This window comes from Winogradskyella sp. SYSU M77433, from assembly GCF_029911945.1.
GTDB lineage: Bacteria > Bacteroidota > Bacteroidia > Flavobacteriales > Flavobacteriaceae > Winogradskyella.
Map to the genome: position 1 here is coordinate 576,717 of NZ_JARYTG010000001.1, position 115,343 is coordinate 692,059.

Here is a 115,343-nt window from a genome sequence, read left to right on the forward strand (position 1 = left end):
TGTCTCTAAACTTAACTATTTGCCAAATCTCTTCATTAGGAGAAATTTCGCCAGAAACTTCATCACTAAGAGAATTATAGACCAAGGCTCCATATTCATCTTTCTCCCAATAACCAAATTCCTCGTAAGATCCTGTGTAGACAATATCACCTACTGTTAACACTGACCTAACCACTGTTTTGTTTGGTAATTGATAAAACTGCCAAATAAGGCCATCATATTCCAACAACCCACTATTGTTAGCGACATAGACCTTCCCGTTGTCTGCTCTAGCAATATCCCAGTTCTGATTTCCTGCTTTATATTCCGCAATACTATAGTTATGTATACTAGGAGAAAATTGACCAAAAACTAATTGCAGGTTGAAAAGTATTAGGAAGAAAATTAGAATTAAATGTCTCATATATTAACAATACGAATTTTAGCTTAAAAGTAACAATTTAACTCTACTCACAGTTCAAGTCTTAAATATTATAAAAACAATACTGTACCAATCTCATAAAAAAGACAACATAGGAAAATTATCTAGAATCTGAACATCATATAAAATAAAATTCAAAATATTGATATTCAGCATTTTAAATAAAACAAAACAGTATTGGGTTTAGATTAAAAGAATCATATCCTTAAAAAAGGCTTAGCTAATAACTAATTTAGAACTTCTAAAAGAATGTCTATAATCATAATGAGTCAATTAAATAAATATAGTAAAACAGTAACACAAGATCCAACGCAACCAGCAGCACAAGCAATGTTGCACGCTATAGGATTAACCAAAGAAGATTTTTATAAACCCATTATAGGTATTGCAAGTACAGGTTACGAAGGTAATCCATGTAACATGCATTTAAATGACTTAGCAAAACTCGCTAAGCAAGGCACAAAAAATCAAGATGTTGTAGGCTTAATTTTTAATACCATTGGTGTAAGTGACGGAATTTCTATGGGTACACCAGGTATGCGGTATTCCTTACCATCACGAGATATTATTGCCGACTCTATGGAAACCGTTGTGCAAGCTATGAGCTACGACGGACTAATAACCGTTGTTGGTTGTGACAAAAATATGCCAGGCGCATTAATGGCAATGATACGTTTAGATAGACCAAGTATTTTGGTCTATGGCGGAACTATTGATTCTGGTTGCCATAACGGAAAAAAACTAGATGTCGTTTCTGCTTTCGAAGCTTGGGGAAGCAAAGTCGCTGGTACTATGAATGAAAGCGAATATCAAAATATAGTTGAAAAAGCTTGTCCTGGCGCTGGTGCTTGTGGCGGAATGTACACAGCAAATACTATGGCGTCAGCAATTGAAGCTTTAGGAATGACCTTGCCCTTTAACTCATCAAATCCAGCAACTGGCGAAGAGAAAAAACAAGAAGCCATAAAAGCTGGCGAAGCGATGAGATTGTTAATCGAAAAAGATATTAAACCAAGTGATATCATTACTCGCAAATCTTTAGAAAACGCTATTCGTTTGGTGACTATTTTAGGAGGATCGACCAATGCAGTGCTTCATTTTTTAGCAATTGCTCGTGCGGCGAATATAGATTTCACTTTAAAAGATTTTCAAAATATCAGTGATAACACACCATTTTTAGCCGATTTAAAACCTAGCGGAAAATACTTAATGGAAGACGTACACGCAGTTGGTGGTATTCCAGCAGTTTTAAAATATCTATTGAAAAAAGGCTTAATCCATGGTGATTGTTTAACCGTTACCGGAAAAACACTAGCTGAAAATTTATTAGATGTTAATGATTTAACCGAAGGTCAAGATGTGATAAAACCAATCGAAGAGCCTATAAAAATCTCAGGTCACTTGCGCATGCTTTATGGTAATTTAGCTGAAGATGGAAGTGTTGCAAAAATCACAGGAAAAGAAGGATTACGCTTTCGCGGAAAAGCAAAAGTATTTGAAGGTGAATACGCAGCAAACGATGGTATCAGAGATGGTAAAGTAGAAAAAGGTGATGTAGTTGTCATTAGATACGAAGGACCAAAAGGTGGACCAGGAATGCCAGAAATGCTTAAACCAACTGCTGCCATTATGGGTGCAGGTTTAGGTAAAGACGTAGCATTAATTACAGACGGACGTTTCTCTGGTGGAACACACGGTTTTGTGGTTGGTCACATCACACCAGAAGCTCAAGATGGTGGTACAATCGCATTAGTCAAAGATGGCGATTTTATCACAATAGATGCTGAAACCAATACTATTCAACTTGAAGTTTCAGAAGAAGAATTATCACAAAGAAAACAATCATGGAAAGCACCAGAATTAAAATTTAATCGTGGTGTCCTTTACAAATATGCTAAAACGGTGTCGTCTGCATCCAAAGGTTGTGTTACCGACGAGTTTTAGAATAGAAACTAATTAATGCCATACTAATTTATGGAAACAAAAACGATAAAAAACAACGAGCAATCTACTTCAAAAACTATTCGTATTTCGGGTAGCGAAGCGGTTGTTCGAAGCTTAATAGCAGAAGGCGTAGATGTGCTTTACGGTTATCCTGGTGGCGCAATTATGCCAGTTTATGACGAGTTGTATAAATTTCAAAATGAAATTCATCACGTCTTAACACGTCATGAGCAAGGTGCAACTCATGCCGCGCAAGGTTACGCGCGTATTTCTGGTAAAGTTGGTGTTGCTATGGCAACTTCTGGTCCTGGCGCAACTAACCTAATCACGGGTATTGCCGATGCGCAAATAGATAGTACGCCAATGGTATGTATTACGGGTCAAGTTGGCTCGCATTTATTAGGTAGTGATGCCTTTCAAGAAACCGATATTGTTGGTATTTCTACACCTGTTACTAAATGGAATCATCAAGTCACAAAAGCTTCAGAAATTCCTAAAGTCATTGCAAAAGCATTTTACATCGCAAAAAGTGGTCGTCCTGGTCCAGTTTTAATAGACATTACTAAGGATGCACAATTTGAAGAATTCGATTTTAAATATGAAAAATGTACAGGAATTAGAAGTTATAAGCCAATTCCTGAAACTAATCCAGCCGATTTACAAGCTGCTGCAGACTTAATTAATAATGCAAAAAAACCTTTAGTCGTTTGGGGACAAGGTGTGATTTTAGGTGAAGCTGAAGCTGAATTTAAAGCTGTTATCGAAAAAGCTGACTTACCATCGGCTTGGACCATTTTAGGTGCTTCGGCAATTCCTTCAACACATTCATTAAATGTCGGCATGGTTGGTATGCACGGTAATTATGCACCAAATGTGTTAACAAACGAATGTGATGTTTTAATCGCAATCGGAATGCGTTTTGATGATCGCGTCACAGGAAATTTAGCAACTTACGCTAAACAAGCTAAAGTGATTCATTTTGAAATTGATCCAGCAGAAGTTAATAAAAATGTAAAAACAGATGTTGCTGTTTTAGGGAATTCAAAAGAGACTTTGGCAGCAATTCTTCCGCTTTTAAAAGAAAATTCACATAAAGAATGGCATCAAAAATTTAAAGATTTATACCAAGTTGAATATGATAAAGTCATAAAAAACGATTTACATCCAACCAAAGAAGGTTTAACCATGGGCGAAGTGCTTAAAGAGATTAATGCACAGACCAAAGGTGTAGCAGCAATTGTTAGCGATGTTGGTCAGCACCAAATGATCGCCTGTCGTTATGTCGATTTTAATGTGTCTAAAAGTAACATTACTTCTGGCGGATTAGGCACTATGGGATTTGCCTTACCAGCTGCAATTGGTGCAAAAATGGGCGCACCAGAACGTGATGTGGTGATGATTGCAGGTGATGGTGGTTATCAAATGACCATCCAAGAACTTGGAACCATTTTTCAAACCAAAGTACCAGTAAAAATTGTCGTGCTTAACAACAATTTTTTAGGTATGGTAAGACAGTGGCAACAGCTGTTTTTTGATAAGCGTTATGCGTCTACAGAAATGGAAAATCCAGATTTTGTAGCAATTGCAAAAGGCTATCATATTAATGCTAAAAGCGTGTCTAAAAGAGAAGATTTAGCTAATGCAGTAAAAGAAATGATGGAAACTGAAGGTGCATATTTCTTAGAAGTTATGGTTGAAAAAGAGGATAATGTATTCCCGATGATACCAACAGGCGCAAGTGTTTCAGACGTAAGATTAGAGTAATTATGAGTGAAAATAAATTATATACCGTTTCTATTTATACCGAAAATAATATAGGATTATTAAACCGTATTTCGGCAATATTTCAACGTAGACACATCAATATTGAAAGTATAAATTCTTCAGTTTCAGAAATTGAAAATGTGTCTAAATGGACCATTGTGGTGAAGTTAACCGAAGACCAAATGAAAAAAATCATTGGTCAAATTGAAAAACAAGTTGAGGTGATTAAAGCCTATTATCACACTGAAGAAGAAACCATTTATCAAGAGTCTTGTCTATTCAAAATCAAATCAGATTTACTGTTTGAAGAGCGACAAATTCAAAATATTATTAAAGAAAGTAACGCAAGAATCGTCACTGTAAATAAAGAGTTTTTTGTGCTTGAAAAATCAGGAAGACGTAGCGAAATAGAATTATTACACAGAGAATTAAGTGCTTTTGGAATTTTACAATTTACCCGTTCTGGGCGAATTGCAGTTACCAAAACACCAATGGAAATAACTAAAATGCTAGAGGCATTTAATTACTAAAAAACAAATAAATTAAAATAGGAACTAAATGATTTAAGAAGAATTTTTAGGCTTTATTTAGTCAATTCTCTTTCGTCTATGTTCTATTTTCTAAATCAAAAAAAATGGCAAATTATTTTAACACATTACCATTAAGAAAACAATTAGAACAATTAGGGAAATGCAGATTTATGGAAGCTTCAGAATTTGAAGATGGTGTAGCTGCATTAAAAGATAAAAAAATAGTCATCGTAGGTTGTGGCGCACAAGGATTAAACCAAGGATTAAACATGAGAGATTCTGGTTTAGATATTTCTTATGCTCTACGTCAGCAAGCAATTGATGAAAAACGTGCGTCATACAAAAATGCAACCGATAACGGTTTTAATGTTGGGACTTACGAAGACTTAATCCCAACAGCAGATTTGGTGTTAAACTTAACACCAGACAAGCAACATACAGATGTTGTTAACCAAGTGATGCCTTTAATGAAAAAAGGGGCAACGTTAAGCTACTCACATGGCTTTAATATTGTTGAAGAAGGTACGCAAATCCGTAAAGATATTACGGTAATTATGGTCGCACCAAAATGTCCAGGAACCGAAGTGCGTGAAGAATACAAACGCGGTTTTGGTGTCCCAACATTAATTGCTGTGCATCCAGAAAACGATTCAGAAAATAAAGGTTGGGCTCAAGCAAAAGCTTACGCAGTTGCAACCGGTGGTGATAGAGCAGGCGTTTTAGAATCGTCTTTTGTGGCTGAGGTAAAATCTGATTTAATGGGAGAACAAACCATTTTATGTGGCTTGTTGCAAACTGGTGCAATCTTGTCTTTTGACAAAATGGTTGCCGAAGGAATTGATGCTGGTTATGCTGCAAAATTAATTCAGTTTGGCTGGGAAACTATTACTGAAGCTTTAAAACATGGCGGAATTACAAATATGATGGATAGATTGTCTAATCCTTCAAAAATTAAAGCATTTGAATTGTCTGAAGAATTAAAAACCATCATGCGTCCGTTATTCGAAAAACATATGGACGATATCATTTCTGGTCATTTCTCAAAAACTATGATGGAAGATTGGGCAAATGATGATGTAAATCTATTAAAATGGCGAGCAGCAACTGGCGAAACTGCTTTTGAAAAAACCGAATTAACTTCAGATCACATCACAGAACAAGAGTATTTTGATCATGGTGTGTTGTTAGTCGCGTTTGTAAAATCTGGTGTAGAACTTGCTTTTGAAACTATGGTAAGCGCAGGAATAATCGAAGATTCTGCTTACTATGAATCGTTACACGAGCTGCCATTAATAGCAAATACCATTGCGCGTAAAAAGTTATTTGAAATGAATCGCGTCATTTCTGATACTGCAGAATATGGTTGCTATTTATTTGATCACGCATGCAAACCGTTATTAGCAGATTTTATGAAAACGGTAGATACTTCAGTAATAGGAAAGTCATTTTCAACAAAAACAGGTGTCGATAATATCGAATTAATAAAAGTGAATGACGCTATTAGAAATCATCCAATTGAAACCGTAGGTAAACGTCTTCGTGCTGCAATGACCGCAATGAAAGTGATAAAAACCGAAGAAGCTAAAACCCAAGATTCTGTCCTAGCCTAATGGAAACACACACCACATACAAACCATCTTTAAAATCTGTAGAACAAGCAGCAAAACGACTTGAAGGTATTGCTTCTGTAACACCGCTCATTAATAACATGCAACATTCAAAGCAATTTGATTGTAACATCATGTTTAAAAGAGAGGATTTACAGCAAGTAAGATCATACAAAATCAGAGGAGCCTATAATAAAATAGCTTCTTTGACAGATACAGAAATTGAAAATGGCATTGTATGTGCCAGTGCTGGTAACCATGCTCAAGGTGTCGCCTTATCATGTAAACTTTTGAAAATTAAAGGCACTATATTTATGCCCTCACCAACACCTAACCAAAAAATAGAACAGGTAAAAATGTTTGGTGAGGACTATATAGATGTCATTTTAGTTGGCGATAGTTTTGACGATGCTTACCATGCCGCCATGAAGCAATGTGAGGAATTGAGCAAAACATTTATTCATCCATTTAATGACGAAAAAGTTATAGAAGGGCAAGCTACTGTTGGGTTAGAAATTATTGACCAAGCAAAAGAACACCCTATTCATTATGTATTTGTCCCAATTGGTGGTGGTGGACTTTCCGCTGGATTATCTTCAGTTTTCAAAGAACTTTCTCCTCAAACTAAAATTATTGGTGTAGAACCAAAAGGAGCACCTTCAATGTCTACTTCAATAAAAAACAACAGAAATACAGAACTTAATCACATAGAAAATTTTGTTGATGGTGCTGCCGTAAAACGTGTTGGCGATTTAACTTTTGAAATCTGTAAAGAAACGCTTCATGATGTTATTACTGTTGATGAAGGTAAAATTTGCCAAACTATATTAGAATTATATAACAAAGAAGCCATTGTTGTAGAACCTGCTGGAGCGTTGAGTATCGCTGCTTTGGATATTTATGCGAATGAAATCAAAGATAAAAATGTAGTTTGCGTAATTAGTGGAAGCAATAATGATATCACGCGTACCGCAGAAATAAAAGAACGTGCACTACTCTACTCTAACCTAAAACATTATTTTATTGTAAAGTTTCCACAGCGTGCTGGAGCTTTAAAAGAATTTGTAGTTGAAATTTTAGGCCCTAACGATGATATCGCTCATTTTGAATACACTAAAAAATCTAACAGAGATACAGGTTCGGCAGTTGTCGGCATCGAGTTGAAATCACCTGATGATTTAGAGCCCTTGATCACAAAAATGAAGCTTCATAATTTTTATGGTGATTATCTGAATAACAAACCAGACTTGTTTCAGTTTTTAGTATAATTTTTGAATTTTAAATAGTTAGAATAAAATATTTTGAATAATTCATAAATTTTAGCCAAAAACAAAACTTTTTAAACCTTCATATTTATTTAATTTATAGTTTAGCACTATGAAAACTTTTAAAAATAAAAATAGGGAATTCACACCCACACGCTCAATACTTCGTGAGCGACGTTGCTAATACTTTTTTAATCAAGTTAATAAGCAACATTATTTTTATTTTTTATAAATTGAAGAACCCTTTACACATATTATTTTTTAAACATTCAGTTATTAGTTTTAATAACCTTGTTTTTGTACGCCGACGCTTTAACCGTCGCCCGTAAGGGTATGTTCTTTTATTTCAGGAATTAGGTGCGTCCATTTCCACTTTCAACCATATTATTTTCAATTAAAAATTTAAAAACACAACAATGAATATTGTTATTGCTAATAAATCGCATAGTGTTTATGCAGAAACTATTTGTGAAACTATTGCCGAAGCTGCAAAAGTTAGAGGTACAGGTATTGCAAAACGAAAGCCAGAATATATCATTACCAAAATGGAAAATGGTAATGCTGTCATTGCTTTAGATGGTGATAAATTTGCGGGTTTTTGTTATATCGAAAAATGGAGTCATGGAAAATTTGTAGCCAATTCTGGATTAATCGTACATCCTGACTACAGAAATATAGGATTAGCTAAACAAATTAAGCTTAAGATTTTTGAACATTCTCGCACTAAGTTCCCAGATGCAAAAGTATTTAGTATTACCACAGGTTTAGCGGTAATGAAAATGAATAGCGAACTAGGCTACAAACCCGTAACATTTTCTGAGTTAACAGACGATCAAACCTTTTGGGATGGCTGTCAAACCTGTAAAAACTATGATGTTTTACAACGCACTGAACAAAAAATGTGTCTTTGTACAGGTATGCTGTACGACCCTTCAAAGGAAGAGAAAAAAGGTCACGAGCATAAATTTGACAAAAAAGTGTGGACACGACTAAAAAACATCAAACAAACTAGATTTCTAAAAAAAGAGAAAAATGAAAAATAAAGGCAAATTAGTTATTGCTTATAGTGGCGGACTAGATACTTCATATTGCGCTGTAAGTCTTTCAAAAGCTGGACATGATGTACATGCCGTTAGTGTGAATACTGGTGGATTTACAAAAGAGGAAATCAGTAAAATAGAATCTAACGCCTATAAAATGGGTGTTTCAACTTATAAAAATATAGATGCTGTTGCTTCGTATTATAGTAAAGTGATTAAGTATTTAATTTTTGGTAATGTCCTAAAAAACAACACTTATCCTTTATCTGTAAGTGCAGAGCGTATTATTCAAGCAATCGAAATTATTGAATACGCCAAAAGTATAGATGCTAAATACATCGCTCACGGTAGTACTGGCGCAGGTAATGACCAAGTGCGTTTTGATATGATTTTTCAAACTTTAGCACCAGAAATCGAAATTATCACACCAATTAGAGATCAAAAATTAACCAGACAGGAAGAAATCGATTATCTCAAAGAAAATGATATTGATATGTCTTGGGAAAAAGCAAAATACTCAGTTAACAAAGGACTTTGGGGAACAAGCGTTGGCGGATCAGAAACCTTAACTTCCGACAAACCTTTACCAAGCGAAGCCTATCCTTCACAATTAAAACATTCAGACCCAGAAAAAGTCTCGTTAACCTTTTTAAAAGGTGAATTGATTGCTGTAAACGGAATCGAAAACAGTCCAGAAGTCAATATTGAAGTCTTAAACACTTTAGCATCAGCCTATGCTATTGGACGCGATATTCATGTTGGCGATACTATTGTTGGGATAAAAGGTCGTGTTGGTTTTGAAGCTGCTGCTGCCTTAATCATCATAAAAGCACACCATTTATTAGAAAAACATGTGTTAACCAAATGGCAATTACAGCATAAAGATTATTTGTCGAATTTCTATGGAATGCATTTGCACGAAGGACAATATTTAGATCCTGTAATGCGAAACATGGAAGCCTTCTTAGAAAGTAGTCAAGATAAAGTTTCTGGTGATGTTGTAGTCACTTTAAAACCATACCATTTCACATTAGACGGCATTTCTTCAAAACATGATTTAATGAGTGCGAAGTTTGGAAGTTACGGTGAAGAAAACAAAGGTTGGACTGCTGAAGAGGCTAAAGGGTTTATCAAAATCTTTGGTAATCAAAATAAAATCTATCAACAAGTAAATCAAGATTCATGATTAAAGCAGGAATAATTGGTGGTGCAGGATACACGGCTGGCGAATTGATTAGAATTTTTATCAATCATCCTGAAGTGAATATAGATTTTGTATACAGCACATCCAATACAGGTAACACTATTGGTAAAGTACATCAAGATTTAATTGGTGAAGATTTAGAATTTTCTAATAAAATCAACCCTGAAGTTGATGTGCTATTTTTGTGTTTAGGTCACGGAAATTCAAAAGCAATCTTAAGTGAAAACGATTTTTCAACCAAAACCAAAATAATCGATCTAAGCAACGATTTTAGACTTGAAAACGATAAAATTTTCAATGGAAAAACATTCGTTTACGGTTTACCTGAATTAAATAAATCAGACATAAAACAAGCGGATTATATTGCTAATCCTGGTTGTTTTGCAACAGCTATTCAATTGGCATTATTGCCACTAGCAAACGCAAAATTATTGCTTGAAGATGTGCATGTTAATGCAGTTACAGGTGCTACTGGCGCAGGTACATCGCTTTCTGCAACAACACACTTTACATGGCGTGATAACAATTTTTCATATTACAAACCTTTCACACATCAGCATTTGGGTGAAATCAATCAGTCGGTAAAACTGTTACAAGATAATTTCAATTCGCAAATTAATTTTATGCCAAATCGTGGTGATTTTTCTCGTGGAATTTTCGCAACGCTTTACACCAAATTTGATGGTAGTTTAGAAAATGCCAAACAATTGTTTAGTGACTATTATAAAGACGCAAAATTCACATTGATTTCAGATGAAAACATTCATTTAAAACAAGTAGTTAATACCAATAATTGCATACTTCATTTACATAAACACGAAGATAAATTATTGGTGACGAGCATTATTGATAATTTACTAAAAGGCGCATCAGGACAAGCCGTACAAAACATGAATTTAATGTTTGGGTTTGAAGAAACTGCAAGTTTAAAATTAAAAGCGAGTTATTTTTAAAAAGTATGAGTGAGTACTATACACCACCAACTAAACACTAATTACTAAACAAATGAAAATAGCAATCATAGGAACAGGGAACTTAGGAAAGTCCATCGCAAAAGGTTTAATCACCAACAATGCGATTACCACCTTGTATTTAACGAAACGAAATGTGGATAGTGTATCTGAATTTGATGGTTATAAAAATGTGACCATTACAGATGATAACGTTTTGGCTGTACAACAATCAGATATTCTAATTTTTGCAGTGCAACCATCACACTTCGAAGCAATTTTAAGCGATGTAAAAACATATTTAACGGAAAAGCATGTCATCATTTCAACTATAACAGGCTTTACGATTCCAAAGATTGAAGCTCAAGTTGGCACAGACCAATTCATTATTCGTGCTATGCCAAATACTGCGATTGCTGTTGGTAAATCTATGACCTGTTTGTGTAGCAATTCACACGGCGAAAAACGTATTAAAATTGCACAAGCTATTTTTAATCGTTTAGGACATTCGTTAGTGATTCCAGAAACACAAATGCAAGCCGCAACAGTAGTTTGCGCTAGCGGAATTGCCTTTTGGATGCGTTTGATTAGAGCAACAACACAAGCGGCAATTCAATTGGGATTTGACTCAAAAGAAGCCCAAGAATTAGCAATGTACACTTGTGAAGGAGCAGCTAATTTGCTTATCACAAATGGTGATCATCCAGAAGAAGAAATTGATCGTGTTACTACACCAAAAGGGTGCACCATTGAAGGCTTAAATGAGATGGAACACAAAGGGTTGAGCTCATCTTTAATTCAAGGTATGGTCGCATCGTTCAATAAAATTAACAATATTAAAAAAGAACAAATATGAGTCTTTTCAACGTTTATCCACTTTTTGATATTACACCTATAAAGGCAAAAGACGTCTATGTTTACGACGAAAATAATGTGGAATATCTAGACTTATATGGCGGACATGCTGTGATTTCTATTGGGCATTCGCATCCAAAATATGTGTCAGCAATTTCTAATCAAGTTTCAAAATTAGGCTTCTATAGTAATGCCATTCAAAACCCTTTGCAAGTCGCTTTAGCAGATAAATTAGAAAACCTTTCAGGCTGCAAAGATTATCAATTGTTTTTGTGTAATTCTGGTGCAGAGGCGAATGAAAATGCCTTAAAATTGGCGTCATTTCACAACGGAAAAAGTAAAGTTTTAGCTTTTAAAAATTCATTTCATGGTCGTACATCTGCAGCAGTTGCAGCAACTGATAATCCTAAAATTGTGGCGCCAATAAATGCACAACAAGAGGTTGATTTTGTAGAGTTAGGCGATTTAATTTCAGTTGAAAACATTCTAAAGTCAAATCAAACTTGCGCAGCAATTATCGAGTGTATTCAAGGTGTTGGCGGATTGGACGAAAGTACTACCGAATTTTATCAAGGTTTAGAAAGATTATGCAAACAATACAACACAATTTTAATAGCGGACGAAGTACAATCTGGTTTTGGTAGAACTGGCGATTTTTTTGCTTTTCAAAAACACAATATTACGCCAGATATTATTTCTATCGCAAAAGGTATGGGTAACGGTTTTCCTATTGGTGGTATTTTAATTCATCCAAACATCAAACCTAGCTTTGGTTTGTTAGGTACAACCTTTGGAGGTAATCATTTGGCTTGTGCAGCTTCATTATCAGTTTTAGAAGTTTTAGAGGAAGAAAAACTACTTGAAAATGCTAAACAAGTTTCAGAATATTTTATTCAGAAAACTAAAGAATTACCAAGTTTGAAAAGTATTAAAGGTCGTGGATTAATGTTAGGATTAGAATTTGATTTTCCTGTTTCAGAATTAAGAAAACAACTCATACATAAACATCATATGTTTACAGGAAGTGCTAACAATCCTAATTTAATCAGAATTTTACCGCCTTTAACCATTCAGAAAAAACATATTGATGTTTTTTTTGAGGCATTGAAAAATGAATTAAAATAATGAATAAATACACCGAAATAAAAGACATTTCTAACCTAAACGAAACTATAAAGGAAGCTATTTTATTAAAAATGAATCCTTTTGAATTTCAAGATTTAGGAAGACATAAAACCTTGGTGATGTTGTTTTTCAATGCCAGTTTACGTACTAGATTAAGTACCGAAAAAGCAGCAAAGAATTTAGGAATGGATGTGATGGTTTTAAACGTTAATGACGCTTGGCAGTTAGAGTTTGAAGACGGAACCGTTATGAATACCAATACATCAGAACACGTTAAAGAAGCAGCTCAAGTCATTTCGCAGTACGCAGACATTATTGCGGTTAGAGCCTTTCCAACCTTAACGGATAAAGCCAAAGACCAAAGCGAATATATTTTAAAAAGCTTTGAAAAATATGCTACAGTACCAATCGTTAATATGGAAAGTGCGACAGCGCATCCATTGCAGGCGTTGGCAGATGCGATTACCATTGCCGAATTGGTAGAAAAACCAAAGCCAAAAGTCGTGTTGTCTTGGGCGCCACATCCTAGAGCATTACCGCAAGCAGTGGCAAATTCGTTTGTAGAAATGATGCAAAATTTAGAGGTTGATTTTACAATAACTCATCCTGAAGGTTACGAGTTAGATAAAAATATCACTAAAGAAACACCAATAAATTACAACCAAAAAGAGGCTTTAAAAGATGCTGATTTTGTGTATGTGAAAAACTGGAGCAATTTTAATGACTACGGAAAAGTCTTAAATCAAGATGAAAATTGGATGATGACAAAAGACAAGTTAGGCAACGCCAAATTTATGCATTGCTTACCAGTAAGACGAAATGTTGTTGTAGAAGAAGCTGTTTTGGATGGTGAAAATTCAGCTGTGATAAAACAGGCTAACAATAGAACTTATGCAGCTCAAATTGTGTTGAAGCAGATTTTAGAAGGATTAAAATGAAAGCACTAAAAATCATAAAAATAGGCGGAAATATTATTGATGATGAAGTTGCTCTACAATCGTTTTTAAAAGATTTTTCTACGATTGAAGAACCTAAACTATTGGTGCACGGTGGAGGAAAATTGGCAACAAAACTTGCGAATCAAATGCAAGTTAAGGTTAAAATGATTGATGGTAGACGCATCACAGATGCTGAAACTTTAGACATTATAACTATGGTTTATGCTGGTAAAATTAATAAGCATATTGTGGCAAACCTTCAAGCTAATAACTGTGATGCTATTGGGTTTTCTGGTGCAGATGGCAATACAATTGTATCAGACAAAAGACCTGTAAAAAATATTGATTACGGTTTTGTTGGTGATGTAAAACAAGTAAATATAAAAAGTTTAGAATTACTCTTAAATAATAGTATCACGCCTGTATTTTGTGCTATTACACATGATAAAAACGGACAATTGTTAAACACCAACGCAGATACAATTGCTTCGGAATTGGCTATAGCATTATCTCAAATTTTCAAAACAGAATTGTATTACTGCTTTGAAAAAAACGGTGTTTTAAAAGATGTTAATGATGATCATTCAGTGATTGAATCAATAACTTCAGAAAACGTTCAGCAATTGATAGATAATCAAATTATATCAGAAGGTATGCTACCTAAAATTAATAATTGCATGCGTGCGGTCAATAGTAATGTCCAAAAAGTATGTATAGGTAAACCAGAAATGCTTTTCGATAAAAAATCAATCTACACAACCATTTCAAAATGATATCAACGTTAACAGAACAAGCCATTTCGTTGTTAAAACAACTGATAGAAACATCATCGTTTTCATCCGAAGAAGACCAAACCGCACAACATATTGAGCAATGGTTTCAGCTTCAAAATATACCATATAAACGCACAATGAATAACGTTTGGGCTATCAATAAACATTTTGATGAGACCAAACCAACGTTGCTTTTAAATTCGCATCACGATACGGTAAAACCAAATAATGGTTACACTAAAGATCCGTTTAAAGCGATTGTTGAAGATGGAAAATTGTATGGTTTGGGAAGTAACGATGCTGGTGGTTGTCTAGTGAGTTTACTATCAACTTTCGCCTATTTTTATGATAAAGACAACCTAAATTATAATCTGGTTATGGTTGCTTCTGCTGAAGAAGAAAGCAGTGGTGACAATGGTTTGAATAGCATGCTTAATATAATTCCAAAAATTGATGTGGCTATTGTTGGCGAACCAACCTTGATGCATTTGGCAGTAGCCGAAAAAGGTTTGGTAGTGTTTGATGCTGTAGTAAAAGGCACACCAAGTCATGCAGCACATCCTAATGACAACAATGCAATTTACAATACGATTTCAGTATTGGAATGGTTCAAAAATTATGAGTTTACAAAAACATCCAAAACTTTAGGTGAGGTGAAAATGACAGTAACGCAAATCAATGCAGGTAAACAGCACAATGCTGTTCCTGCAAATGTTGATTTGGTAGTAGATGTTCGTGTGAACGATAAATATTCCAATCAAGATATTGTAGATATTTTACAAAAAGAAGCGCCTTGCGATAGTATCATTCCGCGAAGCACAAAACTGAATTCGTCGTCCATTCCAATCGATCATCCTTTGGTAAAAGCTGGTATTGAAATAGGAAGAAACACTTACGGTTCTCCAACCTTATCAGACCAAGCAGTGTTAAGTTGTCCGTCGTTAAAATTAGGACCTGGAGATAGTACACGATCACACAGTGCAGACGAGTTTATTTACATCAATGAGATTGAAGAAGGCATAAAGATTTATATTGAATTGTTAGAGAAAGTATTATAATGTCTGGTCGAGCGCAGTCGAGACCTAATCAACCTCTCGACTACGCTCGAGGAGACAAAAGTTTAATTAAAAAGAAAGCAGAGATTCCTGCTTTCGCAGGAATAAATTATGAAACTCTGGGATAAAGGCATAAGCATAGACAAAAAAATAGAACAATTTACGGTTGGAAATGATCGTGAAATTGATTTGCATATCGCAAAGTACGATGTTCAAGCCTCATTAGCACATGCTAAAATGTTGCAAACGATAGGCATTTTAACGACTGAAGAATTACAACAATTAGAAAAAGGACTTCAAGATTTAGCATCACAAATTGAAAACGGAACATTTACCATAGACAATCAATTTGAAGATGTACATTCAAAAATTGAATTTGAACTCACTAAAACCTATGGTGATGTTGGGAAAAAAATCCATACAGCGCGATCAAGAAATGATCAGGTTTTGGTGGCCTTACAACTATTTTACAAAGCCGAGTTAATCAACATAAAATCTAAAACAAGAGTTTTTTTTGAAACGCTTTTAGAGTTAGCTGAAATACATAAAAAAGTATTAATTCCAGGTTACACACATTTACAAGTCGCCATGCCATCATCTTTTGGGTTGTGGTTTTCAGCCTATGCAGAAGTCTTAATTGACGATGTGTATTTGTTAGATGCAGCGTTAAAAACCGTTGATCAAAATCCGCTTGGTTCTGCAGCTGGCTATGGAAGTTCATTCGCAATTGACAGACAATTAACTACAGAACTTTTAGAGTTTTCAACTTTGAAATACAACGTCGTTGCTGCACAAATGAGTAGAGGAAAAAGTGAACGTACTATTGCATTAGCATTAGGTAGTTTAGCTAATACATTGGCGCGATTTGCTATGGATATTTGCCTGTATATGAGTCAGAATTTTGGCTTTATAAGTTTTCCGGATGAGTTAACTACAGGAAGTAGCATTATGCCTCACAAAAAAAATCCTGATGTTTTCGAGTTGATTAGAGGAAAGAGCAATAAAATTCAAGCCTTGCAGCACGAAATGGTATTGATTACCAATAACCTACCTAGTGGTTATCACAGAGATTATCAATTATTAAAAGAAAATATGATTTCAGCCATTATGGATATGCAGGATATTCTCGAAATTTTCAACTATTCTATTAAACAAGTAGAGGTAAAATCTATCGACTTAAATGATGAGAAATATCAATATTTATTTACCGTAGATAACATTAACAGATTGGTTGAAAGTGGCATGAGTTTTAGAGAAGCTTATCAAAAAATTGGTAGTGATGTACAAAATGGAACCTATAAACCAGACACCTCAAAACAGCATACGCATATTGGGAGTATTGGTAATTTGTGTCTGAACAAGATAAAAGAGAAGTTTCCGAAATAGAATGTAACAATTTTATATTTCATTTGACTTATATTTTAAGACATTACCATAAAATTTGACCACTAAACTTCATAGCAAATTCTCTATTAGACATGTTATTATTGAACCAACAATAATTATTCTACTTGTATGCTTTTTATCTACAGTCATCACCTTTGCTTCTATAAATATGGTAGATGAAAAAACATCTATATTGATGACACCAATATGGACGATAGTTATTTTTCTATTACTTTTATTTTGGTCATTTAGATATTATTTAAAGACATTTAAACAATATATATTCTTTGACAAAGGACTAGAAGTAAAAAATATTTTTGGAAAAAAATTTTATTCTTGGCAATCTGTTCAAGAAATTTCTATAATTGAAACTGAGTTTGAAAAAATCTTGTGGCAATATTTACAAGAAGATGCTTTGTGTATTAGGTTAAAAAATGGAACGACCTTAACACTTTATTCAAAGTATTATTCAAACATGCCTAAAATCAGACAGTTACTCAATTCTAAAAATCAATTAAACATCATTAACTCATATAATGAACTAAGGGCCAGAACTAATAAAATTCACTTTAATAAAAAGACATTTAAAGGCATTTTTATTTTATCATTTGATGGCATATTTGCTTTATTTATAATTTCTATATTCGGAATTGCTTTATTAATAAAATGGGAGTCTATAACAACTATAGGTTTTTTATTTTTTTGGGGTTTCCCTGTATTTATACTATTTATCCTTGGATTAAAATCTTATTATTTCCAACTAAACCAAAACTACCTAATTGTTAAAAACAATATTTTTCTTAACCTTAAAAAAAGAATTAATCTTGAAAAAGTGAAGGTGATATACTTTGAGCAAAAGCTCAAAAAAGAACCTTCAATTAGAATTATAGATGAAAACTATAACATTAAATCATTTCAAGGCGCTTCATTAAAAAATAAACACTGGAAATCATTAATCCTAAATCTCAAAAACAAAGGAATTGTAATCGTTGATTATATGTTTTATGAATATAATGAATAGCCAATCCTATTTCAACATAATGCTTTGTATCGTTACACTCTAGGCAAATCTAATCCATCTTTTAAAGGCAAATTAGATTCTCCCATTAAATAAGTATCAACATGATGTGCCGCTTGGCGTCCTTCAGAAATTGCCCAAACAATCAAGGATTGCCCTCTACGCATATCACCAGCAGCAAAAATTCCTGAAACATTTGTCGCGTAATCTTTAGTCGAAGCTTCAATATTTGTTCTAAAGTCCATTTTTAACCCAAATTGTTCAGCTAATGTCTTCTCAGAACCTGTAAAACCAAGTGCCAATAAAGCTAATTCACAATCCCAAGTTTTTTCAGTACCTGGTATTTCTTTTAATTGCGGTCGCTCACCTTCTTTAAACAGCCACTCCACCTCAACAGTTTTTAAGCCTTTCAGATTGCCTTTTTTATCACCGATAAATTCTTTGGTTGAAATACTAAAAAACCGTTCTACACCTTCTTGATGCGAAGAAGTCGTCTTTAACTTCATTGGCCAATATGGCCATGGTTGATGCGCTGGACGACCTTCTGGTGGTTTACTCAAAATTTCGAAATTGGTAACTGATTTTGCTCCATGACGATTAGATGTACCTATACAATCGCTTCCTGTATCACCACCTCCAATAACAATAACATTTTTACCTTCAGCTGAAATAATATTTTCAAAATCCACGACTCCGTCAACATATTCATTGTTGAGTTTTAGAAATTCCATCGCCTGATGCACACCTTTTAAATCTGCACCTGGAATCGGGATATGGCGTCTCACAGTCGCTCCTCCACAGAGTAAGATAGCGTCGAATTCTTCTTTCAATTTTGAAGCGTCGATATCTATGCCTACATGTGCATTAGTTTTAAAAATGATACCTTCCTCTTCTAAAACTTTGACGCGTCTGTCTATTATATGTTTTTCCATTTTAAAATCTGGAATTCCATAACGTAACAAGCCACCGACTTTATTATCGCGCTCATAAACCACAACATAATGTCCCGCTCTATTCAATTGTTGTGCAGCAGCCAAACCAGCAGGTCCAGAACCTATAACAGCAACCGTTTTCTTGGTTCTTACTTTAGGAGGTTGTGCCGTAATCCACCCTTCTTTGAAAGCCGTTTCAACAATATTTTTTTCAATATTTTCTATAGTTACTGGGTCTTCATTAATACCCAAAACACACGCTTCTTCGCATGGAGCTGGACACAACCTTCCAGTAAATTCCGGAAAATTGTTTGTTTTGTGTAATATCTTCGCTGCTTCTTTCCAATTGCCTTTGTAAACATTATCATTAAAATCGGGAATTAAATTACCCAACGGACAACCACTGTGACAAAAAGGAATACCACAATCCATGCATCGTGCACCTTGGTGTTTAAGCTCTGATTCCTCTAATGGAATGGTGAACTCTTTATAGTTTTTTATACGCTTTTTTGGCGCTTCGTAAGTTTCATTCTGACGCTCGTATTCTAAAAATCCTGTAATCTTTCCCATGTCTTACGCTATTTGTAATTTTTCGTTTTCTAATCGTATTAAAGCCTGTCTGTATTCCTCCGGAAGTACTTTTTTGAATTTTGGCAGATAGGTTTCCCAATTTTCAAGAATTCGTTTTGCCAAAGGACTGTTTGTAGCTTCAAAATGATTTTGAATTAAGCCTTGTAATTGTTCACTATCATCACCTTTTAAAATGATGTAATCTATATTTAAATCTTCACCATTACAGTTTTGTTTGAAGGTGTTATTTTCATCTAAAACATAAGCAATTCCACCACTCATACCTGCTCCGAAATTCCGTCCTACTTCACCTAGAATGACTGCAACTCCACCTGTCATATACTCGCAACCATGGTCTCCAATACCTTCAACCACAGCTTTGGCTCCTGAATTTCTCACACAGAAACGCTCACCTGCTTTTCCGTTGATGTAAACTTCACCTGAAGTAGCACCATAAAGCGTTACGTTTCCTGTGATGATATTATCTTCTGGAACAATTGTACTTTGCTCTGGAACTCTAATAATCAGCTTTCCACCCGAAAGTCCTTTACCCAAATAATCATTGGTATTTCCATGAACCGTAAATCGTAAACCTTTAGTAGCGAATGCGCCAAAACTCTGACCTGCCGAACCATAGAAGTCAATATTTATCGTATCATTTGGAAGGCCATCTGCACCATAAATTTTTGAAATTTCATTACTAACAATAGCACCTACAGCCCTATCAATATTAGTGATAGGCATTTCTAAAGCTGTTTTTTGTTTTCTGAACAAAGCTTGATGGGCTTGTTTTATAATCTGAAAATCTAGATGGCTTTCTAAATGATGATCCTGCGTCGTTGTATTATAGAGTTTTGTTCCTTCAGGCACATCGATTTTATGTAAAATCGGAGTTAAGTCAACCCCAGAAGCCTTGTAATGTTCAATCGCTTTATTTCTATTAAGCTTATGAACCTGACCTACCATTTCATTAACCGTTTTAAATCCTAAAGAGGCCATGATTTCTCGTAATTCTTGTGCCACGAAATACATATAATTCACCACATGCTCTGGCTTACCTTTGAATTTTTTGCGCAGTTCAGGATTTTGAGTCGCAATACCAACAGGACAAGTATTTAAATGGCAAACTCGCATCATAATACATCCTGAAGCCACCAATGGTGCTGTTGCAAAACCAAATTCTTCAGCTCCAAGCAAACATGCAATAGCGACATCTCTACCCGTTTTTAATTGCCCATCGCATTCCAAAACAATACGGTTTCTTAAGTCATTCATCACCAAAGTTTGTTGCGCTTCAGCAATACCTAATTCCCAAGGTAGACCTGCGTGTTTCAACGATGTTAGAGGCGAGGCACCTGTACCACCATCAAAACCTGAAATTAAAACAACATCAGCTTTTGCCTTAGCAACACCTGCAGCAACGGTCCCAACACCAACTTCCGAAACTAATTTCACATTAATCCTTGCATCTCTGTTTGCTGATTTTGCATCGTAAATTAATTGTGATAAATCTTCAATGGAATAAATATCGTGATGTGGAGGTGGAGAAATAAGTCCAACATAAGGTGTAGAATTTCTTGTTTTAGCAATTTCGCGATTTACTTTAGGACCTGGTAACTGACCTCCTTCACCAGGCTTCGCACCTTGAGCTATTTTAATTTGAATCTCGCTCGCATTAGTCAAATAATTTGAAGTCACACCAAAACGACCTGACGCGATTTGCTTGATCGCTGAATTTTTCCAATCACCTTGTGAACTTTTATAAAAACGCTCTTGATCTTCGCCTCCTTCTCCAGAATTACTCTTCCCAGCAATTCTATTCATGGCAACGGCTAAGTTTTCATGCGCTTCTTTACTAATTGAACCATATGACATCGCTCCTGTTTTGAAACGCTTCACGATTTCTGTCCAAGGCTCTACTTCATCTAGAGGAATCGGGTCATATTGATCAAATTCAAAAAGGCCTCTAATAGTCATCAAACTTTTAGATTGGTTATTCACCAACTCAGAATATTCTTTATAAGTTGTAGCCTTATTTGTTCTTACAGCTTCCTGAAGTTTAGCAACGGTTAAAGGATTAAACATGTGCTTTTCTTGTCCTCTTCTCCATCTGTAATCTCCACCAATTTCAATGTCAGCTTGGTCATCATTAGGCTGAAAAGCTTTTCTGTGACGTTTTACAATTTCCTGTTCTATCTCTCTTAATCCAATACCTTGAATTCGGGTTGGAGTATTTGGAAAATATTTGTCCACAGTCTGTGTATTGATACCAATACATTCAAACAATTGCGACCCACGATATGAGTTTAAGGTAGAAATTCCAATCTTATTCATCACCTTAAGAATACCCTTACCTATAGCTTTGTTATAATTTTTAATAGCTTCTAAATATTCCAACTCAGAAATTTCACCTGCATCAACTTGCTCTTGAACAATTTCGTTAACGATATAAGGATTTACAGCACTTGCTCCAAAACCAAATAATAGTGCAAAATGATGCACTTCACGTGGTTCGGCAGATTCAATAATTAAACTGATTTTCGAGCGTTTTTTTAGTTTGTGTAACGCATGATTCACATAAGAACAAGCTAAAAGTGCTGGAATTGGAGCATGGTTTTCATCAACATAGCGGTCTGAAAGAATAATAATATTTGCACCATTATCAATAGCTTTTGATGCTTTAGACATAAGATTTTCTAGAGCTACTTCAAGTTCATTTAATCCTCTATTAACTTCGTATAGTATTGAAATCGATTCAACTTTAAAGTTAGGATTTGTATCATAATTTCTGATTTTATCTAAATCGTGTTTAGAAATTACAGGATTTTGAATCTTAAGTTTTCTACAATGCTCAGGACTAATATCAAAAAGGTTAACATCACTACCTAACGTTAAGCTGATATCAGTAATCAACTCCTCACGAATACCATCTAAAGGTGGATTGGTAACTTGAGCAAATATTTGCTTGAAATAGTTATATACCAACTGCGGACGCTCTGACAATACAGCTATTGGAGTATCACTTCCCATAGAACCAATCGGCTCCTTACCATTTTGAGCCATTGGTTTTATAATGGTATTTAAATCTTCTCTTGTATAACCAAAAACTATTTTTCGTTTTTTTAGCTCAATTTCATCGTACTTAATTGGACCACGTTTAGCAGAAATACTTTTTAGATGTACTAAATTATCGTTTAGCCATTTTCTGTAAGGATGTTTTGCTGCAATTTCTTCTTTAATCTCTTCATCATTAACGATTCGTCCTTCATTCATATTAACCAAAAACATTTTACCTGGCTCTAAACGCCCATGAAAGCTTACATTTTCAGGCTTGATATCTACAACACCTGTTTCTGAAGACATCACCACATTTCCGTTTTTGGTAACCGTATATCTCGAAGGTCGTAAACCATTTCTGTCTAGCACTGCTCCAATGTAATTTCCATCTGTAAAAGGAATTGAAGCTGGCCCATCCCACGGTTCCATCAGACAAGAATTATATTCGTAAAATGCTTTTTTTGCATCAGACATATCAGGGTTTTTCTCCCATGCTTCTGGCACTAACATCATCATAACTTCTGGTAATGAGCGACCTGTCATAAGCAACAACTCTACTACCATATCTAAGGTTGCCGAATCCGATTTTCCTTTTAAAATTGTCGGAATAATCTTTTTAATATCATCCCCAAAAAGTGGACTCTCCATTATCTCTTCACGAGAAAACATACGCGACACATTTCCTCTCAAGGTATTTATTTCACCATTATGACAGATGTATCTAAAAGGTTGCGCCAAATCCCAAGTTGGGAATGTATTAGTAGAAAAACGCTGATGCACGAGCGCTAGTCTGGTATCTAAATCCGTATCAAATAAATCTAAATAATATTCATTAATGTGTTCTGGCTTTAGTAAACCTTTGAAGATGATAATTTTAGTAGATAGACTCGGTACATAAAAAAATTGTGATTCAGATAATTTAGAATCATATATAGTATGCTCAGCTATTTTTCTAGCAGCATATAGTTTTAGCTTGAAATCAAAATCAGTTTGATTATCATCAGATTTTCCAATAAAAATTTGCTTGACAAATGGCTCTGTAGTTTTTGCAATCCTACCTAACACCTCACTATTTACAGGAACATCTCTCCAACCTAAAAGTTTTAAACCTTGCTTTTCAATTTCAGATTCAAAAACATTGATACAAAACTCCCTTTGATTACTCTTCCTTGGCAGAAAGACATTACTAACGGCATAATCACCTGGCTCTGGCAATTTAAAATCACAAGACTTTTCAAAAAACTTATGAGGAATATCAATTAAAATTCCCGCTCCATCTCCCGTTACACCATCTGCGCTTACCGCACCACGATGTTCCAACTTTTCAAGAATTTCTAATGCTTTATGTATAATATCATTAGAACGTTTTCCCGTTAAACTACATATAAATCCTGCGCCACAATTATCGTGCTCAAATTCTGGCAGATAAAGTCCTTGTTTCTTTAGCATCATCATCTATTTTTTGCTCTAAATTAAACCTGAGTGATTAACTAAGATAGGTGCTAATTTTTGATTTTGAAAAAAGTCAATTCACTTTTCATAAAATATCTAATAAGATGCCTTAGCAATAAAAAATTGCTAATAATTACAGGAAATAATGCAGAAATCACAACGACAAGACACACAAAGCTTAACTCAAAAATCTATTAATTTTAAAATAAATACACTTAAATGATATAAATAATGTATTTTTTGTGTTAAAAAAATATAACAAACACAAAACCGTGTTGATTATTCAAAAAAAACAACTTAAAAACAAATCACCCTAGAATTTTACAGGGTTTAAATTCAAAATTTAATAAAAATACACATATTAACCCCATTTTTTTTAGGGCTAAAAATAAAATATATAAATTTGAACTTTAATTATAATACAAACTCTATTTTATCAACCTAGCCAGACAAAAAAAATTACAATCATCACCAAAATCATGAAAAAAATTGAAGCTATTATTAGAAAATCTAAATTCTCCGCTGTGAAGGACGCTCTTCACGACGTTGGTGTGAATTTTTTCTCTTATTGGGACGTAACAGGCCTTGGAAATGAAAAAGAAGGCCATGTATATCGAGGTGTTTCATACAGCACTAGCGATATCCAGAGACGTTACTTATCTATTGTAGTTAACGACGACTTCGAAGAGGTTACAATAAATGCTATTTTAAAATCCGGTGCCACTGGGCAAGTTGGAGACGGAAAAATCTTTGTTTCCACTATCGAAGAAGTTTACAGAATAAGAACTGGCGAAAAAGGCGGTAATACTTTAAAATAACCACAATGGAATCACTTACAATCAACAACGTATGGATGATGATCTGTACTGCACTGGTTTTCTTTATGCACTTAGGCTTTGCTTTTTTAGAGATCGGTCTTACACGTCAAAAAAACACGTTAAACATACTTTTTAAAAATATTTTCATCATTACAATAGGTTTACTTCTCTATTGCTTAGTAGGCTTTAATTTAATGTATCCTGGAGAATTCAATGGTTATTTAGGCTTTGCTGGTTTTGGCTTAGATGCTCCACTCACAACATCAGAAACATTAGACTTAGCTTACAACGGAGGCTATACTTATTGGACTGATTTTTTATTCCAAGGAATGTTTGCAGCTACCGCAGCCACTATAGTTTCTGGCGCTGTAGCAGAGCGTATTAAAATTGGACCATTTATGATATTCACCCTTTTTTACGTAGGATTAGTTTATCCTATAGCAGGTTCATGGAAATGGGGAGGTGGCTTTTTAGATCAATTAGGCTTCTATGATTTTGCGGGCTCAACATTAGTTCATTCCGTAGGTGGTTGGGCTGCATTAGTTGCAGTTTGCTTATTAGGGCCAAGAATTGGTAAATTTAAAAACGGTAAGTCACAAGCTATTCCTGGACACAATATACCTATTGCTACTGCTGGTGTATTGATTTTATGGCTTGGATGGTTTGGTTTTAATGGAGGCTCTGTTTTATCAGCTGATCCAGAACTAACCTCTTTAACATTAGTAACAACATGTTTAGCCGCTGCAGCTGGTGGTGTATCATCCGCTATCATATCAACCATAGCTTATAAAAATCTAGATCTTACTATGTTCTTGAATGGTATACTAGGTGGTTTAGTAGGTATTACTGCGGGAGCTGACGTTATGAGCCCAACAGACTCAATAATCATCGGAATAGTATCTGGAGCTTTAATTGTGTTTGCCGTAAGTTTTATTGATAAGTTAAAATTAGACGATCCTGTTGGTGCAATAGCCGTTCATTTAATATGTGGTATTTGGGGTACTTTAGCCGTAGGCCTACTTGGATTTAAAGCCGCAACCAATGACGGTGGTGAATTCATTAATAGTAACGGTGATGTTGTTGCCACTATTTCTGAAGCCGCTAACCAATTAGCATTTTTACCACAATTATATGGTGTACTAGCTTACGCCTTAATATGCCTCTTATCTTCCTTCATCATAATATTCATTTTAAAGAAAACAGTTGGTATCAGAGTTTCTGAACTAGAAGAACTAGAAGGGCTTGATGCCCACGAACACGGTATGGATGCCTATCCTGATTTCAGATTAAATGATCACTAAATGAGAATGTTTTGTATTGTTTCATAAATTTAATTACCAAAAAAACCTCTGAAAATATTCAGAGGTTTTTTTATTATATCAAAATTCGATTTAGTTTTTTTTATGCTGAATTACGACTAGCATTAATATTTCCAAACAATGATCTAGTTACCATTTTTTCAAAAATCTTTAATCGTTCTTCATCCTTAACCTCAGCTTTTTCTAACTCCTGAATTTTTTTCAATGCATATTGTTGAATTGTCAACAAAGGCAACACAATGGATTCTCTTACCGCTATCGAAGCTTTACCCGATGGCTCTTCCTGCATTAATTCTTTGTAACCAGTAAGTTTAAGTATTAGTCGTTTTGTAGTTTCGTATTCGTTGTAAATGATATTCCAAAACTCACCATACTGAGGATCTTCAGACATATATCTTGTTAAATCAAAGAACGATTTTGACAAGGACATCATACTGTTTTCAATAAGAGTTTTAAAGAAATCAGAAGTCTTATACAGGGTTTTAACCTTATCAAACTCACCAGAATCTTCATAATGCTTTAATGCTGTTCCTACACCAAAGAAACCTGGCACATTTTGTTTTAACTGACTCCAAGATCCCACAAAAGGTATAGCTCTCAAATCTTCGAACACTAAACCTTCAGATTTCCCTCTTTTTGAAGGACGACTTCCAATGTTAGTTTTAGCATAATATTTTAGCGTACTCATAAATTCCAAATAAGGAATAAACTTAGGATGCGCTTTAAAATCTGAATACACCTTATAACTTCTTTCTGCCAGATCTGTCATTACATCTCTGTTTTCTTGAGTCATACTCAAATCTTTATCACTGATACTATTATAAATACCAGAACTTATAAGCTGTTCAAGATTGTATTGAGACGACTCTAATGTTCCAAAATTAGAACTAATTGTCTGACCTTGTATAGTTAACTGCACCTCTTCATCTTCTATCGTTGGCCCTAAAGACGCATAGAAGTTGTGTGTTTTTCCACCTCCTCTTGCTGGCGGACCACCTCTACCATCAAAGAAAATTACCTTAATATCGTATTTTCTAGAAACAGCAGTTAAAGCCTCCTTGGCTTTATAGATAGCCCAATTAGCCATTAAATAACCACCATCTTTGGTTCCATCACTAAAACCAAGCATAATAGTCTGCTTATTTCCTCTAGATTTTAAATGCTTTGCATATTCTGGATTTGTATACAACTCCTCCATCACTTTAGGAGCATTTTCCAAATCGGTTATTGTTTCAAACAAAGGTCCTATATCTACCGTAAGCTCATCTTGAAAGGCAACCAACTTCAACATTGCAAACAACTGCATAACATTTAGCGTTGTTTGGTTGTTACTAATAATATAGCGATTAGCCGCTTTTTCACCATTCTCGTCTTGAATGGTTTTGATAACCTTCATGGTTTCCAAAGCTTTTAGGGTTTCTTCATCATTAATTAACGACAAATCCACCTCACCTTGTACTTTTGATAAAATAGCGACTTGTTCTTTTTCAGATAAGTCATGATAATTTTTTGGAAAAATATTACTTCCACTATCAATTAAGGCATCTACCATATCTGTAAAAAACTGGTGATGCTTACGACTATCTTGACGGATATCTAAATTGGCAAAATGAAATCCAAAAAGATGAATCTTATTCAACAAACTATTCACCTCTGCTAAGTAAAGCGACTGGTGCTTTTCTTTAACCGTATCTCGTACTCCCTCCATTATTTCCCTAAACTCATTTAGCGTTAAGCTAGATTCATTTCTGGTAAATAATTTATAGAGCTCATTTTCTAAATATCCAATCTTATCTTCGACACCAGAAAATGTAAGTTTACGTTTCAGACGACGTACATCACGGTAATAATTTTTGATTACCGTTTCTCGAAGTCTCATTGCTACATTCAAAGTAATCTCAGGAGTTACAAAAGGATTTCCATCTCTGTCACCACCTGGCCAAAAGCCAATATTTATAATATCATTATCAATCTGTTTTCCATCGAAAATATTCTGCTGAATGTAATCGTAAATCGTTCCAAAGGACTTATAGAACACATTTTCTAAATACCAAATTAAACTTACAGCCTCATCATAAGGTGTTGGTTTTTTATGTTTAAAAAATGGTGTTTTACCCAACTGAGCCAACAAATCATTAATTCTTAACAAATCATTTTCTCGGATAGCTTCAGTTAAATCGGTAATAATACCCAAAACAGCACCTGGATAAAATTGAGTTGGATGTGCAGTAAGCACAATTCTAACTTTAAATTCTTCCAGATATTTTTGAAGCGTTCCTAATTTATCATTCGCTATAACAGATTCTTTCAAACTCCTAAGCGTACCAATACCATCCATATTGTTCACTACCGGAAATGCAGCATCTTCAATAGCATCGAAAAGCACTACTTGTCTTTCAATGTATTGAATAAAACGAAATAATAAATTGATTTGACTTTCCTCTGACCTCCTTGCCTGATATTTTTTGAAGAATGTATTGACTATCGTAGTTGGATCTTCCTGATTGGCAAATCCCTTATGACAAGTTTCATGAAACAAAGGCAATAAAGCCCCTGTTTTAGTTACACTATCAAAGGGCAACGTCATAAAGATACTGTTATATATCTGATATTTGGCTAATACATTTTGATTAAATCGAGTAAGTTTTGGTTGTGTGGGCATCTAATTTATATGATTGTAGATTGTCCTAAATGGATATTTGTAAAATTTAAATTCGTGTCATTAGGATTATGAATAAAATCCTGTATGAAATCACCAACTTTATTTGTGGTGATATTGTCGTGCTTTTCGTTGACATCAGGAGTACTGATATGTAATTTCAGCGATTTTTCTACTGCTAAGTTCACCAATTCTGCTTCATTATGCAAATTAAAATGCTCTAAAAGCATTGCAGCCGATAAAATTGACGCTATAGGATTTGCTATTCCTCTACCTTTTGCCTGAGGAAAAGAACCATGAATTGGCTCGAACATTGCATACTTTTCTCCAACAGAAGCTGATGCCAATAACCCAATAGATCCACCAATAACACTAGCTTCATCACTAATAATATCTCCAAACATATTTTCCGTTAAAACAACATCAAACTGTTTTGGGTTTAGGATCATTTGCATCGCAGCATTATCTACAAATAAAAAATCTAAAGTCACGTCTTTATACTGTTCAGCTACTTCGCCCACAACTTTTCGCCACAGCCTTGAACTTTCTAAAACATTAGCTTTATCTACTAAGGTGACTTTATAATTTCTAGATTGAGCTGCTTTAAATGCTAAATGTGCTATACGCTCTATTTCTTCTCGTGAATATTCACATAAATCTGAAGCTACATTACCGTCTTCACTCAAATGTTTTTCACCAAAATAAATACCTCCTGTAAGTTCTCTATAAATGCTAATATCGGTTCCTTCAATGATATTTCTTTTTAGAGGAGATTTTTCCAGTAAGGTTTCATATGCTTTTACAGGTCTAATATTTGCGAACAAGCCCAATTCTTTTCTCAATTTCAACAAGCCTTGTTCTGGACGTACTTTTGCAGTTGGATCATTATCGTATTTAGGATCACCAATAGCACCGAACAAAATAGCATCAGTAGACATACAAACATCTAGCGTTTCCTCTGGAAGAGGATCATTATACTTATCAATGGCAATAGCACCAACATCTGCATTAGTAAACTTAAAATTATGATCGAACTCTGTCGCAATTGCTTTTAAAACTTTAATTGCCTGACTTGTAACCTCTGGACCAATTCCGTCACCTGGTAAAACTGCTATATTTAAATTCATTAGTGTAATTAGTATGTTTTTTGTGCTTCAAAAGCTTCTATTAATTCTTTACTATTAACAAGGTAATCGATATCGTCGTACCCGTTTATTAAACATGTTTTCTTGTAAGCATCAATCTCAAATGTTTCTGACAAATCAGAACCTAACACAGAAATGGTTTGATCTTCTAGATTAACTTCTATAGTTGTTGTTGGTTCTTTTTCAATCTGACTGAATAATTGATTTAAAAATTCTTCAGAAACCTGAACTGGCAACAAGCCATTATTAAGAGCATTTCCTTTGAATATATCAGCAAAAAAACTTGAAACCACGACTTTAAATCCATAGTTTGTTATTGCCCAAGCTGCGTGCTCTCTACTAGAACCACAACCAAAATTATCTCCAGCTACCAGAATACTTCCTGAGTATTTTGAATCATTTAAAACGAAGTCTTCATTTAAAGAACCATCTTTGTTATATCTCCAATCCCTAAATACATTATCACCAAAACCTTCTCTGTCCGTGGCTTTTAAAAAACGCGCAGGTATGATTTGATCTGTATCTACATTCTCAATATTTAGAGGAATGGCAGATGATTTTAATGTTGTAAACTTTTCCATATTTATTTCCTAAGATTAGGACTATTTTAAATTTTATAATGTGTAATGAAAAGGGTCTTAAACTTAAAAGCCGTAAGTTAAATACCTACAGCTTCCATTTCCTCTATTTCTTGTGTGACATCCACTATTTTTCCAGCAACAGCAGTTGCCGCAGCAACCAATGGACTAGCTAGAATAGTTCTAGAACCCTGTCCTTGTCGTCCTTCAAAATTTCTATTGGATGTTGACACACAATATTCTCCTTGTGGAATTTTATCTTCATTCATCGCTAAACAAGCTGAACAACCTGGCTGACGAAGTTCAAAACCTGCATCTTCAAAAATAGTTTTTAATCCTTCTTCAATAATTTGAGCTTCTACTTGTTTACTTCCTGGCACTAACCAAGCCGTAACATTATCCGCTTTTTGTTTTCCTTTAATGAAAGAAGCAGCCACTCTAAAATCCTCAATTCTTGAATTGGTACAACTACCTATAAACACGTAGTTAATTGGTTTATTGATTAGACTTTCACCAGCTTCAAAATCCATATATGCCAAAGATTTTTTAAACGAGGCATTTTCTTCTTTAGGAATATTAGAAGTAATCTTTATACCCATGCCTGGATTAGTTCCATAAGTAATCATTGGCTCTATGTCCTCAGCATCAAAAGAATATTCTTTATCGAACGTCGCTCCTTCATCGGTTGGTAAAGATTTCCAATACGCTACTTGCTTTTCAAAATCTTCACCCTTAGGAGCAAATTCTCGTCCTTTTATATATTCAAAAGTTGTTTCGTCAGGAGCAATCATTCCACCACGCGCACCCATTTCTATACTCATGTTACAAACGGTCATTCGACCTTCCATACTCATTTCTTCAAAGACATTTCCCGCGTATTCACAGAAATATCCTGTACCAGAATTTGTACCTAATTTTGAAATGATATACAGGATAACATCTTTAGGTAAAACGCCTTTTTTTAGTTTTCCATTTACACTAACCCTAAGACTTTTTGGCTTAGTCAATAACAAACATTGACTTGCAAAAACTTGGGCTACCTGACTTGTACCAATTCCAAAAGCAATGGCTCCGAATGCACCATGTGTTGATGTATGGCTATCGCCACAGACCATAGTCATACCTGGTTGTGTGATTCCTAACTCTGGAGCCATTACATGAACAATGCCATTATACTTGTGTCCTAACTCGTATAAGGTAATATCGTTTTTCTTACAATTCTCTGAAAGTTGCTCTAACTGTTGTCTAGATAACGCATCTTTTACTGGTTTATCTTGATTTAAGGTAGGCGTGTTATGATCTGCCGTAGCTACAATTTGATCTGGTCTAAAAATAGGAATTCCGCGATCTTCCAGTTCTTTGAAAGCTTGCGGACTTGTAACTTCGTGAATTAAGTGTTTGTCTATATACAATATTTGTGGACCGTTTTCTACACTACTGACCACATGCGCATCCCAGACTTTATCGAATAATGTTTTTTTTGACATTTAAGCTGAAATTATTTGTTTATAGACTGAACTCGTTTCAATAATTTGATGGATATCATTATCATCAATCTCTTTCTTTTTATCTGCAAAATCCAAGAAATTAGCATACACTTCATCTAACTGAAGCTTGGTTAATTCATAACCTACATTCTTAGCTCTGTAAGCTAATGCTGCTCTACCGCTTCTTGCTGTTAACACAATTGCAGATTCGGTAACACCAACATCTTTTGGATCTATAATTTCGTAAGTTTCTCTGTTTTTTATAACACCATCTTGGTGGATTCCTGAACTATGAGCAAACGCATTAGCACCAACAATAGCCTTGTTTGGCTGTGTATAAATACCCATACTATCACTCACTAATTGACTCATACCATACAGCATTGATGTGTTGATATTAGTATCTAAATTTAAGTATGGATGTTGCTTCAGTACCATCACCACTTCTTCTAAAGCAGTATTTCCTGCACGCTCACCAATACCATTAATAGTACATTCTATTTGTCTAGCACCATTAATTACACCTTCTATAGAATTTGCTGTAGCCAACCCTAAATCATTATGACAATGACAAGACAGTATAGCATTTTCTATTCCTTTTACGTTTTCTTTTAAGTATTTGATTTTCGCTCCGTACTCGCTTGGCAAACAATATCCTGTTGTATCAGGAATATTCAAGACTGTAGCACCAGCCTTTATAGCTGCTTCGCACACTCTAGCTAAGTATTCGTTATCTGTTCTACCAGCATCTTCAGCATAAAACTCTACATCTTCAACAAAAGACTTTGCATACTTTACAGCTTTGTAAGCTCTCTCAATTATATCTTCTTTATTAGATTTAAATTTGTGAATGATATGAGAATCTGAAGTTCCAATTCCTGTATGTATCCTAGGTTTCACAGCATATTTCAACGCTTCTGCCGCTACTTTTATATCATTTTCTACAGACCTAGTTAATCCGCATACTGTTGCATTTTTTACAATTTGCGAAATTGCTTCCACAGATTTAAAGTCGCCTGGACTAGACACTGGGAAACCTGCTTCAATAACATCTACTCCAAGAAGGTCTAGTTGTTCTGCAATAACAACTTTCTGTTCTGTGTTTAATTTACAGCCAGGAACCTGCTCACCATCCCTCAAAGTTGTATCAAATATTTGAATATGGTTATTTGACATTTATTAAAATATATTTTAGTATTGTCTTACGAATTTATACTTTGAAAATAGTTTGGCTCTAAGTCTTCGCTCTAGTTTACGATGCCCAAAGTCCAAAACGAATATTAATTAACTGATTTACAATTTAATAACTCGATTTTTAATTGATAACTAAAGACCAAAAAGACAATTTATTCGCTCTTGTGAAGTCACTCACCAAATCAGAAAAACGTCAGTTTAAGCTATACGTTGGTAGACTTGACGTAAACTCGGATTCTAAATTTTTAAATCTTTTTAATTTTTTGGATAAAGCTTCTAGTTATAATGAAGCTGCAATAGTAAAAAGCGGCATTGTAAAAAAGCAGCAACTTGCCAATGTAAAGGCGCATTTATACAAACAGATTTTAATCAGCTTAAAATTGAGCCCATCGCATCAAAACATACGTTCGCAAATTAGAGAACAGCTAGATTTTGCATCAATTTTATACCACAAAGGCTTATACAAACAAAGTTTAAAAATTTTAGATAAAGCTAAAGAGCTTGCTATTACTAATGAAGAAAAGAATCTTGCTTTTGAAATTGTTGAGCTCGAAAAAATAATTGAGTCACAATACATCACACGCAGCATTAGTAACAGAGCAGATGAACTTGCATTGCAAGCCAAAAGCCTAAGTGCCCAGAATGTTATTGCCAGCAAACTATCTAATTTATCACTTCAACTTTACAGTACTATACTAAAAACTGGTTACGTTAAGAATGAAGAAGAAAGCCAAAAAGTAACTAAATATTTTAATGACAGGCTTCCTAAATTTAATTTCAATAAAGTAGGCTTTAGAGAAAAATTGTGGTATTACAAAGCGCAATTATGGTATAGTTTTTTAATGCAAGACTTTTTGAGTTGTTACAAATATGCTTCGAAATGGGTGGACTTATTTTATCAAAATACAGGCATGATTCACCTGAATCCAGTTTTCTTTTTAAAGGGTAATAATTATCTTTTAGAAGCTATATTCTACATTAGAAATAAGCCTAAATTCCTTCAGAAGTTAGAAGAATTTAAAACCACAGTAAATCACCCTAAATTTCCTAAGGATGAAAATGTAGCATCACTAGTTTTTCTTTACACCAACTTTCATAACATAAATGCTCATTTTATTGATGGTAGTTTTGAAGAAGGTTTAGAGCTAATTCCTAAGATAGAAAAAGAACTAGAAACCTTTAAAGATAAAATAGATGCACATCATAAAATGATTTTCTACTACAAGTTTGCTAGTTTACATTTTGGAGCAGGAAACAACAAAGAATGTATTAGATATTTAGATAAAATCATTTCGAATAAATCACTTTCTATGAGAGAGGATTTACTTTGTTTCTCAAGAGTTTTAAACTTGGTGGCACATTATGAGGCTGGACTTGATTATCACTTAGAAACTCTATTAAGAAGCACCTATAAATTCTTAATAAAAATGAATGATTTGCACGAGGTACAAAAGGAAATGATAAAGTTCATCAAGAATTTACAACACATTTATCCTCATGATTTAAAGGATGCTTTCAAAGAATTATTAATCACTCTAAAAACTTACGAAGATCATCCTTACGAGAGACGAGCATTTCTGTATTTAGACATTATTTCTTGGCTTGAAAGTAAAATTGAAAACAAACCTGTTAGCGACATTATAAACCAAAAATACTTGACTAGATACGCGCCTTGAGCTTAAAATTCTCATAAAAAATATATAAAATCACTAAAATATTTGGATTTTAATTTTTTGTATTGCAATATTTGTACTCACAAAGTTCAAAACTTACTGAAATGTTATCAAGAAAGGTGGAGGGAATAGACCCGTTGAAACCTTAGCAACCCTTAGACTTACTGAGAAGGTGCTAAATTCTACTTTATTTTCGATTCATTTATCGAACAATTTAGATAGATAACTCAAGACTAATCACTCATCTGTAATTAGCATTTTCTTTTTAACATTTTTCTATTAAGTACGCTTCAATCGAAGCTTATTTGGCTTTTGGTTTAATTTATTTATTAACTCAAAAACTTAGAAAAATGAGTACACAAAAATTCGCAACAAAAGCGTTGCACACAGGACACGATGTTAGTAAAAATGGCGGAACCAGAGCAGTTCCTATTTACCAAACCACATCATACGTATTTAATGATGCCGATGATGCTGCAGGGCGTTTCAACCTTTCTGTCCCAGGATTTATCTACACAAGATTAAACAACCCTACAAACGACATCTTAGAGCAACGTCTAGCAGACCTTGAAGGTGGTATTGGCGCTGTAGCAACAGCATCTGGTACAGCTGCAATTTCAACAACGTTACTAACCTTATTAAGAGCAGGAGACCATATTGTTGCATCGAGTAGTTTATATGGTGGCACTTATAATTTATTGAGTGTAACCCTTCCAAGACATGGAATTACAACAACTTTTGTAGATCCTTCTGACCCTGAAAACTTTCAAAAAGCAGCGCAAGAAAATACAAGAGCATTCTTTATTGAGTCTTTAGGAAACCCTAAGCTCGATGTTTTAGATCTTGAAGCGATTTCTAAAGAAGCTAAAGCTCATAAGGTTCCTTTGATTGTTGACAATACAGTGGCCACTCCTTATTTACTGAACCCTATTGAATATGGTGCCAATATTGTTATTCACTCTCTAACAAAGTACATCAATGGTAATGGTACATCTCTTGGTGGAATTATTATTGATGCTGGTACTTTTGATTGGACAAACGGTAAATTTCCTGAATTTACAGAACCGTCACCAGGATATCATGGTTTGGTATATAGCGAAGCTCTAGGAGCTGCTGCATTTATTGCCAAAATTAGAGTAGAAGGCCTAAGAGATTATGGTGGAACATTAAGCCCTTTTAATGCTTTTCAAATTATTCAAGGACTAGAAACCTTAGAATTGCGTATAAAAAAGCACAGTCAAAATGCTTTGGAATTAGCGAAATGGCTACAAGAACAACCTGAAGTAAATTGGGTGAATTATCCTGGATTAGCAACAAGCAAATACAAAAAACTTGCTGATAAATATCTACCAAAAGGACAAAGCGGTATTGTAACCTTTGGTGTAGATGGAGGCTACGAATCTGCAAAAACTATTGCAGACACCACAAAACTATTCTCCTTACTTGCCAACATTGGTGATACAAAATCTTTAATTATACACCCTGCAAGTACAACTCATCAACAACTGAGTGACAAAGCTCAAGAAGCTACAGGAGTTACTAAAGACTTAATACGACTATCTGTTGGTTTAGAAAACATTGATGATTTAAAAGCCGATTTAAAAGAAGCTTTTTCTGTTGTTATTAAGAAAAAGTCGCTTCAAAATTAGTCTTTAATTAGTGTTGTTTATTAGAAAACAGATGTCTTGTCTTAGCAAGACATCTGTTTAACCTATTAAAAATAGAAATGGAAAATTTACATTACATAAACATTCCTAAATACACCACATCTACAGGTAAAACCACGAGTATTAATTTGTCTTACCAAACCTTTGGAAAAAACTTAAATGAAGCACCAATCATAATGATTAACCATGCACTTACTGGAAATTCAAATGTTATTGGAGAGAAAGGTTGGTGGAATGATTTAATTGGAAAAAACAAGTGTATAGACACAGACACCTATTGCATATTAGCCTTTAATATTCCAGGTAATGGGTTTGAGAACATAGGAGAACATCTTTTAGATAACTACAAAGACTTTACAGCTAGAGATATTGCTCAGTTATTTGCAATTGGATTACAAAAATTAGGTATCGACAAGCTTTTTGCTATCATTGGAGGCTCCGTAGGAGGTGGCATTGCTTGGGAGTTAGCTGCGTTAAAACCAAATTTAGCAGAAAACATTATTCCTATTGCTACAGATTGGAAATCTACAGATTGGCTTATTGCTAATTGCCATATTCAAGATGCTATTCTCAATCATTCTAGTCAACCGCTATCAGATGCTAGGATGCATGCTATGACACTGTATCGTACACCTGATTCCTTGAAGGATAAATTCAACAGAACAAAAACTGAATCTGGTTTATACAATATAGAATCTTGGCTCAACTACCATGGTGATAATTTAAATAATCGCTTTCACCTTTCTGCTTACAAGATGATGAACCAAATATTGAAAACTATTGATATTACAGAAGGAAGAGATAACTTTTTAGATGTTGCTTCAAAAATTTCGTCCAACATACATATTGTTACCATAAATTCTGATTTATTTTTTAAACCTGAGGAAAATTGGAATTCCTACGTGGAATTAAAAAGCATTAAGGATAATGTTTATATCAGTGAAATTAAATCTATTCATGGGCATGATGCTTTTTTAATTGAATTTGACCAACTTTCGCGTTTTTTAAAACCAATTTTCAAACCTAAAGTAAACACCATCAGCAATACATTAAGACAATTTGTGGCTTAAGCACATTTCACCTAACTAATGTTTTACTTATTGTAGCGATTTCTAACTGCTTATTATACTTTTGTCTTAAATAAATAAGTATATGGATAAGAAAGCATATTTTATGCAAGAAGCAGTTAACACTGCTTTAAAAGGTATGAATAATAATGAAGGCGGCCCTTTTGGTTGCGTTATTGTTAAAGACGGGAAAATTGTAGGTCGCGGCAACAACAAAGTTACCTCAACTAATGACCCAACTGCTCATGCTGAAGTTACCGCAATAAGAGATGCTTGTAAAAATCTTGATTCTTTTCAGCTTGAAGGTTGCGAAATTTATACATCGTGTGAACCTTGCCCAATGTGTTTAGGCGCTATTTATTGGGCCAGACCAGACAAGGTTTATTACGGAAGTAATCAGGTAGATGCTGCCAATATTGGTTTTGATGACGCGTTTATTTACAAAGAAATTCCTCTTCCTTACGAAAAAAGAAGTATTCCATTTATTCAACTAGCAAGAGATATAGCTATCCAACCATTTAAAGAATGGGCAAAAAAAGAAGACAAAACAGAATATTGATGGATTTATCTTAAAAGTAGAAACCAAAACTACCGGTAACACCAAATCTTCTGGCGTCGGGATTATCAAGATAATTTCCTCTAAAATTAAAATCTATTCGAAGGATTTTAAAAATGTTTGCCACACCAAAACTGTACTCATAATAAATATCCTTATCTGGTGCCATTAAAGGAATTTCAACTGGATTTCCTGTAGTGTTCAAAGCTATATTTTCATCTGATAATTCACCCCAAACACCGCGCAAGCTCATAATAGCTCTCAAGTTGTATTTCTTCAAAAAAGGTATTCTTGAAAAAATACGTCCGTTGAAATTATGTTCTATATGCATTGAGGTATAAGTATCTGTTACAAACTCGTAAAAATCTAACTGAGAAAACGTATTATATATAGAAAAATAGGTTTGGTTACCAGGTACCACATTTAGTAACGATAAAGGCACTTCACCAAAAGTTTTTCCTGCTTCAATAGATGTTGTTAATCTACCAAAGCCACCTACTTGCCATGGTTGTATATAAGAAAACTGAAGCTTTGTATAGTCAAAATCACTACTTAACCAATCTCTATCACCTCGACTGATCTGAGCAAACAGTCTAGCGTAATCATCGTTTCGCTCTTTACGCTCCACTCCATAACCTGTCATTTGTCGCTTAGGGAAATAGGCTAAAGAAAAACGTGTTTCAAACTGCTCAACTTCTGAAGAAACTCCTGTTGGTGACTCAGGATCGTTATAATCTAAACTAAAAGTTGGAGATGCCGAACTCAAAGTTCTAAAACTACCATCGAGTCGCATTTCAAAATTTCTGAGTGGCTCAATAGACAGCCCTAAATTGACTAGATTAATGTTGGTAAGCTTATCATTGGTTCCCGTTGTTATAACCGATGAGGATGCCAAACTTCTACCTAAAACATCTGTAGAGCTGGTAAGACTTGCCCCTATTTGTTCAATATCTCTACGATTACCACCAAAAATGGTTAAACGACTCTTTTTATCTAACAACCACTTTCCTGAAATACCGTATTTAAATTTATCATCTCTAAAGCCATAAGCCAAAAAGCCTTCTAATCTCCATAAATCATTTGGTCCAAAATAAGTTCTTCCTCCTGTTCTAAGTCGTAAACCTTCAACTTCATTATAACCAAAAGTTGAAAAGATTGGCCCATAATCGAAATTTATACTCGGAAATTCTATGTAGCCAGAAGCTAAAATGCTTCCTAAATTATAGAGACGCTTAAATTTTTTAACTGTTTTAAGTGTGTCCAACATTTTATACACACCTTTTTCATCTTTATTTAAAGCCTCTAACCTATTCTCTTCCCAAAAATCATCTTCTCTGTTATAAACGTCTTCATCATAATTATAAACCTCTTTGTCATAAAAGTCTCTATCCTTTGACTCATTGAATTTATAATTATCGTACAACGTAGTTCGCTTTCCGTAAACACCTCTTGATTTTTCCTTTTTATTCAGAGCAAAATCAGACAAGAAGTAATCGCGTTTTATCAGAAATAAAGAATCATTGAGCACTTCAAATTCTTGCTCTATATAAATTTCTTTAACCCAGTTTATATTGGCACTTTTTGAAGCTTGTAGGTTAATTTCTTTTATGGCATAAGTAGAATCATTAACCCAAAAATCACCTTTAAAAGTGAGTTCATTTTTTCGTCTTGGATAATAGATAATATTGTAGCACCATTTGTTATCAATATAAGCGCTATCGGATAGCACATAATTGTAGGTTTGAATTCCTGTACGGCTCAAAGGACTTACAAAACTCTTATCGAAAAACTTTAAGTAGTTATCGTAAACATTAAAATCTGAATATAAATCTTCAATAAAATCAATAATGATTTGATTATTACTAAATCCTGAATTTTTATTACCTACAAGATCTTCACGCTTTTTGTTGATAATATTGTCTCCATAAACTTTCTTTACAGATTCATTTAAGAAAATAGGCAAGTAGGTTTTTCCTGTAACGTTTGAAGTATCTACCTCCTCAAAAACAAACTCCATGCCTTTAAAAAGTTTACTTTTAATTAAAGCACTGTCAATGGTATTGAGATCAAATTCTACTTTTTCGTACTGGTCGTATTGGTATTGCTTAAATTGGCTAAGACCATTTTGTCGCTTACGTTCCCAAATTTTTTTGAGAATTCTAATCGCTGGGTTTTCTGAAGCCTTTTTTGACTGCTTTCCTGTAACAATTACAACTTCATTTAAAGAAGAGGCTTCTTCTTTTAGCGTAAACTTAAGATCGTAATTAACGCGTTTAGTTAAAGGATATTCTTGCATTTCGAAACCTAGAAAAGATACAATAAGTGTTTCCCAATTTTCATCAGATTCTAGATAAAACCTACCTTCTTCATTTGTGATTGTACCTGTTGTAGAACCTTTGAAAAGTACATTTGCAAAAGCAATAGGCTGATTGCTTTCATCAAAAACATAACCGCTGACTTTAGTCTGTGCTATAACAGAAAAAAAACTGAGGCCTAAAAGAGTGATAAGTAGTTTTATCTTCATATTAAAATAAAAAACTTCATCAACAACCGTGCAAACTTTAGCATGAGGGTCACTAATGAAGTTTATTAAACGCAGAAAACCGCGATTTATTTATTTGTACATTACTTTTTTAACTGCTTTTACCACATCATTGCTATTAGGCAACCACTCTTCAAGAAGAACTGGTGAATATGGCGCAGGCGTATCTGCTGTATTTATTTTTACTACAGGAGCATCCAAGTAATCAAAAGCTTCAGATTGTACCAAATATGTAATCTCAGTAGCAACGTTTCCAAAAGGCCAAGCTTCTTCTAAAACTACCAATCTATTTGTTTTCTTTACAGATTCTAAGATAGCTTTTCTATCCATTGGTCGTACAGTACGTAAATCTATAATTTCAATTGAAATACCTTCTTTCTCTAATTCTTCTGCAGCTTTGTATGCTTCCTTAATGATTTTACCAAAAGAAACTACAGTAACATCTGTACCTTCTCTTTTAATGTCAGCGACACCTAATGGAATAGTATATTCTCCTTCTGGCACCTCACCTTTATCACCATACATTTGCTCAGACTCCATAAAAATTACTGGATCGTCATCACGGATTGCAGATTTTAAAAGCCCTTTAGCATCATAAGGATTAGATGGCACAACAACTTTTAATCCTGGAGTATTTGCAAACCAGCTTTCAAAAGCTTGAGAGTGCGTTGCAGCTAGCTGACCAGCCGAAGCTGTTGGTCCTCTAAATACGATTGGACACTTGAACTGCCCACCAGACATTTGTCTAATCTTAGCCGCATTATTTATAATCTGATCAATTCCAACCAAAGAAAAGTTAAATGTCATATATTCTACAATCGGACGGTTTCCTGTCATTGTAGAACCTATAGCAACACCAGCAAAACCTAACTCTGCAATTGGTGTGTCTATTACACGTTTTGGCCCAAACTCATCTAACATACCTTTTGAAGCTTTGTAAGCTCCATTATATTCAGCTACTTCTTCGCCCATAAGATAGATACTTTCGTCTCTTCTCATTTCTTCGCTCATGGCTTCAGCTATAGCTTCTCTAAATTGAATTGTCTTCATTATTATAATTTTATTCGAATAGCAAAAATAGGAATAATTCAGTTTAATTTTATAATAATAAAGCGGATAAAATTACCTAGACACAATAAAACTTTTAGCACTTCCACCCAATCAAAATCAATCAATCAAATTCTCAATTATTGCTTTTAAAACTGAAAATTTAACATTCAAATGTTAAGTTTTGTGAAAAAACCATAAATTTACTATGCATGCATAGTAAAAATTCAAATTATATATTTATCTTCGTGACCATATAAATAAAGACCTTTAAATAAATAATTTTTTATGAAGATATTAGTATGTATTAGTCATGTTCCTGATACAACCTCAAAAATCAACTTTACGGAAGGTGACACTAAGTTTGACACTAACGGTGTTCAATTTGTAATTAATCCTAATGATGAGTTCGGTCTAACGCGTGCCATGTGGTTTAAAGAAAAACAAGGTGCTAGCGTAGATGTTGTAAACGTCGGTGGACCAGAAACAGAACCTACCTTAAGAAAAGCCTTAGCCATTGGTGCAGACACTGCCATTAGAGTTAACACTCCTGCTACAGATGGTTTTTCTGTCGCTAAACAACTTGCTAAGGTTGTAAAAGATGGTGGTTACGATTTAGTTATTGCTGGTAGAGAATCTATTGATTATAACGGAGGAATGGTGCCAGGTATGATCGCAGCTATGGTAGGTGCTAACTTTGTAAACAACTGTATTAGCTTAGAAGTCGATGGTACTTCTGCAAAAGCTGTAAGAGAAATTGATGGAGGAAAAGAAACTGTAAGTACATCTCTTCCGTTAGTGGTTGGAGGACAAAAAGGTATTGTTGAAGAAAGTGATCTTAGAATTCCTAACATGCGTGGCATTATGATGGCGCGTAAAAAACCTTTAACTGTTGCTGAACCTGTTGATGCGAATGCTGAAACAAATGCAGTAAGTTTTGAAAAACCAGCGCCAAAAGGAGCTGTGAAATTAGTTGATGCTGACAATTTAGATGAGTTAGTAAACTTACTTCATAACGAAGCTAAAGTTATTTAGTACTTAACAGTTGTTACAATTTAGTTTCATTTAAAAAAATCATTAATGACATCCTGAACGCTTAACTTCGGGATAAGAAAAATAAAAAACATATGTCCGTTTTAGTATATACAGAATCCGAAAAAGGAAAATTTAAAAAAGTAGCATTCGAGGTTGTCTCTTATGCCAAAGCTATTGCTGATAAAATGGGTAGTACCGTTACCGCTGTAGCTGTTAATGCAGATCAACCTGATACTTTAGGTAAGTATGGTGCTTCAAAAGTACTTTCAGTAAAAGCTGATAGTTTAGATAGATTTAATGCAAAAACTTACGCTTCAGTTATTGAGCAAGCTGCTAAACAAGAAGGCTCTAAAGTTGTTGTAGTAAGCTCTAGTGCTAATAGTAAATATTTAGCACCTCTTTTAGCCGTAAACCTAGATGCAGGTTATGTATCTAATGTTGTTGAAGCGCCTTCAAACGTTTCACCTTTTACAGTAAAGAGTTCTGTTTTCACTAATAAAGCGTTTGCTAATACCGAAATAAACACTGATGTAAAAGTTGTTGGTTTATCCAATAATTCATTTGGTGTAGTTGAAAATGATACTAGTGCTTCCACAGAAGAGTTTTCACCTTCATTACCAGAATCTGGTGTAAATGTAGAATCAGTTGACAAAGCTACTGACAAAGTAAGTATTGCAGATGCTGAAATTGTTGTTTCTGGTGGTAGAGGTCTAAAAGGCCCTGAAAATTGGGGAATGGTAGAAGAATTAGCCGAAACACTTGGTGCTGCTACAGCTTGTTCTAAGCCTGTTTCAGATTTAGGCTGGAGACCACATAGCGAGCACGTTGGACAAACAGGTAAGCCTGTAGCTTCAAACTTATATATTGCTATTGGTATTTCTGGTGCAATTCAGCACTTAGCAGGTATCAACGCTTCTAAGGTAAAAGTAGTTATCAATACAGATCCTGAGGCTCCTTTCTTCAAGGCAGCAGACTATGGAGTTGTGGGTGATGCTTTTGAAGTTGTACCTAAATTAACAGAAAAATTGAAAGCTTTTAAGGCTCAAAACGCATAATTTTATTACCTTGTAGTAAGATAAGGACTGTTTAAATTTAGAAATTCTCATATCCGTTACGTTTCATCGAAACTATGAGAAAATTAACCAAATCTGTAAATTGCAGTTGGTAAAGTCCAAATTTAAACAGTTCTTTGTGTTTTATAATTATGAGCTTAGTTCGTTTAAATATAAAGGGGATTTCTTACAGCCAAACTCAAAATGGCGCATATGCTTTAATCCTCAATGAATATGAAGGAGATCGAAAACTACCAATCGTTATAGGTGCCTTTGAAGCACAATCTATAGCTATTGCTTTAGAAAAGGAAATTCGACCTCCAAGGCCACTTACACACGATTTATTCAAAAATTTTGCAGATAGATTCGATATTGTTGTCAAGCAAGTTATCATTCATAAACTTGTAGATGGAGTATTTTACTCTAGCTTGATTTGTGAGCGCGACAAAATTGAAGAAATTATCGATGCCAGAACAAGCGATGCCATTGCTTTAGCACTTCGTTTTCAAGCACCGATTTTTACCTATAAAAACATTTTGGATAAGGCAGGCATCTATCTTAAAGTGAATCCAAAAAAAGAGGATGAAGAACAAGATAGCATCTTAGTAGACGACGTAATTGCAGAAGAAATAGAATCTGCAACTTTTGAAAAGGAAGGCTACAAAGACAAATCTTTAGAAGAACTAAATGCCTTACTCGATGAAGCAGTAAATAACGAAGACTACGAAAAAGCTGCTAAAATTAGAGACGAAATATCTAAACGCTAACTAACACTTACATTTTCATGAAATACTTTTTCAAGGCCCTTCTTGCTATTTTTATTGGACTTTCATCAATCACAGCACAAGAACTTGAAAAAAAATGGGTTTCAAAATCATCAGACAGTGAGTTTCATACGCTGAATTTTCAGGATGGTGAATTTGAATTCTCTTCAAATTCTTCAGAAAACCTTAATGGTGACTATATGTACCAAAACAAATTATTGGTACTTTATCATAACGACTCTATTCAATCTATTGAGCGCTATAAAATCACCGAACTAACAGATTCTACGCTTGTTTTCTCTGGAGAAAGCATGAATTTTGATCTAATCTCACACAAAGAAGATGTTTCAACTATAACAAATAAACCTGACACCAATACTATTATTCCCAGTCAAGGTGTTTCCTTAGATAGCATTTGGCGAGGTGTTTTAGGAATGGTTGTACTGATAATCATTGCTTTTTTATTTAGTAGTAACAGAAAAGCCATCAATTGGAAAACTGTCGGTATCGGTCTAGCTTTCCAGATTCTTATAGCTATTGGTGTTCTTAAAGTAGGCTTTGTAAAAATAGCTTTTGAATGGGTTGGAAGTTTATTTGTAAGCGTTCTAGATTTCACAAGAGCAGGAAGTAAATTTCTCTTTGAAGGATTAGTTGTTGATATGGATACTTTCGGGTTTATCTTTGCATTCCAAGTGCTACCAACCATTTTATTCTTTTCTGCACTAACCTCTGTATTATTTTACTTAGGCATTATCCAAAAAGTGGTTAAAGCTTTTGGTTGGCTGCTAACAAAACTCCTTAAAATATCTGGTGCAGAAAGTTTGAGTGTTGCAGGTAATATTTTCTTAGGACAAACAGAAGCTCCACTTCTCATCAAGGCGTATTTGGAAAAAATGAACAAATCTGAAATCCTGCTAGTAATGATTGGTGGCATGGCAACTGTTGCTGGTGCTGTACTTGCAGCTTATATAGGATTTCTAGGTGGTGATGACCCAGCATTAAGATTAATGTATGCAAAACATTTACTAGCAGCTTCTGTTATGGCTGCCCCTGGTGCTATTGTGATATCAAAAATATTATTCCCTCAAACCGAAAATATTTATACCGATGTTAGAGTCTCTCAAGAAAAAATTGGAGCTAATATATTAGATGCCATTGCCAACGGTACTACCGAAGGGTTAAGACTTGCTGTAAATGTTGGAGCTATGCTTTTAGTTTTTGTAGCTTTCATTGCTATGATAAACGGCATTTTGGGTTGGGTAGGTGACGTAACAACCTTAAATAGTTGGATGGCGGCCAACACACCTTACCCTGAATTTTCTCTTGAAGCTATTTTAGGAACCGTTTTCGCCCCTTTAATGTGGCTTATTGGTGTTGCTAAAGAAGACATGATGATGATGGGGCAGTTATTAGGTATAAAACTTGCTGCAAGTGAATTTGTAGGCTACATACAATTAGCGGATTTAAAAAATGTATCTAATGCAACACATCTCACTTATGAGAAATCTATAATTATGGCAACATATATGCTATGTGGATTTGCAAATTTTGCTTCAATTGGTATTCAAATAGGTGGAATTGGATCTTTGGCACCAGGCCAGCGCAAACAACTATCAAAATTTGGTATGAAAGCACTAATAGGCGGAACCATTGCTTCTTTAATCTCTGCTACTATTGCAGGAATGATAATTGGTTAAGAACCTTTTAATTCACCAAAAGGAATCGTCTTATTCTAGAAACTCGTTAATAACTTTTAATATTATAATAAAGCTTTAAGTCTATGATTTTGAAGCTTTTTTTTATTTTCGTTTCTCATATAGAGAGGTCACACTGAGCGCAGTCGAAGTGTATCTATAAAAATCTATGACTTTAAACCAAAAGTTTAATTAAATTAGATTCCCACTTTCGTGGGAAATATTATGAAACAATACCACGACTTAGTAAAACACGTTTTAGAGAACGGAAACGAAAAAGGAGATAGAACTGGCACTGGCACTAAAAGTGTTTTTGGTTACCAAATGCGATTTGATTTGAGTGAAGGTTTCCCAATGGTAACTACAAAAAAATTACACCTAAAATCTATTATTTATGAACTTTTGTGGTTTCTAAAAGGGGATACCAATATTAACTATTTAACTGAAAACGGTGTTCGTATTTGGAATGAATGGGCTGATGAAAATGGCGATTTAGGACCTGTTTATGGCCATCAGTGGCGCAATTGGAATAGTGAAGATATAGATCAGATTAAGGAAGTTATTGATACTTTAAAGAATAATCCTAATAGTAGACGAATGTTGGTTTCTGCATGGAACCCTTCGGTTTTACCAGATACTTCAGTTTCTTTTTCTGAAAATGTAGCCAATGGTAAAGCAGCTTTACCACCATGCCATGCCTTTTTTCAGTTTTATGTAGCTAACGGAAAATTGTCTTGTCAATTATATCAACGTAGTGCTGATATATTTTTGGGAGTACCTTTTAATATTGCGTCTTATGCACTATTCACTATGATGATGGCTCAAGTTTGTGGCTATCAACCAGGTGATTTTATTCACACTTTTGGAGATGCACATATTTACAATAACCATCTAGAACAATTAGAATTACAACTTTCTCGTGATCCGAGACCTTTACCTAAAATGATTCTGAATCCTGAAGTGAAAGATATTTTCGATTTTAAATTTGAAGATTTTACTTTAGAAAACTATAATCCACATCCACACATTAAAGGAGTTGTTGCTGTATAATAAAAAAGGCGTTTTCAGAAGAAAGCGCCTTTTCAATTTTATAAAATAAATATTTCTACAGATTCAATACTCCATTTTCAGCTGATGCATAATCGTTCCATGCATAAGCATCTGCTTGCTCATCATTGATGTAAGATCCATCAACAATATATCTAAACTCATAAGAGCTATCGCTTTCTAAGTCTACAGTACCTTTAAAAGTACCGTTCTTTAATTTCTTTAGTTCATTAGCTTCAGTATTCCACTCGTTAAAGCTTCCAACAACTGCTACACTTTTTGCCTCCTCTGCAGGCACAGAAAACGTTACCTTACAAACTGGCTTACTTTTTAGATACTGCTTTTTAATCGCCATAATAATAGATTTAATTAACGTAACAAATGTATAAAAGAAAACACCTAAGCAAATCGATTAAAAGCTTAAAAATTAAAGAATTATCAATTTCTTAAATTTAAAGTATCATTTTATTTAAGTACATAAAAAACATTCTTATATTTTATTGTTTCAATAACCAACATATTTATTGTTAACACTTGATTTTCAATGATATCGTTTTCGTAATACAAACTCAAAAGACTTCGTTATCTACCACTAAAATTTCATTAAAATTTGGGTATCTTTACTTTATAAATAACAACATATGTTCGGAAAGAAAAAACAGACCTCAACTATAGATAAAGACCAATTAGAGCTTATAGAAAATGCGCAAAAACGTATCAAACAAAAAAAGCGTTTATACATTCATTTTGTAGTCTTTTTAATTGGTTCGGTATTTATCATTTTAGCAAACATAGCTTTAGGCATTGGCAAGAACTTTACTATTGCTGGTGTTGATTGGTTTGTATTTGCCATTTTAGCTTGGCTATTTCTATTTGTGTACCACTTTGTTTCGGTTTTTATTACTCACAAATTCATGGGTAAGGATTGGGAAAAACAACAGCTGGACAAACTGGTAAATCAACAACAAGAACGTATTGAAAAACTGAAAAAGAATTTCTTAAAAGAAGAAAATAAAATTGCTCAAACCCAAGCTTATAATGAAGCTAAAAATGAGCAAGGCAATGACGAAAAAAAAAACTCCCGTGAATTAACGATTATCGTTGCTGCTGGCGAAGATAATGCCATTGGTAAGGACAATGATTTAATTTGGCATTTGAGTGATGATCTTAAACGTTTTAAAGCCCTAACCAACGGTCACCACATTATAATGGGTCGCAAAACATTTGAAAGCTTCCCTAAACCTTTACCAAATAGAACTCATATTGTTATCACAAGACAAGCCGACTATGAAGTGCCTGATGGCGTTATTGTAGTACATAATATGGAAGATGCTCTCGATGCTTCAAGAAATGATAAACAACCATTTATTATTGGTGGTGGCGAAATATACAAACAAGCACTAATGCTAGCTGATAAGCTAGAAATTACGCGTGTACATTCCACTTTCCCTGAAGCGGATACTTTCTTTCCTGAGATTGATGAATCTAAGTGGAAAGAAATCAATAATACCACACATCAAGCAGATGATAAACATAAGTATGCCTTTTCGTTTATCACTTATGTAAAAGAATAAATATTCCTATTTTTGCAGCACTAAATACTAAAACAAATGAACGCATATATATTTCCAGGTCAAGGAGCACAATTTACAGGAATGGGTTTAGACCTATACGAAAACTCACCTTTAGCTCAAGAATTGTTTGAAAAAGCTAATGATATTCTTGGCTTCTCTATTACAGATATTATGTTTGAAGGTTCTGCTGAAGACCTAAAGCAAACTAAAGTAACACAGCCAGCTATATTTTTACACTCTGTTATTTTAGCAAAAACCTTGGGTGAAGATTTTAAACCAGATATGGTAGCAGGCCATTCACTTGGAGAGTTTTCTGCATTAGTTGCCGCTGGCGCTTTAACTTTTGAAGATGGACTTAAATTGGTTTCTCAACGTGCGCAAGCAATGCAAAAAGCTTGTGAGTTACAACCAAGTACTATGGCCGCTGTTTTAGGATTAGATGACGATGTTGTAGAAAAAATATGCGCCACAACTGAAGGTGTTGTTGTTGCCGCAAATTATAATTGCCCAGGGCAATTGGTAATCTCTGGTGAAGTTGAAGCCGTAAATAAAGCATGTGAAGCTTTAAAAGAAGAAGGAGCCAGACGTGCATTGGTGTTACCTGTTGGTGGTGCTTTTCACTCGCCAATGATGGAACCTGCTCGTGAAGAATTAGCTGCTGCAATTGAAAATACAACTTTTAGCAAACCTAACTGTCCTATTTATCAGAATGTAACAGCTTCTGCTATTACAGATGAAAATGAAATAAAAGCAAATCTAATTTCACAATTAACTGCACCTGTAAGATGGACACAGTCTGTACAACAGATGATTGCTGATGGAGCTAACCATTTTACTGAAGTTGGTCCTGGTAAGGTTTTACAAGGGTTAGTAAAGAAGATCAACAGAGAAGCTGAAACTACATCAGCTACTTTTGAAACTAATGCATAACTTTTAACCTACTATTTTGAAAAGAAATATCTTCATTGCATTACTTATTGCATTCAATATTGCGATAGATCAAATATCGAAAATAATAGTTCGTGCAAATTTTGATTATAGAGAGATAAAACCCATTATTGGTGATAAGTTTATACTACAATATGTAGAAAATAAAGGAGCTTTTCTAGGAATGGGAAGTGACATGAACGAAAGCTTAAAAATGATTTTTTTACTCGTTTTACCAGCCTTGGTCTTAGGTTATGTAATTTACTATATTATAAAAAACAAAAATTTAGACCGCTTAAGTCTTATTGCTTTTTGCTGTATTATTGGAGGAGGTATAGCCAATGTTTTTGATAGAATTGTACGTGGCGAAGTCACCGATTTCTTCTTTATAAACCTTGGCGGTGTATTTAAAACAGGAATTTTTAACGTTGCAGACCTTTCCGTTACTACTGGAATGATTATGTTGCTATTCAGTGGTGTTTTCAGTAAAAAGAAAAAGAAAGAATTAGCAGAATAAGTTTATCTCGCTAATTGACAATCTTCACAGTCTTTTACTTCTCCGTAATAGGTTTCGCGGTATTTATGAAGTGTTTTGTAAGGTATACTTAAAAATTGCTTTTTGATATAAGTAACTTTTGTTTGTAAAACACCCATTTTTTTGGTGAATCGACCTTCTACTTTAGTCTCTCTTTTAATGCTTATCAATTTCATGGTATTCAATTATCATTAACTACAAAAAAACAAAGAGTTATGACCAATCCCAAGAAATAAATGTTAAACCCTAGTTAAGTCTTACTGAGATTATCATATTGAAAATCAGACACAAATTTCATTGAGAAATACACAAAGAAAAGATTCAATGATTAAAAATAGCTTATTTGCATAAAAAGAAAAAAACAGGTTTTTCTATTGAAAACACCTGTTTTTTTTCTTTATAAAAGGTTTAAAATGTAATTATACAATTATTTACTTCTAATCTTTTTTTCCCATTTCCATGCTGAAGCCATCGCGTCGTCTAGGGTCAATTCAGTTTTCCAACCTAAAACGTCATTAGCTTTAGAAGTTTCTGCATAAGCTGCAACAACATCACCTTCCCTCCTATCTACAATTTGGTATTTTAATTTTTCACCAGAAACCTTATCAAAAGACTGAATAGCTTCTAGTACAGAACTTCCCTTTCCTGTACCTAAATTAAATACTTCATAGTTTGAAAGATTTTTTTCTTCTAACAAACGCTGTAAAGCAACGACATGAGCTTTTGCTAAATCTACTACATGGATATAATCTCTAATACAAGTTCCGTCTGGTGTTGGATAATCACCACCAAAAACTGATAATTGCTCTCGCATACCTATAGCCGTTTGCGTAATAAATGGTACTAAATTTTGAGGTACACCTATTGGCAACTCACCTATTTCTGCAGAAGGGTGTGCTCCAATAGGATTAAAATACCTTAAGGCTATACTCTTTAAATTAGAATTCACCTTACAAGTATCTCTAATAATTTCTTCGCCTATTTGCTTTGTGTTACCGTAAGGAGATTCTGCTGGTTTTACCGGAGCATTTTCTGTGATTGGTAATTCATCTGCCTGACCGTAAACTGTACAAGATGAACTAAAAATAAAATTTTGTTTATCAAGTTTAGAAAGCTCTTGTAGTATGTAAACTAGTGTTCCTATATTATTCTCGTAATACATCAAAGGCTCCTTAACACTCTCACCAACTGCTTTGTTGGCTGCAAAATGAATAACACCAGCTATATCATTATGAGTTTCAAAAAATCGAGTAACATCAGGCTTAACTCTAAGGTCTAATTTTTCAAAAAGAGGTTTTACGCCTGTAATAGCCGTAATACCATCTAATACTTCAATTGAAGAATTACTTAGGTTATCAATAATAATAACTTCAAAACCTTCATTTTGCAGTTCCACAACTGTATGAGATCCAATAAAACCTAAGCCTCCTGTTACAAGTATTTTCATGATTTAGTTTTCGTTTATAAAGTTTAAAACTGTTGTTGTTATGAATTCTATCTGTTCATCATCTAATTCGGTATGCATTGGCAATGAAATTACAGACTTCACCAAAGCATTCGTTACTTTAAAATCTTCTTCATTATAACGCTCATCTTCATATGCTTTTTGCTTATGTAATGGTATTGGATAATATACTCCACAAGGAATATTATTTTCTTGTAAATGCTTTACTAGAGCATCTCTATCAACACCTTCTAAGTTTAAGGTGTATTGATGGAATACATGACAGTCACAAGTATCACAAATACCATTGCAGCATGTTCTTCCTGATGGTGTTGTGATTTTTGGATGATTTTTAAACGCTTCCGTATACTTTCTTGCTGAATTTCTCCTTGCTTCGTTATAACTATCTAAATGCGGTAGTTTAGCATCTAAAACGGCTGCTTGTATAGAATCTAGTCTAGAGTTGACACCAACCACATCATGGTGATATCTTTCGTACATACCATGATTTACAATACCTCTAATAGTATGTGCTAAATCATCATCATTTGTAAAAATAGCTCCACCATCTCCATAGCAACCTAAATTCTTTGATGGAAAAAATGATGTTGATGCTACGTGACCAATAGCTCCTGTTTTTGTTTTGGTGCCATCTTTATGCAAATAATTTGCACCTATTCCTTGTGCATTATCTTCAATGACATATAAATTATGCTCATTTGCAATCTCCATAATGGCATCCATTTCAGCAGCCAAACCAAATAAATGTACTGGTACAATAGCTTTTGTTTTTGGAGTAATCGCTTTTTTGATAGCTTCAACATCTATGTTAAATGATACTGGATCAACATCAACCAATACTGGAGTTAATTGCAATAAAGCAATAACCTCTACAGTCGCTGCAAAAGTAAAATCTGCAGTAATAACCTCATCGCCTGGCTTTAAACCCAAACCCATCATAGCTATTTGTAGAGCATCAGTACCGTTAGCACAAGGTATAACATGTTTTACACCAAGGTAATCTTCTAAGTTTTTTTGAAATTGATGAACCTTTGGTCCGTTTATAAATGCTGCACTTTCCATTACTTCTTGAATAGAAGGATCTACAACATCTTTTATCTTTGCATATTGACTTTGTAAGTCAACCATTTGAATTTTTTTCATTTCTGAATCTCAATATTTTAATAACCGTACGATAATAATATTGTACTAAGCGAAAATACGAAATTGTAACCGCTAAGCCAATGCATTTTTGTGTAAAGAAATGTATTTTAGCACAAATCTTAGGTATTGAAGACACTTTACTCCATAGCAATTTACATTGCAAGTTTTATTGTTAAGCTATTAGCACTTTTTAATCCAAAACTAAAGCAAGGAGTTTTAGGCAGAAAGGAAACATTTAAAAAACTTGAAACCGCAATTTCAAAAAACGATAAAACATTTTGGTTTCATTGTGCTTCCTTGGGCGAGTACGAACAAGGCTTACCTGTTTTTGAAGCTTTAAAAGTCAAGCATTCAGATTACAAAGTTGTTTTGTCTTTTTTTTCACCATCTGGTTATGAAGTTAGAAAAAACACAAAAATTGCAGATGTTGTTGTCTATCTACCTTTAGATACCAAAGCCAATGCTAAACGTTTCTTAGATCTGGTTCATCCGAATTATATCATCTTTGTAAAATACGAGATTTGGCCAAATCTTTTACACGAAATAAAACTCCGAAACCTAAACGCTATACTTATTTCAGCAGTCTTTAGAGAAAGTCAAAGTTTTTTTAAATGGTATGGCAGCTATACAAAATCCGCTTTGTTTGCTTTTAAACATATTTTTACACAAAACGAAAGTTCAAAAAAACATCTAGAAAACATAAACTACACTAATGTTTCTGTATCTGGAGATACACGTTTCGATAGGGTTTCTAACCAATTAAAAGTTGATAATTCTGTAGGTTTTATTGAAGATTTTAAAGGAAATAATTTATGTATTGTCTTTGGAAGCACTTGGCCTGACGACGATAAACTTTACATAGATTACATCAACCATTTAAAGTTTCAAAATCTAAAAATTATTATTGCTCCTCATAACATTAAACCTAGCTATATTTCCTCTCTTAAATCACAGATCAAGACTAAATCTACCTGTTTTTCAGAAATGGAGAAGCACAATCTTTCAGAATCTAATGTATTTATATTAGACACCATAGGCTATCTCAGTAGAGCTTATAGTTATGCCGATATTGCTTATGTTGGTGGTGCAGCAGGAACAACAGGATTACACAATGTATTAGAACCTGCTGTGTTTGGTATTCCGATTATCATTGGAAAAAATTATGATAAATTTCCTGAGGCAAAGTCACTTATTGAACTTGGAGGAATTTCTTCAGTTGCAAGTTCCGAAGATTTTAAAATTGTTATGGATAAACTTATTCAAAACCCTGAAAAACGAGAAACCCAAGGTGATATTAACTCTAACTTCATACTAAACAATAAAGGTGCAGTAATCCAAATTCTGGATTTTATTCGTATATAGTAGAAATGTACCATGAATTCATTCTTGAAATGTTAAAATTTTAAAGTGAATTTAGTAATTTTAGTACATAAGCATAATTAACACTAAAACTATCATTATGAAAAAAGTTGTATTAAGTTTAGCTCTAATCGCTTTCTTAGGATTATCAATTACTTCTTGTAGAGAAACAAAAGAAAAAACAGAAGAGGCTATTGAAGAAACTTCAGAAGCTACTGAAGGTGCTTTAGAAAAAGCTGGAAAAGCCATTGACAATGCTGTTGAAGAAACAAAAGAAGCTGGTGATGCCGTTGAAGATGCCGTTGATGAGATTGACGGAGATGACAGCGAAACTCATTAATATGTGAAAAGTTAATCTTTTCGTTATAAAGCATTAAAGCCTGATGAAAATCAGGCTTTTTTATTCCTTTTTATGTTAGCTTTCTATATATTAGTCGCTTAACATACAACCTTTCATGAAAAAAATATTATCGCTCCTATTTTTACTTATTAGTCTATCCCTAACTGCCCAAGAAAAAATAAAATATGTAGACTTCGACGAAGTCCGAGAAAAAATATCAGAATTAGCTTCCGAAGAAAAGTATGATGAAGTTATAAAATCTCTAAATACAATTAGCAAAAACGACTCTACTTATTGCTCAATTCTTACTACAAAATCATACTACCTAATAGCACAAGAAAAATTTGAAGATGCATTAAAGGTCACCAACGAAGCCCTAGAGTTAGACTGTGATTACAACGCTAAGCTATATTTTATGATTAACAAAGGGGTTTCTCTAAAAAGTCTAGAACGCTACAATGAAGCTATAGAAACTTATGATGAAGCCTTAAAAACTTTTCCTGCCAATCCTAAATTGTGGTTTAATAAAGCTACTTGCTATGTTGCTCTAGAAAATGTACCTAAAGCTGTTGAAGCACTTAAAAAAGCAATCTCTATTAGTCCTTTTCATAGAAACGCTCATCTATACTTGGGTAATTTATGCTATAAACAGCAACTTACTACACAAGCATTAATGTGTTATAATATGGCATTACTGGTAGAACCTGATTCAGAACGAGCGTTTGCCTTATTAAATTATTTAAACGAAGCCATATCTAGCAAAAATGAAAATGAGCCCTATGAAGATGTAACTATTTCTGAAGATGATGAGGCATTCGAAGATATTGATTTAATACTAGACAATAGAATTGCGTTAAACAATAAATACGAAGTTGACAATCCCATTGAAATAGCAGTTGTAAGACAAAATCACGCAATGCTAGAACAGCTATCTAATTTTGAAGGAAATGGAGATTTCTGGGATCGATATTATGTTCCTTTATTCAAATGGATTAGTGACAACAATTTATTTGATGAATTTACATACACTATAAATTACAGTATAAAAAATGAAAAGTATCAAAAGATAGTTTCAAAAAAAACCGATGATATTACCACTTTTTTAGGGGCAATGATAAATAAGTATTTTGAAATCATGTCGCCTCAAAACAAGAGCCTAAATAATGAAGAAAAGGATACAAACTTTTATTACTCAGAACAGGTACTTCAAGCAGAAGGTAAACTTATCGATGATGTCTCTGTTGGAGACTGGATATTCTATGGAACTAACGGTGAGATTACCGGAAAAGGTAGCTATAATAATGAAGGTGAAAGAGATGGTGCCTGGGAGTGGTTTTATACCAATGGTAACACAAAAGAGACCATAACCTATGACAAAGGCACTGCTAATGGTGTAAATAAGTCATGGTATGAAAACGGGAAACCTTACATTCAAACAAGTTATAAAGACAGTAAGTTAGATGGTGAATATTTATTTTATTTGAAAACAGGAGCATTAAAGCAAAAAAAATATTTTAAATCCGATTCATTAGAAGGAAAATACATTGCTTATTTTGATGTTGGCGAGTCTATTCCTGAGTTTGATATTGACTACAGCAATGGTAAAATTTTAAATAATGCCAAAGAATTTTATGCCTTTGGCGACTTGTATTCTAATATAGAATTTAAAAATGGAGAACGTAATGGCACCGAAACCAAATACTATTGGAACAAGCAAAAATCATCTGAAATCTCGTATGTTGACGGTCTACTCAATGGCTCCTATACCTTATATCACGACAACGGCCAAATTAGCCAAAAAGGTCAATGTGTAGATGGTAATTATGATAGTGATTGGAAAACATATTATCCTGATGGTACTTTAGAATCAGAATTTCATTATGACGAAGGAAAATTATCAGAGTTATATAAAGCTTATGATACCGATGGAAAACCTTATTATGAATTTGAGTACAGGAGAGGAGAAATTATAAACTATAAATACTTTAATAAAGAAGGTGGAATTATCACTGAAAATCGTAAACGTGGTGGTAAGTTTCATTTTAAAGGATTTTATCCAAACGGAAATATTATGTCTGAAGGTGACTATGACATAAAAGGTGGTAAAATGGGTAAATGGAAATTTTATGATGTTAACGGTATTTTATCAGAAGAAGGAAATTACGAAGATGATTTAGCCATAGGCACACATACAGGTTATCATCTTAATGGTAAAACCTCTAGCATTTCAGAATATGAAAACGGTATACCTTCAGGATATTATCAAGCATTTTTTGAAAATAAAAAACTTCAAACCCAAGGTTGGTACAAAGATGGTAGCCAACATGGTGAGTGGAGGTATTATAACATTGATGGTTCCTTAAGTTCTATAATCTTTTATCACAAAGGTGAATATCATGGTACTCAGCAATATTTTGGTGTTGATGGAAAATTAGAAAAGGAATTCGTCTATAAATTCGATGAGCTGATTAAAGAAATCATTTACAATCATAACAATGAGATAAATCAGACTATAGATTACCTCAATACTAAAAACAAATACACTTTAATCGTAAAACATTTAAACGGTAGCAAAAAAAGCGAAATAGATTACTTAAATGGTCTAAAACATGGTAAATACACCGAGTATTTTATCGATGGTAAAATCTACGTAAAAGGATCTTATTTAAACAATAGAATGCATGGAGATTGGGTTTGGTATTTCCCAAATGGTGATATCTTTTATAAAGAAACCTACCTTAACGGTAACGAAAACGGAAAATCTTTACGTTATTACGAAAACGGTAAAGTAGAAGACGAATACAATTATCAATACGGTACAAAACACGGAGAATCCATATCTTATTTTGAAAACGGAAACGTTGATAATAAAATGACTTACATAGATGGGGAAATTCATGGTGGAAGATCGTTTTATGACATAGATGGAAACTTACAGCTTATTAGAGTTTACAATCATGGCACATTAATTGGTTACACCTATAACGATGATAAAGGTTCTGAAAAAGAAATGATACCTCTAAATAATGGAACCGGAAAAATTACAGCTTACTATGATAACGGCAAACCGTCTCGAACAATGGAGTACAAAAATGGACAGCTGACAGGAAAGTACAAAGCCTATTATTATTCAGGCCAATTAGAAAGCGAGTTACAATATGTCGATGACAAGTATAATGGTGAATATACGGATTACTACAAAGACGGAACCGTTAAAAACAAATACAACTACTATTTAGACGAACTAGATGGTGAAGTGATAAAAAACTATCCTAATGGCAAACCTAAAGAAATTCTACATTATAAAAATGGAGAAAGGCACGGTGAACGTAAACTGTATGATGAAAACGGAAAATTAACAAAAAAAGAATATTATCATAATGGTTCAATATATAAAGCAGAGTAATTTCTTTAAAATACTCGTTATTATAATTAGCATTAATACATTCTCAAATATTAATGCCCAAGAATTCTCAAAAGAATTTCAAACTCTAAAAGAAAAATATCCTGAATCCTCAATGATCAGAATTTTGGACGAAATTAATATTCTAGTAGAGTTAGAAAATGATGAATTAGCCATAAAACAACAATTTGTTGAAGAAGACTTATTTCTAGATGAATCTGCCATCTATGGTTCAAAGAAATCCTTGGACTTTTCTTCTTTTTTTGAACTCGAATCCGTTACTGCAACTTCATATAATTTTAAAAAAGGAAAATATAGACCAACAGAAGTAAAAGATTTTATAGAAAAAGATGAACTTGAAAATTCATTTCATGATGATACCAAATCCTTAAATTTTATCTACCCAAATTTAGAGGAAGGCGGAAAAACAAAGCTTGAATACACTGAAGTTGTTAAAAACCCACGTTTTTTAAGCCCTATTTTCTTTGGTAGCTTCTATCCTATCAAAAATAAAAAAGTAACACTTACAGCTGATAGCAATGTTAATTTTAAGTTTCAAGAGTTCAATACCGAAAACTACCAGATAAAATTCAATAAAGAAGAAAAAAGAGGTAAAACCATTTACACTTGGGAAATTAATGATGTAGATGAAATAAAGTATGAAAGTTCTGTACCAACTTATAAAAAAGTTCTACCACATATTGTTCCTATAATCACTTCATACAAAACAAAAAATAATGAAATAAAAGTTCTTGGTGATGTGTCAGATTTATACAATTGGTATTACTCAATGATTAAGGACGTTAATATTCAGCCTACTGACACCGAATTGGTAAATTTAGTCAATACAATTACTAAAGATTGTAAAACTGATTTAGAAAAAGTCAGAGCTATTTATTATTGGACTCAAAAAAATATAAAGTATATAGATTTTGAATATGCTTTAGGCGGTTTTATTCCAAGAGAGGCTAATGATGTTTTCAATAAAAAATACGGAGACTGTAAAGACAACTCTAGTATTCTATCAGAAATGCTAAAAGTTGCAGGATTAAAAGGAAATCTTACTTGGATTGGCACACGCACCATACCTTATTCTTACTCTGAATTACCAACACCAATGGTAGACAATCATATGATATTGTCGTATCATGAGAATGGTAAAACATACTTTTTAGATGCCACAGGGAGATATTTACCATTAGAAATGCCTTCTTCATTTATACAAGGAAAGGAAGCTTTAATTGGAGATGGAGAAGGAAAGTTTAGAATTGAGGTTGTTCCTGTAATGTCACCAAAAACTAATTCTTATTTAGAAAAGACTAATTTAACTTTAGATAACAACTCCTTAAAAGGTAGTGCTGAAACAGCACTTTCTGGGTATTATAAAATTGACTTTTATAATCAGTTAGAATCTTACAATACAGAAAAAGATATCAAGGAGTATTATATTAGAAAATTGCAAAAAGGAAGTAATAAATTTTTGATTGATGATTTTATTGAGCATGACAAGTATAATTACGATAATGATTTCAAAATCACTTATAACTTCAATATTAACGACTATGCAAAAGAGCTTGGAGACGAAATATATATCAATTTAAATCTCGATAGACAAATCTCTCATTTTAAATCTGATGATGACAGAGAGAACGATATAGAGTTTAAATATAAAAGTTATTATTTCTATGAAAACAGTTTAGAAATACCTGAAAACTATATAGCCGAATATCTTCCTGAAAATTTTGAACTATCCAATGACTTTTTTAGTTGTAAAATTTCTTACACCAAAAGTGGTAATACCATAAAGTATACTCAAGAACTTACAATGGATTTTCTTTTCCTTACACCTGAAAATCAAAAAATTGTTAATGCTGCCATTAAAAAAGTAGAAAAACAATATCAAGAAACCGTTGTCCTAAAAAAATCTATCTAAAAATATCTAAACAAAATATGAAATCAATTTATATCGCCTTTGTATTCTTATTCATTAGTACCACAACAGTTTCAGCTCAAGAATTCTATGAAAGTTACGATTGGGAAAATAAGCCAAGTTATGATTCTAGCTCATTATCAGACAAAGACCTTGTCTCTGTCAAGGAGAAAACTGTAACTGAATTCAGCTTTACGGAGAACTCTGACTTTGTGGAATATTACTTAGAACATAAAGTCCTTTTTCTAAACTCTGATGATGCTATTGAAAGTTACAACAAGATTTACTTACCTTATGATTCGGATTCTGAATTAAAAATAAATAAAGCTAGAGTTATAACAGCAAATGGGAAGGTTCTAGATTTAGATGATTCTAAAATATTAACAGCAACTGACGATGAAACTAAAAGAACCTATAAGTATTTTGCTTTTGAAGGTATTGAAAAAGGAAGCTTTATAGAATATATGTATGTTGTTAAGCGTAGTCCTACATATAAAGGAAAACGTATTAGTTTTCAAGATGACTTTATTAAGAAAAATGTTGAATTCGACTTGTTTGCTCCTTCAAATCTAATTTTTAAGTTCAAAAGCTACAATGGTTTAAAGGAAGTTGAAGTAGACACAGTTATACAAGATAAAAATCATTGGTTTTTTAAAATTCCTGAAATCAGTAAAATAGAAGAAGAGCCTCAAGCTTTATTTTCTGCTAACCGTCAATTTATAATCTATGCATTGGATGAGAATACTGCTAGTAATTCAAAGAATATAACATCCTATGGACTAGTAGCACAAAATGTCTATGATTATTACAATTCAGAATTACCTAAAAAAACTCAAAACGCCTTAAAGAAATTTATTAGAGATCTTAAAATTGAGGACACAAATGATATTGACACAAAGATAAAACGAATAGAAAATTACATAAAAACCAATATCTATGCTGTTGAGTACTCAAATGACAAATTATCGGACTTAGATAATGTTCTAGAAGAAAAGGTTGCTAGCAGTACAGGAATAATTAAACTATACATTGCTCTTTTTAATCAGTTAGGTATTAAGCATGATATGGTATTTACCTGTAGTAAAGAGTTTATGCGTTTTGATAAAGAGTTTGAGGCAAATATCTTTTTACAAGACATTTTATTGTATTTCCCTAAAACCAAGAAATATTTAGCTCCTAACGAAGGTGAATCGCGCTATGGTTTTCCTCCAGGTTATTTTACTGATAATTACGGATTGTTTATTAAGCAGGTAACAGTTGGTGATTTTGTTTCAGCAGTAGGAAAAATAAGCAAGATAAAACCAGTTAAAGCTGAAGAAACAATAGATAAACTAGAAATCGATGTTAAATTTGATAGTGAGGATTTATCTACTATAAATGTAGATTTAAAAAAATATATGTCTGGTTATTACGGCATGTACCTACATCCTTTCATGGATATTATAAAACCAGATAAAAAAGAGGAAATTGTAGAAAGTTATGCTAAAAACCTAAATGATAACATTGAAATTTCCAGCACATCAATAGACAATGGTGAACCTGAATTATTTGGCAGTAAACCTCTAATATTCAATATAAAATTTTCATCAGAAGCTTTTATGGAAAAAGCAGGTAATAAATACTTGTTTAAAGTGGGAGACCTTATCGGTCCTCAGATGGAATTATACCAAGAAAATGAGCGAAAACTACCTCTTGAAAACGAATTTCAGCGTAGATATGAGCGTACAATTACCGTTCAGATACCTGATGGTTACAGCGTAGCAAACCTAGAAGATATTAATATAGATAACGAGTATAAGGATAGTGGAAAAACGCTTTTGAGCTTTATTTCAAATTATACTTTAGAAGGAAATATACTAACTATTACCGCAGACGAATTTTATAAATTAAATACCATACCTGTAGAACACTACGAGGAATACAGACGCGTAATTAATAGTGCTGCCGACTTCAATAAGATAATGCTGGTATTAACAAAGGAATAAAGATTATAATATCCTATTTAGTAGACCCACTCAAATTTAGTTCGCTAGGAACAACTATAGTTTGCTGCTTATGGTCTTCTTTATTTAAATTATCTATCAAAAGCTTCATAGACATCTCTCCTATTTTATGAGCCTTTTGATGGATAATGGATATTTTTGGGCTAGATAATAAGTTGGTGTGTTCATAACCAAAACCAATAACAGAAATATCCTCAGGTACTTTTTTACCAAGTTTTTTAGCCATGTTAATAGCTATGATTCCTGTAATATGATCTATTGAAACAATGGCATCTATATTTGAATTTTCTTTTAAATAGTTATAGATAGTTTCATGAACATTAGGGTCGTTAGCCAACTTAAGAATCTGCGGAGTTAAGCCGTTATCTTCAATTACCTTTTCGTAACCTTTTATTCTAAGTTTCCCTACACTAAGCTCTTCTATATTACTCACTAAAAGAATCTGTTTTCTTTTCTCTTCCTTAATAAGATATTCTGTAGCCTCATAAACCGATTTAAAATCATCTACAACAACTTTATCACATTCAATATCACTGACAACCCTATCAAACATTAAAACAGGAATTTTACTATCTAAAACCGTTTGTATGTGCTTTGTATCTTTAACCACCTGACTCTCTCTTGCAACAGCTATGATAAAACCATCGACACTTCCGTTAGACAATAATTCTAAACTTCTTTTTTCTTTATTTAAAGTTTCGTTAGAAAGACAAACGATAATATCGTAATCATTGTTTGTGGCTGCTGTTTCTATACCGTGTAATACTTCTGCAAAAAAAGGATTAGTGACGGTTGGCAGAATGACACCAACTGTTTTTGTTTTATTAGTCTTAAGTTGCTGTGCTATCCTATTAGGTTTATAATTTAGCTTTTCAGCCAATTCTTTTACTCTAATTCTGGTAGTCTCACTAATTTCATGACTGTCATTTAAAGCTTTGGAAACTGTTGACACAGAAATATTTAAAATCGAAGCTAACTCCTTAAGTGTTGTCATTTTTCAATTTATTTTAAAATAAAAAAGAGCGTATAATATACGCCCTTTAATTTTGCTTTAAAAAAAATTCAAACTAGTTTTTTATTAATTTGATTGTTTTAGATTCTTTAGAAGAATTAATTTTAGCCAAATACACTCCATCTACCAAATTACCAGCCTCTATAGCAACATTTTTTGAATTAGGATTTAACTCTAAAACTTGTTTACCTAATATATCAAAGACTTCAATAGATGTTATTGTATCATTAGAATCTATTGTCCAACTACCAGTTGTAGGGTTTGGAAAAACCTTAAAACTTGTAAGACTAACTTCATTAATTGATAAACTGGCAGGTTGAACAATAACACTTCCTAAATTAGCGTATGCTGTATCAAAACTAGCATCTGAATTTATATTTGGTCCAACAACCTGAAAACCATACTGAGCATGAGAATCTCCAGGTACAGTTGTAGCATCAACTGATAAGGTAAAATCACCTGTAGTATCTAAAGAAACTGTTTCTTCTATCAACACTGATGAGTAATCAGCTGAATACACTTTTATAAAAGCTATCTTAACAAAGTCAATACTCAGACTAGAACCATCTAAAGTACTAGAAACCACATTTCCCGTAAAACTAAAATTTGTTCCTACTAATGCGTCGTCTTGGATATAACAATTGGCATCCATAATCTTATTACCTTCTAACTCACCTGTTGTTTGCCAATAAGGATCAGGATCACCTATCCTATTTGGCTTTAGCGTCATCGTGTTAGATCCCGTATTCAATTCTACGATAAGGTCAGGAATTCCCCAACTACTTCCAAATAGATACCCTCCTACTGAACCATTTTTTGGATTATCAAAAACGTTCATGTATCCAAGACCAACACCTGTTGGATCTGGACTAAAAGCTGTTGCATCAAAATTTATTACGGTTTGCGAAAACCCTAATGACAATGATAGCATTACAAACAAAAAAGTAATTTTCTTCATAAGCATGTTGTTTAAAGTGTTAATATTTAGTTTTTTACTACCTTAATATAATCAATTTCAAATTGTTTAGGAAATATATTGTCATCAACTTCTGGTCCTCCAAAATTTCCTCCAATAGCCATATTTACTAATATGTAAAATGGTTGATTAAATGGCCAAGTGTTTTCATCTTTTACTTTAGGATTAAAAACATAAACTTCATTATCATCAATATAAAAGGTAATGCTCTCTTCTGTCCACTTAGCTTTGTATGTATGAAAGCCTTCTTCTATAGTTTCGATAGTTGAAATTTTAGTGTTTTTAGACTGTCCGTAACTATCTTGTGTATGCAAAGTGGTATGGATTTCATGCGGTTTTTTACCTACATATTCCATAATATCTATTTCACCAGACTTTGGCCAACCAACTTCACTTATATTGCTACCTAGCATCCAAAACGCAGGCCATAGACCACTTCCTTCTGGCAACTTCATTTTGGCCTCAATAGTTCCATACTGAAATTCAAATTTATTCTTAGTTGTTATTCTTCCTGAAAAGTATGACGTAGAGTCCTTAGTAGCTGTAATAATTAAGCTTCCATCCTTTACTTGTACATTCTCCTTGGTATAAACTTGTCTTTCATTGTTTCCCCAACCACATAGGTTTGGACAACCATCACCTAGTTCGTAGTTCCAGATAGATGTATTTAAGCTTGTTCCTGAAAAATTTTCAAAAAACAACACCTCTTCTTCCTTTTTACAAGAAAAAAAAGATGTTATAAATAAGATTACAATTATTGACTTATTTCCCATTGTAAATCGAATTTATCTTCTAAAACTGTAATTGAGCTTCCTCCAACGTATACTTTAAATTCACCAGGTTCCATGGTGTAGTTTCCTTCATTATCATAGAAGCCTAATTCCTCTTCTGTGAGTGCGAATTCAATTCTTTTTTCTTCACCAGGTTCTAGCTCTACCAGTTCAAATCCTTTTAATTCTCTTACAGGTCTTGTAACGCTTGCAAACAAATCTTGGATATACAGTTGTGCTACTTCCTTTCCTTTAAGCTTACTATCATTTTTTAGATTAAAAGAAACTGTTACAGTTTTTTCAACATTATTAGCTTGAACACTTAAATCTGAATATTCGAATTTTGAATAACTTAAACCGTGACCAAAAGGATACAATGGAGTATTACTCTGATCAGTATAATGCGACCAAAATACTTCACCTGGAGCTGGCTCATTTGGTCTACCTGTACTTTTGTAGTTATAATAAATTGGCACCTGACCAACATTTCTAGGAAAGCTCATTGGTAATTTTCCGCTTGGGTTATAATCGCCATAAAGTACTTTTGCAATAGCATTACCACTTTGAGTTCCTAACTGCCAAGCTTCGACTATTGCAGGAACATGCTCATCTGCCCAAGGAAGTGCTAATGGTCTTCCGTTATTGAGAACTAAAACTATGTTTTTATTTACTGAGTAGACTTCTTCCAAAAGCTCTTGCTGAACACCAGGTAAATCTATTTCAGTTCTACTTCTGGCTTCACCAGTTTGAAAACCATGTTCTCCTAAAACCATAATTACAACATCTGCTGTTTTAGCTATTGATTTCGCCTCAGCAAAACCGGATTTATCTTTAGTGTTTATGGTTAACTCTTTTGCAAAGACAGTTTCTCCTGTTGAGACATCTGCACCTTTAGCATATACAATCTCGTTACCATTATACTGCTTCAATCCTTCAAGAACAGATACTGCTGTCTCATCTTCGGCTGCAATTCTCCAACTTCCTAAAGGACTCGTTTTATCATTTGCCAAAGCACCAATTACTGCTATTTTCTGATTACCTTTTTTTAAAGGGAGTAGATTGTTTTCGTTTTTCAATAACACAATGGATTTTTGTGCCACATCTAAAACGGCATCATGAAATTCTTGCTTTCCTAATGTTGCTTTTTCTCTATCTAAATCACAATATTTGTAAGGATCATCGAATAAACCAAGTTCAAATTTTACTCTTAAAATTCGTCTTGCGGCATCGGTAATTAATTTTTCATCAACTTTTCCTTCTTTAACCAATCCTGCCAATTCTTCAACATACAAATAAGATTCCATATCCATATCCGAACCAGCATTTGCAGCCATTTCAGCTGCCTGCTTACCATCTTTGGCATGACCGTGAGCAATCATCTCGGTAATTGAACCCCAATCTGACACTACAAAGCCATCAAAATTCCATTTGTCTTTTAAAATATCTCTTTGAAGAAATTTATTTCCGGTAGCAGGAATACCGTTTAACTCATTAAATGAATTCATAAACGTTCTCACACCTATTCTTGTTGATGCCTCAAAAGGTGGAAGAATAGTATTATATAAAGTTGAAGTCCCTACATCTACAGTGTTATAATCTCTACCAGCCTCAGCAAAACCATAACCCGCAAAATGCTTAGCACATGCGGCAATGGTTTTAGGATCTGATAAATCTTCACCTTGAAAACCTTTAATTCTAGCTTCGGCAATTCTTGAACCTAAAAAAGGATCTTCACCTGCACCTTCCATAACTCTTCCCCAACGTGCATCTCTTGATATATCTACCATTGGAGCAAAGGTCCAGTTGATACCTGCAGCAGCAGCCTCTTCGGCCGCCACCTCAGCAGATTTCTTTATAGCTTCTAAGTCCCAACTTGCAGATTCCGCAAGTGGAATTGGACTTAAGGTTTCATAACCATGAATAACATCAAAACCAATAATAAGCGGAATACCAAGTCTAGTTTCTTCAACAGCTATTTTTTGAACAGCCATGACGTCCTCAACACCTCTAACATTTAGCATTGAACCAACATAACCTTTACGTAAATGTTCATACTTTTTAGCACCTGCACCTTCAGAAGGAGCTGGACCAGTTAAATCCCAAAAACCATTATACTGATTCATCTGACCTATTTTTTCTTCTAAGGTCATTTTGCTTAATAGGTCTTCAACTTTACTTTCTATTAAAGCATTTTTATTATCACTATTATTAGAAGATACTGCTAACCGATCATCACTTTTATTACATGAATATAGGCTTACAAGCACTAATAATATTATAATTATTTCCTTTCTGAATTTCATCTTATTGATATACTCTTACGTAGTCAACTTCTAATGTAGACTCTACAAAACTAGGATCTACTGTTCCACCAAAATTACCTCCCATAGCAAAGTTTATGATTAAGAAAAAATCGCTATTAAATGGAAGTGTACCGTCATTATCAAATGTAAAATAAGGTTCATCATCTACTAGAAAGATAATTTCAGTTGGTCTCCACTCTACAGAATACAAATGAAACTCTGAACTTGCTGTTGCATTTGTTGTACTTCCACTAACTGCATTACCTCCTGAGTTTCCTGGGAAGTGCAATGTACCATGAATTGTATTCTGACTATTACCCACATGCTCCATAACATCAATTTCACCACATTCTGGCCAACTTACTTCTGTAAAGTTTGCACCAAGCATCCAAAGTGCTGGCCAAGTACCTCCACCTTCTGGAAGTTTAGCTCTAAATTCTACTCTACCATAAGTAAACTCGTAAAGATCTTGTGATTTAATTCTGGATGATGTATAATCACTACCTGAAAAAGATTCTGCTCTAGCTGTAATTTTTAGCAAACCATCTTCTACAATAATATTATCAGGACTATCTGTGTAATATTGTAATTCTAGATTTCCCCATCCATCAGTACCTGTTCCTAAATCGTATGTCCAGTTTGCAGAATTAGGCGCACCATTTACATCAAACTCGTCTTGCCAAACAAGATTATCATAATCTGTTGTAAAATCATTAGAAGCAGGCTCTTCGGAGGTAAGAATGAACCACCAATCAAATTCATTATTACCATCAGTAGTTTTTAAAAGTAATTCATTAGGAACTGATCTGTCAAAGATTTGATAATTATGATTACCTCCTGTATAATAACTTATAAAAGACAGTCCGTCAAGACTAATTGTTTCTACTCCACCTGGAGCTATTAACACATATGAAGACGTATAATCATTATAAGGTAAATTTTCAACATCGGCACCATTAACATTACCACCTGATCCTATTTCATCTATTAAACCATCTCTTCCGAAAACAGTTCCTGAAGGGTCAACTGTAGGGTCATCATTAGTATTATTGGTAATATGTGTGAAAGTTCCATCAATGTCGAATATAAACCTATCATCGTACATTCCTACTCCTACCTTTTCTTCAGGACCTGCACCATACCACTCAACAGGAATCTGTCCGCCAACTGGACCTAATCCAAAATGTCCGTTAGCCTCTGATTTTAAACGCCAAGTTTTAGAGCTATTTCCTACCAATTTATCTATTAAATCTTGTGGAGGCGAATAGGTTGCCGAAACCTCAATCTGAATAGATGTTGTTGTTGATAATCCGCCTGTACCATACGCAATTGCTGTTACCGTATATGTATTAACACCCAAATTAGTAAACAAAGCTTCCGCCTGACCCGAAGGAGCATTAACTTCTGTAGCTGAATATAAAAACTTATAGCTTAATGCATTATCAGCAGTAGCATATAAATTCACTACACCAGAGCCATCACCATATGGATTGTCTGCATCTTGTCCGACAATTTCAGCCTCTACAGATAAATTGGATGGTGCAATTATATCGCCTATTGTTGCGTCATCCTCTTCACAAGAAAAGAATGCTGTCAAAATTGTGAAGACTATTATATTTAATCTAATATTTAAACTTTTCATTTTTTGCTTTTTTTAAATTTTCACCAATTTATATTGCCAAAATACTCCTGCACCAGACTCTATTGAGACGTTGATTGCTGTATCACTTTCAAAAGAGATTGTATAGGTTATAGAACTTGGTACTGCCACATTTGGCAATTCGCCTTCATTATTAGCTTTTGGTATACCTATATAAGCGCCTGTACCATTTATTGTAACTGTTCCAGCTGATTCATCATAAGAATATGTTGCAGATGCTATTCCATCATATGGAGCGACTGGTGCTGCACAAGCATCAGATCCTCCTTGCCATGCCTCAACCCAAGTATCTGATCCTAATACATTAGAAAAACTACCGTCCGAACCAAATACAAATTGATCATCATACTGACATGCTCTATCACCAATACAAGCAGCATCACAACTCCACCAACTTGTGTCTCCTAAAGCAGGCCCTACTGCTAAAGATCCAGCTTCAGGTGCTAAAACCCATGTTCCTACCAAAGGTGAAGGTGCACCACTTCTTACTAGCTTATATTGCCAAAACACACCTGCTCCAGCTTCAATTACTACACTAATAGTATTACTATCTAAAAACGTAACATCATAAGTAATAGATTCTGGAACAGCAACATTAGGAAGTTCACCTTCGTTATTAGCTTTTGGTATTCCAATATAGGCACCAGATCCAGAAATTGTTACTGTACCATTATCTTGGTTGTGAACAAAGGTCGCTGTTGCATTTCCATCATAAGGTGCTACTGGAGTTCCACAAGCATCAGATCCACCTTGCCAAGTCTCAACCCATGTTTCAGTGCCAAGAACATTTGTAAAAGATCCATCTGAACCAAAAATAAATTCATCATCATATTGGCAAGCTCTATCTGCCACACATGTAGCATCACAACTCCACCAGCTAGTATCTCCCATTGCTGGTCCAACTGCTAAAGCTCCTGCTTCTGGCGCCAACACCCATGTTCCTACTAAAGGCGAAGGAGCGGTTGGTGTTCTCCAGAAATAAATATTATCAATAAAAACTGTTCCTTCTGCCCATGGTGTACCAACGAATTTTAACTGAAAAATTTCAGTAACAGTTAGTCCTTGATCTGTATATTCCGAAATTGGAATATCAATACTTGTCCAATCATTTGGTGTTAATGCTCTACTTGCAGGTGCTTCGGTAACAGTTCCTGAAGCATTATTAATTAAAGATGTCTCAATATCAGTTACATCTTCTGCTGTCCATACATCTAAATGCAGATATTCCATTTGAGAAACATCTACAGTAACACCATCTGCCAATACAATACCTTGATAGCTTAGGTTTATATATTGTAGCATTTCATCTCCATTTAAATCGAACAGAGCCCAACTACTTCCTTGCCCACCTTGTCCCCAATCTGGAAAATAATCAGTACCAGGCACATTATTATAAGCGCTGCTAAAAATTGAAATAACATCACTTTCTGCTCTTGCTGGTGGTGTTGCTGCTGAAGCTATAGGTTGAACAATAGCTGTTACCTCAAAGTCTTCAGAATAGGTTGTGGTTTCTATAGCTGCACCTAATGCTTCTACAGTGATTGTATAAACACCTTCCTCTTGGTAGGTATACGAAATCGTCTCTCCTATGTTAGCCGAAAGAGGTTCTGCACCTGAGACTTCACCAAAATCAACTTCAAAAAAAGTTGCAAAATCAGCATTAGCCGTTACATTTACAGTTTTAGATAACGCCAAATCATTTTCAATCTGTACTACTAAATTTTGTGGAGCTTCAAAAGACACTACCAATTCTTGAGTAATACTTGTTGTTTCATCTGTTAACCCATTTGCTGTTACTGTAAAATCGTACACACCCTCTTCGTAAGTATGTGAAATATTTTCACCTGGACTAATAATATCAGATACTTCGGAACCATCACCAAAATCTATCACATAACCAGTAACTCCTTCACCTGATGGTCTCATAGTAACTAAACCTGTGTTGTCCTGAGTTACCGTTACATCAACTGCTATGTTTTTCGGTGGCTCAATCTGATTTATAATATCAGAGTTATCATCATCTTGTGTACAGCCAAAAATGACCAATAGTACAAGAAGAAATTTTAATTGTTGCTTAATTATTTTCATAGTTTTTATTTTTTAATATCCTTCGTTCTGTTCCCAATTATTACCTGCCAACTCAATTTCTATTCTTGGTATTGGAAAAAGAACATTATAATCAGAAAAGTTTTCAATAGTACTAGTTCTACCTGTTCTTACTTGATCAAAGAAACGATGACCTTCACCAGCTAGTTCTAATCTTCTTTCTGCAAATATGTCTTCTGTTAAATTAGCTCCAGAACTTTGAACCTCATCCAAACCTGCTCTAACTCTAACTCGATTGAGATAAGTTCTTGCCTTTGAATCATTAAGACCACTTCTATTATAAGCTTCTGCTGCCATCAATAAAACATCTGAATATCTAATGGCGCGATAGTTATTACTGTGCGTCAGGTTTACGTCTTGCGAGTTAGCCTCTGCGTATGGAATATATTTTTTGTTGTAATAACCTGTATAATCATTTACGTTACCTAAATTAAACGTCACTCCTGGATTCTCTGCAACAAATTGATCCATATTTAAGATTGTTGCATCACGTCTCTCATCGTTATCTGCAAATGAGTTATATAATTCTCCTGTAGGTGGATTAAAACTAAACCCTGAAGTAAATGGTGAAAAATCACCTCCTGTAAATCTCGGACCCATAAATCCTACAGCAATATTTCCTTCAACACATTGGAAACAATCAAAACTAGCACCTTCACCTCCAAAATATTGAACTTCGAATACAGATTCTATGTTGTTTTCGTTAGAGTTTAAAAAGATAGTTCCAAAATCTTCTACTAGTTGATATTGCTCAGAAACAATAACTTGCTCTAATGTAGTAGCTGCAAGATCAAACTTATCTTGATAGAGGTATATTTTCCCTAATAAAGACAATGCTGCACCTTTAGTAACTCTTCCATTTTGATTTTGCTGCCATGGCAAATCGTCTATAACTGACAACAAATCTGTTTCTAACTGAGCATAAACTTCTGATTTTGGAGTTCTACCGATAGATTGTGATTGTTCTAACGTAATTCTTCCTTCTGTGTAAAGCGGCACATCACCAAAAAACTTAACCAATTCAAAATAGTAGTAGGATCTTAAAAATAGATTTTCGGCAAGCAATTGCTCTTTACCTTCAAAATCTATTTTATTCTGAAATTCAACAATATAGTTTGCTCGGCTTATACCTGCATACATAAACTGAAATAAACTTCGTAATGCTCCATTATCAGCATTGTGAGTCATATCATCAATTTGCTGCCAATCTAGCACATCAGTAGCATCACCACCACCACACTTACTGTTATCTGAGGCAATTTCGCCTAAAATATTATTCAAATAGGTTGTTGACAATAAATCGTAAACACCTACTAACGCGTCTTCGTAATCCGTACTAGAGTTGAAGAAAGTTTCACTATTCTCCTGTCCTTCTGGCAATATATCTACATAATCATTACATGCAAAGCAGGTAATAATCAATACTAAAGCTGTTATTTTTTTAATAGTCATTTGTCTTGATTTAGAATGAAACATTAATACCTGTTGTGAAAGTTCTTGTTTGAGGATATTGTCCAAGATCTACACCAGCACCTAGAGGACTTGCGTTAGAAACATCTGGATTATATCCACTATATTTTGTAAATGTGTATAAATTATTTACCGCTACATAAATTCTAAACTTATCTATGTTTAGAGTTTCTAATAAAGATTGTGGAAGCGAATAACCTAATTGAACATTTTGAATTCTTAAATATGAACCATCTTCAACAAAGAATGAAGAGAACAAATAATTGTTTGAGGCTGCATTAGATGCTCTAGGAACAGAATTAGATGTGCCTGGTCCTGTCCAGCGATCTAAGTATAAACTCGGTTTATTGCTATAAGTTAAGAATCTTTCATAACTTCTTGCAATATCATTGCCTATTGAAGCATATAAAGATGTTCCAAAATCGAATTGTTTATAATGAACATTTAAATTGAGACCCATTGTGCAATCTGGTATTGGGTTACCAATCATTGTTTGATCATCACTACTTCCATACTCAACTACACCATCACCATCTATATCGGCATATCTAATATCTCCTGGGCTTGCACCAACCTGATACGGTGTATCGTCTCCATCAATTATTCCATCACCGTTAGTATCTGTATTTAGTGCATCTATTTCAGCTTGTGTTTGGAAAATTCCTTCCATTTTTAAACCATAAAAAGCACCTATAGGAAGCCCTGATTCAAATCGAGATGTTGCTTGATTTAAACCAAAAAGTCCACCGGAAATGAATCCTGCTTCATTATTAACCTGAAGTGCTTTGTTCTTTATTGTTGTAAGTGTATACCCTGCACTAAAACCAAAATCATCATTAAAATCATGAGAATAATTGATGCTTAGATCAATTCCTTTATTTTCAATTGTTCCCGCATTGACAAAAGGCGCAGAACTACCTCCTGCCGCTGCACCTAAAAGAGCTGACACTTCAGGTACCAATAGTAAATCTTCCGTCTTTTTCCTATAATAATCTATTGACATATTTAATTTACTATCAAAAAAGTCTATGTCTACACCTATATTAGTTTGTTTATTTCTTTCCCATTTTAAATCTGGGTTTGCCAACGAGCCCACAGCATTTCCAAAAGACAGTAAGTCATTGAAAGGATATGTTGCCTCACCTGTAGTTCCCTGTAAAAGACCAAGCCATCTATAACTTGCATATTTATCGCTTCCAGTAACTCCCCAACTACTTCTAACTTTAAGTCTATTTATAAAATCTACATTAAAAAACTCTTCTTTAGAAACTACCCAACCAGCAGAAAACGAAGGAAAACTTGCTATTCTATAATTTGGACCAAATCTCGTTGATGCGTCACGTCTTAATAAAGCTGAGAATAGATATTTACCTTGATAATCATATTGAATACGTCCAAAGTAGGAATACCATCTATCTTCATTTCTACCATCCGAAGAAGTCACTAAACTAGATGTAATTTCATCATCAACGACTTGAACAATAGAGTTTGAATTACCTAAATATGCATTATCCCAAGTATCTGGTCCACTGTTCAATGGCCCAGAACCAAAAAAACCTTTATATTTCTCACTTCTGATAGATGCACCAATAAGAGCCGTTAGATTATGTTTGTCATTAAATGTTTTATTGTATTCAATAAAACTTTCCCAAGTATAATCAAAAGTATGCTGAGTATTTTCTGAAACCGTACCATATAAATCTCTTTCCCCATCATCGTTTCTATCTACATCAAAAGCTTCACCCGATGAATCTAATGTTACATTATTCACTACTTTACCTAATCCGTAATATTGTAATGGAGAATATGATCTTCCCCCATAATCAGAGTAATTAAAGTTAAACCTTGATGTTGCTTTAAGATTTTCTAATATATTATATTCAAGCTCTATCTTACCAGTAAAACGATCTGCTCTCCCTTCATTGAAGGTGTTATTAATCAGTGCTAAAGGATTTATGATTTCATTTCCTTGCTCTGTTCCAATGTATGCAAAACCATTAGATATATTGGCAGGCGTTGTATTATCATAAACTGGAGTTAGAGGTGATGCGTTTAACGCATAATATAAAGCTGAACCTCTACCACCTTCTGGAATTGACTTACTTCTAATGTTTGTGTACAAAAGAAAAGTATTCAACTTTAATCTTTTGGTAATATCGACACCTAAATTATTCTTTACGGTCCATCTCTGAAAATTGGATTTATCGCTCGCTATAACACCATCTTGACCAAAGAAACTAGCACTAAAACCATAAGTTACTGTTTCAGATCCTCCATCTACACTTAAGTTGTGATTATACATAGGAGCTTGACTAAATAATTCGTCTTGCCAATCTGTATTCATATTCAAACTCTGTAAGTTTGGATACGGAACCCCGTTACCATCTGCAGCTTCTGACTCATTTACATAAACCGCATATTCATAATTATCCATTACGTCAATAGTATTATCGGCTTCTTGAACTGAATAATAGGAATTGTAAGAGAATCTAGTTTTTCTATTTTTTCTACCAGATTTTGTTGTAATAAGAATAACACCATTAGCACCTTGCACACCGTAAATAGCAGAACTAGCATCTTTAATAATATCCATTTTTTGGATGTCATTAGGATCAATAATACTCAAATCCGTACCAATATTAACACCATCTACAATTACCAAAGGAGAGTTATCACCATTTGTAGTAATACCTCTAATTCTAATATTTAGTGATGCACCTGGCGAACCAGAATTAGCATTTACCTGAACACCTGCAGCACTACCCTTTAAGGCTTCTTCAATTCTTGCTGGATTGTTTTCTACAATTTTTTCTGAATCTAGACTAGAGTAAGCTCCGGTCACCAATTCTTTTCTTTGCGTACCATACCCAATAACAACAACTTCACTTAAGGCTTCGTTGTCATCTTCTAATTGGATACTTAATGGTTGATCATTTGTAATTGTAATTTCCTGTGTTTTAAAACCCAAATAGGAAACTACTAATACGGAATTTAAAGGAACATCATTAAAGGTAAAGTTACCATCAAAATCTGTGGATGTTCCCCTAGATGTGTTTTTAAGAACAAGATTTACACCTGGTAAAGGTTGTCCTGTTGACGCTTCGGTTATTGTACCTGTTACGGTTACATTCTGTGCATAAATAGACACAGAAAAAGCGAATACAAATAAAAATAATAAATGTTTATACATAGTTTGTTGCTTAGATACTGCAAATTATAAATCAACATTGATAAATCCTTAAAATGTAGCTATACAAAAAATATACATCGCAAAATTTTAGTTGTTTTTTTATTAAAACAATAAACCAACGTTAAAAAACTCTTAAATAGCCTAGTGTTAAGAAAATGTTACTACAACGTTGTAAATTTCAAAATATAGTTAATGTTGTGGTATTGTATAGGTGTTTTTAAGACTTGTATAGGACTTACAACTTTAAGATGTAGTTGGTTAAGTTTGTGTCATGATGTAAATTCATCTTTTTTCTTAATCGATAGCGTTTTACCTCAACACTTCTTGGTGAAATGTTAAGCAAAGGAGCAATCTCCTTGGAAGATAAATTAAGGCGAAGATATGTACAAAGCCTAAGATCATTTGAAGTTAACTCTGGATGCTTCTGCTTTAGATTTTTCAAGAAGTCTTTATCGGCATTATTAAACGCTTCTTCAAACAGTTTCCAATCGTCAGTAGTATTTAAATTTTTATTGATAAGCTTAATTACAGATTTTAAATCTTCTAGTTTCTTAGCTTTACTAAGCTCTTTCTTTATTTCATTAAGAAGTTCATTCTTATTTATTAGGTTCATGGTTGACATTCCTAACTCTCTATTCTTGTTATCTATGTCTTGCTGAAGATTTTTATTATTGAATTGCATCAATTGTTTTTGATTTTCCAATTCTTTGATCTCTAGTTCTCGCTCTTTTTTCTTGAGTAATTTTAGATGTTGCTTTTCATAATACTTTTGGTTGAACCAATGCACTAAAGCCAATAACATTAATAAAATTAAAACGTAAATGAATATTGCTAAAGGTTTCAAAAACCATGGCTTACTAATTTCAAAAGAATAACTAACGGTATTCTCAGAGATTTTATCTCCTATTTTAGCCTTTGCTTCAAACGTATAATTACCGTAAGGCAAATTTTCATACAACATAGAAGACTCATCCATCCAAGAGCTCCAATTATCATTAAAGCCAACTAACCTATATTTATATTTTGTATTGGAAAATTTATCAAAATTGGTAACACTATAACTAAAGGATATGTTATTACTTTTATTAGGTAAAGGATTTAGTGTTTCAATACTTAATGCTTCTGCAGGTTGGTTTAAAGCATAATTCTGAATCTCGTTAAGATGAATTTCAACCTCATAATTATTATTTTGAATTTTATCAAAATCTATTTCTATATAGCCATTTGTAGCTCCTAAAAGATATTTATTTTTATCTGTAGCCAATAAATTTTCATATCCTGCCTTAGTTTTTCTTAATTTGCCAGGTAATGCTATACTAGCTACTTTGTAATTTGAAGAGAGTGCTTCTGGTTCGGCATAGTTCAAATTGTTTTCAGAAAACAACCATAATTTATTAGAATTATCATCATTAATCAATCTTCCAGATGTATATTGATCTGAATTAATCAGTTTACTTAACGAAGTGTCTTTTACAAATTTTCTACTATCAGAATTATATGCATAGACTCCTTCTTTATAGCTATAAAAAATATCACCATTATAACTAACCAAACTAGATTTCTCACCCTTTTCTATTGATTCCTGTTCATATGATTTTACAGAAGTAAAGCCTTCACCTATATTCAACCTGAAAACTCCTTTATATTCATGACTCACCAAGATTTCATTATTATTTATGATCTCAAAATATCTCGAAGAAATATCAAAGCCTTCTAATTTATTCCTGAATTGCCATTGATTACCTTCTTTTTCAAAGATGTTTAAACCATTATAATTTCCTTGAATGAATAAATTAGGATTAGATGCAATACGTTGTAGTTGCCAAGCTCCTTGAACATCAGAAATAAGATTTGCCTTAATATCATCAATTACAAATGTGCCTTTGTCATGACCACAAAAAAGGGTGTCATCTAACTTTTGTAAACACCAGACCTGCCCTTCTGTTCCTTCTATAAAATTAAATTTACCAACAGCACCTAATTCTTTATAAAACAAACCTTGATTACTTCCTAGGTATAACTTATTATTTGAAATAATGGAAGTATAAACCGTACCTAAAATACCCGAATCATCATTAAAAACTCTAAAAGGTGAATTAAGATTAATAACATTTATTCCGTTGTCTAATCCCAACCAAATGTTCCCTCTAGCATCTTCAAACATGGAAAGAACAGTATTGTTACTTAATCCATTAGATTGATCTATTCGTGATTTTATAATACCTTCTTCATCTAACAATATAACTCCGTGAGAAACTGTACCAAGGAGATAATCACCATTTCTTAACTTTAAGCTGCTATATATACTGTTATGAAAAAGGATATCATTAAGTTCTTGATTCCATACGGTTAAACTACCATCAGCATATGAATAAAACCCATTCTCCTTTGTTTGAATAAGTAATCCACTATCATGCTTAAAAATATTAGTAACGACTTTATCTTTGATTAAACCTGAGCCTATGATAAGCTTTTCCTTTCCGTTTTCTATGACATAAATACCTTCATTAAACTTTTGAAAATATATAAGATCATCAAGTTTATAAACCTTAATTAAGGTGGTTTGAGATTCAATTAAAGAATATGAATTGTCTTGAGTATTTAATATGTATATTCTATTCAAAGACTGAAAAAGAATATAACCGTCTAAGGACACAATATTCCAAAATTGTTCATCTTCTATCAAGTCTATATTCAATTTAGAAACAAGAGATGTATAGTTTAACTTTCCGTATTCATCTCTTTTCCAGAAGCCAAAATCCATATAAAATCCTGTATAGATTTTTTCATTAATAACCTTTACAGACCTTAAAATGGATTCATTAGGCGTTGGATATAGCGTCCATCGTTCACCATTATATTCCAGCAAGCCCTTATTGTTAGCAAAATACATCTCACTCGTTGAAGCTTGAGAAATCGCCCAATTCTGGTCCTCAGCTCCATAATCTTGAGGTGTAAACACATCTATAGGAGGTAGTTCTTGAGAAAAACCAAAACTCGTTAGTATAAAAAAGCATGAAAGAATAAACTGTTTAAACATATTCTTTTGTTTATATATTATAAATATTGAATTCAAAAAAACGAAACCAATAAACTTAGAAAAGATTTATTTGCTATGGTACTAATATAATTAAAATAGAAGGTATTAGAGTATATCCTGTTTTCTTCTATATGTTATACTAAAAATGATAGCTTAACAATTTGTAAACCTAGTCTTTTTATAATTAACCATGATTTAATTTGTAGTTGTTCAAGGGGTAATGTTCAGATAATAATTTCACGCTTCAACCAAAAATGGAATTATGTATAAAAAAATTACCTCTTTAATTGCCCTATTACTAACAAATTTATTAGCGTTTTCACAGGCTAATCTTGAAATCACAGAAATATGGCCAGGAAACGACCCTGGTACCAATTTAACTTCGGATTGGTTTGAAATTACTAATACAGGAACTACTGCATGGATTTCTGGTACTGACGGAGATTTATATTATGATGATGACTCACAAGATCCGTCAGCTGCTGATATTATAAATGGCATAGTAGACATCCAACCTAATGAGCGAGTTATCATTATAGTTGGCGATTTGACAGATGTTGATCAATTTAATACGATTTGGTCACCTGCTTATGATCTTACCAACATCGAAATTGGCTTTACAGATGGTTCTGGTCTAGGTCAAGGAGGTGATGGTGTTACACTTTGGATTGGAGATCCTAATACAACAGGAACACTTTCTGACTTTGAAACCTACCCTGACGCTAGTGCTACAGGAGGACAATCTTATGATGTAGAGTTAGCTGCTTTTAGCACCGTAGGAAATACAAACAATGCAGGAGCTACTTTTGCTCTAAATGATGAAAATCAACCTGCTATTGCTTCACCAGGAAACCAAGGACCTTTAGCACCTGTTGCTGATTTACACATTACTGAAATGTGGCCAGGTAATGATCCTGGAGATAACCTATCATCAGATTGGTTTGAAATTGTAAATAACGGTTCTGCTGCCTGGGTTTCTGGAGTTGATGAAGCTTTATATTACGATGACGATTCGCAGGACCCTACTGCTGCTGACATCATAAATGGAATCACAGATATTCAACCAGGCGAAAGAGTTATTATTATAATTGGTGAAGCTACTGATATAACAGAGTTCAACACACTTTGGTCTGCTGACTACAACTTGTCTGGTATTGAAATTGGCTACACCGATGGTTCTGGCCTTGGCGGTGGCGGAGATGCTGTTACACTTTGGATTGGTGATCCTAATACAACTGGAGTACTTTCTGATTTTGAAAGTTATCCTGATACAGCTCTAAACGGTGGTCAATCTTATGATGTAGAGTTAGCTGCTTTTAGTACAGTTTTAAACGCAAGTAACGCTGCTGCTACTTCAACATTAAATGATCAAAATCAACCTGCGATTGCCTCACCAGGTAATCAAGGCCCTTTAGTACTCCCTATAGATATTCAAGTTACTGAAATTTGGTCAGGACAAGCCGGAACAGATTTAACTGGTGATTGGTTTGAAATCTACAATGCAGGAACTCAAGCTTGGGTAGCTAGTACTTCACCTGAACTTTGGTATGATGATGAATCTGCTAGTCCTTCCGATGCTACCTTAATTGAAGGCATTACTGAATTACAACCAGGCGAAAGTGCTATTGTGATGATCGGAGATAGTTCTGATGCTACAGAATTTTATACGGTTTGGTCACCAGATTATAATTTAAGTAATATTGAAATAGGCTACACAGATGGTGCTGGTCTTGGCGGTGGCGGCGATACTGTAACGCTTTGGTTAGGTAATCCTCAAGCTTCAGGATTATTATTGGATTCTGGATCTTATCCTGACACTGCAAGTGATGATGGTAAGTCTTATGATATTGTAAATGCTGCTTTTAGTGTCACTGGCTCAGGTTCAGTTGCTCCTGGGACAAATATTGCTACTGCAACTACAATTTTAGGCGGTGATTTATCAGATACACCAGCTGTAGGCTCTCCTGGAAACCAAGGACCAACAGTAAGTACACCTGGAGCTCCAGATATTATTGTAGACATCACTAGCTTATCTACCTACCTTTCTCTTTCAGAGCAAGGCCCAAGTTCAGTAAGTGGTGTTGTAAATGATCCTACAGATCCTGCGAGCATTACAGGAATTCCATTCACTATTTCTGATGCTGAAACTGCTTTATCTAATTTAGTTGTAACTGTTTCTAGTAGTGACGAAACTGTAGTTCCAAATTCAAATTTAGTGCTTACAGGTACTGGTGGAGATCGCTTACTAACGATTACTCCTATTGCTCTTGGTTTTTCAACAATAACAATTACAGTTGAAGATGCTGATACAAATACAGATACTTACACTATCAATTATGCTGCTTCAGAAGCTTCTGTAAATCCTTCTACTAGTCGCTTTCACACAGGTGCTTCGGATGGTTCTACAGCTATTCCTGTAGATTCAGATTATATGTGGGTTGGTGATGATGAAGATCAAACCTTAAGACTTTATGATAGAAACAATTCTGGATTGCCTTTAACTGAAATAAACTTTAATGGAGATTTAGGCTCTACTGAAGAAATAGATATAGAGGGTTCAATCAGAACAGGAAACACCCTTTTCTGGATTGGATCTACCGCTACTGCTGACAGATCTGTTATGTTTTCAACTACAATTTCAGGTTCTTCTGATGCCTCTACACTAACTTATGGAGATAAATACACAGGACTTAGAGATGATCTTTTAAATGGTGGTTTTGGCTTACCTTCAAATATTGAAATCGAAGCTTTAGCTTTTGCACCAAATAGCACAACAGCTTACCTTGGATTTAGAGTACCAGATATTGGTGACGATGCTGTAATAATTCCTGTTACAAACTTCACTTCTCTTCCAGGTTCTACCACAGGAAGTGCTTCTTTTGACGCACCAATATATTTAGATTTAGACGGTAGAACACTTAGAAGTATGGAGTGTAACAGTAACGGCTGTATATTACTTGCTGGACCAAATGGAACAGCTACCGATTTTGCGCTATACACATGGTCAGGCAACTCAACTGATAACCCAGAATTGCGTTCTGTAGATTTATGGGCATTAAATACTGATGGTGCTTTTGAAGGCATTGTAGAAATACCTTCTACAGCATTCATGGGAAGTGCTGGTGACGCACTTCAGATTCAACTAATGTCAGATTTAGGAGCAACAATTATCTATAACGATGGTAATGAAAATAAAGACCAACGTAGAGAATGGAAGAAATTTAGAACTGATATTGTAACGCTTGGAAGTGTAGTTGTACCAACAACTTCAGACCCACTAATCAATGAATTTGTAGCAGACCATACAGGAACTGACACAGATACTTTTATTGAAATACTAGGTGATGCTAATACTGATTATTCAAACTTTACACTTTTAGAAATTGAAGGTGATAGTGGTTCTACTACAGGCTTTATCGATGCTGCAATTAACTTAGGAACAACAGATAGTAATGGCTATTGGCTAGATTATGAAGATATGGAGAATGGTACAATTACGCTTTTATTAGTTGAAGGCTTTACAGGTGCTGTAGGTGATGATATAGATACTAATGACGATGGTATTATAGATAACGCACCTTGGACAAGAATTGTAGATGACGTTGCCACTTCAGATGGTGGAGCTTCGGATTTTGTGTATTCTTTAGTTGATTTAGCACCTAACTACGATGGAGATGCTAATCAACCTGGTGGAGCTTCTAGAATTCCTAACGGTACAGATACAGACACTACTTCTGATTGGGTAAGAAACGATTATGATGGAGCTGGATTACCTGCACTAAACCCTGGAACACCTGAAGTTGGAGAAGCATTAAACACACCTGGAGCGGCAAACGAAATTGTTCTACCTCCAATGGCTAATCTTCAAATTACAGAAATTTGGGCTGGTAACGAGCCAGGATCTAATTTAACAGCTGATTGGTTTGAAATTACTAATACAGGAACCATAGCTTGGACACCTGCTTCTGGTGAACTTTATTACGATGATGAATCTCAGGATCCTGCCTCTGCGGCCATTATAAGTGGAATAACATCTGTACAACCTGGAGAAGTGGTAGTTGTTGTTGACGATGTTGATTCATCTGAATTCTTATCGGTTTGGGCACCTTCTTATAATTTATCTGGTATACAAATAGGAACTTATGCTGGTGCTGGATTAGGGCAAGGTGGAGATGGTGTTACGCTTTGGATTGGAGACCCAATTACAACAGGAGTTCTAGCTGATTTCGAAACATATCCTGATGCTAATGCAAATGGAGGTCAATCTTATGATGTAGATTTAATGGCTTTTAGTGTTGTTGGTAACGCTAATAATGCAGGAGAAACATCAGCTTTAAATGATGCTATGCAGCCTGCTATTGGCTCACCAGGAAATCAAGGACCAACTTTAGGTATCAATGATCATGATCTTTCTAGTCTAAATACTAAGCTATATCCATTACCTTTTAATAATGAAATTAATATTTCTACAGATTTAAATCAATCTATGGATATCACTATTAAAATCATTAATATTTTAGGTTCTGAAGTTTATTCAGATGTAAGATTGTTGACCAATGGTACAACATCAATAAATGATTTATCTCAACTATCATCTGGTGTTTATATTCTTAGAATTCCAGAGTTGAATATGACAACAAGAATTCTCAAAAAATAGAAACTCAAATAGAGAAAACAAAAAGCCTTTCAATATTGAAAGGCTTTTTTATTTAATCCAAATTTCTTCATAAATCAATACTAAAATTAAGACCTCAATCTTCAAATTTTGAGTAAACTTTAAGATGTTATTATTTTTTAATCTTTAGTTTCGCAAAAAAATAGAATGAGTATTTTAGATATAAAAGATAAAGTCATCATCATTACAGGTGGTTATGGCGTATTAGGCTCTAGTATGGCAAAGCATTTGGTTGAATCTGGAGCTAAAGTGGCTATACTTGGTAGAAATGAGGTCAAAGCTAAAGATTTTGCAGCGCAACTTTCTGCAACCAATACCATGGGTATTAAAGCTGATGTATTAGATAAAGAAAACCTAGAAAATGTTAAAACTCAACTTCTAGAAAAGTGGCAAAAAATTGATGTGCTCATTAATGCAGCAGGTGGAAATATGCCTGGCGCGACTTTATCTCCTTCTCAATCATTATTTGATATCTCATTAGACGACTTTCAAAAAGTAACAGACTTAAATTTAATGGGAACCGTAATTCCGTCGTTGGTCTTTGGAAAACAAATGACCAAACAAAATGGAGGTTCTATAATTAACGTTTCTTCGGTTGCTGTAGCACAAGCATTAACACGTGTTGTTGGCTACTCGGCTTCAAAGGCTGCTATGGAAAACTTTACACGTTGGATGGCTGTAGATATGGCTCATAAATTTGGCGATAAAATTAGAGTCAATGCTATTGCTCCTGGATTTTTTCTTGCGGATCAAAACCGAAAATTATTAACCAATGAAGATGGTTCTTTAACAGATCGTGGCGAAACCATTATAAAAAGCACACCAATGAAACGCTTTGGAAACTCCGAAGAACTTAATGGTGCTGTACAACTTTTAGCTAGTAATGCTTCAAAATTTATGACAGGAACTGTTATCCACGTTGATGGTGGATTTGGAGCCTTTAGTGGTGTTTAAAAATTAAGAAATGACAGAAACTTTTAGATGGTTTGGCAAATCTGATGCTGTAACCCTTTCGGATATTAGACAATCTGGTGCAACTGGTGTAGTTACTGCACTGCACCATATTCCAAATGGTGAAATTTGGCCTATTGAAGACATTCAAGCTATAAAAAATGAAATTCTCAATGCAGGATTAGAATGGTCCTTTATTGAAAGTATTCCTATTCATGAAAACATAAAACTGCGTCAAGGCGACTATGCAAAACGTATAGAAAACTACAAACAGAGCCTCATTAATGTCGCTAAATGTGGTGTGAAAAATGTGTGCTACAACTTTATGCCTGTTTTAGATTGGACACGTACACATCTTTTTTGGGAACTCAGAGATGGTAGCACAGCATTACGATTCGATAAGGTTGAAATGGCTGTTTTTGAAGCCTTCATAATGAAACGCAGTGATGTTGAAAAAGATTATGATAAAGCTATTTTAGCTAAAGCTAAAGATCGCTTTGAAGCCATGTCTAAAACTGAAACACAACGTTTAAAAGATGGTATTTTAAAAGGGTTACCTGGCACAGTTGACGACCTTGATATTCCGACATTCAAGAAGATGATAGCGCAATATAAAGACCTATCGCATTCCGATTTAAAATCTAATTTGTCCTATTTTCTGAATGAAATTATTCCGCTTGCGGAAGAATTGGGTGTGAAGATGGCTATTCATCCAGACGATCCACCATTTGATATTATGGGATTGCCACGTATCATCACTTCAGAACGTGACTTGGAAGATTTGGTTAATTTTATTGATAGTCCTTCAAACGGTATTACATTTTGTACAGGTTCTTTGGGGGCGAATGAAAACAATGATTTGCCTAAGATGATAGAGAAATTCAAAGATAAAATTCATTTTCTTCATCTTAGAAATGTGAAACGAGAAGACGATGGTAGTTTTTACGAAGACCATCACCTTGAGGGTTCTTCAGATATGTTTGAGATTGTAAAAGCAGTTTTAAAAATTGAAAAGGAACGCAACATTTCACTACCTATGCGACCAGACCATGGTCACCAAATGCTTGATGATTTAAAACATAATTATTTGTATGCTGGTTATACTGCTATTGGCCGCTTAAAAGGTCTTGCTGAACTTAGAGGTCTTAGTCTTGGGATTTCAAAAAGTGGTATTATTTGAAATAATTTAACTGTTACAAATCATTTTTAGCAAGCCAAGTCTCACAAGCTTTTGACCAATCATCACTTGTAAAACCTCGTCCCAAACCAAAACCGTGTCCGCCTTTTTCATAAATATGAAGTTCGGCTGGCACCTTGTTTTCTTTTAAGGCTAAATAATATTGAAGACTATTTTCTACAGGAACTGACTTGTCATCTGTAGCGTGAATTAAAATGGTTTTTGGTGTTTCTGAAGTAATTTGTGTTTCGTTAGAGTAGAATTCAACAGTTTCGTTTGATGGAGTTTCGCCCAACAAATTCGTTTTAGAACCTTGATGTGTTACACCATCTTTCATCGAAATTACAGGATACACCAATATTGAAAAATCTGGTCTTGCACTGACTTCATATTCCGCATTGTAAACAGCATCATTATAATGCGTAGATAAGGTTGATGCTAAATGTCCTCCAGCAGAAAACCCAAGAACTCCTATTTTACTTTTATTTAAATTCCAGTGTTTGGCATTTTGCCTCACATAGCGCATAGCACGTTGCGCATCTTGAAGTGGCGCAATGGTTTTATTTGTTGATATGCTATCATTAGGCATTCTATATTTTAGTACAAACGCTGTAATTCCTAATGTATTTAGCCATTCAGCAATTTTATAACCTTCTTTATTTATAGCCAAATGGTGATAGCCACCTCCAGGACAGATAACTACTGCTGTTCCGTTTGGTTTTTCTGGTGAAAAAATGGTTAATGTGGGTTGTTTAACTTTTTCTGTACTCCACAGCATTGAATCTTTAAAGGTTTGAATCTCTTCATAATCTGGATTTTCAATAGCATTTGGAATAGTATCTTGCCAAAGCTGAATAACTTTTTCCTCTTGTGCAAAGCAAGTCACAAAAAGAAAACTACATAGCAAAAGTGAATACTGCTTTAATTTACTCTCTATTCTCATTATTTTTTAATGTAACTATTAAAACCTTCTACCTTTTCTTTTAACTCGTTCACTGCTAACTTAGCCACTTCTGTTGCACCTAAAACCGATAAATGTGTATCATCTTCTTTCCCTTCAGGATAATATGGTATTTCATTTGGAGCGTAATGAAGATGTAACTTTTTAGACGCTTCAACTCCATAAGATTCTTCTAGTTTTTCGGTTAAATATTGTAAATCTATAAGTGGTACATCTTGCTCTTGAGCCACCAAACGCGCTTCCAAAGGATATACTCCATGCGTATCTATCAAAGTAGAGTCTGTATTAAAATTTCGTCTTACAATAGACGTAAATAGTACAGGAATAGCTTCTTTTGCTCTAGCTTCTTTAACAAACTTTGTAAGATTGTTTCTGTAAGCCGTATGTGGATTGGTGTAACGTTTTGGAGAGTTCTCTTTTTGGTCGTTGTGTCCGAACTGAATAAAGACATAATCTCCTTTTTTCAGTTGTTTTTGCACAGAATCCCAGCGACCTTCAGTGATGAAACTTCTTGTACTTCTACCATTAACAGCATGGTTATAAACCGTAGCATAATCATTTAAAAATTCTGGTAATAATTGGCACCAACCACGCTCTGGATTTTCATCAGGATTTGGCTTGTCTGCCATGGTTGAATCTCCTATGGTATAAATTAAAACGTTTTCAATAGTTTTTACAGTCTCTTCCTCTTCTTTCTGTTCTACTTTTTTATCACAAGATTGAAACAGAACAATTACTAAAATCAGAATTATTCTATAATGCTTCATACCATTCTTTTTTTGATTTCTTTTTGTATTCACCTAATACATTTTTCAATGTATATTTTTTTGCTTGTCGTTTTTTTAATTGATGCGACCATCCGTCACGTTCTGATGGTTTATAGCCTTCTCCATAGTTTTTATATTCACCATAAAACGCAGTTTTTTCAGCTTCTGGCTTGGACCAATTGTGCCAACCTATTGGCAGGATATGATTTCCTAAGTCACAATTTATAAAAACAGTTTGCGCATACACGCGCCAAGGCCTTCCTAAATAGACTTCATCTACATCATCATCTGCGGTAATTTTACAGTCTTTAAACACATAACCAAATAACGAATCCTTTGGTGTTGATGCTGCTGTGATGTAAGAGTTCTTTTTACTATGGATTTGACAATTTTCAAAAAAGGCTGTAGCGCTTCCGAAGATAAAATCGGTTGTTCCTTCAATATAACAATCTTTGTAATATTGCTTCCCTTTTCCTGAAGCATACAAAGTGTCTTGATTGCCTAACAAATTACAATTAATTATGGCAACTTCATCTGAAAACACAGACAATGCAACGGCTTGTCCAACTTCACCTGAAGAGTTTTCAATAGTGAGATTTTTTAGCACCACATTATTAGCTTCAACCAATAATGTGTAGGTGTAAAATGTACTATTTCTACCCAATCCTAGTTTATTAAAATAGTCATCGTAGGTTATAATAGTATTCTCTTTACTTTCTCCAACCAAAGATAAATTTTGGTTCCACTCGTGGATTTTTACTTTTTCCTTATAAACTCCATTCTTAATAAAAATAGTGATTCTATCATAAGGAAAAGCCTTGGTGTTTTTTATCGCTTCAACAATAGACGTATAGTCACCACTACCATCTTTTGCTACCACAATTTTAAATGGGTTTGAAGGCGAATCTTTCTGTGATAAATCGTATTTCTTTTTCCAATCTGGATAAGCATCTAAAACCATTTGAGGATGGTTGCCATACCAAGCGTAACCGTTTCTACGTTCCTCACCTATTTCTGCTAACGAATATTTCTTAATACCATCTCTATCACAAAAAAATGGTGTGTTGTCTTCGAGTGTCATGAAACGTGCCCAAATCGCAGGTGCTTTTTCATCAGGAATCATTCGCTTATTTACAATCTTGCCAACATCGTTGTACACTCTGTCTTTGCGTAATCCTGTAATCTTCACTTTTTCGAACCAAGCTACTGCGCTATTTACAGCGTTGATAATTTCTTTTGATGGATTCTCTATTGACATCAATAACATAACAATATGAGCCGATTCTGCACCACTTAAAGATGGTAATTCATAGGCTCTAGCCTTTGCAGGTTCTAAAGTTTTCTCGTCATGTTGCGCACACCAAGCTGTTAAAACACCGTTTTGTTTGTATTGAGTTTTTAAGATACAGTCTACTCCTATTCTAAAAGCGTCATTTACACGCTCTAACTGTTCTTTTGGAAGCTTTATAGAATAATAATCGGTGTTTTTTTTGAATTGATGAAGCATGTTCATAATGTTCACCATCGAATTATCATTATAGGTAATGCGCGAATAATAACCTTCTTTTAAAGGGTAGAACTGAGGCCAACCTCCATTATCGTATTGCGCTTCCAATATATAATCCAAACCTTTTAAAAAGGCTTTTCTATACCTTTCATCTTTTGTTTGAGCATATATTTTTGAAAGAAACAGCATTTCTTGAATCGTAGCTCCATTATCTGTTGTTGTCTCTTCATTGGTTTGTTTTTGCTTCAACAATTCTTCTTTTTCATCTTGAGACAATGGCAAGTGCATTTGTACATTTTTTGGCCATCCACCAATATTGCGTTGGTACAACAATACGTTTTCTGCAATTTGCTTAGCTTCATCAGATTGATACCAAACATCATCTTTTGTATGTATAATATTTCGCCAAGATTTATCGTGAACTTGAGCCGATAAATCTGTAAAAATACAAAGTCCGATTAAAAAAAATATGAATTTATAATTAGGGGGAAATTTCATAATTAATCATTTTAAGGATTAGTGGTTTTTAGGCTACTCAACGGAACTTTAGTATACTCTACGTTTTCCTTGCTAGTTGTATAAGACACATACAAATTATTATTGAAAATAAACGACTTTGGGTAATGGTAGCCTAAGCGCTTATACTTCCCTTCATATTGTAAGGGTTTAAGGTCATCACTTTTACGAAGCACAAAAGCATTAGTAAACAAGTTACCATCGTTGCTAAGCGTTATCGCCAATGGCATTCGTGATTTGGTCTGTACAGGATTGTTGATAATGTATGCTGTTCCGTTTGGAAAATTACCTGCACTTTGTTTAGATCTAGAGTCTGGCATTGTTGTTTCTACAGGTGTTGTCCAACTTTCACCGTTATCTTTACTTATTGAAGCTAAAGTTTGAAACGAACTAAACTGATCCCTAAATACCATAACCAAGGTACTATCTCTTTTCACAAAACTACTTGGTTCTATTTCTTGGGAGACATTATTTTTAGCAGAATTATTTGTGAAACTTGCTCTCGTCCAACCACTGACTCCTTTTGGATCATCTGTATAAACTGGTGATACCATTAAGCCAGGTTGAAAATGTGCTGCATTAATGATACGACCATTAGCGAGTTGATGTGGATCTTGTTCAAATACCGCATTTATTGGAGAATTATCTGCCATTAAAACAGGTTTCTTTTCTGACCAGTTAACACCATCTGCACTTGTTTTGTAATACGTATAGCCGCCTTCTGGCGACACTTTTGATGGCCAAACATTGATATAGGCAATTAATGAATCTTTGTAGGTCCACCAACCACCTGAAGTACAATAACCATCCTCAATTGATGCTGCTAAAGCCATCGGTTTACTCCAAGTTTTTCCATCCTTGCTACTGCTGTAAGCCAGCCAGGTATCATCAGAATCTTCGCCTTCGGCAGAGCTTTGCCACTGGCAATACAACACTCCTTTAAAGGCTGTCATTACTGCTCCATTACTAAAATGATCTGTACTATCTGTAGGTTTAAAAATGGTATATGCTTCGATGCCTTTTGGAACTTTTAAACCTAAATCATTAGGCTGTAGCGTGTCGAATAAGTCTTTTTTAACATCAAAGGGAAGTTTTCTTTTGTTCTCTTCTGAACAACTTTGAAAGAACATCAGCCCTAGAAATAATAACGATAGATGGTATTTTACTGACTTGATAATATTCATTATTTCTTAAATCTAATCCAGTCGATATCTAAACTTCCAGCATCATTAATAACTCCTTCTCTTAATGCTAAGCAGCCTATTTTTGCACCAATCCATCTGCCTTCTCTCGCTTTGAATGTATCACCAATAGGCTTGAATCTTTTGTTATTTGTGCTGTAATAAAAATTACACACTCCACCTTTATCTACTTTAATTTGAAGGTAAATCGTATTGCTATCAACTTTGATTTTTTCACTTTCGTTTTCTTTGCCTTCTTTATGTGCATCTTTACAAGTTACCTGTGATAAGTACAACTGTCCATTTTCTTGTGAGAATTTGATATAACTATAGCTCAATCCCATAATTAAAAAGCCAACTTGCTCATTATCGTGCCTAGCATTAAACGTCAATTTGGTTGTTGCCGTAAACGATTCTGCTGGAAATTTTTGCAATAACAAATTTGGTACATCGTGTAGGTTACTAGAACCTTCTGGTCGTGGTCTACAATACATTGTATAATGTCCCATACTGGTTGGAAAACCATAATACACTTGTGGGTTAGCGTGCCATTGCCACTGCAAACCTCTTTTAGCTTCGTTAAACTCATCAGTATCTGGTGGTGTAGCTATAGGATATGTCTTACCTACATTCGGTTTTTTATGTGTGGTTACAGGTTCGCCAATACCATCATTATTTTGGTCTATACCCATAACTGGCCAATCATTTTTCCAAGACATTGGTTGCATATGAACTATACGACCATACGCATCTTTATCTTGAAAATGAAGAAACCAATCTTCGCCAGTAACGGTATCTACCCAAGCACCTTGATGTGGCCCATTGATTTCAGTATTGCCTTGATGTAAAACCTTCTTTTTTTCGTAAGGTCCAAACACTGATTTAGACCTTAAAATAGTCTGCCAACCTGTTGGCACTCCACCAGCTGGTGCAAAAATGTAGTAGTAACCATTTCGTTTGTAAAACTTAGGTCCTTCAATGGTATCTTCACCTTCATGACCATCAATGATTTTTACCTCATCATCATTAGTTTTAGTGCCTTCAGCATTCATACTACAGACAACAAGTAAACTCTTTATGCCTGCACGACTTCCTGCAAAAGCATAAGCTAAATAGACTTTTCCGTCATCGTCCCACAGTGGTGTTGGGTCAATTAGTCCTTCGCCTCCTTTAACCAAAACAGGTTCTGACCAAATGCCTTTAGGATCTTTGGTTTTTGTCATATAAATACCAAAATCTGGATCTGGATAGTAGATGTAAAATTCTCCTTTATGAAAACGAATACAAGGTGCCCAAACGCCTTTACCGTGTTGTGGTTTATCAAACACATCTAACGGAATCTGTTTTGGCAAAGCATAATTTACCAATTCCCAATTCACCAAGTCTTTAGAATGCAAAATTGGTAAGCCTGGCGAACAGGTAAATGACGAAGCGGTCATATAGTAATCCTCACCAGCTCTTACAACGTCTGGATCTGAAAAATCAGAATGTAAAACTGGGTTGGTATAAGTACCATCACCATTGTCTGACACCCAAACATCGGACACAAATTTTTCTTGCGCCATACAATTGAAGACGATAAAAAATGTGGCTATTAAACTTATATTTTTCATAAGGTAATGACTTTCTTTTCTGTGTTACTTAAAAAAGCAGCTTCAATAATTGTAATGACTTGCGTAGCTTCTTCTGCAGTAACAGGTAATGATTTATTATTCTTTATAGCTTCAGCAACTCCATTGTAATAGGACATATAATTGCCTTGTTCAGTTACAACGAGTTCTTTTTTTGAGGTATCATTTTCAATTGTGTGAAGCAATCCTCTTTCAGATTCAGGTTCAATTCCCCAATTTGCTGTATTGGGTTTTATTTCTTTTTGAAGTTCGGTTTCCTGAATATCAGCTTTAGATTTTATAAACGAGCCCTTTGTGCCGTGAATACTATAGGCAGGCAATGGCTCTCTTACAAAATAACTGGATTTTAGAGTTACAAAATGCGAATCATAGTAAAGTTTCACATCAAAATAATCTCCTACTTTAGACTCTTTTCTAAAAGAATCTAAGGTTGCAAAAACACTATTTGGCATACCAAACAATTGCAATGCTTGGTCTATGAGATGAGAACCTAAATCATATAAACTCCCTACTCCTTCGGTTGGAGTTTCTTTATGTGTTTTATAACTCAGTTCTGGGTCAAATCTATCATAGTGAAATTCTGCTTCAACAATATCTCCGAGTACACCTTGTTGAACAATTTTCTTTACGGTTTTAAAATCGCTATCCCAACGTCTGTTGTGATATACTGAAAGCTTTAGGTTTTGCTTTTCGGCTATGGCTATCAATTCTTCAGCCTCTTTTGTGGTTACTGTAAACGGTTTTTCTACAATGACGTGTTTACCAGCTTCGAGTGCTTTTTTTGTACAATCGTAATGTGTGGTATTAGGAGTATTGACGACTATTAAATCAATAGCTTCATCTTTTAGCATCTCTTCTAAAGACCGAAACGTCTTGATATTAGGATACTTTTTTTCGGCTAAGTTTTTTGTTCGCTCAAAAACACCATAAAGATTAAAATCTGGATGAACATCTATGAAAGGTGCGTGAAAAACATGTCCACTCATTCCATACGAACAAAGAGCTGTGTTGATGGTTGCCATAGCCGTTTACTTGTTAAGTTCTAAAGCAGCCATGATAAATGGTCCTGTACCTTTTGGATCATTAGACCTGATGATTTCACCAATATAATATTCAAAAGTTCCGTCTCTGTATGGATTTCCGCCCAAACCTGCTACTCCACAACATTTATTAAGGTTGACAACGCCATTATCTTCAACAGTGATGAATGTATCTAATATACCTTTAAAAGCTTTGTTGGCGTTATCTAAATATTGCTTTGGTAAATAGCCTTTATTAACGCCTTTTGCTAAAGTATATGTAAACATACTTGTACCTGTTGCCTCTAGATAATTACCATCTCTTTCAGGTAAATTTAGTACTTGGTACCACGTGCCTGTTTTTTCATCTTGATACTTCACAATCGCCTCAGCATATTGGTTGAGATACTTAATTAGCCGTGCTCTACCTTCGTAATTTTCTGGTAAATAATCCAAAACATCAACCAAAGCCATTCCGTACCAGCCCATGCCACGAGACCAAAAATTTTGAGACAATCCGGTGTCTTTATTTGCCCATTTTTGTTCTTTACTTTCGTCCCAACCGTGATAATACAAGCCTGTTTCTGGATCTCTACTGTACTTTTCGATTAGGTCGAATTGTAACATAATTTTATCGTAAACCTTTTTAGCTTCTTCATCATCCATATACGATTTGGCATATTTTGTATGAAACGGTTCTGCCATATACACACCATCTAGCCACATTTGATATGGATACACTTTTTTGTGCCAATAACCACCTTCAGATGTTGTTGGTTGCCCTTCTAATTGCTTATGTAAGGTGTCCATCACTTTTTTAAAGCGAGGTTCTTCCGTTTTGTTATAAACATAGTAAATAGCATCGCCAGACTTTATCATATCTAAGTTGTAATTAGACATTTTATAGGTCTTTATAGCTCCATCTTCTTCGATCATTCTGTTGGCATAATCGTAGATATAATCGTATAATTTTTGATTATTGGTTTCTTCATAAACTTTAGACATTGCTTGCAAAACCAATCCATTGGTGTAACTCCATTTTGGCTTATCTCTAAAATCTAAAAGTGTAGGATCTGGAAAACGTTTGATTTCAGAAAGCGCCATACGCTCTGACCATTTTAAGTCCTCTGAAATTTCTTTTTTAGCCACAGGTGTTTCTTCCTGTTGCTTTTTCTCTTCTTTACAACTCGTAAAAAAAGTAAGCGTTAATATGGCCAATAATGCTATATTTTTCATGTGTTTATTTTATTAGTTTTCTGATGATATGATTCAGCACCTAATCTTTTGCTTAGTTTTAAAGGCAATGAACTTATTCTTTTTCGTATTTTTTTATGACTAAATATTTTAATTCAGTATCTCCTACATTACTGATGCCGTGCATACTCCAAGATGGACAATACAAGCTTGTGTTTGCTTCGACAACAACTTCTTTTCCGTCTAAATAAAACTTTGCCTTACCTTCTAGAACGTAAAAGAATTCATCTTCTTTATGTTTATGAGGTGCATGTGTAGATTTACCTGGCGCTACAACACTCATTTTTATCGTTCTACCATCTAAGAAATCTTTATCGGCAAACCAATACTGATAGCCAACTTTTGTCGGAACCGTTTTTTCTTCAGAAAAGGTATTGACACATTCTTCTATGGTATACGTCTTTTCTTGAGCGACAATTGTACTTGCTACTGTGAAAAATGCGAATAGAAGAATATACTTTTTCATTATAAAGTGTTATTAGAGTTTAACTCTTCCAACAGACCGTCTAAATACTTTACAAAATCTGTTTCGTTTTTAATACCATCTTTTTCTTGTTCCCAAGCACCTAAAAAATAAAATGATACAGGCTCGGTAGTTGGCTTAAATTCTACTAAATAGTCAGATTCACCTTTTTTAACCTCTGCAGTGGTTTCAACTTCATAAAAAATTGCCATTCCTAAATCATCAGGAATAAGTGTTTGCTCACCATAAGTAGCAATGTATGCCCACTTTTTATTTGCACTCTCATTTTCAAAATAAGCCACGCCATGATCTATAACTCCAGTTACAATACCTTCTACAGCTTTAGATGGTTGTATGGTGTGCTTTGTATAACGCTTGTCTGGCTTAATGCTTAAAGTTGACTTTAAATCAATTTTTTCATCACCAGTTTTCCAACCAAAGTAATTAACATTTACAGTAGATTGCTCAGTATTATTATCTACAGAAGCAACTGTAGAATCTACTTCTCTAAAGTGCAATACTTTATCTTCTACCAATCTTCCAATAGACCCTATACCTAGACCTTTTCCAACTTTAAGTATATCACTTCCCCAAGCTTCTGGTTCGTGGTAAGAATCAAATCCATCTTGTCCAACTTCAGAAAGCACCATAGTATCTGTCTTCTTTCCAAAAATATCAATAGCATTTCTCCAGTCTAAATACAGTCTATAACCGACTTTGTTGCTTTCCCAACCGGGTCCTTCATAACGTAAGAACCAAGAATGATCTGTATGATTTTCTGGCACTTTTACAGAAGAAACATTTTTAAATGAAGTACCACCACTATATTCCATGTGACCTCTTGGACCATCTTTCCACTCACCTCCTTGAGCTACTGAAATTTCAGCGTATGTCTTTTGAGTTTCTTGGGCTTTTTCTTCTTGCTTAACCTCTGGTTTTGCATTCTCTTTCTTTTCGGATTTACAAGCCACAATGGTACTCGCACATAATAAAGCTGCTATTAATTTTGATGTTTTCATTTATGATCCTTTTTTGAATGTTTTATCTAAAAATATAGTGATATAATTTACGGTTTCTGTAAACCACGGGTTAAATAACCAAAATGTATGAGGACTATCTGGAAAATTCTCTACCTGAGAATAAATGTTATGCTTGTCCATGATTTCAATCATTTCTTCTCGTCCTGCTTGAAAGCGTTCATACTGACTACTAATAAACAAAGTTGGAGGTGTATTCTCATCAACATGTGTTAATGCAGATGCCTCTTTCCAAACATTAGGTTTTTCTTTTGACGTTCCGCCTAACCACCAAGCGGCCATTTTGCCTTCACTAGATTTTGGGTGAACAAAAGCTATGACTCCATCTAAGTTTACAATAGCTTGAACTGAAGTTGAAGTATTATAACTTGTACTTTCTTCAAAGTTTGGATTGTTATTTGTTGTGCCAACTAGTGTTGCCATTTGAGCACCTGAAGACGTTCCTAAAATGGTAACCTTTGTAGTATCTATATGAAACCTTTGCGCATTAGATTTTATGTATTGAATGGCTTCTTTAATATCATAAATACCATCAGGATATTGGGCTTCATCAGATAATCTATATTCTAAAGCAAAGCAAGCATAACCTTTTGAAGCAATACATTGCGCCATTGGTTTCATATGTGATTTATCGCCAGATTTCCAACCACCACCATGAACCATAATTACAGCAGGCTTTAACAATGAATCTGTATTGACAAAAGCATCTAAATGAAGTTTTCTTTCACCTATTTGCTTGTAAACCTCATCACTAATTTCTTTTACATTTTCATAATGTTGAGGCTTTGGAATTTCTATGTTTGGAAAGTTCTTTTTATACTTTTTATAAGAACTATTTACAGTGTAAGAGGTGTCTTTTTGAATGGTTTGAAAAGCGAAAAGCGTTGATGAGAACATCAAAAAAAAGAAGACATAAAACTTTGAAAAACTATACACTTTTCTAAATTATTAATTTATTGAAATAAGCCTGATAATATATCAGGCTTATGTAAAACAATTCCTGCTATTAATTGTTAGGGTTAATGGAATTATTTTTGGGATTGTGGTGGACTTTGCATTAACGAACCGTTAATGTAAGTATCTATAAGCTTTAAATTTGATACGTTTTCTAATGAAAATGCTTCATCTACCTTTTCTATGTTGACATTTTTCAATGTAACATTAGTCACTGGTGACTCTTCATATCCTTTTGCTAAAATACCGTAGTAACCACCATTTTTAACTTTCACATTTTCAAGTAAAATATTCTTAATCTCAGGAATATGTTCACCTGTCTGATTTGTATAAGTAGCATAAAACATGTTTAGTTTTAATACTGCTTCTTTCACTTGGCCTACTTCAAGATTTCTAACATAAACGCCATCTATAACACCACCACGTCTTGAATTTGTTTTCAGCCTTATTGCTCTATCTAAGTTAGGACTATTCATTTCGCAATTTTCTACATAAACATTCGAAACTCCAGCAGACATCTCACTACCAATAACTACACCACCGTGACCATCAATCATTTTACAATTTTGCACCACAACGTTCTCCGTTTTAATACCAATTCTTCTACCTTCAGCATCTCTTCCTGCTTTTATAGCAATACAATCATCACCAGTATTAAAAGTACAGTTTTTAATTATGACGTTCTTAGAATATTCTGGATCACAACCATCATTGTTTGGCCCATGACTTTCTACAGTTACTCCATCAACTATAATGTTTTTTGATTTGAATGGGTGAATAATCCAAAATGGAGCATTTACAATTTTCACTCCTTCAATTAAGATATTTTCACTTTCAAAAGGCTCTAAAAATGTTGGTCTTAAATAATGGCCATCACCAAAAACACGCTCTTCTAATGGTGTACCTTCTTGACCCATTTCCATAAGTCTTGGTAAGTTAAGGCTATCTTTTTGATGAGGCATACCTTCTTCCCATCCGTAGATATCTTTTCCACACCATTTCCACCAGTTATCATTACCTGCTTGACCGTTTAAAATCCCTTTTCCTGTAACCGCTATATTTTTCTTCTTGTAAGCATATAATAACGGAGAATAATTCATCAACTCAATACCCTCGTAAGCTGTTGCAACTAAAGGGTAATAATCTTGAGGATCTGTACTAAATAAAATTTCAGCACCTTCTTCTAAATGCAGATTCACATTATCTTCTAAATGAATAGCACCTGTTAAATATTTTCCCTCAGGAACTACTACTTTTCCTCCGCCATCATTCGTACAAGCTTGTATGGCCTTCTTAAAAGCTTCAGTATTTTTAGTAACTCCATCTGCTTTTGCACCATAGTCTATAACAGAAAAAGTCTTATCTGGAAATTCAGGTGTTTTCACACTATTTACAACTTTCTCCATATCTGACCATGGTCCTGAGTTTGTTGTTACTGAAACAATATTCTCTTCATTTTCCTTTTTAGCCTCTTTACACGAAAGACCCAACACTAATATTGCTAAAGCTGATATTTGAGAAATTCTTAAAAAAAACCTACTGTTTTTTTCAATTTTATTAAATGCTTTTCTTGAATTCATATTGAATTATTAACCTGTTAATGTAATCGATTACCAAACCTATAAAATTTAGATTTATAATCCAAGAATTTTAATATTTATAAACTTTATATTGAACAAAAAAAGAACGCTTAAGAAGCGTCCTTTATATTTTAAATATTAACTATGCTATTAATACGAAACCAACTTAAAGGTTTGACTCTTTCCTGAGGATATTGTATGAGCAACATAAATACCAGGTTCTAATTGAAAGTTTAAATCCTCGTCTGTTTTTAATGTTTTAACTAAAGCTCCAGTAATATTGTAAACATTAATTTCAACATTTGAACTTACATTAGAAACAAACACTTGATTCTTAACAGACCTTACATCTATTTCTGAAGTTAAATTGACATCATCCACGCTTAATAGGGTACTACTAACTTCTAATTTGTAATAATTAACAGCATTACCTTCAGAAAAAACTAAAATAGAGCTTGCGCTTCCTGTATAATCAGCTTCAATATATCGTCTATCAGTATCTCCAACAGAATCAAAACGAACAATTTCAGCTCCTGTGTTATCTGCAATAACAACGGCTCTTGGCGTGCTAGAACCACTAAATCTAAACCATAGTTTTACAGATACTGGACCTGTAATAGGAAACTCCATGTATCTTCTTGTTGGTAAACCCGATGCATCAACAGAACTGTTTCCTTCTGATTTGAAACGATTAGTAGAACTATAACCATCTGGCCAAGTACCTGAATTTGGTTCAACTGTACCAAAACTAGAACCACCAGCAACCAAAGTTAGCCCGTCAATTACCTGCGTATCCGAAAATGCTGGTCCCACAGGAAAGTTAGCTACATCATTACCAAAATCCCATACATGATCTTGCGCTTGTGCAAAAACAATAAAAAGTAGAAATGGTAAACTCAAAAAAAGTAATTTTTTTCTCATGTTGTAATTGTTTTTATATTAGTTAATTACAAAATTGTAATCGATTACCAATTTAATAATTTTGGAGGAATTTTCTAAACACATCGAGCATAAAAAAAAGACCATTTATAAAAAATGGCCTTTTTTAATTGTTTTATTTACAGAATATTAATGTGATATCAGTTTAAAAACCTTACTCCCATTACCATCAATCAATTTAACAATCCAAATACCGTCTTCTATATCAACAGAGGTTTCAACCGAAGTTTTAAAATCTTTGACCAAAGCACCTGTTATCGCATATACTAAGACTCTAGTTTCAGAAGTCAAATTAGAAATATGTAGTTTCTGATTATATGATTTTACAAGTGCTGAAGATTGAGCATTATTAAAATCACCTACCGAGAGTAATTCCGGAAAGGGGTCCCAATCATCGTTTCCTTTAGTAAAATTAAATGTTGTTATTGCCGTACCGTCTGTTAGCGTTGGTGATGACAATACTGTTGACCAAGGTGCTCTTGTTCCAGAATTATCAACTCCCGAAGCATTTTCAATCGTCCCATATTCATACATCATAGAAGATTCACCACCTAAAGAACTTGTCCATCCTTCAGGAGATATCAACGAAAGCCCTTCAGAACCTGGGTAAGTAGATTCATCAATAGCTGTATTGTAAAATACTACTTCACTTGTATTCGGTGCCCATGGACGACCATAATAACCAGGCTTAGAACCATACGTAGAAGCTGTTTCAACACCTGGAATTGTAGATTTCACATGACATTCATACATTAAATACCCTCTACCTGAAGTTTGCTGAGCAGCGGTAATGTATGCTGCATCACTACTATAATCACTTGTATTTAGGACTAAATCCGTTTGGTAAAAAACCGCTGTCATTCCGCCGAAAAGATAATCCACAGCACCCATCATAGCACCTTTGTAAACAGCAACTCTAGCACCTTGAGCACCATAGAAAGAATCTTGACGTCCGATAACTCTACATTCATCTAAAACCACTCTATCTGCACTTGCCGCTATACCTATTGCCGCTGCCTGCGTTACATATCCTGCAGATCTATCTTGAACCGAAGTATTACCATAATCTGTTGGTCTTGTTGGCTCACTTGGTGCCTTCGCCTGTACAACATCCTGTGATTCTTTTAACGAAATATATTGATTAAAAGAATTTTCAAGAATTATATCTTCGATAGTCACATCTTGTGCTGTAATTACAACAGTTGCATTCCAGTATGAAGAACCTCCTCCTGTTCCTTCTTGGTTAATGTACTCCGTATAACCATTTTCAGTATTTACTGCCAGAGCCTCAGCACTCCATTTATTATCTGTACCTTGACTAAAGAAATTATATTTTTGTCCATAGTACGATGTAATCCTCACTGCGTTAGCATCGATATCTACACCTGAATTTAAAAGTGCAATACTAGGATTAGAAGACGCGTTCTTTAAAGTGACATTATTACTGCTAATAACGAGCATTTCTTCATAGTTTCCTGGATCTATCATTACGGTGACAGGTTCGTCATTAGGACGATTCATTCTAGAAATAGCATCCAAAGCTTCATTTATGGTTTGAAAATCTTTACCAACACCAACTGTAATAATTGGGCTGTAAGGCTCTATAGCAACAACTTCAAAAGACACAAAATACGATGTAGTATTAACAGTTATTGTCACTGTACCATCAGTTGCACCTAGATAAACATATTCTGACACCGCATTTGTACTAGTACTATTTGAAGTATTTGTAACAGCTGGTTCGCCTTCTACCGAATAATTAGATGAATAATAATCCGTAATAATAACTTTATCACCTACCTGAACAGGAATAGCAATAGTTGAACCTGATCCTGCATTTAAATCTCCATTATTACCTCTAACATTCACGCTTCCTGTAAACATAAGACCTTCGTAAGCTGTTGCCGCATTAATTACTCTATCGTTAAAGGTCCATAATGAGATTGGATTGAACGTTAGGTCTTTTGAAGTATCAGATCCAGCAACAGTGAGATTAGATGTTAGTGCTAATCTTAATGGATAAGCATCAATACCATTATAAGAAACAGTATAAACACCATCTCTTAAAGACACTGCGTTAATATCTGTAAAATCATATGAATATCCTTCTTCATTTAAGTTCGTAAATGTTAAACTCAATTCACTTTCTTGGGTTGCATCTAAACCAATAGCATTGATAGCTACGTTATATAATGGCTTTGGTGTAAAATCTACATCTGCAGTTTCATCAGCAGATCCTATTGTAATAGTATTGGTTAGTATTTCATAATCATTAACACCCTCAGCAGAAATGGTATATTCAATTCCAGCTTCTAGATCTACACTGTATGTAAAAGCTACTTCATCTATAGTGACTATTGGAGTGTAAACCGTACTTGCTCCAGAATCTGGAGTATATGCTAAAGTCACACCTGTTAAATCAGTTAAACCTGTAATATTCCCACTAACATTATAAATATCTACCTGAGCTACAACAATATCATAAACAGTTGTTTCCTCAGTAGCACTAAACGTAAGTCCATTAGTTATGATATAACCATTAGCTCCACCTAAACTTAGGTCGTAAGTATACTCTATTGGTAAATCAATAGTATAAGTACCACTTGAAACTACAGCTGCATATTCTTTACCTGCTTCATTAGTAAATATTATTGAATACCCATCAGTAATACCAGACGCAAAAGTTTCATCTACATTACCTGTTAAAGTAACATATTCAGCATCTTTCCTCATTATTCTATAATAACTTGGTTTATCGACCGCATCATAGATATGATATTCTCCAGCTTCTTTTGCTACAAAATTAACTTCCTGTAAATCTCCACCTACAGCTACAACATCGTCCTGTATTGCAGGATCGGTTGCATATTCAAAATGAACACTTCCTGTTCCTGATTGTGTAAGCATCATAACAGTGACTTCATCATCTTCATCTAACATCAAGCTCATATATCTACCTGTTGCACCACCTGCATTAACATAAACTCTACCTGAATAACCGGAAACGCTACTAATATTTTCATCATAACGTGTAAGGTTTGTATTTGCTGTTCTCAATCGGTCATTCGTACCACCAACCCATGATAATGCGCCTGCGCTAAAAGCCGAAGGAAAAACATTTCCTGATGAACCTACAGCAATTGAACCATCGTACCATGAATTAATTGTAGATTCGTTTAGCATATTGTTATATAAAACTTCATCAAGTTGTTCCGCTGCGAAATCCCAGACATCTGTCCTAATAATTGTTGACTCTAAAGTTGTTACATCAATGGCTGGTGTGTAAGCATTAGAACCATTAAAAGTAAAATAAAGTGTTGTTGCACCTCCTGTATAAGTGAATTCGTAATAACCTGTTTGATCAGCCATACCTGGATGTGCATCTATATCTGAATCTATAGTTCCCAAATCGTTACCACCTACTATTGTACCTCCATCCATCGTACCTGAACTATAAACAGAACCGTAAAACCTTACAGTACTACTACCCTCTGCCACATCAACCTCTAAAGAATTTCCATTTTGAAAAGCTATACCATAGCCTGTACTATGCCATAAACTTGTAGCGGCTTGAGTTCTTAGTTTGCCATCTGGACTTGTTGTTGACGTTACAGGATCCCATTGTGTTCCTGTATTGGTAAAAGTTGAACCATCACCTAAATTATATGAAGTTGTAGGAGAAATTACCTCTATTGAAGGAGTATATGCATTAGACCCTGTAAATGTAAAATACAATGTTGCAGAACCTCCTGTGTAAGAAAACTCATAGTAACCCGTTTGATCAGACATATCTGGATAAGCATCCATATCTACATCCATAGTCCCTAAATCATTTCCGCCAATAGTTGTGCCAGCATCCATTGTACCTGAACTATACACTGAACCGTAAAAGCGAATTGTTGCAATGCCCTCGACATCGACTTCTAAAGAATTTCCATTTTGAAAAGCCACACCATAGCCCGCACTATGCCATAAACTTGTAGCGGCCTGAGTTCTTAGTTTGCCATCTGGACTTGTTGTTGAAGTTACAGGATCCCATTGTGTTCCTGTGTTGGTAAATGTTGAGTTATCACCCAAATTATAAGAGTTTACCGATTGAGCAACTCCGTAGTTTGAAGAAAATAACGCAACCACCAATACGAAAAAGTAGATTTTTTTCATAGTTGTTGAATTGATTAGAAAATTACTTATAGTTTATATTTAGTTTAGTTTCTCTAGCTGAAACAATCAAAAGAATTTGGGCAGAGTTCTTTTGAAAAATCGAAGACACTTATTCAACAATCTATAAAAGTCAAAACACAACAATATTTATGTAATCGATTACACAAATATATCAAAAAAATGAATTTGACAAAAAAAGTGTTATTATTTTTTAGTATTAATAAATTTTAAGTTAGATTCTAACTAAGTTAACAATCTAATGTAATTTCCAACTATTCGCTTAACTAGCTAATTTGATTTAACAATTTTGTAGGTACGCGATATATTATTGTATTCAACCTTGACAAAATACAATCCATTTACTATTGAAGAAAAATCTAGTTCCACATCTTGATTATGATTAAAATCTAAATTATCAGTCTTAATAATTTTCCCATTAACATCAATTACAGAAACTCCTCCTTGTTCTATAATAGGAGAAAAATTCTTGAGGTAAAGTTTATCCTTTACGATACTTGGATATATATAAAATGAACTTAAAGACGATTCTTCAATACTCAAATTATCACAACTCGATGATATAACACCAGAATTAGTAACTTGTAAAGTTGCACCTGCTCCGCAACTTGTGTTTGGAATATAAGTTGCAACATCTTCCACAGGAATAATACTATAACTATATGATGGTGCATTAACAGAACCTATATTTGAGACAGCATTTATACAATTATCAAATTCTAACGCTACTGTACCACCATAGCTTTGATAAACTGTACCAACATTAGCAAAATCTGAATTTTCAACATAGCAAGACAAGCTATTAACACCTCCACTAAAACCTAATGCTCTTGAATTAGATACATCTGTATTGTAATAACAATTCAAAATATGAAGCTCTGCATTTCTCGCTCTTGGCATGCGTTCCTTGCACCCTTCAGCCCAGTAACAATTTTGAAAGGTTATACTAAAATGACCGTCATTAGGAGCATTTGAATCACTAGAACCTATAAGGTTAGAAAACCTATGATCATTTGATCCACCAGAACCACCTGGAATAGCAGGTTTGAGATAAGTAAACTTACACCAAGACACCGTAATATTGTCAGAATTATTTTTAATATCAAAGTTACCATCCAATCCATCTTGAAATTCACAGTGGTCTACCCATAAATTTGTACAGCCCTCAACAGACAAATTATCTCTTCCATCAATATCATAAGCACCAGGCCCTTCAAAAATTAAGTTTCTTATGATAACATTATTGGATCCATTTTTTAAATTCAAAATACCAGAACCAGATTGTGTTTGGGTATTATTAACAAGTCTAGCTCCAGGCAAACCTATGATGGTTTTATTAGTAATAACTTCACTGATATTTTGACTTGAATTTAAAACTATTGTACCCGAAACAAGGATGACTTGAGGCGATGACAACAGAAGCATACTTTTAAAATCATTGTAATTGTCAACAATAACTGGTGAAGAGTTCCCACCTCCTGTTGTACCTCCACCAAACCCCTCCGGATTGGCCATGTAATAATTTTGTCCTAAACATATGACAGTAACAAATAAAAAGACAAGGGATAGTATACGTATTTTCATAACCTTAATTTTTAATGAGAGTTTGTTTAAACAATTTATCGAGTTGATTGAGTTGATTGAGTAAATTTGACTATACTTTGAATGCTTTTTATGTATGAAATTGTGCGCTCGATGATTCAAATTAGCACCAAAAAAAGCCTAAAACACTACTAATAGTTAAATTCACCAATTTACACATAAGCTCTTATTTTATATATACCGTAATTTTAACTAATAAAAATTAACATATCAAAAAAAATCTTAACAAAAATTTGTGTATTTAAAAATATACAATAAATTTGTGTAATCGATTACATATATAAACTAATTTATAAACTAACTCAAACTTTCATGTGTAACAATTTGATTGATTTTTTGTTTTTCCAAAAACAAAAGGGAAAGGCGAAAAGGTTTTATTTGATAAAATCTTTTTCACTAATGCTATTCGCATTTTTTGCGTTTGGCAGTACGACATTAGAAGCCCAAAGTATAACGGTAACAGGTACAGTTTCCGCAAAAGACATGGGAGGTCCTGTTCCAGGTGCCTCAGTTCTTGTTAAAGGTACTTCCAAAGGTACATCAACCGATTTCGATGGTAATTATTCTATCACAGTTGATGGGCCAGATGCTATCTTGGTATTTTCGTACATTGGCTATACAACTCAAGAAGTTGTAGTCGGTAGTCAAAAAAACATTAATATAACTCTTGAGCCTAGTTTAGAGTCTCTAGATGAAGTTGTTGTTATTGGTTATGGAACAACCCGTAAATCTGATTTAACTGGTTCTGTTGTATCCATAGGCGGAGACGATTTAAAACAGCAAAACCTAGCTAGTGTAGGTGAAACATTAACAGGTAGATTAGCGGGTGTACAAGTCTTATCTACTGAAGGTTCACCTGATTCTGAAATTCAGATTAGAGTAAGGGGATCCGGTTCACTTACACAAGATAGTTCACCATTAATTATTGTTGATGGTTTCCCTGTAAATAGTTTAAATGACATTTCACCTTCAAATATTGAAAATATCAATGTATTAAAGGACGCCTCTTCTACAGCTATATATGGTTCTAGAGGTGCTAATGGTGTTATAATTGTTACTACTAAAAGTGGTAAAGAAGGTAAAATGGCTGTTAGTCTTAACACTTCATATGGTATAAAGAAAATTGCAAAAACTATAGATGTTTTAGAACCAGAAGATTTTGTTAAATGGCAATATGAATATTGGCTTCTAGATGAACAACCTGAAATTTATGAAGAAACTTATGGTCTATATCAAGATTACGACCAGTATATTGGGATGAAAGGAAACAATTGGCAAGATCTTATTTATGGTCAAACTGGTGAAGTACAAAATCATGATTTATCTGTAAGAGGCGGTTCTGAAAAATTTAATTATAATTTTAATTATGCCTTGTATGATGAAAAAGCAATTATGGTTGGTTCTGATTTTAGAAGAAATAATGTCTCTCTAGCATTAAAAAACAAGGCTAGTGACAAAGTAGACCTTTCATTTACGGTTCGTTATGCTGATCAAGAAGTGAATGGTGGTGGTGCGAATGAGCAAAATGAAGTTTCATCAGCAGACTCTAGGCTTAAGCACTCAATTAGATACTCACCTATTCCTTTAGCTGCTTTAGACCCAACAAATACTGATGATGCGATTTTTAGTGATTTAGTAAATCCTTTTATAGCTTTAGCGGATAACCAACGTAGACAATTAAGGAAAAATCTTAATTTACTTGGAAGCTTCACTTGGGATGTTGTGGACAATTTAACGTTTAAATCTGATGTAGGCTTGAATACAACAAATGATTTAGACTATCGTTTTTACGGTAAATCCACTTATTTTTCTAGTAATAGACCTAGTGTTGAAAATCAAGGACTTCCTGCACTAAGAATAAGAGATAGAAAAAGAGAAAGTTTTAGAAATGCTAATACATTGAACTATGATTTCAAAAAATTAGTTGGAGAAAATCATTCACTTAAATTACTTTTAGGACAAGAAATGATTGTTTCTAAAGACAATAGAGTAACAACAGAATTACATGGCTTTCCAAGTGATTTTGATTTTGAAAGAAGTGTGCGTCTAACTACACAAGGAGATCCGTTTACTGTGGATAACTTTTACTCACCTGATGATAAACTCCTATCATTCTTTGGTCGTGCTAACTACGACTTTAAAAACAAATATTTATTGACAGCTACTTTCCGTATGGATGGTTCAAGTAAATTTCTTGGAGATAATCGCTGGGGATATTTTCCTTCTGCTGCATTTGCATGGAAAATTTCTGAAGAAGATTTCTTAAAAAATACAGATTGGATTAATACGCTTAAATTGAGATTAAGTTATGGTGAGGTAGGGAATAACAATATACCTACAGGTCAAACAATACAAACATTTCAATCATATGCTACATCCTACATTAATGGAATTGATAATTATTGGGCAGCATCTAGTGTTTTAGCTAACCCTGATTTAAAGTGGGAAACTACGGTTACTCAAAATTTAGCTCTTGACTATTCATTGTTTAGCGGTCGAGTTAGCGGTTCTTTTGAATTGTATAAAAATACTACAAAAGATTTGCTATTAGGTTTCAGGGTACCTGGTTCAGGTTACGAAACACAATTTAGAAATGTAGGAGAAATACAAAACACAGGCTTTGAAGCACTTGTTAACGTCAATGCAATAAGCACTGAAAACTATGGTCTAGATTTATCATTTAATATTAGTACCAATAAGAACAAAATTAACTCATTGGGTGAATCAGAAGACTTTGGATGGCCTTCTGGATGGGCTTCTAGCCAAATAAATAATGATTATTTAGTACAAGTTGGATCCCCTCTTGGAATTATGTATGGCTATCAAAATGATGGAAGATACGAAGTGTCAGATTTTAACTATGACTCAACAACTGGTGATTATACTCTAGTCGATGGAGTTCCTAGTAATGCTGATGTTATTGGAGATGGATTTGTTCGTCCTGGTGCTTTAAAATTAAAAGATATTAATGGTGATGGAGTTGTTGATGAAGATGATCAAACAATAATAGGTGATGCTAACCCAGATTTTACTGGTGGATTTACATTAAGCGCAAGAGCTTATGGTTTTGATCTTAGTGCAGCGTTCAATTTTAGTGTAGGTTTTGATGTATATAATGCCAACAAAATTCATTCTAACACACCTAGAGAAAGCAACGATTATGGGAACTTAACTACATCTTTTGCTGATGGAGTAAGATGGACTAATTTAGACCCGTCAACAGGTCAATTAGTTACTGACCCTTCTCAACTAGCTGCTTTAAATGCAAATACAACAATGTGGTCCCCATCAATGCAACGATATGTGTTTAGTGATTGGGCTGTTGAGGATGGCTCTTATTTAAGATTAAATACACTTTCTCTTGGTTACACTTTACCTGAATCAGTTCTATCTGATTTTGGAATATCTAAATTAAGGTTATATGTTACAGCTAATAATGTTTTCATTATAACTAATTATTCAGGTATGGATCCTGAAGTTTCCACAAGAAGACAAACTAATTTCACTCCTAGAGTAGATTACTCTGCTTACCCAAGAAGTAGACAAGTTGCTTTTGGTTTAAATCTTAATTTTTAAAAAAATTGAAAATGAAAAAAACAATATTTCTAACAATATTAATTCTTACAGGTGTATTCTACTCTTGTCAAGAATTTGATGAAGACTTTTTAGAAGCACCTGCGCAATCATCAGCCGAACCTTCGGTTATATTTTCTACCCCTGACTTAGCTAGAGGTGCTGTAGATGGTATATTAGAACGTATGGGGCAGACTAACTCATACAGAGGTCGTTATATCCCTTTTTATGGATTCAACACTGATACAGAATGGAATTACAGTTCTGATGATGTTGGAAGCTCACAGGGAGAACTTATGATATATGATGCTACACCTACCAATACTCAAATGAATAGAGATAATAATGTTTGGGCAATGATGTATGCAGGTATAGAGCGTGCTAACCTATGTATTGAAGGCTTAAGATTATATGGTAACCCTGAACCAGGAACAGCTCTTGGACAGCTACTAGGTGAAGCTTTAACATATAGAGCTATCTATTACGCAGACTTACTTAAAACATGGGGAGATGTTCCTGCGCGTTTTGAACCTATTAGTACCGAAACACTTTATTTACCTAAAACCAATAGAGATATTATCTATAAACAAATAATTGCTGATTTAGGTGAAGCAGAAACTTTAGTAGGATGGCCAAATGAAAACTCTAGAACTAATACTGTAGAAAGAGCTAATAAAGCTTTCGTAAAAGCTTTTAGAGCTCGTTTAGCTATGGTTGCTTCAGGTTTTCAACAATATCCTGATGGTATAAGACGTAGTAATGACCCTGAATTATCAGTGCAAAACATGTATACCTTAGCTTTTAATGAAGCTAGTGATATAATCGGAACTGGACATGCTAGCCTAAACCCTTCTTTTGAAACATTTTGGAAAAATTTCAATGAAGAATCGGTAACAGCTGGTGGTGAATCGCTTTGGGAAATACCATTTGCAGCAGGTCGAGGTAGGGTTTTATTCTCTTTTGCTGTAAGACATAGAGGTATAGATCAACATACAGGCCAAGCTAGAGGTGGAATTGCTGGGCCATTACCAACGGTCTTTTATGATTATGATGAGCAAGATACTCGTAGAGATGTAACATGTGTACCATACGAATGGGGAAATCCAACAGATGGTTTTGCTCAACAACAATTGGTTGGTTTAGATACTTGGTATTTTGGTAAATATCGTTATGAGTGGATGAACCGTTATGTAACGTCTACAAATGATGATGGTGTTAACAAAATTTACATGCGTTATGCAGAAGTACTTTTAATAGCTGCTGAAGCCGCTAACGAATTACAAGGTCCTGGTGCTGCTGCTCCATATCTTAAAGAAATTAGACGAAGAGCTTTCCCTTCTAACCTTCATGCTGAAAAAGTAGATGCTTATGTTGATGGGTTGACAAGTTCTGATGCTATGCTTCAAGCGATTATAGAGGAACACAAATACGAATTCACAGGGGAAATGGAGCGTAAAATGAACTTAATCCGCTGGAATTTATTAGGTGATAACCTAGATGAAGCTAAGGTAAAGATGTTTAATCTGAAAAATAGAACTGGTGAATATGCTGATGTACCTTCTACTTTATATTACAGATACGAAGAGGATGGAGAAACTCTTGATATCTACGGTCTAAATAGAAATGAAACTACCAATCCTGGCCCAGATTATTCTATGCAAGATTGGACTATGTTAGAGGACGATATGATTAATTCTATATATAAGCTTGGAGTAAATCCTGATGAAAGACAATTCTGGCCTATATGGCAAGTCTTTATAGATGCAAGTAATGGTCAATTAGTAAACGATTACGGCTATTAAAAATTTTAAATTAAAAAATATGATGAAAGCAAAACATATATTAAAATCTACAATAGTAATCTTAGTTTTACTATTATCATTTTCGGGTTGTGAAAGCCCAGATGAAGTTATTGAAGAGCTTAGCATAAGTCGTGAGTTTGCTCCTGTTGGCTTACAATCTTTTATAAGAAATCAGGTTTTTGTAGAACTTAATTGGGACTCAAATCCTGATGTAGACAATTACCTTGTTGAATTTAGTGAAGATCCATCCTTCTCTACCATAGTAAACTCTGTTAATGTTACCTCAAATGAGTTACCTGTACAAATAGAAATGGAACAAGAAACCTTTTATTATATTAGAGTACAAGCTATCAGTTCTAGAGGTTTAGAAAATTCTACTTATGCTACCACTACTGCAGAAACACTAACTGAACAAATCTTCTACCCTATTGTACCAGAAGATATTTTAGCTACTGAAGCAACATTTAGATGGCTACCTAACAGCACGGTAACAGAATTATTTTTAGTACCTGGAAATATATCTTATACCTTATCAGCTCAAGAGATAGCTGATGGTGTGGCTACAGTAACTGGACTAACAGGCGAAACTGATTACACTGTTCAAATTTTAAATAACACAACAATTAGGGGAGTCTTAAATTTTACAACAGGAGTTGATATTGGTGATGGTGTCTTAGTTACTCCATCAGATGACTTATTCCAAATGGTTGCTGATGCTGCATCTGGTGATGTATTAGTTTTAGACTCTGGTGATTATACAGCTCAAATTGGAACTTTAGTAATAGATAAATCCTTAACTATTAGAGGTCTTTATAATTTTGATAAACCTTTATTGAAATTAAGTATTTCAATTGTTACAGGAGCAACAGACGTAGAACTTATAGATTTAGACCTTACAGGTGATGCAGCTACTGATTTAACTGACATGGTAAGGTATTCTGCTCCTGGAAGTTACAACTCATTATTAGTGAGTGGGTGTAACGTTCATGACTATGCTAGATCATTTATTGCAGGAAACGAAACTGATGCTATTGTTCAATCTATAATAGTAGAAAATAGTATTGTGACTAACATTGAAACTAATGGTGGTGACTTCTTTGACTTTAGAAACTCTGATGTTTTTAATGTGAATTTCAACACAAGTACATTTAACAACTGTGCTCCTGGTAGAGACTTTTTCAGGATAGACGACGCAGGTACTTCTACTCAAACTGGTTTAACAAGCAATATTACATTAGATAGCTGTACGCTATATGCTTGTTCTAACAATTCAAGTAGAAGATTACTTTATATAAGATTTCAAGACAATGATATTGTAGTTAGCAATACTTTAATTACAGATACTGCAGCTGAAGGTTACTCTGATCAAAGTAGAACAGATGAGTTCATTGATTTTAGTAATAACAATTACTTTAATGCACCAACATTTTATGATTCGTCTGTACTTAGATATGATAATTCATCTTCATATACCACTTTAGATCCTGGTTATGTTGATGCTTTAAATGGAGATTTTACTCTAACCACTCAGTCACTAATTGATAACCAAATTGGTGACCCTCGTTGGAGATAGTAATATTTATTAGATAAGTTAGTCAAAAGAGGAGACGTGTTTACATATACACTTCTCCTTTTTTTATTTTACATTTAATTTTATATCCCTTAAATATGTCACAAAAACAATATTTCCTTACCCTTATTATAGCCCTATTTTTCGCTTTTAGTTATAGTCAACAATTAGCGTTTCCAACGGCTGAAGGCTTTGGAAAATTCACCTCTGGTGGTAGAGGTGGTTTTATCTACAAAGTAACCAATCTTAATGATGATGGAGAAGGTAGCCTTAGAAAAGGTATACTAAAAAAAGGGGCTCGTATTATTGTCTTCGATGTTTCAGGTACTATTGAATTAAAGTCTAAATTAGACATTAATAAAGGAGACCTAACTATTCTAGGACAAACAGCACCTTGTGGTGGAATTACCATAAAAGGTTATCCTGTAACCATAAAATCTGATAATGTCATTGTTAGATATCTTAGATTTAGAATGGGAGATACAAACGGTATTGAAGGTGATGCACTTGGCTGTAGGGATGCAAATAATGTTATTATAGATCATTGTTCTATAAGTTGGGGAACCGACGAAAACGCCTCGTTTTACAACAATAAAAATTTCACGCTACAATGGTGTATTATATCAGAAGCTCTTAACAGATCTGTGCATAAGAAAGGGGCTCACGGTTATGGTGGAATTTGGGGAGGTGTTAAGGCTTCTTTTCATCACAACTTAATAGTTAGTAATAATAGTAGAAACCCACGATTCAGTGGCTCTAAAACTACCGAAAACTCCGAAAATGAATTTGTAGACTTTAGAAATAATGTAATCTATAATTGGGGTGAAAATAGTATTTATGGTGGTGAAAAAGGAACTTATAATATCGTAAACAACTACTTTAAATCTGGCCCAGCAACAACTTCCTCTAAGTTAGATAGAATAGTAAGCCCTTCTGAGCCTTATGGGGAGTTTTATGTAGATGGCAATTACGTTCAAGGTTATAATGAAATAACCCAAAATAACTGGGATGGTGGTGTACAATGTGAAGAGCCAGAACAAACAAAACTTAGTAATCCAATAGATATTTCAAATAATATACTAACTACTAGTGCCAATATGGCTTATAACGATGTGTTAGAAAAAGCTGGTTTAAGCCTCTATAGGGATGAAGTTGATAAAAGAATTGTCAAGAATACAAAATCAGGCTCATCTGATTATAAAAATGGTATTATAGATTCTCAAGACAATGTGGGAGGTTGGCCATTTATAAAATCTAGAGAAGTTTCTAAAGATTCTGATGAAGATGGGATTCCTGATAAATGGGAACGTAAATTAAAACTTAATAAAAATAAGGAGGATGCTCAGCTCAATACTTTAAATAAAAAGTATTCCAATATAGAAGTATATGCAAATGCACTAGTATCTGAATGATGACTAGTGCATTTTATAATTTTATTTCTAGGTGCTCTTCTTAATTGTTATTCATACTCAAAGGCTCCTATATCTGGTGCAGAACCATTGAAAGGAAGACCGACATCTTCACCTGCATCAATTAAGTCACTTCCTGCTACGAGTTTTAGGAAATCAATATCTGGTAAACTACCATCCTCATTTCTTGGTGAAGCTAATAAATCAATATCAATAGCTACAAAATCAGAAGCGTTAGTTGTTATACCATTTTGCCATCCGTTGCTAGTGATATCTACAGTTGTAGCGGAAAAACTATCTCCTCCATTAACACCTGCAAACGACGCTGTATTTTTTACCAATAAGAATTGTGCTACATTAGTAGAGCCAAAATTTATATTTCTTCCATTACTGTAAGCTGAACAATTATAAATTTCAATATCACCTCTGTTACTATTGTGGTCAAATCCATCATAAACATTACCAGCGGCTATACAATTTTTGTAAATAGCGTTATGTTTTAAGGTTTTATCATCACTACCTCCTGTTTTGAAGCCATTACCATCACCAGCACCAATAGTTCCATTCATTAAATATCCATTTTTGAAGGCCCAACAATTTTCGTAATATGTAGTTATGTTATCCGTATCTCTCAAGTATCCGTCCCAACCATCATCTAAATTCTGCCATGCTCTACAACCTATAAATTTATTATCAGATCCAGCATCTAACTTACAAGCAAAACCATCTGCATTTTCTAAAGAAGAATCAGCATTGTAGAAAGAGTCACAATTTAATATAGTGTTATTACTACCTCCACCGCCTATTTGTAAGCCAGAGTCTTTGTTTTCACTAAAAGTACAGAACTCTATAAGGTTATTACTACCAGTTATATGCATACCATTATCACCAGCACCAAAAACATCTATTCCTTTGATATGCCAGTAATCACCTGAAAGCTGAATACCTCTATTTGAAGAATTCTCAGACATTGATGAAAAATTAAATCTAGGTCTGTTAGCATCTGATGGATAAGCTAAAAGTGAAATTAAATTGTTGTTTGATCCATCACCAGAAATCTGAATGGTTGAATTAAAAACATAATCCCCTTCTCTGACATAGATAATCTCACCAGGATTAGCTGTGTAAATTGCATTTAAAACCTCTTCAGGTGTTTCTACAACTGTACCATTAACAGGACTTTCAACTCCTGAAATCACAAAAGTGCGTTCTGCATAAACTCCTGACCCATCTTGAGCTGTTGCTCTTACCACTACCGTACCATTAGAAACAGCAGATAATAACCCAGAATTAGAAATTGTTGCTACACTACTATTGGAAACCGTCCAACTTACTGCGCTATTAGTTGCGTCACTTGGTTGAACTGTTACTGATAATTGACTAGTGCTTCCGTCGGTAATTGTATCTCCTGTAATAGTTATCGATGATACCGCTATTGTAGCTGGAGTATCATCAGAACTATCACTACTACACCCAAAGGAAAATAAAACACAAATTATCATTAAAAATCTTACGATGTTGTTTGTTGTTTTCATAGTTTTTATAATTGTGTAATCGATTACACAATTATAACTATTTTCTCTTTGGAATCAAAATTACTTTAAATAATTTCATTAAATTTACAAGGTTATTCCGTACATGAATTTTGATGAAGAAAAAGACTACAATTTATGACATTGCAAAAGAAGTTAATTTAACTGCTGCAACGGTATCTAGAGCTTTAAACAATAATCCCAAAATAAGCGAAAACACAAGAAAGTTAGTTCAGGAGACTGCACTAAGAATGAATTATGAACAAAACACGCTTGCTAGAGCTTTAAAAAGTGGGAAAAGTCATAATGTTGGGGTTATCGTACCACGAATGGATAGCAACTTTTTTGCTTCTGTAATTCGAGGTATAGAAGAAGAGCTTTACCCAAAAGGTTACCACGTTATTGTTTGTCAAACTCATGATCAGGAAAACTTAGAAACTGGGAATATTATGTCCCTGTTGAATGCCCAAGTAGATGGCATTTTAATGTCAATCTCAAACGCGAAGACTAAGAATAAAATTTTTCAAAGCATTTCTCAAAAAAGAGTTCCACTAATATTCTTCGATAGAAAAAAAGAAATACCAGGATTTAGCTCAGTAACTATAGACGACTTTAATGGCGCATATCA

80 protein-coding genes and 1 riboswitch (2 of these 81 cut by a window edge) are annotated in these 115,343 nt (G+C 34.1%); of the genes, 42 read left to right on the top strand and 38 right to left on the bottom strand.

Annotated elements, in window-relative coordinates; translation table 11 throughout:
- Positions 1 to 403, bottom strand: partial view of a LuxR C-terminal-related transcriptional regulator gene (locus QGM60_RS02470; RefSeq protein ID WP_281138647.1) — the beginning only. It extends 2,390 nt beyond the left edge of the window; the window shows 403 of its 2,793 coding nt (coding positions 1-403); it begins with the start codon at positions 401 to 403; the stop codon falls past the left edge of the window.
- Positions 404 to 685: 282 nt separating this feature from the next.
- Between QGM60_RS02470 and ilvD the strand changes: the two genes are divergently transcribed.
- The 15 genes from ilvD to QGM60_RS02545 all read left to right on the top strand — a co-directional run bounded on the left by ilvD (position 686) and on the right by QGM60_RS02545 (position 17,878).
- On the top strand, positions 686 to 2,365 hold the full coding sequence (gene ilvD, locus QGM60_RS02475; protein WP_281138797.1) for a dihydroxy-acid dehydratase: 1,680 nt from the start codon (positions 686 to 688) through the stop codon (positions 2,363 to 2,365).
- A 30-nt stretch (positions 2,366 to 2,395) separates the two neighbouring features.
- Positions 2,396 to 4,129, top strand: a complete 1,734-nt coding sequence (gene ilvB, locus QGM60_RS02480; protein WP_281138648.1) for a biosynthetic-type acetolactate synthase large subunit — start codon at positions 2,396 to 2,398, stop codon at positions 4,127 to 4,129.
- A 2-nt stretch (positions 4,130 to 4,131) separates the two neighbouring features.
- Positions 4,132 to 4,659 carry an acetolactate synthase small subunit gene (gene ilvN, locus QGM60_RS02485; RefSeq protein ID WP_281138649.1) on the top strand — a complete coding sequence of 176 codons (528 nt, stop codon included), beginning with the start codon at positions 4,132 to 4,134 and terminating at the stop codon, positions 4,657 to 4,659.
- A 104-nt stretch (positions 4,660 to 4,763) separates the two neighbouring features.
- Positions 4,764 to 6,269, top strand: a complete 1,506-nt coding sequence (gene ilvC / locus QGM60_RS02490; protein ID WP_281138650.1) for a ketol-acid reductoisomerase — start codon at positions 4,764 to 4,766, stop codon at positions 6,267 to 6,269.
- Positions 6,269 to 7,534 (top strand): threonine ammonia-lyase IlvA, encoded by a 1,266-nt coding sequence (gene ilvA, locus QGM60_RS02495; protein ID WP_281138651.1) that lies wholly within the window; start codon positions 6,269 to 6,271, stop codon positions 7,532 to 7,534. The genes ilvC and ilvA overlap by 1 nt, the downstream gene beginning before the upstream one ends.
- Before the next feature lie 413 nt (positions 7,535 to 7,947).
- Complete coding sequence (locus tag QGM60_RS02500; RefSeq protein WP_281138652.1) at positions 7,948 to 8,574, top strand: GNAT family N-acetyltransferase; 627 nt, start codon at positions 7,948 to 7,950, stop codon at positions 8,572 to 8,574.
- The gene (locus QGM60_RS02505) at positions 8,564 to 9,757 is read left to right on the top strand and encodes an argininosuccinate synthase domain-containing protein (protein WP_281138653.1); all 1,194 of its coding nucleotides are present in this window, start codon (positions 8,564 to 8,566) and stop codon (positions 9,755 to 9,757) included. The genes QGM60_RS02500 and QGM60_RS02505 overlap by 11 nt, the downstream gene beginning before the upstream one ends.
- Positions 9,754 to 10,728 carry an N-acetyl-gamma-glutamyl-phosphate reductase gene (argC, locus tag QGM60_RS02510; protein ID WP_281138654.1) on the top strand — a complete coding sequence of 325 codons (975 nt, stop codon included), beginning with the start codon at positions 9,754 to 9,756 and terminating at the stop codon, positions 10,726 to 10,728. The genes QGM60_RS02505 and argC overlap by 4 nt, the downstream gene beginning before the upstream one ends.
- A gap of 52 nt (positions 10,729 to 10,780) precedes the next feature.
- Complete coding sequence (gene proC / locus QGM60_RS02515) at positions 10,781 to 11,581, top strand: pyrroline-5-carboxylate reductase (RefSeq protein WP_281138655.1); 801 nt, start codon at positions 10,781 to 10,783, stop codon at positions 11,579 to 11,581.
- Complete coding sequence (locus QGM60_RS02520) at positions 11,578 to 12,705, top strand: aminotransferase class III-fold pyridoxal phosphate-dependent enzyme (RefSeq protein WP_281138656.1); 1,128 nt, start codon at positions 11,578 to 11,580, stop codon at positions 12,703 to 12,705. Before proC ends, QGM60_RS02520 begins: the two co-directional genes overlap by 4 nt.
- A complete protein-coding gene (locus QGM60_RS02525; protein WP_281138657.1) occupies positions 12,705 to 13,643 on the top strand; it encodes an acetylornithine carbamoyltransferase in 939 nt (312 codons plus the stop codon). Before QGM60_RS02520 ends, QGM60_RS02525 begins: the two co-directional genes overlap by 1 nt.
- Complete coding sequence (gene argB / locus QGM60_RS02530; protein ID WP_281138658.1) at positions 13,640 to 14,416, top strand: acetylglutamate kinase; 777 nt, start codon at positions 13,640 to 13,642, stop codon at positions 14,414 to 14,416. The genes QGM60_RS02525 and argB overlap by 4 nt, the downstream gene beginning before the upstream one ends.
- Positions 14,413 to 15,474, top strand: a complete 1,062-nt coding sequence (locus QGM60_RS02535) for a M20 family metallo-hydrolase (protein ID WP_281138659.1) — start codon at positions 14,413 to 14,415, stop codon at positions 15,472 to 15,474. Before argB ends, QGM60_RS02535 begins: the two co-directional genes overlap by 4 nt.
- Positions 15,475 to 15,582: 108 nt before the next feature.
- Entirely contained in the window at positions 15,583 to 16,857 is a 1,275-nt protein-coding gene (argH, locus tag QGM60_RS02540) for an argininosuccinate lyase (RefSeq protein WP_281138660.1), read from the top strand.
- Between the two features lie 55 nt (positions 16,858 to 16,912).
- Positions 16,913 to 17,878 carry a hypothetical protein gene (locus QGM60_RS02545; protein WP_281138661.1) on the top strand — a complete coding sequence of 322 codons (966 nt, stop codon included), beginning with the start codon at positions 16,913 to 16,915 and terminating at the stop codon, positions 17,876 to 17,878.
- Between the two features lie 32 nt (positions 17,879 to 17,910).
- Here QGM60_RS02545 and QGM60_RS02550 read toward each other — a convergent pair whose 3' ends face one another.
- Together QGM60_RS02550 and gltB are read right to left on the bottom strand one after the other, a co-directional pair.
- Positions 17,911 to 19,377: a glutamate synthase subunit beta gene (locus QGM60_RS02550; RefSeq protein ID WP_281138662.1), complete on the bottom strand. Its 1,467-nt coding sequence runs from the start codon at positions 19,375 to 19,377 to the stop codon at positions 17,911 to 17,913.
- A gap of 3 nt (positions 19,378 to 19,380) precedes the next feature.
- On the bottom strand, positions 19,381 to 23,886 hold the full coding sequence (gene gltB / locus QGM60_RS02555) for a glutamate synthase large subunit (protein ID WP_281138798.1): 4,506 nt from the start codon (positions 23,884 to 23,886) through the stop codon (positions 19,381 to 19,383).
- 479 nt (positions 23,887 to 24,365) lie between these two features.
- Here gltB and QGM60_RS02560 point away from each other — a divergent pair, with 479 nt between their 5' ends.
- Together QGM60_RS02560 and amt are read left to right on the top strand one after the other, a co-directional pair.
- Positions 24,366 to 24,704 (top strand): P-II family nitrogen regulator, encoded by a 339-nt coding sequence (locus QGM60_RS02560; RefSeq protein ID WP_281138663.1) that lies wholly within the window; start codon positions 24,366 to 24,368, stop codon positions 24,702 to 24,704.
- 5 nt (positions 24,705 to 24,709) lie between these two features.
- Positions 24,710 to 26,005 carry an ammonium transporter gene (amt, locus tag QGM60_RS02565; protein ID WP_281138664.1) on the top strand — a complete coding sequence of 432 codons (1,296 nt, stop codon included), beginning with the start codon at positions 24,710 to 24,712 and terminating at the stop codon, positions 26,003 to 26,005.
- 100 nt (positions 26,006 to 26,105) lie between these two features.
- Here amt and QGM60_RS02570 read toward each other — a convergent pair whose 3' ends face one another.
- From QGM60_RS02570 to QGM60_RS02590, 5 genes are all read right to left on the bottom strand, one after another.
- On the bottom strand, positions 26,106 to 28,685 hold the full coding sequence (locus tag QGM60_RS02570; protein WP_281138665.1) for a phosphoenolpyruvate carboxylase: 2,580 nt from the start codon (positions 28,683 to 28,685) through the stop codon (positions 26,106 to 26,108).
- A gap of 5 nt (positions 28,686 to 28,690) precedes the next feature.
- On the bottom strand, positions 28,691 to 29,809 hold the full coding sequence (gene leuB / locus QGM60_RS02575; protein ID WP_281138666.1) for a 3-isopropylmalate dehydrogenase: 1,119 nt from the start codon (positions 29,807 to 29,809) through the stop codon (positions 28,691 to 28,693).
- 8 nt (positions 29,810 to 29,817) lie between these two features.
- Positions 29,818 to 30,408 (bottom strand): 3-isopropylmalate dehydratase small subunit, encoded by a 591-nt coding sequence (gene leuD, locus QGM60_RS02580; RefSeq protein ID WP_281138667.1) that lies wholly within the window; start codon positions 30,406 to 30,408, stop codon positions 29,818 to 29,820.
- Between the two features lie 77 nt (positions 30,409 to 30,485).
- A complete protein-coding gene (gene leuC / locus QGM60_RS02585; RefSeq protein ID WP_281138668.1) occupies positions 30,486 to 31,892 on the bottom strand; it encodes a 3-isopropylmalate dehydratase large subunit in 1,407 nt (468 codons plus the stop codon).
- Entirely contained in the window at positions 31,893 to 33,068 is a 1,176-nt protein-coding gene (locus QGM60_RS02590) for a 2-isopropylmalate synthase (RefSeq protein ID WP_281138669.1), read from the bottom strand. It lies immediately after the preceding gene.
- A gap of 146 nt (positions 33,069 to 33,214) precedes the next feature.
- Here QGM60_RS02590 and QGM60_RS02595 point away from each other — a divergent pair, with 146 nt between their 5' ends.
- From QGM60_RS02595 to QGM60_RS02610, 4 genes are all read left to right on the top strand, one after another.
- The gene (locus QGM60_RS02595; RefSeq protein ID WP_281138799.1) at positions 33,215 to 34,762 is read left to right on the top strand and encodes a hypothetical protein; all 1,548 of its coding nucleotides are present in this window, start codon (positions 33,215 to 33,217) and stop codon (positions 34,760 to 34,762) included.
- Positions 34,763 to 34,863: 101 nt separating this feature from the next.
- A riboswitch (SAM riboswitch) is annotated at positions 34,864 to 34,988 on the top strand.
- Between the two features lie 121 nt (positions 34,989 to 35,109).
- Positions 35,110 to 36,408, top strand: coding sequence for an O-acetylhomoserine aminocarboxypropyltransferase/cysteine synthase family protein (locus QGM60_RS02600; RefSeq protein ID WP_281138670.1), 1,299 nt, complete (start codon positions 35,110 to 35,112; stop codon positions 36,406 to 36,408).
- A gap of 77 nt (positions 36,409 to 36,485) precedes the next feature.
- Positions 36,486 to 37,496: an alpha/beta fold hydrolase gene (locus QGM60_RS02605; RefSeq protein WP_281138671.1), complete on the top strand. Its 1,011-nt coding sequence runs from the start codon at positions 36,486 to 36,488 to the stop codon at positions 37,494 to 37,496.
- Between the two features lie 82 nt (positions 37,497 to 37,578).
- Positions 37,579 to 38,052 carry a nucleoside deaminase gene (locus QGM60_RS02610; protein ID WP_281138672.1) on the top strand — a complete coding sequence of 158 codons (474 nt, stop codon included), beginning with the start codon at positions 37,579 to 37,581 and terminating at the stop codon, positions 38,050 to 38,052.
- 10 nt (positions 38,053 to 38,062) lie between these two features.
- Here the strand turns inward: QGM60_RS02610 and QGM60_RS02615 are convergent, their stop codons facing one another.
- Both QGM60_RS02615 and QGM60_RS02620 read right to left on the bottom strand, forming a co-directional pair.
- Positions 38,063 to 40,573, bottom strand: coding sequence for a DUF5686 and carboxypeptidase-like regulatory domain-containing protein (locus QGM60_RS02615; RefSeq protein WP_281138673.1), 2,511 nt, complete (start codon positions 40,571 to 40,573; stop codon positions 38,063 to 38,065).
- Positions 40,574 to 40,663: 90 nt separating this feature from the next.
- Entirely contained in the window at positions 40,664 to 41,641 is a 978-nt protein-coding gene (locus QGM60_RS02620; RefSeq protein WP_281138674.1) for a pyruvate dehydrogenase complex E1 component subunit beta, read from the bottom strand.
- 285 nt (positions 41,642 to 41,926) lie between these two features.
- Between QGM60_RS02620 and QGM60_RS02625 the strand changes: the two genes are divergently transcribed.
- The 5 genes from QGM60_RS02625 (at position 41,927) to QGM60_RS02645 (ending at position 47,233) form a co-directional block, all read left to right on the top strand.
- A complete protein-coding gene (locus tag QGM60_RS02625; protein ID WP_281138675.1) occupies positions 41,927 to 42,673 on the top strand; it encodes an electron transfer flavoprotein subunit beta/FixA family protein in 747 nt (248 codons plus the stop codon).
- 92 nt (positions 42,674 to 42,765) lie between these two features.
- Complete coding sequence (locus QGM60_RS02630) at positions 42,766 to 43,728, top strand: electron transfer flavoprotein subunit alpha/FixB family protein (RefSeq protein ID WP_281138676.1); 963 nt, start codon at positions 42,766 to 42,768, stop codon at positions 43,726 to 43,728.
- Positions 43,729 to 43,877: 149 nt separating this feature from the next.
- Positions 43,878 to 44,492 (top strand): bifunctional nuclease family protein, encoded by a 615-nt coding sequence (locus QGM60_RS02635; RefSeq protein ID WP_281138677.1) that lies wholly within the window; start codon positions 43,878 to 43,880, stop codon positions 44,490 to 44,492.
- Positions 44,493 to 44,509: 17 nt separating this feature from the next.
- Positions 44,510 to 46,186 (top strand): nucleoside transporter C-terminal domain-containing protein, encoded by a 1,677-nt coding sequence (locus QGM60_RS02640; protein WP_281138678.1) that lies wholly within the window; start codon positions 44,510 to 44,512, stop codon positions 46,184 to 46,186.
- 222 nt (positions 46,187 to 46,408) lie between these two features.
- Positions 46,409 to 47,233 carry a thymidylate synthase gene (locus QGM60_RS02645; RefSeq protein ID WP_281138679.1) on the top strand — a complete coding sequence of 275 codons (825 nt, stop codon included), beginning with the start codon at positions 46,409 to 46,411 and terminating at the stop codon, positions 47,231 to 47,233.
- A gap of 55 nt (positions 47,234 to 47,288) precedes the next feature.
- On the opposite strand, the gene QGM60_RS02650 is transcribed toward QGM60_RS02645, so the two are convergent.
- Complete coding sequence (locus QGM60_RS02650) at positions 47,289 to 47,585, bottom strand: isoamylase early set domain-containing protein (protein WP_281138680.1); 297 nt, start codon at positions 47,583 to 47,585, stop codon at positions 47,289 to 47,291.
- A gap of 286 nt (positions 47,586 to 47,871) precedes the next feature.
- Between QGM60_RS02650 and QGM60_RS02655 the strand changes: the two genes are divergently transcribed.
- Genes QGM60_RS02655 through lspA form a run of 3 tightly spaced genes read left to right on the top strand, consistent with a single transcriptional unit; the run spans position 47,872 to position 50,248 of the window.
- Complete coding sequence (locus tag QGM60_RS02655; protein ID WP_281138681.1) at positions 47,872 to 48,804, top strand: dihydrofolate reductase; 933 nt, start codon at positions 47,872 to 47,874, stop codon at positions 48,802 to 48,804.
- 36 nt (positions 48,805 to 48,840) lie between these two features.
- Entirely contained in the window at positions 48,841 to 49,734 is an 894-nt protein-coding gene (fabD, locus tag QGM60_RS02660) for an ACP S-malonyltransferase (protein WP_281138682.1), read from the top strand.
- Between the two features lie 16 nt (positions 49,735 to 49,750).
- Positions 49,751 to 50,248, top strand: coding sequence for a signal peptidase II (lspA, locus tag QGM60_RS02665; protein WP_281138683.1), 498 nt, complete (start codon positions 49,751 to 49,753; stop codon positions 50,246 to 50,248).
- Between the two features lie 2 nt (positions 50,249 to 50,250).
- Here the strand turns inward: lspA and QGM60_RS02670 are convergent, their stop codons facing one another.
- The 3 genes from QGM60_RS02670 to QGM60_RS02680 all read right to left on the bottom strand — a co-directional run bounded on the left by QGM60_RS02670 (position 50,251) and on the right by QGM60_RS02680 (position 52,874).
- Entirely contained in the window at positions 50,251 to 50,442 is a 192-nt protein-coding gene (locus tag QGM60_RS02670; RefSeq protein WP_281138684.1) for a hypothetical protein, read from the bottom strand.
- Positions 50,443 to 50,693: 251 nt separating this feature from the next.
- Positions 50,694 to 51,716 (bottom strand): UDP-glucose 4-epimerase GalE, encoded by a 1,023-nt coding sequence (gene galE, locus QGM60_RS02675; protein ID WP_281138800.1) that lies wholly within the window; start codon positions 51,714 to 51,716, stop codon positions 50,694 to 50,696.
- Positions 51,717 to 52,874, bottom strand: a complete 1,158-nt coding sequence (locus tag QGM60_RS02680) for a DegT/DnrJ/EryC1/StrS family aminotransferase (RefSeq protein ID WP_281138685.1) — start codon at positions 52,872 to 52,874, stop codon at positions 51,717 to 51,719.
- 126 nt (positions 52,875 to 53,000) lie between these two features.
- On the opposite strand from QGM60_RS02680, the gene QGM60_RS02685 reads away from it, so the two are divergent.
- From QGM60_RS02685 to QGM60_RS02705, 5 genes are all read left to right on the top strand, one after another.
- Positions 53,001 to 54,236 carry a glycosyltransferase N-terminal domain-containing protein gene (locus tag QGM60_RS02685; RefSeq protein ID WP_281138686.1) on the top strand — a complete coding sequence of 412 codons (1,236 nt, stop codon included), beginning with the start codon at positions 53,001 to 53,003 and terminating at the stop codon, positions 54,234 to 54,236.
- Positions 54,237 to 54,333: 97 nt separating this feature from the next.
- Positions 54,334 to 54,573: a hypothetical protein gene (locus QGM60_RS02690; RefSeq protein WP_281138687.1), complete on the top strand. Its 240-nt coding sequence runs from the start codon at positions 54,334 to 54,336 to the stop codon at positions 54,571 to 54,573.
- A gap of 115 nt (positions 54,574 to 54,688) precedes the next feature.
- Positions 54,689 to 57,979, top strand: coding sequence for a tetratricopeptide repeat protein (locus QGM60_RS02695; protein ID WP_281138688.1), 3,291 nt, complete (start codon positions 54,689 to 54,691; stop codon positions 57,977 to 57,979).
- Positions 57,954 to 59,909 (top strand): DUF3857 domain-containing protein, encoded by a 1,956-nt coding sequence (locus QGM60_RS02700; protein ID WP_281138689.1) that lies wholly within the window; start codon positions 57,954 to 57,956, stop codon positions 59,907 to 59,909. Before QGM60_RS02695 ends, QGM60_RS02700 begins: the two co-directional genes overlap by 26 nt.
- 17 nt (positions 59,910 to 59,926) lie before the next feature.
- On the top strand, positions 59,927 to 61,891 hold the full coding sequence (locus QGM60_RS02705; protein ID WP_281138690.1) for a DUF3857 domain-containing protein: 1,965 nt from the start codon (positions 59,927 to 59,929) through the stop codon (positions 61,889 to 61,891).
- A 13-nt stretch (positions 61,892 to 61,904) separates the two neighbouring features.
- Here QGM60_RS02705 and QGM60_RS02710 read toward each other — a convergent pair whose 3' ends face one another.
- From QGM60_RS02710 to QGM60_RS02750, 9 genes are all read right to left on the bottom strand, one after another.
- Entirely contained in the window at positions 61,905 to 62,903 is a 999-nt protein-coding gene (locus tag QGM60_RS02710) for a LacI family DNA-binding transcriptional regulator (RefSeq protein WP_281138691.1), read from the bottom strand.
- A gap of 73 nt (positions 62,904 to 62,976) precedes the next feature.
- Positions 62,977 to 63,879 carry a T9SS type A sorting domain-containing protein gene (locus QGM60_RS02715; protein ID WP_281138692.1) on the bottom strand — a complete coding sequence of 301 codons (903 nt, stop codon included), beginning with the start codon at positions 63,877 to 63,879 and terminating at the stop codon, positions 62,977 to 62,979.
- Between the two features lie 26 nt (positions 63,880 to 63,905).
- On the bottom strand, positions 63,906 to 64,670 hold the full coding sequence (locus QGM60_RS02720) for a glycoside hydrolase family 16 protein (protein ID WP_281138693.1): 765 nt from the start codon (positions 64,668 to 64,670) through the stop codon (positions 63,906 to 63,908).
- Positions 64,652 to 66,970, bottom strand: coding sequence for a beta-glucosidase BglX (gene bglX / locus QGM60_RS02725; RefSeq protein ID WP_281138694.1), 2,319 nt, complete (start codon positions 66,968 to 66,970; stop codon positions 64,652 to 64,654). The genes QGM60_RS02720 and bglX overlap by 19 nt, the downstream gene beginning before the upstream one ends.
- Before the next feature lies 1 nt (position 66,971).
- Positions 66,972 to 68,612 carry a glycoside hydrolase family 16 protein gene (locus QGM60_RS02730; RefSeq protein WP_281138695.1) on the bottom strand — a complete coding sequence of 547 codons (1,641 nt, stop codon included), beginning with the start codon at positions 68,610 to 68,612 and terminating at the stop codon, positions 66,972 to 66,974.
- 12 nt (positions 68,613 to 68,624) lie between these two features.
- A complete protein-coding gene (locus QGM60_RS02735) occupies positions 68,625 to 70,718 on the bottom strand; it encodes a hypothetical protein (protein ID WP_281138696.1) in 2,094 nt (697 codons plus the stop codon).
- Positions 70,719 to 70,730: 12 nt separating this feature from the next.
- Entirely contained in the window at positions 70,731 to 72,188 is a 1,458-nt protein-coding gene (locus QGM60_RS02740; RefSeq protein ID WP_281138697.1) for a RagB/SusD family nutrient uptake outer membrane protein, read from the bottom strand.
- Positions 72,189 to 72,198: 10 nt separating this feature from the next.
- Positions 72,199 to 75,396 carry a TonB-dependent receptor gene (locus QGM60_RS02745; RefSeq protein ID WP_281138698.1) on the bottom strand — a complete coding sequence of 1,066 codons (3,198 nt, stop codon included), beginning with the start codon at positions 75,394 to 75,396 and terminating at the stop codon, positions 72,199 to 72,201.
- A 235-nt stretch (positions 75,397 to 75,631) separates the two neighbouring features.
- Positions 75,632 to 78,436, bottom strand: a complete 2,805-nt coding sequence (locus QGM60_RS02750) for a triple tyrosine motif-containing protein (protein ID WP_281138699.1) — start codon at positions 78,434 to 78,436, stop codon at positions 75,632 to 75,634.
- Between the two features lie 262 nt (positions 78,437 to 78,698).
- Here QGM60_RS02750 and QGM60_RS02755 point away from each other — a divergent pair, with 262 nt between their 5' ends.
- From QGM60_RS02755 to uxuA, 3 genes are all read left to right on the top strand, one after another.
- Positions 78,699 to 83,093 (top strand): T9SS type A sorting domain-containing protein, encoded by a 4,395-nt coding sequence (locus tag QGM60_RS02755; RefSeq protein ID WP_281138700.1) that lies wholly within the window; start codon positions 78,699 to 78,701, stop codon positions 83,091 to 83,093.
- A gap of 165 nt (positions 83,094 to 83,258) precedes the next feature.
- Positions 83,259 to 84,065 carry an SDR family oxidoreductase gene (locus QGM60_RS02760; RefSeq protein WP_281138701.1) on the top strand — a complete coding sequence of 269 codons (807 nt, stop codon included), beginning with the start codon at positions 83,259 to 83,261 and terminating at the stop codon, positions 84,063 to 84,065.
- A gap of 10 nt (positions 84,066 to 84,075) precedes the next feature.
- Entirely contained in the window at positions 84,076 to 85,242 is a 1,167-nt protein-coding gene (uxuA, locus tag QGM60_RS02765) for a mannonate dehydratase (RefSeq protein WP_281138702.1), read from the top strand.
- 13 nt (positions 85,243 to 85,255) lie between these two features.
- On the opposite strand, the gene QGM60_RS02770 is transcribed toward uxuA, so the two are convergent.
- The 14 genes from QGM60_RS02770 to QGM60_RS02835 form a co-directional block, all read right to left on the bottom strand.
- Entirely contained in the window at positions 85,256 to 86,182 is a 927-nt protein-coding gene (locus QGM60_RS02770; protein ID WP_281138703.1) for an alpha/beta hydrolase, read from the bottom strand.
- Positions 86,182 to 86,967 (bottom strand): rhamnogalacturonan acetylesterase, encoded by a 786-nt coding sequence (locus QGM60_RS02775; RefSeq protein WP_281138704.1) that lies wholly within the window; start codon positions 86,965 to 86,967, stop codon positions 86,182 to 86,184. The genes QGM60_RS02770 and QGM60_RS02775 overlap by 1 nt, the downstream gene beginning before the upstream one ends.
- Complete coding sequence (pelA, locus tag QGM60_RS02780; protein ID WP_281138705.1) at positions 86,954 to 88,972, bottom strand: pectate lyase; 2,019 nt, start codon at positions 88,970 to 88,972, stop codon at positions 86,954 to 86,956. The genes QGM60_RS02775 and pelA overlap by 14 nt, the downstream gene beginning before the upstream one ends.
- A gap of 11 nt (positions 88,973 to 88,983) precedes the next feature.
- Positions 88,984 to 90,174 (bottom strand): exo-alpha-sialidase, encoded by a 1,191-nt coding sequence (locus QGM60_RS02785; protein ID WP_281138706.1) that lies wholly within the window; start codon positions 90,172 to 90,174, stop codon positions 88,984 to 88,986.
- Positions 90,174 to 91,784: a glycoside hydrolase 43 family protein gene (locus tag QGM60_RS02790; protein WP_281138707.1), complete on the bottom strand. Its 1,611-nt coding sequence runs from the start codon at positions 91,782 to 91,784 to the stop codon at positions 90,174 to 90,176. Before QGM60_RS02790 ends, QGM60_RS02785 begins: the two co-directional genes overlap by 1 nt.
- Positions 91,781 to 92,824 (bottom strand): Gfo/Idh/MocA family oxidoreductase, encoded by a 1,044-nt coding sequence (locus QGM60_RS02795; protein ID WP_281138708.1) that lies wholly within the window; start codon positions 92,822 to 92,824, stop codon positions 91,781 to 91,783. Before QGM60_RS02795 ends, QGM60_RS02790 begins: the two co-directional genes overlap by 4 nt.
- Before the next feature lie 6 nt (positions 92,825 to 92,830).
- The gene (locus QGM60_RS02800) at positions 92,831 to 94,057 is read right to left on the bottom strand and encodes a glycoside hydrolase family 88 protein (protein ID WP_281138709.1); all 1,227 of its coding nucleotides are present in this window, start codon (positions 94,055 to 94,057) and stop codon (positions 92,831 to 92,833) included.
- Between the two features lie 73 nt (positions 94,058 to 94,130).
- Positions 94,131 to 94,541 carry a cupin domain-containing protein gene (locus QGM60_RS02805; RefSeq protein WP_281138710.1) on the bottom strand — a complete coding sequence of 137 codons (411 nt, stop codon included), beginning with the start codon at positions 94,539 to 94,541 and terminating at the stop codon, positions 94,131 to 94,133.
- A complete protein-coding gene (locus QGM60_RS02810) occupies positions 94,541 to 95,557 on the bottom strand; it encodes a DUF4861 family protein (RefSeq protein ID WP_281138711.1) in 1,017 nt (338 codons plus the stop codon). Before QGM60_RS02810 ends, QGM60_RS02805 begins: the two co-directional genes overlap by 1 nt.
- On the bottom strand, positions 95,558 to 96,472 hold the full coding sequence (locus tag QGM60_RS02815) for an alpha/beta hydrolase (protein ID WP_281138801.1): 915 nt from the start codon (positions 96,470 to 96,472) through the stop codon (positions 95,558 to 95,560).
- A gap of 131 nt (positions 96,473 to 96,603) precedes the next feature.
- Positions 96,604 to 98,109 (bottom strand): glycoside hydrolase family 28 protein, encoded by a 1,506-nt coding sequence (locus tag QGM60_RS02820; RefSeq protein WP_281138712.1) that lies wholly within the window; start codon positions 98,107 to 98,109, stop codon positions 96,604 to 96,606.
- Between the two features lie 150 nt (positions 98,110 to 98,259).
- On the bottom strand, positions 98,260 to 99,030 hold the full coding sequence (locus QGM60_RS02825; protein WP_281138713.1) for a T9SS type A sorting domain-containing protein: 771 nt from the start codon (positions 99,028 to 99,030) through the stop codon (positions 98,260 to 98,262).
- Positions 99,031 to 99,177: 147 nt separating this feature from the next.
- Positions 99,178 to 103,209: a pectinesterase family protein gene (locus tag QGM60_RS02830; protein ID WP_281138714.1), complete on the bottom strand. Its 4,032-nt coding sequence runs from the start codon at positions 103,207 to 103,209 to the stop codon at positions 99,178 to 99,180.
- Between the two features lie 288 nt (positions 103,210 to 103,497).
- On the bottom strand, positions 103,498 to 104,742 hold the full coding sequence (locus QGM60_RS02835) for a T9SS type A sorting domain-containing protein (RefSeq protein ID WP_281138715.1): 1,245 nt from the start codon (positions 104,740 to 104,742) through the stop codon (positions 103,498 to 103,500).
- Between the two features lie 486 nt (positions 104,743 to 105,228).
- Here QGM60_RS02835 and QGM60_RS02840 point away from each other — a divergent pair, with 486 nt between their 5' ends.
- The 4 genes from QGM60_RS02840 (at position 105,229) to QGM60_RS02855 (ending at position 113,186) form a co-directional block, all read left to right on the top strand.
- The gene (locus QGM60_RS02840; protein WP_281138716.1) at positions 105,229 to 108,405 is read left to right on the top strand and encodes a TonB-dependent receptor; all 3,177 of its coding nucleotides are present in this window, start codon (positions 105,229 to 105,231) and stop codon (positions 108,403 to 108,405) included.
- An 11-nt stretch (positions 108,406 to 108,416) separates the two neighbouring features.
- Entirely contained in the window at positions 108,417 to 110,204 is a 1,788-nt protein-coding gene (locus QGM60_RS02845) for a RagB/SusD family nutrient uptake outer membrane protein (protein WP_281138717.1), read from the top strand.
- Positions 110,205 to 110,223: 19 nt separating this feature from the next.
- Positions 110,224 to 111,777: a DUF5123 domain-containing protein gene (locus QGM60_RS02850; RefSeq protein WP_281138718.1), complete on the top strand. Its 1,554-nt coding sequence runs from the start codon at positions 110,224 to 110,226 to the stop codon at positions 111,775 to 111,777.
- 95 nt (positions 111,778 to 111,872) lie between these two features.
- Positions 111,873 to 113,186, top strand: a complete 1,314-nt coding sequence (locus QGM60_RS02855; protein WP_281138719.1) for a pectate lyase — start codon at positions 111,873 to 111,875, stop codon at positions 113,184 to 113,186.
- 47 nt (positions 113,187 to 113,233) lie between these two features.
- Here QGM60_RS02855 and QGM60_RS02860 read toward each other — a convergent pair whose 3' ends face one another.
- Complete coding sequence (locus QGM60_RS02860; protein WP_281138720.1) at positions 113,234 to 114,718, bottom strand: Ig-like domain-containing protein; 1,485 nt, start codon at positions 114,716 to 114,718, stop codon at positions 113,234 to 113,236.
- Positions 114,719 to 114,831: 113 nt separating this feature from the next.
- On the opposite strand from QGM60_RS02860, the gene QGM60_RS02865 reads away from it, so the two are divergent.
- A protein-coding gene (locus tag QGM60_RS02865) for a LacI family DNA-binding transcriptional regulator (protein ID WP_281138721.1) crosses the window boundary here: on the top strand, positions 114,832 to 115,343 show its start. Its footprint extends 514 nt past the window's final position; only the first 512 of its 1,026 coding nucleotides appear in the window; it begins with the start codon at positions 114,832 to 114,834; the stop codon falls past the right edge of the window.

What these genes read in the sequence shown, in the direction of transcription:
- QGM60_RS02710 (WP_281138691.1), bottom strand. Translation starts at nt 62,903, where the DNA reads ATGACAACACTTAAGGAGTTAGCTTCGATTTTAAATATTTCTGTGTCA.
- QGM60_RS02700 (WP_281138689.1), top strand. Translation starts at nt 57,954, where the DNA reads ATGGTTCAATATATAAAGCAGAGTAATTTCTTTAAAATACTCGTTATT.
- QGM60_RS02855 (WP_281138719.1), top strand. Translation starts at nt 111,873, where the DNA reads ATGTCACAAAAACAATATTTCCTTACCCTTATTATAGCCCTATTTTTC.
- QGM60_RS02500 (WP_281138652.1), top strand. Translation starts at nt 7,948, where the DNA reads ATGAATATTGTTATTGCTAATAAATCGCATAGTGTTTATGCAGAAACT.
- QGM60_RS02630 (WP_281138676.1), top strand. Translation starts at nt 42,766, where the DNA reads ATGTCCGTTTTAGTATATACAGAATCCGAAAAAGGAAAATTTAAAAAA.
- QGM60_RS02805 (WP_281138710.1), bottom strand. Translation starts at nt 94,541, where the DNA reads ATGAAAAAGTATATTCTTCTATTCGCATTTTTCACAGTAGCAAGTACA.
- QGM60_RS02795 (WP_281138708.1), bottom strand. Translation starts at nt 92,824, where the DNA reads ATGGCAACCATCAACACAGCTCTTTGTTCGTATGGAATGAGTGGACAT.
- QGM60_RS02670 (WP_281138684.1), bottom strand. Translation starts at nt 50,442, where the DNA reads ATGAAATTGATAAGCATTAAAAGAGAGACTAAAGTAGAAGGTCGATTC.
- QGM60_RS02740 (WP_281138697.1), bottom strand. Translation starts at nt 72,188, where the DNA reads ATGACTATTAAAAAAATAACAGCTTTAGTATTGATTATTACCTGCTTT.
- ilvD (WP_281138797.1), top strand. Translation starts at nt 686, where the DNA reads ATGAGTCAATTAAATAAATATAGTAAAACAGTAACACAAGATCCAACG.
- fabD (WP_281138682.1), top strand. Translation starts at nt 48,841, where the DNA reads ATGAACGCATATATATTTCCAGGTCAAGGAGCACAATTTACAGGAATG.
- QGM60_RS02695 (WP_281138688.1), top strand. Translation starts at nt 54,689, where the DNA reads ATGAAAAAAATATTATCGCTCCTATTTTTACTTATTAGTCTATCCCTA.
- QGM60_RS02550 (WP_281138662.1), bottom strand. Translation starts at nt 19,377, where the DNA reads ATGGGAAAGATTACAGGATTTTTAGAATACGAGCGTCAGAATGAAACT.
- QGM60_RS02535 (WP_281138659.1), top strand. Translation starts at nt 14,413, where the DNA reads ATGATATCAACGTTAACAGAACAAGCCATTTCGTTGTTAAAACAACTG.
- QGM60_RS02830 (WP_281138714.1), bottom strand. Translation starts at nt 103,209, where the DNA reads ATGAAAAAAATCTACTTTTTCGTATTGGTGGTTGCGTTATTTTCTTCA.
- QGM60_RS02640 (WP_281138678.1), top strand. Translation starts at nt 44,510, where the DNA reads ATGAAATACTTTTTCAAGGCCCTTCTTGCTATTTTTATTGGACTTTCA.
- QGM60_RS02645 (WP_281138679.1), top strand. Translation starts at nt 46,409, where the DNA reads ATGAAACAATACCACGACTTAGTAAAACACGTTTTAGAGAACGGAAAC.
- QGM60_RS02820 (WP_281138712.1), bottom strand. Translation starts at nt 98,109, where the DNA reads ATGAATTCAAGAAAAGCATTTAATAAAATTGAAAAAAACAGTAGGTTT.
- QGM60_RS02835 (WP_281138715.1), bottom strand. Translation starts at nt 104,742, where the DNA reads ATGGCCAATCCGGAGGGGTTTGGTGGAGGTACAACAGGAGGTGGGAAC.
- QGM60_RS02715 (WP_281138692.1), bottom strand. Translation starts at nt 63,879, where the DNA reads ATGAAGAAAATTACTTTTTTGTTTGTAATGCTATCATTGTCATTAGGG.
- QGM60_RS02520 (WP_281138656.1), top strand. Translation starts at nt 11,578, where the DNA reads ATGAGTCTTTTCAACGTTTATCCACTTTTTGATATTACACCTATAAAG.
- QGM60_RS02800 (WP_281138709.1), bottom strand. Translation starts at nt 94,057, where the DNA reads ATGAAAAATATAGCATTATTGGCCATATTAACGCTTACTTTTTTTACG.
- QGM60_RS02825 (WP_281138713.1), bottom strand. Translation starts at nt 99,030, where the DNA reads ATGAGAAAAAAATTACTTTTTTTGAGTTTACCATTTCTACTTTTTATT.
- QGM60_RS02730 (WP_281138695.1), bottom strand. Translation starts at nt 68,612, where the DNA reads ATGAAAAGTTTAAATATTAGATTAAATATAATAGTCTTCACAATTTTG.
- QGM60_RS02750 (WP_281138699.1), bottom strand. Translation starts at nt 78,436, where the DNA reads ATGTTTAAACAGTTTATTCTTTCATGCTTTTTTATACTAACGAGTTTT.
- QGM60_RS02505 (WP_281138653.1), top strand. Translation starts at nt 8,564, where the DNA reads ATGAAAAATAAAGGCAAATTAGTTATTGCTTATAGTGGCGGACTAGAT.
- QGM60_RS02605 (WP_281138671.1), top strand. Translation starts at nt 36,486, where the DNA reads ATGGAAAATTTACATTACATAAACATTCCTAAATACACCACATCTACA.
- gltB (WP_281138798.1), bottom strand. Translation starts at nt 23,886, where the DNA reads ATGATGCTAAAGAAACAAGGACTTTATCTGCCAGAATTTGAGCACGAT.
- QGM60_RS02560 (WP_281138663.1), top strand. Translation starts at nt 24,366, where the DNA reads ATGAAAAAAATTGAAGCTATTATTAGAAAATCTAAATTCTCCGCTGTG.
- ilvA (WP_281138651.1), top strand. Translation starts at nt 6,269, where the DNA reads ATGGAAACACACACCACATACAAACCATCTTTAAAATCTGTAGAACAA.
- QGM60_RS02860 (WP_281138720.1), bottom strand. Translation starts at nt 114,718, where the DNA reads ATGAAAACAACAAACAACATCGTAAGATTTTTAATGATAATTTGTGTT.
- QGM60_RS02775 (WP_281138704.1), bottom strand. Translation starts at nt 86,967, where the DNA reads ATGAAGCATTATAGAATAATTCTGATTTTAGTAATTGTTCTGTTTCAA.
- QGM60_RS02620 (WP_281138674.1), bottom strand. Translation starts at nt 41,641, where the DNA reads ATGAAGACAATTCAATTTAGAGAAGCTATAGCTGAAGCCATGAGCGAA.
- QGM60_RS02690 (WP_281138687.1), top strand. Translation starts at nt 54,334, where the DNA reads ATGAAAAAAGTTGTATTAAGTTTAGCTCTAATCGCTTTCTTAGGATTA.
- QGM60_RS02600 (WP_281138670.1), top strand. Translation starts at nt 35,110, where the DNA reads ATGAGTACACAAAAATTCGCAACAAAAGCGTTGCACACAGGACACGAT.
- QGM60_RS02755 (WP_281138700.1), top strand. Translation starts at nt 78,699, where the DNA reads ATGTATAAAAAAATTACCTCTTTAATTGCCCTATTACTAACAAATTTA.
- QGM60_RS02610 (WP_281138672.1), top strand. Translation starts at nt 37,579, where the DNA reads ATGGATAAGAAAGCATATTTTATGCAAGAAGCAGTTAACACTGCTTTA.
- QGM60_RS02655 (WP_281138681.1), top strand. Translation starts at nt 47,872, where the DNA reads ATGTTCGGAAAGAAAAAACAGACCTCAACTATAGATAAAGACCAATTA.
- QGM60_RS02815 (WP_281138801.1), bottom strand. Translation starts at nt 96,472, where the DNA reads ATGTTCTCATCAACGCTTTTCGCTTTTCAAACCATTCAAAAAGACACC.
- argH (WP_281138660.1), top strand. Translation starts at nt 15,583, where the DNA reads ATGAAACTCTGGGATAAAGGCATAAGCATAGACAAAAAAATAGAACAA.
- QGM60_RS02745 (WP_281138698.1), bottom strand. Translation starts at nt 75,396, where the DNA reads ATGTATAAACATTTATTATTTTTATTTGTATTCGCTTTTTCTGTGTCT.
- ilvB (WP_281138648.1), top strand. Translation starts at nt 2,396, where the DNA reads ATGGAAACAAAAACGATAAAAAACAACGAGCAATCTACTTCAAAAACT.
- QGM60_RS02770 (WP_281138703.1), bottom strand. Translation starts at nt 86,182, where the DNA reads ATGAGAATAGAGAGTAAATTAAAGCAGTATTCACTTTTGCTATGTAGT.
- QGM60_RS02635 (WP_281138677.1), top strand. Translation starts at nt 43,878, where the DNA reads ATGAGCTTAGTTCGTTTAAATATAAAGGGGATTTCTTACAGCCAAACT.
- proC (WP_281138655.1), top strand. Translation starts at nt 10,781, where the DNA reads ATGAAAATAGCAATCATAGGAACAGGGAACTTAGGAAAGTCCATCGCA.
- QGM60_RS02650 (WP_281138680.1), bottom strand. Translation starts at nt 47,585, where the DNA reads ATGGCGATTAAAAAGCAGTATCTAAAAAGTAAGCCAGTTTGTAAGGTA.
- QGM60_RS02790 (WP_281138707.1), bottom strand. Translation starts at nt 91,784, where the DNA reads ATGAAAAATATAAGTTTAATAGCCACATTTTTTATCGTCTTCAATTGT.
- leuD (WP_281138667.1), bottom strand. Translation starts at nt 30,408, where the DNA reads ATGGAAAAGTTTACAACATTAAAATCATCTGCCATTCCTCTAAATATT.
- argC (WP_281138654.1), top strand. Translation starts at nt 9,754, where the DNA reads ATGATTAAAGCAGGAATAATTGGTGGTGCAGGATACACGGCTGGCGAA.
- QGM60_RS02810 (WP_281138711.1), bottom strand. Translation starts at nt 95,557, where the DNA reads ATGAAAACATCAAAATTAATAGCAGCTTTATTATGTGCGAGTACCATT.
- QGM60_RS02720 (WP_281138693.1), bottom strand. Translation starts at nt 64,670, where the DNA reads ATGGGAAATAAGTCAATAATTGTAATCTTATTTATAACATCTTTTTTT.
- argB (WP_281138658.1), top strand. Translation starts at nt 13,640, where the DNA reads ATGAAAGCACTAAAAATCATAAAAATAGGCGGAAATATTATTGATGAT.
- QGM60_RS02735 (WP_281138696.1), bottom strand. Translation starts at nt 70,718, where the DNA reads ATGAAAATAATTAAGCAACAATTAAAATTTCTTCTTGTACTATTGGTC.
- QGM60_RS02615 (WP_281138673.1), bottom strand. Translation starts at nt 40,573, where the DNA reads ATGAAGATAAAACTACTTATCACTCTTTTAGGCCTCAGTTTTTTTTCT.
- QGM60_RS02785 (WP_281138706.1), bottom strand. Translation starts at nt 90,174, where the DNA reads ATGAATATTATCAAGTCAGTAAAATACCATCTATCGTTATTATTTCTA.
- leuC (WP_281138668.1), bottom strand. Translation starts at nt 31,892, where the DNA reads ATGTCAAAAAAAACATTATTCGATAAAGTCTGGGATGCGCATGTGGTC.
- QGM60_RS02525 (WP_281138657.1), top strand. Translation starts at nt 12,705, where the DNA reads ATGAATAAATACACCGAAATAAAAGACATTTCTAACCTAAACGAAACT.
- pelA (WP_281138705.1), bottom strand. Translation starts at nt 88,972, where the DNA reads ATGAAATTTCCCCCTAATTATAAATTCATATTTTTTTTAATCGGACTT.
- QGM60_RS02680 (WP_281138685.1), bottom strand. Translation starts at nt 52,874, where the DNA reads ATGAAAAAAATTCAAATGGTTGACTTACAAAGTCAATATGCAAAGATA.
- QGM60_RS02625 (WP_281138675.1), top strand. Translation starts at nt 41,927, where the DNA reads ATGAAGATATTAGTATGTATTAGTCATGTTCCTGATACAACCTCAAAA.
- QGM60_RS02590 (WP_281138669.1), bottom strand. Translation starts at nt 33,068, where the DNA reads ATGTCAAATAACCATATTCAAATATTTGATACAACTTTGAGGGATGGT.
- QGM60_RS02570 (WP_281138665.1), bottom strand. Translation starts at nt 28,685, where the DNA reads ATGCCCACACAACCAAAACTTACTCGATTTAATCAAAATGTATTAGCC.
- uxuA (WP_281138702.1), top strand. Translation starts at nt 84,076, where the DNA reads ATGACAGAAACTTTTAGATGGTTTGGCAAATCTGATGCTGTAACCCTT.
- leuB (WP_281138666.1), bottom strand. Translation starts at nt 29,809, where the DNA reads ATGAATTTAAATATAGCAGTTTTACCAGGTGACGGAATTGGTCCAGAG.
- QGM60_RS02840 (WP_281138716.1), top strand. Translation starts at nt 105,229, where the DNA reads ATGCTATTCGCATTTTTTGCGTTTGGCAGTACGACATTAGAAGCCCAA.
- ilvC (WP_281138650.1), top strand. Translation starts at nt 4,764, where the DNA reads ATGGCAAATTATTTTAACACATTACCATTAAGAAAACAATTAGAACAA.
- amt (WP_281138664.1), top strand. Translation starts at nt 24,710, where the DNA reads ATGGAATCACTTACAATCAACAACGTATGGATGATGATCTGTACTGCA.
- QGM60_RS02845 (WP_281138717.1), top strand. Translation starts at nt 108,417, where the DNA reads ATGAAAAAAACAATATTTCTAACAATATTAATTCTTACAGGTGTATTC.
- QGM60_RS02850 (WP_281138718.1), top strand. Translation starts at nt 110,224, where the DNA reads ATGATGAAAGCAAAACATATATTAAAATCTACAATAGTAATCTTAGTT.
- QGM60_RS02705 (WP_281138690.1), top strand. Translation starts at nt 59,927, where the DNA reads ATGAAATCAATTTATATCGCCTTTGTATTCTTATTCATTAGTACCACA.
- ilvN (WP_281138649.1), top strand. Translation starts at nt 4,132, where the DNA reads ATGAGTGAAAATAAATTATATACCGTTTCTATTTATACCGAAAATAAT.
- QGM60_RS02760 (WP_281138701.1), top strand. Translation starts at nt 83,259, where the DNA reads ATGAGTATTTTAGATATAAAAGATAAAGTCATCATCATTACAGGTGGT.
- bglX (WP_281138694.1), bottom strand. Translation starts at nt 66,970, where the DNA reads ATGAAATTCAGAAAGGAAATAATTATAATATTATTAGTGCTTGTAAGC.